Origin of the sequence: Escherichia sp. E10V5, assembly GCF_004212315.1 — a bacterium.
GTDB lineage: Bacteria > Pseudomonadota > Gammaproteobacteria > Enterobacterales > Enterobacteriaceae > Escherichia.
Window position 1 is genome coordinate 57,672 of record NZ_RHJM01000023.1, and the last position, 82,997, is coordinate 140,668.

Annotated in this window: 85 protein-coding genes, 7 tRNA genes and 1 pseudogene (1 of these 93 only partly in view); 46 read left to right on the plus strand and 47 right to left on the minus strand. The window is 51.5% G+C overall.

Annotated features, from left to right (window positions below; genetic code table 11):
- The 4 genes from D9738_RS16690 to D9738_RS16705 all read left to right on the plus strand — a co-directional run.
- Positions 1–518: the 3' portion of a nucleoside 2-deoxyribosyltransferase gene (locus D9738_RS16690; protein ID WP_130260677.1), read on the plus strand. 412 nt of this gene lie to the left of the window's left edge; the window shows 518 of its 930 coding nt (coding positions 413–930); its start codon lies beyond the left edge, outside the window; its stop codon occupies positions 516–518.
- Positions 519–749: 231 nt separating this feature from the next.
- Positions 750–1,583, plus strand: a complete 834-nt coding sequence (gene xapA / locus D9738_RS16695) for a xanthosine phosphorylase (protein ID WP_130260678.1) — start codon at positions 750–752, stop codon at positions 1,581–1,583.
- Between the two features lie 58 nt (positions 1,584–1,641).
- Complete coding sequence (locus tag D9738_RS16700; protein ID WP_130260679.1) at positions 1,642–2,883, plus strand: nucleoside permease; 1,242 nt, start codon at positions 1,642–1,644, stop codon at positions 2,881–2,883.
- An 88-nt stretch (positions 2,884–2,971) separates the two neighbouring features.
- Entirely contained in the window at positions 2,972–3,856 is an 885-nt protein-coding gene (locus tag D9738_RS16705) for a LysR family transcriptional regulator (protein WP_130260680.1), read from the plus strand.
- 49 nt (positions 3,857–3,905) lie between these two features.
- On the opposite strand, the gene D9738_RS16710 is transcribed toward D9738_RS16705, so the two are convergent.
- The 4 genes from D9738_RS16710 to D9738_RS16725 all read right to left on the minus strand — a co-directional run bounded on the left by D9738_RS16710 (position 3,906) and on the right by D9738_RS16725 (position 4,303).
- Positions 3,906–3,981: transfer RNA gene (locus D9738_RS16710), tRNA-Lys, on the minus strand.
- A gap of 4 nt (positions 3,982–3,985) precedes the next feature.
- Positions 3,986–4,061: transfer RNA gene (locus D9738_RS16715), tRNA-Val, on the minus strand.
- 46 nt (positions 4,062–4,107) lie between these two features.
- Positions 4,108–4,183: transfer RNA gene (locus D9738_RS16720), tRNA-Val, on the minus strand.
- Positions 4,184–4,227: 44 nt separating this feature from the next.
- Positions 4,228–4,303 (minus strand) — tRNA-Val (locus D9738_RS16725).
- A gap of 258 nt (positions 4,304–4,561) precedes the next feature.
- On the opposite strand from D9738_RS16725, the gene gltX reads away from it, so the two are divergent.
- A complete protein-coding gene (gene gltX, locus D9738_RS16730; protein ID WP_130260681.1) occupies positions 4,562–5,977 on the plus strand; it encodes a glutamate--tRNA ligase in 1,416 nt (471 codons plus the stop codon).
- A 52-nt stretch (positions 5,978–6,029) separates the two neighbouring features.
- Here the strand turns inward: gltX and D9738_RS16735 are convergent, their stop codons facing one another.
- Together D9738_RS16735 and D9738_RS16740 are read right to left on the minus strand one after the other, a co-directional pair.
- A complete protein-coding gene (locus D9738_RS16735) occupies positions 6,030–6,422 on the minus strand; it encodes a YfeC-like transcriptional regulator (protein WP_130216872.1) in 393 nt (130 codons plus the stop codon).
- Between the two features lies 1 nt (position 6,423).
- On the minus strand, positions 6,424–6,783 hold the full coding sequence (locus D9738_RS16740) for a YfeC-like transcriptional regulator (RefSeq protein ID WP_130207360.1): 360 nt from the start codon (positions 6,781–6,783) through the stop codon (positions 6,424–6,426).
- A 220-nt stretch (positions 6,784–7,003) separates the two neighbouring features.
- Here D9738_RS16740 and D9738_RS16745 point away from each other — a divergent pair.
- The 3 genes from D9738_RS16745 to D9738_RS16760 all read left to right on the plus strand — a co-directional run bounded on the left by D9738_RS16745 (position 7,004) and on the right by D9738_RS16760 (position 9,592).
- Positions 7,004–7,079 (plus strand) — tRNA-Ala (locus D9738_RS16745).
- Between the two features lie 39 nt (positions 7,080–7,118).
- A tRNA-Ala gene (locus D9738_RS16750) sits at positions 7,119–7,194 on the plus strand.
- A 208-nt stretch (positions 7,195–7,402) separates the two neighbouring features.
- The gene (locus D9738_RS16760) at positions 7,403–9,592 is read left to right on the plus strand and encodes a sensor domain-containing phosphodiesterase (protein WP_130260682.1); all 2,190 of its coding nucleotides are present in this window, start codon (positions 7,403–7,405) and stop codon (positions 9,590–9,592) included.
- Between the two features lie 50 nt (positions 9,593–9,642).
- Here D9738_RS16760 and nupC read toward each other — a convergent pair whose 3' ends face one another.
- Positions 9,643–10,845 (minus strand): nucleoside permease NupC, encoded by a 1,203-nt coding sequence (nupC, locus tag D9738_RS16765; protein ID WP_064526382.1) that lies wholly within the window; start codon positions 10,843–10,845, stop codon positions 9,643–9,645.
- A gap of 335 nt (positions 10,846–11,180) precedes the next feature.
- On the opposite strand from nupC, the gene D9738_RS16770 reads away from it, so the two are divergent.
- Entirely contained in the window at positions 11,181–12,419 is a 1,239-nt protein-coding gene (locus D9738_RS16770; RefSeq protein WP_130216878.1) for an Nramp family divalent metal transporter, read from the plus strand.
- 142 nt (positions 12,420–12,561) lie between these two features.
- Here the strand turns inward: D9738_RS16770 and ypeC are convergent, their stop codons facing one another.
- Entirely contained in the window at positions 12,562–12,888 is a 327-nt protein-coding gene (gene ypeC / locus D9738_RS16775) for a DUF2502 domain-containing protein YpeC (RefSeq protein WP_130207352.1), read from the minus strand.
- Between the two features lie 114 nt (positions 12,889–13,002).
- Positions 13,003–14,259, minus strand: coding sequence for an ion channel protein (locus D9738_RS16780; protein WP_130260683.1), 1,257 nt, complete (start codon positions 14,257–14,259; stop codon positions 13,003–13,005).
- A gap of 204 nt (positions 14,260–14,463) precedes the next feature.
- On the opposite strand from D9738_RS16780, the gene glk reads away from it, so the two are divergent.
- The 6 genes from glk (at position 14,464) to ptsP (ending at position 21,901) form a co-directional block, all read left to right on the plus strand.
- Positions 14,464–15,429: a glucokinase gene (gene glk, locus D9738_RS16785; RefSeq protein WP_130207348.1), complete on the plus strand. Its 966-nt coding sequence runs from the start codon at positions 14,464–14,466 to the stop codon at positions 15,427–15,429.
- 218 nt (positions 15,430–15,647) lie between these two features.
- Complete coding sequence (locus D9738_RS16790) at positions 15,648–15,974, plus strand: PTS fructose transporter subunit IIB (protein WP_130260684.1); 327 nt, start codon at positions 15,648–15,650, stop codon at positions 15,972–15,974.
- Between the two features lie 21 nt (positions 15,975–15,995).
- Entirely contained in the window at positions 15,996–17,243 is a 1,248-nt protein-coding gene (locus tag D9738_RS16795; protein ID WP_130207346.1) for a PTS fructose transporter subunit IIC, read from the plus strand.
- A 15-nt stretch (positions 17,244–17,258) separates the two neighbouring features.
- Positions 17,259–18,344 (plus strand): aminopeptidase, encoded by a 1,086-nt coding sequence (ypdF, locus tag D9738_RS16800; RefSeq protein ID WP_130207344.1) that lies wholly within the window; start codon positions 17,259–17,261, stop codon positions 18,342–18,344.
- The gene (ypdE, locus tag D9738_RS16805; RefSeq protein WP_130260685.1) at positions 18,344–19,381 is read left to right on the plus strand and encodes an aminopeptidase; all 1,038 of its coding nucleotides are present in this window, start codon (positions 18,344–18,346) and stop codon (positions 19,379–19,381) included. Before ypdF ends, ypdE begins: the two co-directional genes overlap by 1 nt.
- 24 nt (positions 19,382–19,405) lie before the next feature.
- Complete coding sequence (gene ptsP / locus D9738_RS16810; RefSeq protein ID WP_130260686.1) at positions 19,406–21,901, plus strand: phosphoenolpyruvate--protein phosphotransferase; 2,496 nt, start codon at positions 19,406–19,408, stop codon at positions 21,899–21,901.
- 2 nt (positions 21,902–21,903) lie between these two features.
- On the opposite strand, the gene D9738_RS16815 is transcribed toward ptsP, so the two are convergent.
- From D9738_RS16815 to ypdA, 3 genes are read right to left on the minus strand one after another with little or no spacing between them, the layout of a single operon-like run.
- Positions 21,904–22,761, minus strand: a complete 858-nt coding sequence (locus D9738_RS16815) for an AraC family transcriptional regulator (protein ID WP_032224589.1) — start codon at positions 22,759–22,761, stop codon at positions 21,904–21,906.
- Between the two features lie 12 nt (positions 22,762–22,773).
- A complete protein-coding gene (gene ypdB / locus D9738_RS16820) occupies positions 22,774–23,508 on the minus strand; it encodes a two-component system response regulator YpdB (protein ID WP_089630570.1) in 735 nt (244 codons plus the stop codon).
- A 14-nt stretch (positions 23,509–23,522) separates the two neighbouring features.
- The gene (gene ypdA / locus D9738_RS16825) at positions 23,523–25,220 is read right to left on the minus strand and encodes a two-component system sensor histidine kinase YpdA (RefSeq protein WP_000544359.1); all 1,698 of its coding nucleotides are present in this window, start codon (positions 25,218–25,220) and stop codon (positions 23,523–23,525) included.
- Between the two features lie 376 nt (positions 25,221–25,596).
- On the opposite strand from ypdA, the gene alaC reads away from it, so the two are divergent.
- A complete protein-coding gene (gene alaC, locus D9738_RS16830) occupies positions 25,597–26,835 on the plus strand; it encodes an alanine transaminase (protein ID WP_001600256.1) in 1,239 nt (412 codons plus the stop codon).
- A 64-nt stretch (positions 26,836–26,899) separates the two neighbouring features.
- Here alaC and ypdK read toward each other — a convergent pair whose 3' ends face one another.
- Positions 26,900–26,971, minus strand: a complete 72-nt coding sequence (ypdK, locus tag D9738_RS16835) for a membrane protein YpdK (protein ID WP_010723117.1) — start codon at positions 26,969–26,971, stop codon at positions 26,900–26,902.
- Positions 26,972–27,293: 322 nt separating this feature from the next.
- A complete protein-coding gene (gene lpxP / locus D9738_RS16840; RefSeq protein WP_130260687.1) occupies positions 27,294–28,214 on the minus strand; it encodes a kdo(2)-lipid IV(A) palmitoleoyltransferase in 921 nt (306 codons plus the stop codon).
- Positions 28,215–28,565: 351 nt separating this feature from the next.
- On the opposite strand from lpxP, the gene D9738_RS16845 reads away from it, so the two are divergent.
- Positions 28,566–28,808: a YfdY family protein gene (locus D9738_RS16845; protein WP_130260688.1), complete on the plus strand. Its 243-nt coding sequence runs from the start codon at positions 28,566–28,568 to the stop codon at positions 28,806–28,808.
- Positions 28,809–28,822: 14 nt separating this feature from the next.
- Here the strand turns inward: D9738_RS16845 and D9738_RS16850 are convergent.
- Both D9738_RS16850 and D9738_RS16855 read right to left on the minus strand, forming a co-directional pair.
- Positions 28,823–28,897: transfer RNA gene (locus D9738_RS16850), tRNA-Arg, on the minus strand.
- A gap of 75 nt (positions 28,898–28,972) precedes the next feature.
- Entirely contained in the window at positions 28,973–29,905 is a 933-nt protein-coding gene (locus D9738_RS16855; RefSeq protein ID WP_130207308.1) for a formate/nitrite transporter family protein, read from the minus strand.
- A gap of 78 nt (positions 29,906–29,983) precedes the next feature.
- Between D9738_RS16855 and D9738_RS16860 the strand changes: the two genes are divergently transcribed.
- A complete protein-coding gene (locus D9738_RS16860) occupies positions 29,984–30,172 on the plus strand; it encodes a hypothetical protein (RefSeq protein WP_130207306.1) in 189 nt (62 codons plus the stop codon).
- Positions 30,173–30,198: 26 nt separating this feature from the next.
- On the plus strand, positions 30,199–30,954 hold the full coding sequence (gene mlaA, locus D9738_RS16865; RefSeq protein WP_130207304.1) for a phospholipid-binding lipoprotein MlaA: 756 nt from the start codon (positions 30,199–30,201) through the stop codon (positions 30,952–30,954).
- A gap of 61 nt (positions 30,955–31,015) precedes the next feature.
- Here the strand turns inward: mlaA and fadL are convergent, their stop codons facing one another.
- Entirely contained in the window at positions 31,016–32,356 is a 1,341-nt protein-coding gene (fadL, locus tag D9738_RS16870; RefSeq protein WP_130207302.1) for a long-chain fatty acid transporter FadL, read from the minus strand.
- Positions 32,357–32,727: 371 nt separating this feature from the next.
- Between fadL and D9738_RS16875 the strand changes: the two genes are divergently transcribed.
- From D9738_RS16875 to D9738_RS16925, 11 genes and pseudogenes are all read left to right on the plus strand, one after another.
- On the plus strand, positions 32,728–33,012 hold the full coding sequence (locus D9738_RS16875; protein WP_130207300.1) for a YfcZ/YiiS family protein: 285 nt from the start codon (positions 32,728–32,730) through the stop codon (positions 33,010–33,012).
- Positions 33,013–33,192: 180 nt separating this feature from the next.
- On the plus strand, positions 33,193–34,503 hold the full coding sequence (gene fadI, locus D9738_RS16880) for an acetyl-CoA C-acyltransferase FadI (RefSeq protein ID WP_130260689.1): 1,311 nt from the start codon (positions 33,193–33,195) through the stop codon (positions 34,501–34,503).
- Complete coding sequence (fadJ, locus tag D9738_RS16885; RefSeq protein ID WP_130260690.1) at positions 34,503–36,647, plus strand: fatty acid oxidation complex subunit alpha FadJ; 2,145 nt, start codon at positions 34,503–34,505, stop codon at positions 36,645–36,647. Before fadI ends, fadJ begins: the two co-directional genes overlap by 1 nt.
- Before the next feature lie 201 nt (positions 36,648–36,848).
- The gene (gene sixA / locus D9738_RS16890) at positions 36,849–37,334 is read left to right on the plus strand and encodes a phosphohistidine phosphatase SixA (protein ID WP_130207294.1); all 486 of its coding nucleotides are present in this window, start codon (positions 36,849–36,851) and stop codon (positions 37,332–37,334) included.
- A gap of 632 nt (positions 37,335–37,966) precedes the next feature.
- Positions 37,967–38,533: a fimbrial protein gene (locus D9738_RS16895; RefSeq protein ID WP_130207292.1), complete on the plus strand. Its 567-nt coding sequence runs from the start codon at positions 37,967–37,969 to the stop codon at positions 38,531–38,533.
- A gap of 82 nt (positions 38,534–38,615) precedes the next feature.
- A pseudogene (locus D9738_RS16900) lies at positions 38,616–41,252 on the plus strand (fimbrial biogenesis outer membrane usher protein).
- A 70-nt stretch (positions 41,253–41,322) separates the two neighbouring features.
- A complete protein-coding gene (locus tag D9738_RS16905; RefSeq protein WP_135387025.1) occupies positions 41,323–42,024 on the plus strand; it encodes a fimbria/pilus periplasmic chaperone in 702 nt (233 codons plus the stop codon).
- Positions 42,025–42,039: 15 nt separating this feature from the next.
- Entirely contained in the window at positions 42,040–42,537 is a 498-nt protein-coding gene (locus tag D9738_RS16910) for a fimbrial protein (RefSeq protein ID WP_130260693.1), read from the plus strand.
- Positions 42,534–43,013, plus strand: a complete 480-nt coding sequence (locus D9738_RS16915; RefSeq protein ID WP_130260694.1) for a fimbrial protein — start codon at positions 42,534–42,536, stop codon at positions 43,011–43,013. The genes D9738_RS16910 and D9738_RS16915 overlap by 4 nt, the downstream gene beginning before the upstream one ends.
- Positions 43,014–43,054: 41 nt before the next feature.
- On the plus strand, positions 43,055–43,540 hold the full coding sequence (locus D9738_RS16920) for a fimbrial protein (protein WP_130260717.1): 486 nt from the start codon (positions 43,055–43,057) through the stop codon (positions 43,538–43,540).
- Position 43,541: 1 nt separating this feature from the next.
- Positions 43,542–44,369 carry a StfH/YfcO family fimbrial adhesin gene (locus tag D9738_RS16925; protein WP_130260695.1) on the plus strand — a complete coding sequence of 276 codons (828 nt, stop codon included), beginning with the start codon at positions 43,542–43,544 and terminating at the stop codon, positions 44,367–44,369.
- A 44-nt stretch (positions 44,370–44,413) separates the two neighbouring features.
- Here the strand turns inward: D9738_RS16925 and smrB are convergent, their stop codons facing one another.
- Positions 44,414–44,965 carry an endonuclease SmrB gene (gene smrB, locus D9738_RS16930; protein WP_000730806.1) on the minus strand — a complete coding sequence of 184 codons (552 nt, stop codon included), beginning with the start codon at positions 44,963–44,965 and terminating at the stop codon, positions 44,414–44,416.
- 165 nt (positions 44,966–45,130) lie between these two features.
- On the opposite strand from smrB, the gene prmB reads away from it, so the two are divergent.
- The 6 genes from prmB to D9738_RS16960 are packed head-to-tail and all read left to right on the plus strand — an operon-like array spanning position 45,131 to position 49,680.
- Positions 45,131–46,063, plus strand: coding sequence for a 50S ribosomal protein L3 N(5)-glutamine methyltransferase (gene prmB / locus D9738_RS16935; RefSeq protein WP_130207278.1), 933 nt, complete (start codon positions 45,131–45,133; stop codon positions 46,061–46,063).
- A 34-nt stretch (positions 46,064–46,097) separates the two neighbouring features.
- Complete coding sequence (aroC, locus tag D9738_RS16940) at positions 46,098–47,183, plus strand: chorismate synthase (protein ID WP_130260696.1); 1,086 nt, start codon at positions 46,098–46,100, stop codon at positions 47,181–47,183.
- A 3-nt stretch (positions 47,184–47,186) separates the two neighbouring features.
- The gene (mepA, locus tag D9738_RS16945; protein ID WP_130207274.1) at positions 47,187–48,011 is read left to right on the plus strand and encodes a penicillin-insensitive murein endopeptidase; all 825 of its coding nucleotides are present in this window, start codon (positions 47,187–47,189) and stop codon (positions 48,009–48,011) included.
- Positions 48,011–48,820 carry a sulfite exporter TauE/SafE family protein gene (locus D9738_RS16950; protein ID WP_064526496.1) on the plus strand — a complete coding sequence of 270 codons (810 nt, stop codon included), beginning with the start codon at positions 48,011–48,013 and terminating at the stop codon, positions 48,818–48,820. Before mepA ends, D9738_RS16950 begins: the two co-directional genes overlap by 1 nt.
- Entirely contained in the window at positions 48,820–49,368 is a 549-nt protein-coding gene (gene epmC, locus D9738_RS16955) for an elongation factor P hydroxylase (RefSeq protein ID WP_130257453.1), read from the plus strand. Before D9738_RS16950 ends, epmC begins: the two co-directional genes overlap by 1 nt.
- 33 nt (positions 49,369–49,401) lie before the next feature.
- Positions 49,402–49,680: a YfcL family protein gene (locus D9738_RS16960; RefSeq protein ID WP_000559761.1), complete on the plus strand. Its 279-nt coding sequence runs from the start codon at positions 49,402–49,404 to the stop codon at positions 49,678–49,680.
- Between the two features lie 214 nt (positions 49,681–49,894).
- Here the strand turns inward: D9738_RS16960 and mnmC are convergent, their stop codons facing one another.
- Complete coding sequence (gene mnmC / locus D9738_RS16965; protein WP_130260697.1) at positions 49,895–51,901, minus strand: bifunctional tRNA (5-methylaminomethyl-2-thiouridine)(34)-methyltransferase MnmD/FAD-dependent 5-carboxymethylaminomethyl-2-thiouridine(34) oxidoreductase MnmC; 2,007 nt, start codon at positions 51,899–51,901, stop codon at positions 49,895–49,897.
- A 158-nt stretch (positions 51,902–52,059) separates the two neighbouring features.
- Between mnmC and fabB the strand changes: the two genes are divergently transcribed.
- Both fabB and D9738_RS16975 read left to right on the plus strand, forming a co-directional pair.
- The gene (gene fabB, locus D9738_RS16970; RefSeq protein WP_000817178.1) at positions 52,060–53,280 is read left to right on the plus strand and encodes a beta-ketoacyl-ACP synthase I; all 1,221 of its coding nucleotides are present in this window, start codon (positions 52,060–52,062) and stop codon (positions 53,278–53,280) included.
- A gap of 265 nt (positions 53,281–53,545) precedes the next feature.
- Complete coding sequence (locus D9738_RS16975) at positions 53,546–54,724, plus strand: MFS transporter (RefSeq protein ID WP_130207268.1); 1,179 nt, start codon at positions 53,546–53,548, stop codon at positions 54,722–54,724.
- On the opposite strand, the gene flk is transcribed toward D9738_RS16975, so the two are convergent.
- The 6 genes from flk to D9738_RS17010 form a co-directional block, all read right to left on the minus strand.
- Positions 54,721–55,713 carry a flagella biosynthesis regulator Flk gene (flk, locus tag D9738_RS16980; protein WP_130260698.1) on the minus strand — a complete coding sequence of 331 codons (993 nt, stop codon included), beginning with the start codon at positions 55,711–55,713 and terminating at the stop codon, positions 54,721–54,723. The two genes, D9738_RS16975 and flk, sit on opposite strands and share 4 nt — an antisense overlap.
- 230 nt (positions 55,714–55,943) lie before the next feature.
- Complete coding sequence (locus D9738_RS16990; RefSeq protein WP_130260699.1) at positions 55,944–56,735, minus strand: site-specific DNA-methyltransferase; 792 nt, start codon at positions 56,733–56,735, stop codon at positions 55,944–55,946.
- Positions 56,680–56,877, minus strand: coding sequence for a Com family DNA-binding transcriptional regulator (locus tag D9738_RS16995; RefSeq protein ID WP_032165980.1), 198 nt, complete (start codon positions 56,875–56,877; stop codon positions 56,680–56,682). The genes D9738_RS16990 and D9738_RS16995 overlap by 56 nt, the downstream gene beginning before the upstream one ends.
- Before the next feature lie 219 nt (positions 56,878–57,096).
- On the minus strand, positions 57,097–57,237 hold the full coding sequence (locus tag D9738_RS17000; RefSeq protein WP_098401119.1) for a Hok/Gef family protein: 141 nt from the start codon (positions 57,235–57,237) through the stop codon (positions 57,097–57,099).
- Between the two features lie 192 nt (positions 57,238–57,429).
- On the minus strand, positions 57,430–57,690 hold the full coding sequence (locus D9738_RS17005; protein ID WP_130260700.1) for an ogr/Delta-like zinc finger family protein: 261 nt from the start codon (positions 57,688–57,690) through the stop codon (positions 57,430–57,432).
- Between the two features lie 42 nt (positions 57,691–57,732).
- Positions 57,733–58,833: a phage late control D family protein gene (locus D9738_RS17010; RefSeq protein ID WP_130260701.1), complete on the minus strand. Its 1,101-nt coding sequence runs from the start codon at positions 58,831–58,833 to the stop codon at positions 57,733–57,735.
- Between the two features lie 157 nt (positions 58,834–58,990).
- On the opposite strand from D9738_RS17010, the gene D9738_RS17015 reads away from it, so the two are divergent.
- From D9738_RS17015 to D9738_RS17045, 6 genes are read left to right on the plus strand one after another with little or no spacing between them, the layout of a single operon-like run.
- Positions 58,991–60,175 carry a phage tail sheath family protein gene (locus tag D9738_RS17015; protein ID WP_059273741.1) on the plus strand — a complete coding sequence of 395 codons (1,185 nt, stop codon included), beginning with the start codon at positions 58,991–58,993 and terminating at the stop codon, positions 60,173–60,175.
- Complete coding sequence (locus D9738_RS17020; protein WP_059249405.1) at positions 60,175–60,687, plus strand: phage major tail tube protein; 513 nt, start codon at positions 60,175–60,177, stop codon at positions 60,685–60,687. The genes D9738_RS17015 and D9738_RS17020 overlap by 1 nt, the downstream gene beginning before the upstream one ends.
- A 54-nt stretch (positions 60,688–60,741) precedes the next feature.
- Complete coding sequence (locus tag D9738_RS17025) at positions 60,742–61,110, plus strand: hypothetical protein (protein ID WP_059273740.1); 369 nt, start codon at positions 60,742–60,744, stop codon at positions 61,108–61,110.
- Between the two features lie 8 nt (positions 61,111–61,118).
- A complete protein-coding gene (locus D9738_RS17035; protein ID WP_122989310.1) occupies positions 61,119–61,274 on the plus strand; it encodes a GpE family phage tail protein in 156 nt (51 codons plus the stop codon).
- Positions 61,261–64,062, plus strand: a complete 2,802-nt coding sequence (locus tag D9738_RS17040; protein WP_130260702.1) for a phage tail tape measure protein — start codon at positions 61,261–61,263, stop codon at positions 64,060–64,062. Before D9738_RS17035 ends, D9738_RS17040 begins: the two co-directional genes overlap by 14 nt.
- Before the next feature lie 11 nt (positions 64,063–64,073).
- Positions 64,074–64,562, plus strand: a complete 489-nt coding sequence (locus tag D9738_RS17045; protein WP_044708906.1) for a phage tail protein — start codon at positions 64,074–64,076, stop codon at positions 64,560–64,562.
- A 70-nt stretch (positions 64,563–64,632) separates the two neighbouring features.
- Here D9738_RS17045 and D9738_RS17050 read toward each other — a convergent pair whose 3' ends face one another.
- From D9738_RS17050 to D9738_RS17135, 17 genes are all read right to left on the minus strand, one after another.
- A complete protein-coding gene (locus D9738_RS17050; RefSeq protein WP_059270204.1) occupies positions 64,633–65,208 on the minus strand; it encodes a tail fiber assembly protein in 576 nt (191 codons plus the stop codon).
- A gap of 24 nt (positions 65,209–65,232) precedes the next feature.
- On the minus strand, positions 65,233–66,102 hold the full coding sequence (locus D9738_RS17055; protein WP_130260703.1) for a macro domain-containing protein: 870 nt from the start codon (positions 66,100–66,102) through the stop codon (positions 65,233–65,235).
- Positions 66,099–68,552 (minus strand): phage tail protein, encoded by a 2,454-nt coding sequence (locus D9738_RS17060; protein ID WP_130260704.1) that lies wholly within the window; start codon positions 68,550–68,552, stop codon positions 66,099–66,101. Before D9738_RS17060 ends, D9738_RS17055 begins: the two co-directional genes overlap by 4 nt.
- A 2-nt stretch (positions 68,553–68,554) precedes the next feature.
- Positions 68,555–69,085 carry a phage tail protein I gene (locus D9738_RS17065; RefSeq protein ID WP_130260705.1) on the minus strand — a complete coding sequence of 177 codons (531 nt, stop codon included), beginning with the start codon at positions 69,083–69,085 and terminating at the stop codon, positions 68,555–68,557.
- On the minus strand, positions 69,078–69,974 hold the full coding sequence (locus D9738_RS17070) for a baseplate J/gp47 family protein (protein ID WP_130260706.1): 897 nt from the start codon (positions 69,972–69,974) through the stop codon (positions 69,078–69,080). Before D9738_RS17070 ends, D9738_RS17065 begins: the two co-directional genes overlap by 8 nt.
- 3 nt (positions 69,975–69,977) lie before the next feature.
- On the minus strand, positions 69,978–70,328 hold the full coding sequence (locus tag D9738_RS17075; RefSeq protein ID WP_000213448.1) for a GPW/gp25 family protein: 351 nt from the start codon (positions 70,326–70,328) through the stop codon (positions 69,978–69,980).
- A complete protein-coding gene (locus tag D9738_RS17080; RefSeq protein WP_171021413.1) occupies positions 70,325–70,891 on the minus strand; it encodes a phage baseplate assembly protein V in 567 nt (188 codons plus the stop codon). Before D9738_RS17080 ends, D9738_RS17075 begins: the two co-directional genes overlap by 4 nt.
- A gap of 11 nt (positions 70,892–70,902) precedes the next feature.
- Positions 70,903–71,538 carry a phage virion morphogenesis protein gene (locus tag D9738_RS17085; protein ID WP_130260708.1) on the minus strand — a complete coding sequence of 212 codons (636 nt, stop codon included), beginning with the start codon at positions 71,536–71,538 and terminating at the stop codon, positions 70,903–70,905.
- The gene (locus D9738_RS17090) at positions 71,531–71,998 is read right to left on the minus strand and encodes a phage tail protein (RefSeq protein ID WP_130260709.1); all 468 of its coding nucleotides are present in this window, start codon (positions 71,996–71,998) and stop codon (positions 71,531–71,533) included. The genes D9738_RS17085 and D9738_RS17090 overlap by 8 nt, the downstream gene beginning before the upstream one ends.
- A gap of 137 nt (positions 71,999–72,135) precedes the next feature.
- Entirely contained in the window at positions 72,136–72,543 is a 408-nt protein-coding gene (locus D9738_RS17100) for a DUF2570 domain-containing protein (RefSeq protein ID WP_130260710.1), read from the minus strand.
- On the minus strand, positions 72,540–72,932 hold the full coding sequence (locus tag D9738_RS17105) for a M15 family metallopeptidase (RefSeq protein ID WP_000072327.1): 393 nt from the start codon (positions 72,930–72,932) through the stop codon (positions 72,540–72,542). Before D9738_RS17105 ends, D9738_RS17100 begins: the two co-directional genes overlap by 4 nt.
- Positions 72,929–73,252 carry a phage holin family protein gene (locus tag D9738_RS17110; protein WP_000104350.1) on the minus strand — a complete coding sequence of 108 codons (324 nt, stop codon included), beginning with the start codon at positions 73,250–73,252 and terminating at the stop codon, positions 72,929–72,931. The genes D9738_RS17105 and D9738_RS17110 overlap by 4 nt, the downstream gene beginning before the upstream one ends.
- A gap of 2 nt (positions 73,253–73,254) precedes the next feature.
- Positions 73,255–73,455 carry a tail protein X gene (locus D9738_RS17115; protein WP_086259087.1) on the minus strand — a complete coding sequence of 67 codons (201 nt, stop codon included), beginning with the start codon at positions 73,453–73,455 and terminating at the stop codon, positions 73,255–73,257.
- Positions 73,455–73,949 (minus strand): head completion/stabilization protein, encoded by a 495-nt coding sequence (locus D9738_RS17120; protein ID WP_032165835.1) that lies wholly within the window; start codon positions 73,947–73,949, stop codon positions 73,455–73,457. The genes D9738_RS17115 and D9738_RS17120 overlap by 1 nt, the downstream gene beginning before the upstream one ends.
- Positions 73,950–74,050: 101 nt before the next feature.
- Complete coding sequence (gene gpM / locus D9738_RS17125; protein WP_130260711.1) at positions 74,051–74,848, minus strand: phage terminase small subunit; 798 nt, start codon at positions 74,846–74,848, stop codon at positions 74,051–74,053.
- 45 nt (positions 74,849–74,893) lie between these two features.
- Positions 74,894–75,946 carry a phage major capsid protein, P2 family gene (locus D9738_RS17130; protein WP_130260712.1) on the minus strand — a complete coding sequence of 351 codons (1,053 nt, stop codon included), beginning with the start codon at positions 75,944–75,946 and terminating at the stop codon, positions 74,894–74,896.
- 23 nt (positions 75,947–75,969) lie between these two features.
- The gene (locus D9738_RS17135; RefSeq protein ID WP_130260713.1) at positions 75,970–76,806 is read right to left on the minus strand and encodes a GPO family capsid scaffolding protein; all 837 of its coding nucleotides are present in this window, start codon (positions 76,804–76,806) and stop codon (positions 75,970–75,972) included.
- A 154-nt stretch (positions 76,807–76,960) separates the two neighbouring features.
- Between D9738_RS17135 and D9738_RS17140 the strand changes: the two genes are divergently transcribed.
- Positions 76,961–78,712, plus strand: coding sequence for a terminase family protein (locus D9738_RS17140; protein WP_000613755.1), 1,752 nt, complete (start codon positions 76,961–76,963; stop codon positions 78,710–78,712).
- On the plus strand, positions 78,712–79,758 hold the full coding sequence (locus D9738_RS17145) for a phage portal protein (RefSeq protein ID WP_130260714.1): 1,047 nt from the start codon (positions 78,712–78,714) through the stop codon (positions 79,756–79,758). Before D9738_RS17140 ends, D9738_RS17145 begins: the two co-directional genes overlap by 1 nt.
- Positions 79,759–79,824: 66 nt before the next feature.
- On the opposite strand, the gene D9738_RS17150 is transcribed toward D9738_RS17145, so the two are convergent.
- From D9738_RS17150 to parM, 5 genes are all read right to left on the minus strand, one after another.
- Positions 79,825–80,418 carry a hypothetical protein gene (locus tag D9738_RS17150; protein WP_130260719.1) on the minus strand — a complete coding sequence of 198 codons (594 nt, stop codon included), beginning with the start codon at positions 80,416–80,418 and terminating at the stop codon, positions 79,825–79,827.
- Positions 80,419–80,823: 405 nt separating this feature from the next.
- Positions 80,824–81,363: an ead/Ea22-like family protein gene (locus tag D9738_RS17160; protein ID WP_059270189.1), complete on the minus strand. Its 540-nt coding sequence runs from the start codon at positions 81,361–81,363 to the stop codon at positions 80,824–80,826.
- The gene (locus tag D9738_RS17165; RefSeq protein WP_059270188.1) at positions 81,360–81,884 is read right to left on the minus strand and encodes a hypothetical protein; all 525 of its coding nucleotides are present in this window, start codon (positions 81,882–81,884) and stop codon (positions 81,360–81,362) included. Before D9738_RS17165 ends, D9738_RS17160 begins: the two co-directional genes overlap by 4 nt.
- 60 nt (positions 81,885–81,944) lie before the next feature.
- Entirely contained in the window at positions 81,945–82,256 is a 312-nt protein-coding gene (locus D9738_RS17170; protein ID WP_130260715.1) for a plasmid partitioning/stability family protein, read from the minus strand.
- Between the two features lie 6 nt (positions 82,257–82,262).
- Positions 82,263–82,997 (minus strand): plasmid segregation protein ParM domain-containing protein (gene parM, locus D9738_RS17175; RefSeq protein ID WP_130260716.1); only part of this gene is annotated, 735 nt, incomplete at its 5' end.

Sequence of the window (82,997 nt, forward strand, 5' to 3'; positions counted from 1 at the left end):
CCAGTATCAGCAACTATCGTGAACAAACAACAGACATCATCAATCGTGCATTGCAAATATTTCAGCAAAATTTAATTGCCGACTTCGGCACGACGATTACTCCAGCCGTACCGGTTACGCCATTGCCCGTTGAGTATGACTATTATCTTGATCCTAACTTTATGTATACAGAACCATCTCGGGGCTTACTGGAGAATATCAAAGACGCGATCGTTAGTGTGGGTAAAACATTTATCGTTGGTGACAACATGAATGATATTGCGACTGATATTGACAATTTAAGAAAATCCAGACAAGCCATTTTTTATTCTGATACCTTTGAGCCGAATGTTGACACCGGTATTATGAATGGCATTGCCTATGCATTAGGGCAGCAATCGATTATTTATTGTAGTAAGCAACAAAAATATCAGTCTGCACTGACGACCGATTATCTAAATTTAATGATAACCTGGTCATCAACGGTGGCGCATTCATTTGCAGAGCTTGAAGCATTGATTGACAACAAAGAAATGTAATAGTTTATTCTTCTTGATTATCAGGTGAGTGATTGCCTGATAATCAACTTTTTAAATTAACTACCAAAATAAATTATACCGTCGTTATATCTCTCTGCCGGGGGACGGTATGATCGATTTAAAAAATATATTGAATATCTCTGACAAATGTATTGGTCACTCACGACTTTTTCTCGCTATAAAAAGAAGTGACTCATATTTAACGAATAATGTTTATTACAAGGACTTTCCATGACCCAATCTCATTTTTCACAAAACCCGTGGTATTGCGCAGATATCATTCGTCGCCACAAACCAAACTTTACCCCACGCGTTGCGTTTATTCTTGGTTCGGGGCTGGGTGCGTTGGCTGAACAGATTGAAGGCGCGGTCGCTATTTCTTATAGCGATTTGCCGGGATTTCCGGTGAGCACCGTACATGGTCACGCAGGAGAGTTGGTCCTCGGCATGCTCTCTGGTGTGCCTGTAGCTTGCATGAAAGGTCGTGGCCATTTTTATGAGGGCCGCGGAATGACAGTCATGACTGATGCGATTCGCACGTTCAAGTTGCTGGGCTGTGAGTTGTTGTTCTGCACTAATGCTGCAGGCTCGCTTCGCCCGGAAGTGGGGGCGGGTAGTCTGGTTGCGCTGAAAGATCACATTAATACGATGCCAGGCACACCGATGACAGGCCTTAATGATGAACGTTTTGGTGAACGCTTTTTTTCATTAGCGAATGCTTACGATGCTGATCACCGCGCCGTTTTACAAACCGTTGCGCAGGAAGAAGGTTTTCCGCTCACAGAGGGCGTTTTTGTTTCTTATCCAGGGCCTAACTTCGAAACGGCGGCAGAAATTCGCATGATGCAGATGATTGGCGGTGACGTCGTGGGTATGTCTGTAGTACCTGAAGTGATTACCGCACGTCATAGCGAAATGAAAGTCGTTGCTGTGTCTGCAATAACTAATATGGCGGAAGGTTTAAGCGATGTGAAATTGTCACATGCCCAAACGCTGGCTGCAGCGGAATTATCCCGGCAAAACTTTATCAATCTGATTTGCGGATTCTTACGCAAAATCGCCTGAAAGCAATAAAAAATGGCCTCGCGGATGGGGCCATCTCACTGCGATAAGGAAACCAAAAATGAATATCGCAACGCGTTTAAAGATTATGTCTTTTCTGCAATATTTTATCTGGGGGAGTTGGTTAGTTACCCTCGGCTCTTACATGATAAACACCTTACATTTTACCGGGGCTGATGTTGGTATGGCATACAGCTCTAAAGGCATTGCGGCTATTATTATGCCAGCCATTATGGGCACTATTGCAGATAAATGGTTACGAGCTGAACGTACCTATATGCTGTGCCACTTTATTTGCGCCGGGGTACTTTTTTATGCTGCCACCGTGACTGAACCGAATATGATGTTCTGGATAATGTTGCTTAACGCAATGGCGTTCATGCCCACTATTGCATTATCCAATAGTGTTTCTTATTCGTGTCTGGCCCAGGCCGGATTAGATCCGGTAACCTGTTTTCCTCCAATCCGTGTTTATGGCACTGTGGGATTTATTGTCGCCATGTGGCTGGTGAGTTTATTGCATCTGGAGTTAAGTAGTGTGCAACTATATATTGCTTCTGGCGCTTCTTTAGTGTTAGCGATCTATGCATTAACGCTACCGAAAATCCCAGTGGTGGAGCATAAAACTAGTACTACGCTTTCCAGTAAATTAGGCCTGGATGCGTTTGTGTTATTTAAAAATCCACGTATGGCGATTTTCTTTTTATTTGCCATGTTATTAGGTGCAGTACTACAAATTACTAACGTTTTTGGTAATCCATTCCTGCATGATTTTGCCCGTAACCCTGAATTTGCGGATAGCTTCGTGGTGAAATATCCTTCCATCCTGCTCTCGGTTTCGCAAATGGCGGAAGTCGGCTTCATTCTTACTATTCCCTTCTTCCTTAAGCGTTTTGGCATAAAAACCGTCATGTTGATGAGTATGGTCGCGTGGACATTACGCTTTGGCTTCTTTGCCTTTGGCGACCCATCGCCAGGTGGCTTTGTATTATTGTTGTTATCGATGATTGTGTATGGCTGTGCGTTCGACTTTTTTAATATCTCAGGTTCAGTGTTTGTCGAACAGGAAGTGGATTCCAGTATTCGCGCCAGCGCTCAGGGCTTATTTATGACGATGGTCAACGGCGTTGGGGCGTGGATCGGCTCTCTTCTGAGTGGTATGGCGGTTGACTATTTCACGGTTGATGGTGTGAAAGATTGGCAAACTATCTGGTTGGTATTTGCTGCGTATGCGCTGGCCCTGGCAGTGATCTTTGCCCTGTTTTTCCGTTATAAGCATGAACCTGAAAAAATGGCACAATAATCATTAGCTCACTGATGTAAACGGGGTTGACCTTTATTGCAATGTGCTAGATTTGGAGCCTTACCAAACCTTATGGAGCGCAATAATTATGGAAAGTACGCATCGTATTGATCTCAAGTTATTGCGCTATTTTCTTGCGGTCGCAGAAGAACTTCACTTTGGGCGGGCGGCTGCGCGGCTCAATATGTCGCAGCCGCCATTAAGTATTCATATTAAAGATCTGGAACAACAACTGGGCACGTTGCTGTTCGTTCGTCATTCGCGCAGTGTGGCGCTCACTCATGCGGGAAAAATTTTACTGGAAGAATCACGACGGTTACTGGCGAATGCCAGTCAGGCGATGGCACGGGTTGAGCAGATTGGTCGCGGTGAGGCAGGGCGGATTGAGCTGGGCGTGGTGGGAACAGCAATGTGGGGGCGAATGCGTCCGGCGATGCGGTGCTTTCTGAAAGAATGCCCCAATGTTCATGTCTCATTTCGTGAAAAATCACCAGGCATGCAAATGGCGTTGCTGGAGCGGCGTGAACTGGATGCGGGTATCTGGCGGATGGCGATTGAACCAACCACGGGGTTTACCAGCTTACGCTTACATGAATCCTCTTTTCTGGTTGCTATTCCGCAAGACCATCATCTGGCATCGCGAGATGCTATCCCGCTAACCGCATTACGCAATGAATACTTTGTAACGCTGCCTTCCGTCCATTCTGACTGGGCGTTTTTACAGCGCGTTTGTCAGCAGGCAGGTTTTTCACCGATGATCGTCCGGGAGGCCGTAGAGCCGCAAACTGTGCTGGCGATGATCAGTATGGGATTAGGCGTGACATTAATGGCAGATAGTTATGCTCAGATGAGTTGGCCCGGTGTGGTATTTCGTCCACTGGAAGAACGTATTCCGGCAGATCTGTATATTGTCTATGAACAGCAACATGCGGCGCCTGCGCTGGAGAGGTTGGTTAATGCCTTGATCGCGTGAAGGAATATCGTAGATAGCAAAAAGGCGCCTTTAGGGCGCCTTTTTACATTGGTGGGTCGTGCAGGATTCGAACCTGCGACCAATTGATTAAAAGTCAACTGCTCTACCAACTGAGCTAACGACCCGAAGTGGTGGGTGATGACGGGATCGAACCGCCGACCCCCTCCTTGTAAGGGAGGTGCTCTCCCAGCTGAGCTAATCACCCACTTCGGTACTTCACATTTTTACAAGAAATTTAGCTGGCGAGAAAGTGGTGGGTGATGACGGGATCGAACCGCCGACCCCCTCCTTGTAAGGGAGGTGCTCTCCCAGCTGAGCTAATCACCCACTTCTCAATTTCTTGCTACACGGCGGAGACTACATAAAGTAGTTGGTGGGTGATGACGGGATCGAACCGCCGACCCCCTCCTTGTAAGGGAGGTGCTCTCCCAGCTGAGCTAATCACCCCCGCTGTGTGGAGTCGCATTATAGGGAGAGTTGGAAATGAGTCAACGCATTTTCTAAAGAAATTGTTCGTTCGTCGTAAATTTAAGCAGGATGATCGCAAAACAGACCGTGTTGCGCAATTTGTCAACGAAAACAATAATGCGTAAGGTAGCAACCCGAACTACATTGAGGAATCAGGCGGGAGTGATAGAATATCGCCCACTCAATTTTTCCAGGATTTGCCGGTTGTCGGCATCTTTCTAAACGTAAGGCCATTTCATGAAAATCAAAACTCGCTTCGCGCCAAGCCCAACAGGCTATCTGCACGTTGGCGGCGCGCGTACTGCTCTTTACTCCTGGCTTTTTGCACGTAACCACGGCGGTGAGTTCGTGCTGCGTATTGAAGACACCGATCTTGAGCGTTCCACGCCGGAAGCTATCGAAGCCATTATGGATGGCATGAACTGGCTGAGTCTGGAGTGGGATGAAGGCCCGTACTTCCAGACCAAACGTTTCGATCGCTATAACGCGGTGATCGATCAGATGCTGGAAGAGGGTACTGCCTATAAATGCTACTGCTCTAAAGAGCGCCTCGAAGCGCTGCGTGAAGAGCAGATGGCAAAAGGCGAGAAGCCGCGTTATGACGGCCGTTGCCGCCACAGCCATGAACATCACGCTGATGATGAACCGTGCGTTGTACGTTTTGCTAACCCGCAGGAAGGTTCCGTTGTTTTTGACGATCAGATCCGTGGTCCGATCGAGTTCAGCAACCAGGAGCTGGATGATCTGATTATCCGCCGTACCGATGGTTCTCCGACCTATAACTTCTGTGTGGTGGTTGACGACTGGGATATGGAAATCACTCACGTCATCCGTGGTGAAGACCATATCAACAACACGCCGCGCCAGATCAACATCCTGAAAGCACTGAAAGCGCCCGTACCGGTTTACGCGCACGTTTCTATGATCAACGGTGATGACGGTAAAAAATTGTCCAAACGTCACGGTGCAGTCAGCGTAATGCAGTACCGCGACGACGGCTATCTGCCAGAAGCACTGTTGAACTATCTGGTGCGTCTGGGCTGGTCCCACGGCGATCAGGAAATCTTCACCCGTGAAGAGATGATCAAGTACTTCACCCTGAATGCCGTCAGCAAATCTGCCAGTGCGTTCAACACTGACAAACTGCTGTGGTTGAACCATCACTATATTAACGCGCTGCCGCCGGAGTATGTGGCTACTCACTTACAGTGGCACATCGAGCAGGAAAATATTGATACCCGTAACGGTCCGCAGCTTGCTGAGCTGGTGAAACTGCTGGGCGAACGCTGCAAAACGCTCAAAGAGATGGCGCAAAGCTGCCGCTATTTCTACGAAGATTTTGCTGAGTTTGATGCCGATGCTGCGAAAAAACATCTGCGTCCGGTAGCGCGTCAGCCGCTGGAAGTAGTGCGCGATAAACTGTCTGCTATCACTGACTGGACGGCGGAAAATGTTCACCACGCAATTCAGGCAACGGCGGATGAGCTGGAAGTGGGCATGGGTAAAGTTGGGATGCCGCTGCGAGCAGCCGTAACCGGTGCAGGGCAGTCCCCGGCACTGGACGTTACCGTTCACGCGATCGGTAAGACACGTAGCATTGAGCGTATCAACAAAGCGCTGGCCTTTATTGCTGAACGCGAAAATCAGCAGTAATTAGCGTATAAAAAGATAAACGGCAGGAGATAATATCCTGCCGTTTTTTTATTTATGCTGATTCGTCAATATCGAGACGGGCGAGGAAATTGCGAATTCCTTCACGTGACAAAAATTGCGCGACTTTTTCCTGCTCAATGTCAGTCATATTATCTATCGCGTTGATAATTTGTCGATACGCCGGGGCGCGTGCTCCAGGAGCGTATTCGGCAATTCTCTCTTCAGCTTCCATCAACATTGGTGTGTTATGGAACGCAGGCGTGTTCTGAATAAACTCGCAAACCTGCGAATCGACCAGAATAAGTCTGGCACGACCTCCTTTCACGCCGGGAAATTTTTCCGTTCTCCAGCCTTTTTCTCTGATCCAACGGTTAACAGTTTGTTTAGCCACACCCAGGCATTCCGCCAGCTCTTCGGTGGTCATTTTATTACGTAATCTTTTCATATTATTTGCTGTCGCGAATCCCTAAGCGTTGTAATAATCCGATAATCCCTTCCCGCAGAAGCAAGGATGTAAACTGTTTTTGTTCAAGAGGCGTCATCTCTTTCGCCAGCGTCACCAGCAGCACTTCAAGAGGCGTATCGGCAGACAGTTCAGGTGCCTCTCTTTGATCGTCCGGACGTTCTGCATTACGAATATATTCACGAACTTGTTTATTGACGTGAATCAGCCGGGCCTTGCCACCCTGGACACCTGGTTTTGGTGATGTCGTCCAGCCTTGCTTGCGTACCCATTTATTAATGGTCTGGCGGCTATAACCGGTCAGCCTGGCAAGTTCATCTGGCGTCATCCTCTCCTTGAACATAACAATTCCCTGAATGATTGCGGGTCTATTAGTGGTTCATTTTATAACACCACTTTACAAGAAACCGTGACAGGAATAACTACTGAATGCGAGCGACTATCCAAAATAGTTCATTTGCCTGATTTTTCAGCGATTGAAACTACGCCTTGCAATTTGCCGTTGACACATTCGGGCGGAATTCATATGATGCCGCCCGTCAACTCGACAAGCTTTACGTGATGGGGCTATAGCTCAGCTGGGAGAGCGCCTGCTTTGCACGCAGGAGGTCTGCGGTTCGATCCCGCATAGCTCCACCAAATTTTGCACCCAGCAAATTTGGTACGTAAACGACTCGTGGGGCTATAGCTCAGCTGGGAGAGCGCTTGCATGGCATGCAAGAGGTCAGCGGTTCGATCCCGCTTAGCTCCACCAAATTTCAAACCCTCGCTGCGAAGCGGGGGTTTTTTGTCTCTGCTTTTTGCCGCTTTTGTAATACAGTCTACCTTCCAGGTTAGTGTTGCCTGTTGGAAACATCATTGGATGAAATATCGGCAACAGGTCGGTCCCTGTTTGCTTCGCGATGCGAATAAACATATTATTTGTGTGCCTTAAAACCCCGATCAGTGAGAGTAGTGTACTCATGTTTGTGGAGCATAACCTGATAAAAAATATCAAGATATTTGCACTAGCGTTTACGCTCACCGTGGTACTTATTCAGCTATCCCGTTTTATCTCGCCACTTGCTGTTATCCATTCCAGCTATATTTTCCTGGCGTGGATGCCACTGTGCGTAATGCTGTCAATCTTGTTTATCTTTGGCTGGCGCGGTGTCGTTCCTGTTTTATGCGGGATGTTTTGCACCAATCTGTGGAACTTTCATCTCTCTTTTTTACAGACCGCGGTCATGCTCGGCAGCCAGACGTTTGTCGTGTTGTGTGCCTGCGCAATATTACGCTGGCAGCTGGGGACGCGTTGGCGTTATGGATTGACCAGCCGATATGTCTGGCAACGTCTGTTCTGGCTTGGTTTGGTGACACCGATCGGCATCAAATGCAGCATGTATCTTGTGGGGAGCTTCTTTGATTTCCCGCTAAAGATATCGACCTTTTTCGGCGATGCGGATGCCATTTTCACGGTCGTTGATTTGCTAAGCCTTTTCACCGCAGTGCTGATTTACAACATGTTTTTTTACTATCTCACCCGCATGATTGTAAGTCCCCACTTTGCACAGATATTGTGGCGTAGGGATATCGCTCCGTCGTTGAGCAAAGAGAAACGCGCATTTACCTTAAGCTGGCTGGCAGCTCTTAGCGTGCTGCTACTTCTGATGTGCACACCGTATGAAAATGACTTTATTGCCGGTTATCTGGTACCTGTTTTCTTTATCATCTTTACCCTCGGTGTCGGTAAGCTTCGCTATCCGTTTTTAAATCTCACTTGGGCTGTTTCAACGCTTTGCCTTCTGAATTACAACCAGAACTTTTTGCAAGGGGTACTAACCGAATATTCGCTGGCATTTATTCTCGCAGTGCTGATTTCCTTTAGCGTTTGCCTGCTCTATATGGTACGCATTTATTATCGTAGCGAATGGCTTAACCGTCGCTGGCATTTGCAGGCACTGACCGATCCGTTAACGCTATTACCCAACTTTCGCGCACTGGAGCAATCGCAGGAGCAAGAGGCTGGTAAGAGTTTTTGCTGTCTGCGCATTGATAATCTTGAGTTTATGAGTCGCCATTACGGGTTAATGATGCGCGTTCATTGTATTCGCTCAATTTACCGTACATTGCTGCCGTTGATGCAGGAAAACGAAAAGTTGTATCAATTGCCGGGGAGCGAATTGCTGTTGGTACTGACCGGGCCGGAAACGGAAGGGCGGTTACAGCATATGGTTAACATTCTCAACAGTCGGCAAATCCACTGGAACAATACCGGGCTGGATATGGGCTATGGTGCTGCCTGGGGACGTTTTGACGGTAATCAGGATACTCTGCAGCCAATGCTGGGGCAGTTAAGCTGGCTGGCGGAGCAATCCTGCGCACATCATCATGTGCTGGCGCTGGACAGCAGAGAGGAGATGGTTTCCGGGCAGACCACTAAACAGGTGCTATTGCTGAATACCATTCGCACGGCGTTAGATCAGGGTGATTTGCTTCTCTACGCCCAGCCAATTCGCAACAAAGAGGGTGAAGGTTATGATGAGATCCTCGCGCGACTGAAGTATGACGGCGGCATTATGACCCCGGATAAGTTTCTGCCCCTTATTGCTCAGTTTAACCTTAGCGCGCGATTCGATTTACAGGTGCTGGAATCCCTGCTGAAGTGGCTGGCAACCCACCCTTGTGACAAGAAAGGCCCGCGCTTTTCAGTCAATTTAATGCCGCTCACTCTGCTGCAAAAGAATATCGCCGGGCGAATTATTCGTCTGTTTAAACGTTACCGTGTCTCCCCGGAGGCTGTGATTATTGAGATCACCGAGGAGCAGGCGTTTTCTAACGCAGAAAGCAGTATGTACAATATCGAACAACTGCATAAGTTTGGCTTCCGTATTGCGATTGATGACTTTGGCACAGGCTATGCCAACTACGAACGGTTAAAACGTTTGCAGGCTGATATCATCAAGATTGATGGCGTCTTCGTTAAGGATATCGTCACTAATACACTGGATGCGATGATAGTGAGATCAATTACCGATCTGGCGAAAGCGAAGTCATTGAGTGTGGTCGCGGAGTTTGTCGAGACGCAACAGCAGCAGGCGCTATTGCATAAGCTCGGGGTGCAATATCTGCAAGGGTATTTAATTGGTCGCCCGCAACCATTAGTTGATTAACAGGCGTAAAAAAGCCGGGGAATTATCCCCGGTTTTTTTAATGGATTCGCTTACAGTACCAGTGCTGCGATTGACGCAGACAGCACACTCACCAGCGTAGAGCCGTAAACCAGTTTCAGACCGAAGCGAGAAACCACGTTACCTTGCTCTTCGTTCAGGCCTTTAACGGCACCTGCGATAATCCCGATAGAAGAGAAGTTAGCGAAGGATACCAGGAACACAGAGAGGATACCTTCAGCACGCGGAGAGAGCGTGGACGCAATTTTCTGCAGATCCATCATCGCAACGAACTCGTTGGAAACCAGTTTGGTCGCCATGATGCTGCCTACTTGCAGTGCTTCACTGGAAGGGACACCCATCACCCATGCAATCGGATAGAAGATGTAGCCCAGAATGCCCTGGAAGGAGATGCTGTAGCCAAACCAGCCAGTCACGGTAGCAAACAGAGCGTTCAGTGCAGCGATCAGGGCGATAAAGCCGATCAGCATTGCGGCAACGATAATGGCCACTTTGAAGCCTGCCAGAATGTATTCGCCCAGCATTTCGAAGAAGCTCTGGCCTTCGTGCAGGTCGGACATCTGAATGTTTTCTTCGCTGGCATCAACACGGTAAGGGTTGATCAGCGACAGCACGATAAAGGTGCTGAACATGTTCAGTACCAGCGCAGCAACTACGTATTTCGGTTCCAGCATCGTCATGTATGCACCAACGATGGACATAGAAACGGTGGACATCGCCGTGGCTGCCATGGTGTACATACGATTACGGGAGATTTTGCCGAGGATATCTTTATAGGCGATAAAGTTCTCGGACTGACCCAGAATCAGGGAGCTGACGGCGTTAAAGGATTCCAGTTTGCCCATGCCGTTGACTTTGGAGAGCAGGAAACCAATTGCACGGATAATCACCGGCAATACGCGAATGTGCTGGAGAATACCGATCAGCGCAGAGATAAAGACGATTGGGCATAGCACTTTCAGGAAGAAGAATGCCAGGCCTTGATCATTCATGCTACCAAAGACGAAGTTAGTCCCTTCGTTGGCAAATCCGAGCAGTTTTTCGAACATTTCGGAGAAGCCTTTCACGAAGCCCAGACCAACGTCGGAGTTCAGGAAGAACCACGCCAGTAACACTTCGATAACAAGCAGTTGAATAACATAACGGATACGAATTTTTTTGCGGTCGCTGCTTACCAGCAGTGCGAGAATCGCAACAACGGCAAGTGCCAGTACAAAATGAAGGACGCGGTCCATATTTGCTCCAAATATGAGGCAGGTTAAATTTCCGTGCACATTCTATGTAACATGGGTAAGGAAAACGAGATCTGACACACACTATAATGACGTCCTGTGACAAGCTTCAAAAATAGTGACCTGTCATACATATTTGCTATGTTGTGTATGGAAGCTGAAAGTTATGTAAATGTGCTAACATTAAACATAATTATAACATTCAAATCATCAATCTTTTCGTAGTCATAATCCTGGTCTATCAGAGAAATCACCACAATCCATTTAAATGAATTTGATAATCATTCTCGTTTAGTATAGCATGAAACATAGCAAAGGCTATGTTTTAGAGGCACAAGATGACGAACTATCGCGTTGAGAGTAGCAGCGGTCGGGCAGCGCGCAAGATGAGGCTCGCATTAATGGGACCTGCGTTCATTGCGGCAATTGGTTATATCGATCCCGGTAACTTTGCGACCAATATTCAGGCGGGCGCCAGCTTCGGCTATCAACTGCTGTGGGTGGTCGTCTGGGCCAACCTGATGGCAATGCTGATTCAGATCCTCTCGGCCAAACTCGGGATTGCCACTGGTAAAAATTTGGCGGAGCAAATTCGCGATCACTATCCACGTCCGGTAGTCTGGTTCTATTGGGTCCAGGCGGAAATTATTGCGATGGCGACCGATCTGGCGGAATTTATTGGTGCGGCGATCGGTTTCAAACTCATTCTTGGTGTTTCTTTATTGCAGGGGGCGGTGCTGACAGGTATCGCCACTTTCCTGATTTTAATGCTGCAACGTCGCGGGCAAAAACCGCTGGAGAAAGTGATTGGTGGGCTTCTGTTGTTTGTCGCGGCGGCCTACATTGTTGAGCTGATTTTTTCCCAACCGAATCTGGTGCAGTTGAGCAAAGGTATGGCGATACCGAGTTTACCGACCTCGGAAGCGGTCTTCCTGGCGGCTGGCGTGTTAGGGGCGACGATTATGCCGCATGTGATTTATCTTCACTCTTCGCTTACCCAGCATCTACACGGTGGTTCACGCCAACAACGTTACTCTGCGACTAAATGGGATGTGGCGATTGCCATGACCATCGCTGGCTTTGTCAATCTGGCAATGATGGCAACGGCTGCCGCAGCGTTTCATTTTTCTGGTCATACTGGTGTTGCCGATCTTGATGAGGCTTACCTTACGCTGCAACCGCTGTTAAGCAATGCTGCGGCAACGGTTTTTGGTTTAAGTCTGGTGGCGGCGGGGCTTTCGTCAACGGTAGTGGGTACGTTGGCAGGGCAGGTGGTGATGCAGGGGTTCATTCGCTTTCATATTCCGCTGTGGGTACGCCGTACGGTAACCATGCTGCCGTCATTTATTGTCATCCTGATGGGATTGGATCCGACACGGATTTTGGTTATGAGTCAGGTGCTGCTCAGTTTTGGTATTGCTCTGGCGCTGGTGCCGCTGCTGATTTTCACCAGTGACAGCAAGTTGATGGGCGATCTGGTGAATAGCAAATGGGTTAAACAAATCGGCTGGATGATTGTGGTGCTGGTGGTAACGCTGAATATCTGGTTGTTGGTGGGAACGGCATTGGGGCTGTAGTTGAATGAGCGTCGCATCAGGCACCACTGGCGGATGCGGCGTAAACGCCTTATCCGCCCTACGCGTTAAATGAAGTGGGTTTGTAGGCCTGATAAGACGCGCAAGCGCCGCATCAGGCATTGTGCTCCATTAGCGAATGTGTTTAATGACGATGCCCATGTCCACGGCCTTTTCCGCGATGATCATCACGGTCGCTCCAGCCTTCGCGATAGCCACGCTCATACGCTTTACGCTTATCCCAACCACGGTGATAGCCATTATCATGACGCCACCAGCGGTTTTTACGCCATTCATAATTACGGTGCCAGTAGTCACGATCGCGCCAGTGGCCACCGTCCCAGTAGTTACCATAATTATCGCGATCGCCAATTTGTAATTTAATTGATGGCAGCAAGGTAATTTCACCTGCGTTTGCTGCAAGCGGGATAAATGCCATCAGGGCGGCCGCCAGAAACAGTGACCTGAACATTGTTATTCTCCTTCACGATCGAAGCCGTCAGCGGCCTGTTAACTCAATATTACGGGGAGGTAAAGCCCCGTTTCATCGCCATAACTCTTAAATCATAAGGGAGAGCATTTTTTGCTAAAGGTTATCGTGGGGTGGCTGTTGTTTTGGACGATTCACCATCATCATCGGTTTACCTGCCAGTAATAACCATGCCGGAAGCATGACGATACACAGTAGTGGTAACAATGTGGAATCAGGTACAACGACCGCCGCCATAAACAAACTTAGCCAGCCATCGCGCGTTACCACCAGTACGAGGCCGAGAATCGCGCAGGAGACGGTAATGGCCGCTGGAACGGCGGGAACGTGCGCATGCAGCATCAACCCTAACGCTACGCCGACAAATACCGCCGGGAAGATTCGCCCGCCGCGAAACCCGCTGGCGGTGGCAATGACCAGGGCGGCAAGTTTGATTACCGCCAGCAATAAGTAATCGCTGGTGCTGAAAGCCTGATTTGTCACCATCTGCTGCATCTCGTCCAGTCCTTTAAATAGCGAAACAGGCCCACCAATAACACCCAGAATACCGAGAATAAAGCCGCCAACCCCCAGCATGAGGACCGGATTTTTAATCTGATGCATCATCGCGTGCACCCGTGGGAAACACCACACTGCAACCATACCTGCCGCAATGGCGATCGCCGTCACAATTGCACCGCTGATGATGTCTGCTAACTGCATCTGTCCGTAATGAGCAATGGGCAGCGAAAAATGAGGATGGATAAACAATCCGGTGGTTAGTGCGCCAGCCGCCGCTGCCATTAACGGCGCAAAGAGACGATCCCAAAGTGGAACGTCGTGGCTGCCATTTAAGGTTTGCGAAAATATCAACGCCGCTGCAACAGGTGTGCCAAACAGTGCGCCGATGGTGCCCGCAGAGGCTAAAATAGTCCACTCCATCCGGTTCACTCGTGGTAACAGACGCGCGCCAATCGCTACCGCGAGGGCGATATTGACGGTCATAATGGGATGTTCCGGCCCAAGACTGACGCCGCCAGCAAGACCGAGAACTAATGCTACGATCAGTCCTGGTAGCGCAGAGGGAGGGCCTGGCGCGCCAATCAGCGCTTCACAGGCAGGATCCGGCCCGGCATGACCCCGGCTGAAACGGATGACTAGCCCAACAGCAGCCCCTGTCAGCGTTAAAATTCCGATGATCCAGAGCGGTGAATCCTGGGCTATCCCCAGACTTCCCGGCAGTCGTTGCCAGAGCAGATTCTGTAATACCGAGGCGATTTTCATTACCACCATCAGAATAAGACTGGACGCAATCCCAATTGCCAGAGCGGGGAGCGATAATAACAACATGGTTCTGGCTCGCGGATGGAGCATGTTCTATTCCTTTATGCGGGTTCAGATATTTAGTTTGCCCAGCTTGCACAAAGACATCGCTGCAATTGATGCTGAAACGATAAAGTAAATGTGTGACCCAGATCGATATTTACAGGGAGCCTGCCTTTTCGGCGTTGTTGTTATGCCCCCACGTATTTACAGTGTGAGAAAGAAGTATTTTGACTTTAGCGGAGCAGTTGAAGAATGACAAAGTATGCATTAGTCGGTGATGTGGGCGGTACTAACGCACGTCTTGCTCTGTGTGATATTGCCAGTGGTGAAATCTCGCAGGCTAAAACCTATTCAGGGCTTGATTATCCCAGCCTGGAAGCGGTCATTCGCGTTTATCTTGAAGAGAATAAAGTCGAGGTGAAAGATGGCTGCATCGCCATTGCTTGCCCAATTACTGGTGACTGGGTGGCAATGACCAACCACACCTGGGCGTTTTCGATTGCCGAAATGAAAAAGAATCTCGGTTTTAGCCACCTGGAGATTATTAACGATTTTACGGCGGTTTCGATGGCGATCCCGATGCTGAAAAAAGAGCATCTGATCCAGTTTGGCGGCGCAGAACCGGTTGAAGGTAAACCTGTCGCGGTGTACGGTGCCGGGACAGGGCTTGGGGTCGCACATCTGGTCCATGTCGATAAACGCTGGGTAAGCCTGCCTGGTGAAGGCGGTCACGTTGATTTTGCGCCAAACAGTGAAGAAGAAGCCATTATCCTTGAAATACTGCGCGCGGAAATTGGCCATGTCTCGGCTGAACGCGTGCTCTCTGGCCCTGGTCTGGTAAATCTTTATCGCGCGATTGTGAAAGCGGACAACCGCCTGCCGGAAAATCTCAAGCCAAAAGATATTACCGAACGCGCGCTGGCCGACAGTTGCACCGATTGCCGTCGTGCGTTGTCACTGTTTTGCGTCATTATGGGGCGTTTTGGCGGTAATCTGGCGCTCAATCTCGGAACATTTGGCGGCGTCTATATTGCGGGCGGTATCGTTCCGCGTTTCCTTGAGTTCTTCAAAGCCTCCGGTTTCCGTGCCGCTTTTGAAGACAAAGGGCGCTTTAAAGATTATGTTCATGATATTCCGGTCTATTTAATTGTGCACGATAACCCTGGGCTTCTCGGTTCCGGTGCACATTTACGCCAGACCTTAGGCCACATTCTGTAAATCCTTCCTGTCATATCGGGAGGTGACTCTCCCGATAATCTTTTAAATCAATCAGTTAATTCAATTTTTCTTTGTGTCTCTTCACAAGGCCGACCTGCGTCACACTTCCGCACTACGGGATTAATTCTCCAGTAAATGCATTATTTGTCTGGTAACGGCTATTTGTTTTGCACGTTCATAATTTCATTCGTCAACTATAAACGAACGAGGAAATAACGATGAGTAAGAAACTGATTGCCTTATGTGCCTGCCCAATGGGGCTGGCTCACACCTTTATGGCCGCCCAGGCTCTGGAAGAAGCGGCGGTGGAAGCCGGCTATGAAGTGAAAATTGAAACTCAGGGCGCGGATGGCATCCAGAACCGCCTGACGGCGCAGGATATCGCCGAAGCGACCATCATCATTCATTCCGTGGCAGTAACACCAGAAGATAACGAACGTTTCGAATCACGCGACGTTTATGAAATCACTTTGCAGGACGCAATTAAAAACGCTGCGGACATCATCAAAGAAATCGAAGAGATGATTGCCGCTGAACAACAGTAATATTCGACAGGGATAATTGTTATGGCCATTAAAAAACGCAGTGCAACCGTTGTGCCTGGCGCATCCGGTGCGGCAGCGGCAGTTAAGAATCCGCAGGCCTCTAAAACCAGCTTCTGGGGTGAACTCCCGCAGCATGTGATGTCAGGGATTTCACGCATGGTGCCGACCTTAATTATGGGCGGTGTGATCCTCGCTTTCAGCCAGCTGATTGCCTATAGCTGGCTTAAAATTCCCGCAGACATCGGCATTATGGATGCTCTTAATAGTGGGAAATTTTCCGGTTTCGACCTCTCCTTACTGAAATTTGCCTGGCTGTCGCAGTCCTTTGGCGGCGTGCTGTTTGGCTTTGCCATTCCGATGTTTGCCGCTTTTGTGGCGAATTCTATTGGCGGCAAACTGGCGTTCCCGGCTGGGTTTATCGGCGGGTTGATGTCTACCCAGCCCACGCAACTGCTGAACTTCGATCCCAGCACTATGCAGTGGACGACCTCTTCACCAGTCCCGTCTACCTTCATTGGTGCGCTGATTATTTCTATCGTCGCGGGTTACCTCGTGAAATGGATGAACCAGAAAATCCAGTTACCGGATTTCCTGTTAGCGTTCAAAACCACATTTTTGCTACCGATTCTTTCCGCCATTTTTGTCATGCTGGCGATGTACTACGTGATCACGCCGTTTGGTGGCTGGATCAACGGCGGTATCCGTACCGTGCTGACCGCTGCTGGTGAGAAGGGCGCGCTGATGTACGCAATGGGCATTGCTGCGGCGACCGCAATCGACTTGGGTGGTCCAATCAACAAAGCAGCTGGTTTCGTCGCCTTCAGCTTTACCACTGACCATGTATTACCAGTCACCGCACGTTCTATCGCTATTGTTATTCCGCCGATTGGTCTGGGTCTGGCGACCATTATCGATCGTCGCTTAACTGGCAAACGCCTGTTTAACGCCCAGCTTTATCCGCAGGGTAAAACCGCGATGTTCCTGGCGTTTATGGGGATCAGTGAAGGTGCGATTCCGTTTGCGCTGGAAAGCCCCATTACTGCCATTCCGTCCTATATGGTTGGCGCGATTGTCGGTTCCACTGCTGCTGTCTGGCTGGGCGCAGTGCAATGGTTCCCGGAATCCGCTATCTGGGCGTGGCCGCTGGTCACTAATCTGGGCGTCTATATGGCGGGGATCGCGCTGGGAGCAATCATTACTGCGCTGATGGTGGTGTTCCTGCGTCTGATGATGTTCCGCAAAGGCAAATTGTTAATCGATAGCCTGTAAGAAGGAAAAATCCAGATGACATTACTCGCTTCGCTGCGCGACTGGCTTAAGGCGCAACAACTGGATGCGGTGCTCCTTTCCTCACGGCAGAACAAACAGCCGCATCTGGGGATCTCCACCGGATCAGGTTATGTGGTGATTAGCCGTGAAAGTGCGCACATTCTGGTGGACTCGCGCTATTACGCGGATGTAGAAGCCCGCACGCAAGGTTACCAGCTGCATTTGCTCGACGCGATGCACACGCTTGCCACCATCGTCAGGCAAATCATTGCCGATGAGCAGTTGCAAACGCTCGGTTTTGAAGGCCAGCAGGTGAGTTGGGAAACCGCGCACCGCTGGCAGTCTGAACTCAATGCGAAACTGGTAAGCGCCACGCCGGATGTGCTGCGGCAAATCAAAACGCCAGAGGAGGTGGAGAAAATCCGCCTCGCCTGTGGGATTGCCGATCGTGGCGCAGAGCATATTCGCCGCTTTATTCAGGCGGGGATGAGCGAATGCGAGATAGCCGCTGAACTGGAGTGGTTTATGCGCCAGCAGGGCGCAGAAAAAGCCTCTTTTGACACCATTGTCGCCAGCGGCTGGCGTGGGGCGCTGCCGCACGGTAAAGCCAGCGACAAGATTGTTGCAGCAGGCGAGTTTGTCACTCTCGATTTCGGTGCGCTGTATCAGGGGTACTGCTCTGATATGACGCGCACCTTGCTGGTGAATGGCGAAGGGGTGAGCGCCGAATCTCACCCGCTGTTTAACGTCTACCAGATTGTCCTGCAGGCACAGCTAGCGGCAATCTCCGCGATTCGCCCCGGCGTGCGCTGCCAACAGGTTGACGATGCCGCGCGCCGGGTGATTACAGAAGCCGGTTATGGCGACTATTTCGGTCATAACACCGGTCATGCTATCGGCATTGAAGTGCACGAAGATCCGCGTTTTTCACCGCGGGACACCACGACGCTACAACCAGGCATGTTACTGACCGTGGAGCCGGGGATTTATTTGCCAGGGCAAGGGGGCGTGCGCATCGAAGATGTTGTGCTGGTCACCCCGCAAGGCGCAGAAGTGCTCTACGCCATGCCGAAAACAGTGTTGCTCACGGGAGAGGCATAATGGATTTATCGCTATTAAAAGCATTGAGCGAGGCAGATGCGATCGCCTCCTCGGAACAGGAAGTGCGGCAGATCCTGCTGGATGAAGCGGATCGCCTGCAAAAAGAAGTGCGATTTGACGGCCTGGGCTCGGTGCTGATCCGCCTCAATGAATCGACAGGTCCGAAGGTGATGATCTGTGCGCATATGGACGAAGTGGGATTTATGGTGCGCAGCATCTCCCGCGAAGGGGCGATTGATGTGCTGCCAGTTGGCAATGTGCGCATGGCTGCCCGCCAGTTGCAGGCGGTGCGCATCACCACCCGTGAAGAGTGCAAAATTCCCGGCCTGCTTGATGGCGAGCGGCAGGGGAATGACGTTAGCGCCATGCGCGTGGATATTGGCGCGCGCTCGTATGACGAAGTGATGCAGGCGGGAATTCGTCCAGGCGATCGCGTCACGTTTGATACTACTTTTCAGGTTCTCCCTCACCAGCGGGTGATGGGGAAAGCCTTTGATGATCGCCTCGGTTGCTACCTGCTGGTGACTTTGCTGCGCGAGCTGCACGACGCTGAACTGCCTGCGGAAGTGTGGCTGGTGGCAAGTTCCAGCGAAGAAGTGGGCTTACGCGGCGGGCAAACCGCCACGCGTGCGGTGTCGCCGGATGTCGCCATTGTGCTTGATACCGCCTGCTGGGCGAAAAACTTTGATTATGGCGCAGCTAACCATCGCCAGATTGGTCACGGACCGATGCTGGTGTTAAGCGATAAGTCACTGATTGCGCCGCCAAAACTTACCGCCTGGATCGAAACTGTGGCGGCAGAAATTGGCGTGCCGTTACAGGCGGATATGTTCAGTAACGGCGGCACGGACGGTGGAGCGGTGCACTTAACCGGTACTGGCATACCAACAGTGGTGATGGGGCCAGCAACCCGCCATGGACATTGCGCCGCATCGATTGTCGACTGCCGCGACATTTTGCAGATGCAGCAGCTTTTATCTGCCCTTATTCAACGTCTTACCCGTGAGACGGTTGTTCAACTGACGGATTTCAGATGATCTCCTGATTAACCCGGAGCGGTTATGCTAACGATTCAATTTCTCTGTCCTTTGCCTAACGGTCTTCATGCCCGTCCGGCGTGGGAACTTAAAGAACAGTGCAGCCAGTGGCAAAGTGAAGTGACTTTCATTAACCATCGCCAAAACGCGAAGGCGGATGCCAAAAGTTCGCTGGCGCTGATTGGCACCGGCACATTATTTAATGACAGTTGCAGCCTGAACATTAGCGGCAGCGATGAAGAGCAGGCGCGGCGCGTGCTGGAAGAGTACATCCAGGTGCGCTTTATCGACAGCGACAGCGTCCAGCCGACGCAGGCAGAACTGACGGCGCACCCGCTGCCGCGTTCATTAAGCCGCCTGAACCCTGATTTACTGTACGGCAATGTGCTGGCAAGCGGCGTCGGCGTGGGTACGCTGACCCTGTTACAGAGCAACAGCCTCGACAGTTATCGGGCAATCCCGGCCAGTGCGCAAGACTCCACCTGGCTGGAACACAGCCTGGCAACGCTTGCCGAGCAACTGAACCAGCAGTTGCGCGAGCGTGACGGCGAAAGCAAAACCATCCTCAGCGCCCATTTGTCGCTGATTCAGGATGATGAATTTGCAGGGAATATCCGTCGCCTGATGGCAGAACAGCATCAGGGGCTGGGAGCGGCGATCATCAGCAATATGGAGCAGGTTTGCGCCAAACTTTCTGCCTCTGCCAGCGATTATCTGCGCGAGCGGGTCAGCGACATTCGTGATATCAGCGAACAGTTGCTGCATATTACCTGGCCGGAACTGAAGCCGCGTAATAATCTGGTGCTCGAAAAACCGACCATTCTGGTGGCCGAGGATTTAACCCCTAGCCAGTTTTTGAGCCTCGATTTAAAAAATCTTGCAGGCATGATTCTGGAGAAAACTGGGCGCACCTCGCATACCCTGATTCTGGCCCGCGCCTCGGCGATCCCGGTACTGAGCGGCCTGCCGCTGGATGCGATTGCCCGTTATGCCGGGCAACCTGCAGTGCTTGACGCCCAGTGCGGCGTGCTGGCGATTAACCCGAATGACGCGGTGAGCGGTTATTATCAGGTCGCGCAGACGCTGGCGGATAAACGCCAAAAACAACAGGCGCAGGCTGCCGCGCAGCGGGCTTATTCCCGTGATAACAAGCGTATTGATATCGCGGCGAATATTGGCACCGCTCTGGAAGCGCCTGGCGCGTTTGCCAACGGCGCGGAAGGCGTCGGGCTGTTTCGTACCGAAATGCTCTATATGGATCGCGACAGCGCGCCGGACGAGCAGGAGCAATTTGAAGCCTACCAGCAGGTGCTACTGGCAGCGGGCGACAAGCCGATTATCTTCCGCACAATGGACATCGGCGGCGATAAAAGCATTCCTTATCTGAATATTCCCCAGGAAGAGAACCCGTTCCTCGGCTATCGCGCGGTACGTATTTACCCGGAATTTGCTGGCCTGTTCCGCACTCAACTGCGGGCCATTTTGCGCGCCGCCAGTTTCGGCAACGCCCAGTTGATGATCCCGATGGTCCACAGCCTCGATCAGATCTTATGGGTGAAGGGCGAGATCCAAAAAGCGATCGTTGAGCTTAAGCGCGATGGCCTGCGTCATGCAGAGACGATTACGCTGGGTATCATGGTGGAAGTGCCGTCGGTGTGCTACATCATCGATCACTTCTGCGATGAGGTCGATTTCTTCAGTATCGGCTCCAACGATATGACCCAGTATCTGTATGCGGTCGATCGTAATAACCCGCGCGTATCGCCGCTGTATAACCCGATTACGCCATCGTTCCTGCGCATGTTGCAGCAGATTGTTACCACTGCGCATCAGCGGGGCAAATGGGTAGGCATTTGCGGTGAACTGGGCGGTGAAAGCCGTTATCTGCCGCTACTGCTTGGGCTGGGCCTGGATGAGCTGAGTATGAGTAGCCCGCGCATTCCGGCGGTGAAAAGCCAGCTTCGTCAACTGGATAGCGAGGCGTGTCGGGAACTGGCACGTCAGGCGTGTGAATGTCGCAGCGCGCAGGAAATTGAAGCGTTACTCACCGCCTTTACGCCGGAAGAAGACGTTCGCCCATTGTTGGCGCTGGAGAATATCTTCGTTGATCAGGCCTTTAGCAATAAAGAGCAGGCGATCCAGTTCCTGTGCGGTAACCTCGGCGTTAACGGGCGCACTGAACATCCGTTCGAGCTGGAAGAGGATGTCTGGCAGCGGGAAGAGATTGTCACCACCGGCGTTGGTTTTGGCGTGGCGATCCCGCACACCAAATCTCAGTGGATCCGTCATTCCAGTATCAGCATTGCCCGGCTGGTGAAGCCGGTTGACTGGCAGTCAGAGATGGGCGAAGTCGAACTGGTAATCATGCTGACGCTGGGCGCTAACGAAGGGATGAATCATGTGAAAGTCTTCTCGCAGCTGGCGCGTAAACTGGTGAATAAAAACTTCCGCCAGTCGTTGTTTGCCGCGCAAGATGCACAAAGTATCCTGACGCTGCTGGAAACAGAATTAACCTTCTGACGTTAGCCCTGAAAACGGGCGCTGTACTCTCCCGGCGTCAGGCCAAACTGACGCCGGAAGACGCGACAAAAATAGTCGCTGTCCGGAAAGCCGCAACGCTGCGCCACTTCATGAATCGACAGATGATATTTCTGCAAAATCATCCTCGCCTTCGCCATTCGCACCCAACGCACATACTCGATAAAACGCATCGTTCCATGCTGAGCAAACAGTTTTGACAGATGATTGGGCGTGATATTAAAAAACTGCGCCACGCTCTCGCGGGTGAGCGGCTGGGCATAATTATCCTGAACCCAGTTACAAATACTGTGATAGAGAAAATCGCCGCGCGGCTGCGAATTGCCCGGCGGCATATTCACCACGTTACGGCAAAGATGCAGCAAACTTAACACCAGTGGCTGAATGATATTTTGCTCCAGCGGCGAACGGCTAAGATGGGTGAGGGCGGTAAGCATCGCTTCACCTTCACCGCGTTGCAGGCTGGGAAGCTGGATCTGGCGAGCAGGATGCAACAACGACGTGGTGCGGCTATCGTAAAATGATAACCCAAGCCAGGTCGGTGAGAACACCAGGCTTAACAGCATCACCGGTTTGTTGTTGACCGGTAAATTAGCCGCGCGCGCCGGAATAAACAGCATTTCTCCTTCCACCAAACGTTGCTGCTTTGCTTCCAGCAGATTGCCGTATTCGCCGCGCAGCACGATATCCAGACGGGGAAAATCAATACATAAACTGCCCACCGGCAACGAGGCAGGCTGGCTGGCAAACCAGACGCGCCCCAGTAGTTGCGGGTTAAGCACCAGGCCGCTGAACAGATCGGCGAAAAATTGTTGATCGGCGGGCAAGCCTGGTGCTTTCATGAAAGTTCCCGATTAAAGATGCATTAACTGGCGAAATTCTTTTACTTTGCTGCGGCTGACTGGCACTTCAAAATCCAGATCTTTCAGCCGCAGAATATAGGTGTTATTAAACCACGGTTCGATTTCGCGGATTTTGTTCAGATTGACACAAAATGAGCGATGGCAGCGGAAAAAATGCGACGGCGGCAGCTTGCTGCAAAACTCGGTAATGTTCATTGGCATTACGTAGGATTCACGCCGCGTATAAACAAAGGTCATTTTCTCGTGCGCTTCGGCGTAATAGATATCGTTAATGGGGGTGACGATTATTCGCTCATCTTTCACCAGATTAATGGTGTCATTCTCACGCGTTACCGTCGCGGCAGGCGTACTGCTGGTCTGCTGTTGCTGCCAGGCCGCTTCCAGTTTTTGCAGCATCCCGGTAATGCGTGACTCCTGATACGGTTTGAGAATGTAGTCAAACGCCTCAAGTTCAAACGCTTCTACCGCATGTTCTTTCCACGCGGTGATGAACACAATAAACGGTTTATGGGCGAACTGGCTGATGTTTTGCGCCAGCAACACACCATCCAGCGACGGAATATTGATATCCAGAAAAATGGTGTCGACGCGGTTATGCTGCAAAAACTTCAACACGTCCAGACCGTCGTCAAAGGTGCCGACAATCTCCATCTGGCTGTGCTCTTTAATTAGCCAGCTCAGTTCCTGTTGTGCCAGGAATTCGTCTTCAACAATGATGACTTTCACAATATCACTCCGGCTCAAAGCAATAACGTAGCCTGTGAGGCGACTGGGGTGCGTTGGTTAGGAATGTAAAACGCAATTTCCGTTCCTGGTTCCAGGCGGCGGATATGCAGCCCCTCGCCATACAATAACTTCACGCGATGATGGACATTCAGCAGGCCAATTTTATTGCCCGGCATTTCATTCGCTTCGACCCGCTCAATCACCTTTGGATCGATGCCGTGCCCGGTATCCCGCACCGCAATGCGTACCCGATTGCCGCACTCTGCAACGCTGATGGTGACAACGCCTTTACCTTTGCAAGGCTGGATACCGTGGACAATGGCATTCTCCACCAACGGCTGGATCAGCAGGCTGGGAATGCAGCAATTCACCTCTTCATCAATATCATAGATAACCGTCAGCTTGTCGCCAAAGCGGGCCTGCTCAATGGCAATATAGTCTTTAATTTGATACAGCTCTTTTTTGATATCGATTTGCTCATCGTCTTTTAATTCAATGTTATAGCGCAGATAACGCGACAGATTAAAGATCAGCTGGCGAGCGGTATCCGGATTCAGACGGATTGACGATGAAATAGCGTTCAAAGCGTTAAACAGGAAATGGGGATTAATTTTGCTTTGCAGGGCGCGAAGCTCTGCCTTATTTGCCATTTCACGTAGCTGCTCGGCGCGTGAAACCTCCAGTTGCGTGGAGATGATTTGCGACAGACCAACCGCCATTTCCTGTAATGACGAGGTTATCTGATGCGCGTGGCAGTAGTAAATTTTCAGCGTTCCGGTCACAACGCCTTTCTCCCACAATGGGATCACCAGCATGGAATGAATCTCTGGTGTGCGGTGGGCTTCATCATTGTTTTTAATGATGATTTTTCCGTAATTCATCGCCTGACGGGTAGTCGGGCTAATGAAGTCATCGCCATTCTGATAGTTATGTTCACCCACGCCAACATAGGCCAGCACATGATCGGTATTGGTAATTGCCACCGCATCGGCGTGAATGTCATCGCGGATAATTTCGCAGACCTTGCGTAATGACTCGCTATTGACATGGCGAAACAGAGGTAGCGTTTTGTTGGCGATATCCAGCGCCAACTTGGCCTGCCGCGCGGCGCTGGCCTCTTTTTCGCCCTCAACGCTTTGCACCAGAAGCACAATAAAGCCGATACAGACGCTGCCGAGGATCATTGGAATCCCGATTTTAGAGACGATATCGATCCCCAACGCGGTAGTTGGTGCCCAGACAATCACCAGAATCATGGTCAACGTTTCACACAACATGCCGCCGAGAATACCGACGCGCCAGCGCTGTGCTTTGGGGATTTTCAGGTTGATCCAGCCCGATATACAACCAGCCAGAATGCTGGTGATAAAGCAGGGGATCGCCGTCACGCCGCCGATATCAATTAAATAACGATGAATACCCGCAATCACGCCGGTAATGATGCCCACCCACGGGCCAAACAGAATCCCGCCGGACATCACCGCGATAATACGTACGTTCACCAGCGAGCCTTCTACGGGAACGCCGGACCAGGTGCTGAACAGGGCGAACAGCGAGAAAATGGCGGTAACGGCGAGCAACTCTTTCGGTGAGTGTGCCGACTTGTGCAACAGTTCGCGAAACAGGCGGATACGGATGAGAAAGAACAGGCAGATAAGCATTAACGCTGCCCGATCGAAGACCGCCAGCAGCATGTTGAATATTTCGTGCACGGGTGACTCTGAATAAGGATTAAACCTCTATGATAGGTAACCTGAAGGCTGATGACCAGCAGGCCGTTTTTGAGGAAAAACCACAATTTTAAAAGGGGATTGATAGATAAATGGTGTATTAGCAATGCATCTCTTGATAATGCACTTCTGGTTAGTAAATTTATTGAAATTATTATGTTAATAAAATGAGTGGTAATTTTCTTGTTAGCGCAGATAAATTTCCTGTTTTTAAAGCAGAGTTCCTCATTTAACGTCATTAATAAAAATGTTCTAAAACGCTGGACAGACAGAAATTAATCAGGCTATTTTCAAAACAGCCACCATCGTGGCAGCGTCGCTCGGACGGTCCGGGCGCTAACGTTAATCTGAGGAAATTATGGCTGACACTCGCCCTGAACGTCGCTTTACGCGCATTGATCGTCTCCCGCCCTATGTTTTTAACATTACCGCTGAACTGAAAATGGCTGCGCGTCGGCGCGGCGAAGATATTATCGATTTCAGTATGGGTAACCCGGACGGTGCGACTCCGCCGCATATCGTCGAAAAATTATGTACTGTGGCCCAGCGCCCGGACACGCATGGTTACTCCACTTCACGCGGTATTCCGCGGCTACGTCGCGCCATTTCCCGCTGGTATCAGGATCGCTACGACGTTGAAATCGACCCGGAATCAGAAGCCATCGTCACTATTGGTTCGAAAGAGGGCCTGGCGCATCTGATGCTGGCGACACTGGATCACGGTGACACAGTGCTGGTGCCGAATCCAAGTTACCCCATTCATATTTACGGCGCGGTGATTGCCGGGGCTCAGGTACGCTCAGTGCCGCTGGTGGAAGGTGTCGATTTCTTCAACGAACTGGAGCGCGCCATTCGTGAAAGTTATCCGAAACCGAAGATGATGATCCTCGGCTTCCCGTCGAACCCAACCGCGCAATGTGTGGAACTGGAGTTTTTCGAAAAAGTAGTGGCGCTGGCGAAACGCTACGATGTGTTGGTGGTCCATGACCTGGCCTATGCGGATATCGTCTACGATGGCTGGAAAGCGCCGTCAATCATGCAGGTGCCGGGCGCACGTGACGTAGCGGTCGAGTTCTTTACGCTGTCGAAAAGCTACAATATGGCGGGCTGGCGTATTGGCTTTATGGTCGGCAATAAAACACTGGTCAGCGCGTTGGCACGTATTAAAAGCTATCACGATTACGGTACCTTTACGCCATTACAGGTTGCCGCCATCGCGGCGCTGGAAGGCGATCAGCAGTGTGTGCGTGATATTGCCGAACAGTATAAGCGTCGCCGCGATGTGCTGGTAAAAGGGCTGCATGAAGCGGGCTGGATGGTTGAAATGCCGAAAGCCTCGATGTATGTCTGGGCGAAAATCCCGGAACCGTATGCGGCAATGGGCTCGCTGGAATTTGCCAAGAAGCTGCTTAACGAAGCGAAGGTTTGTGTCTCACCCGGCATCGGCTTTGGCGACTACGGCGACACGCATGTACGCTTTGCGCTGATTGAAAACCGCGACCGTATTCGTCAGGCGATTCGTGGAATTAAAGCGATGTTCCGCGCTGACGGCTTACTGCCCGTCAGCAGCAAACATATTCACGAAAACGCGGAATAAACACCATCGCCAGAAATGCAAACAGGAGCCTGATGGCTCCTGTTTTTCGTTTCGCAGTTTACTTTTAGATCATCAGGGCAAAAGTACCGGCCCAAACGATGACCATAAAAGAAATGCCCATAAAGAAATATTTCACTTTACATCTCTCCGCGTAATTACTGTTACGCCTGAATGACTTCATTACACCTGTTACAGTGAGCTGACACCCGCGGGCATCACCTCAGAATTCTGAGCATATTGGCTCGAGACGGCGCTAATGTACGCCTAAAACTAAATCGAAACAAGTGGCATTTTCTTATTTACTTTTAGTAACTTACGAGTGTCGCATATCGGCGACAGATTGATTTCTGGAAGTAATAATTCACGATTCAGCGAAGGGAAAAATCTTAAGAAAAAAGCCATAAAAACCATGATGTTATTATGGCTTATCTGAGGAGGGAAAAAGCCTGGGTTATTTGTTAAACGTATAACGAGGCTTCACCCACCGGACGCGTTTTGAAGCGGCGATGGATCCAGAGATACTGCTCTGGTGCGCGCATAATCTCTTTCTCAATAATTTTATTCATATAGGCGGCGGCCTGAATTTCATCAGCCGGATAGCCTTCCATTTCTGGCGTAATAAACAGACGGTAACCGCTATAATCGGTTTTTCGTACCATCGTCACAGTTAGCATAGCTGCGCCAGAGAGGCGAGAGAGAACGTAGGTGCCATTGGTTGTAGCAACATTTTCTACCGCAAAGAACGGCGCGAAGGAGCTACCTTTACGACCATAATCCTGGTCAGGTGCAAACCATACGGCTTCACCTTTTTTCAGCGCACTGACAATGCCGCGCAGATTATTTCTACCGATCATCGCTTTATTGGAACGCATGCGACCACGGGTCTGTACCCATTCCATCAGTTGATTATTATGCGGACGGTAAGTTGCCATCATCGGTTGGCAAAGCCCCATTACGCGGCCACCCAACTCCAGCGACATAAAGTGCACACCGACAACCATCACGCCGCGATTTTGCATTTGTGCGCGTTGCAGGTTATCCAGCCCTTCAACATCAAACCATTTACGCACGCGACGATCTGGCCAGAACCACGCCATTCCAGTTTCTACCAACGCCATTCCGAGCGAGCGAAAGTTGTCAGTAATCATCTTCTCGCGCTCTTCGGAGGAAAGCAGCGGGAAGCAAAGCTCAAGGTTTTTGCAGGCGATGGATTCGCGACGTTTCAAGAACGGTCTGGCCATTGTGCCGATACGCGTGCCAAGGAAGCACAGAACAGGGTAAGGAAGTTGTACCCAAAGCCAGAGTACGCCAAGACCAAACCACGTCAGCCAGTAGCGAGGATGCAGGAACTCGCGGGAAAATTTGCATTGTGGAAACATAGTTACCTTCTGTAGATACGAATTGTTGTATCGCAGAAGATTCCATGTCTACAGCGGTACACTCAATTGATTGGGCCATCATGTACGACAATGGTTCCTGTAAAGAGTGTAAAGACTAGTCAGGACATAACCACGAGGAGCATGAATACGGTATTTCTATTTTATCACCAGCTGATTATTTTCAGCTACTGATTATTTATCACTCAAGTGAATATTTTTCAGTGATTTATAGTTATGTTGATAATATATTGTTTTTATTGATATTTTGCTGAAATTGCCAGTGGTTAAGAATTGTCTTACTATTGGAGTAATTGAAGTAACACGTTTTTTAGCACGGCAGGAGGTTGAGCTATGATTTATTTATGGATGTTTCTCGCCCTGTGTATCGTCTGCGTTAGCGGATATATCGGTCAGGTATTAAATGTAGTTTCTGCTGTCTCTTCATTTTTCGGTATGGTCATCCTCGCCGCACTCATTTATTTCTCCACGATGTGGTTAACCAGTGGCAATGAGTTGGTCACGGGAATATTTATGTTTCTTGCACCAGCCTGCGGATTGATGATTCGCTTTATGGTGGGGTATGGAAGGCGGTAATTAAGACGTTAACGTGGTGTCCCCTGCAGGAATCGAACCTGCAATTAGCCCTTAGGAGGGGCTCGTTATATCCATTTAACTAAGAGGACAGCGCGGCATGAGTATACCCGCTAATGGACTGCGGGGTAAGTACACTGCCGCTCGATTGCTTAAACGCTCGCCACTCATGCCGGATTTTTATCATTTTTCTTAATGTTTTCCGCACGTTCTGCTTTCTGACGTGCTTCTTCTTTTCGCTTATTGCTCATGTCGTTGCGAATTTGCGCATGACTCATCAACGCGAAGATAAAGGTGCCGCCACAGATGTTTCCCGCCAGAGTGGGAAGCGCAAATGGCCAGACAAAATCGCTCCAGTGTAGTGTGCCGTTAAATACCAGATAGAGGATCTCTACGGAACCGACAACGATATGAGTGGTGTCTCCCAGGGCGATAAGCCATGTCATCAAAATAATCACTACTATTTTTGCCGCACCCGCCGCCGGAAACATCCATACCATAGTAGCTATTAGCCAGCCGGAAATGATCGCATTGGCAAACATCTCGCTGGGCGAGTTCTTCATCACATCCATGCCGATTTTGACAAACGCATCGCGGGTTTCTTCATCAAAAATAGGCATATACTCAAAAGCCCACGCCGCAATACCCGTTCCCAGAATATTACCTAACAGAACAACGCCCCAAAGTCGTAGCAATAAACCAACATTGCCCATTGTCGGTTTTTGCATTACGGGTAGTACCGCTGTCACGGTGTTCTCAGTAAATAATTGCTGGCGCGCCATAATAACGATAATAAAACCAAAGGTATAACCGAGATTCTCCAGCAAGAAACTCCCTGGCACGCCTTCCAGTTCGACATGAAATATCCCTTTTGCCAGTAGCGATGCACCCATCGACAGACCTGCTGCAATAGCTGACCACAGTAGCGCCATTGCGTCGCGTTCCAGCTCTTTTTCGCCGTCCTGACGAATATGTTCGTGGATAGCCATTGCCCGGGAAGGGAGCCGATCTTCATCTATTTCAATTTTTTTTCCGCGCTCTTTTTCTTCACTCTCGACTTCAATTTCGTCGCTGTGTTTATCAATTTTATCGTTATCCATGGTGAGTTCTCTTGATTAGCACGTATGGCTAAAGCGTAGCGGCTTTTTTGCTCGCAACTGGCGGGAGTTACTCTGAAAATGAATAAAAGGCAACGTTTGCCTTTTTCTGTTTCTATAGAATCAAGTAGCCTACAGGGCGGTGATTACCAGGCTATGATCAAATCAGCAAAACAGGGCGTATGGACATCATTTGACGTGCTGTTACAATCGCCCACACCTAAACAGGCGGATACGGTATCGTTCCGTCATGGATGGCAAACTGCATAAGCCATAAAAAAAACAGGGAGACATTTATGAAGCTTCGCCTGTCGGCGCTTGCTCTGGGAACTACGCTTCTGGTGGGGTGTGCGAGTTCCGGAACAGATCAGCAAGGGCGTTCTGACCCGTTAGAAGGGTTCAACCGCACCATGTACAATTTTAACTTCAATGTGTTAGACCCGTATGTGGTTCGACCGGTGGCTGTCGTGTGGCGTGATTATGTTCCGCAACCGGCACGTAATGGGTTAAGCAACTTTACTGGCAACCTTGAAGAACCTGCAGTGATGGTTAACTACTTCCTGCAGGGCGACCCTTATCAGGGGATGGTCCACTTTACCCGCTTTTTCCTGAACACTATTTTGGGGATGGGGGGTTTTATTGATGTTGCTGGGATGGCGAATCCGAAACTGCAACGAACGGAACCTCACCGTTTTGGTAGCACGCTCGGTCACTATGGCGTGGGGTATGGGCCTTATGTTCAGTTACCGTTCTACGGTAGCTTCACGCTGCGAGATGACGGCGGTGATATGGCTGATGGCCTCTATCCAGTGCTTTCGTGGTTGACCTGGCCGATGTCGGTAGGTAAATGGACGCTTGAAGGTATCGAAACGCGTGCGCAACTGCTGGATTCTGATGGCCTGCTTCGTCAGTCGTCCGATCCTTACGTCATGGTGCGCGAGGCGTACTTCCAGCGTCATGATTTCATCGCCAATGGCGGAGAACTCAAGCCGCAGGAAAACCCGAACGCGCAAGCGATTCAGGATGATTTAAAAGATATTGATTCTGAATAAGAAGCCAATAAAAAAGGTGAGTTGAAAAACTCACCTTTTTTCTTATTAAGCTAGCGTGTTATTAGAACGCGTAGTTAAAGTTAGTACCGAACAGCCAGGCTTTACCTTCAGACTCGAACTGATACGGGCCTTCGTTGATCTTCACGCTCTGACCGTGCATATAAGAGACACCAACATCGACAGATGCATCTTTATTAAATGCATATGTCGTACCTGCGCTCAGCCAGAAACGGTCCTGATCCGGAATGGAAATCGAACGGTTCTGTGCCGGAACGGGGCTGTCATCGAAGGCGATACCGGTACGGAAGGTCCAGTTATCATCGTAGTAATAAGTGGTACCCAGTGCGATGCGGTAAGCATCTTTAAAGCCTTCATGCTTCTGGAACAGCGTATCACCACTGGTGGACGTAGCTTTCAACTCCTGGAATTGACTCCAGCTGGTGTAAGCCAGACTATAGTGAATCGCCCACTGCGGCGCGACACGGTTATAACCAGACACTTCCCACATTTCAGGCAGATTTAGCGTCAGATAACCTGACTGCGTAGCTCCGCCCGTAGCCGTTGGCAGACCGAAATTGTAGTTGTTAATAGCAATTGGCAGATCGCTACTGTAGTTACCTTTGAAGTCAATTTTAACTTCAGAACGGTAGGTCAACGCGTAGCGATTATTTTTATCCAGTTCATACAGGATGCCGGCATTCCAGCCAAAGCCCCATTTGTTACCATTCAGATGGGCAATTTTCTCATCGCTTGGGATACTATTAGCCATGCCCGCCAGTTGCTGTCCTTGTAGAGTCGCCCCGGCGGGAGATTGCATAATCTGACCTGCAACCAGCTGCCCCAGATCGCCTGCGAAGCGTTCAATTTTCGCACGGGCATAGACGGCATTCAGACCGAGACCAAAACTCCATGCGTTATTTAAGCGATAGGCGCCGCTTAAGTTCATGTTGATGGTCTCGAGGTCGGTTGTACCACCGACAGAACCGCCTGCATAAGTATCGTTAAACTCTGTCGCCAGGCCATAGTTAGAGGTAATGGAAGCTCCCCAACCAAATTGATCGTTAATTGGCGCAACAAAGTGAGCGTTCGGAACCCATGCCGTAGGCGCGATATTATCCGCGTCCAGGCTACGACCAGACGGAGACGTTCCGCTGATATTTACATCCGGATCAATATAAACCGCGCCCGCTGAAAAAGTTGGGCGGTCAAACATGGTAATCAACGCGGGGTTACGGCTGACGTTACCGGCATCATCGGCAATTGCGCCTTCCCCTGAATAAGCCCGGCCCAGGCCTGAGGAAGAAAATTCGTTTAACTGAAAGCCTGCCGACCAGGCCTGGGTGGAGATAAGTGCCACTGCGACTGCGATAGCAGACTTTGTAAACAGGGTTTTCTGGCTCATGACCATAACCTCAATAATTTATTTTTATACAAACTATGTTACGTGCTGTAACAGGAGCGCGAAGTGTAGGGTCTGATGTACATCTTAGAAATCAGACCAGTGGCGAGAGTATAGGTCGGACCAGATGGAATGTTGCAAGTGTGTTTCTATGTTTTTTCAAATATGATCTAAGAAACGCGATCCAGCTGGCAAAATTTGGAGGTAGTGCACTCATAGATTTGGGTGAATTTTGTTTTAGATCATTTTTAAGTGTGATTTCGGTCACTTATCCGATTTTGCAGAATTAACAACTGGAGTGGCACTTTTCAGAAGCGTAAAATATCCGCAACGTTTATCTGGCACCTTAGGTGCACATACAGAGGAAATCAACGATGAGTAAATGTAGTGCTGATGAAACCCCGGTTTGCTGCTGTATGGATGTTGGCACCATTATGGACAACTCCGACTGCACCGCGTCTTACAGCCGTGTGTTTGCAAACCGCGCAGAAGCAGAACAAACGCTGGCGGCGCTGACTGAAAAAGCCCGTAGCGTGGAATCCGAACCATGCAAAATCACCCCGACTTTCACTGAAGAGTCTGACGGTGTGCGCCTGGATATCGATTTCACTTTTGCCTGCGAAGCTGAAACACTGATCTTCCAGCTGGGTCTGCGTTAATTCCTCTCGGGTACGTACGCCCCTGCCAGCAACAGGCAGGGGCGTTTTCTTTTCTTTCTCCTGTCTTCACTGTGTCATAGCTCCCACTTTCCCTTTTCTCCGCTTGGCTAAATGTAAAAAAATGGTTAAGACTATGATCAGGTCAGACCACTTTATATCTTATTTTTACAGGGGAGTGTTATGGGTCAGGTTTTACCGCTGATTACCCGTCAGGGCGATCGTATCGCCATCGTTAGCGGGTTACGTACGCCTTTTGCCCGCCAGGCGACGGCTTTTCATGGCATTCCTGCTGTTGATTTGGGGAAGATGGTCGTAGGCGAATTGCTGGCACGCAGCGAAATTCCCGCAGAAGTGATTGAGCAACTGGTCTTCGGTCAGGTTGTGCAAATGCCGGAAGCGCCCAACATTGCGCGTGAAATTGTTCTCGGCACTGGAATGAATGTGCATACCGATGCTTACAGCGTCAGCCGCGCTTGCGCTACCAGTTTCCAGGCGGTTGCAAACGTCGCAGAAAGCCTGATGGCGGGAACTATTCGAGCGGGGATTGCCGGTGGGGCAGATTCCTCTTCTGTATTGCCAATTGGCGTCAGTAAAAAACTGGCGCGCGTGCTGGTTGATGTCAACAAAGCACGAACCATGAGCCAGCGCCTGAAACTTTTTTCTCGCTTACGTTTGCGTGACTTAATGCCGGTGCCTCCGGCAGTGGCGGAATACTCCACTGGATTACGGATGGGCGACACCGCCGAACAAATGGCAAAAACGTACGGCATCACCCGTGAACAGCAAGATGCGTTGGCCCACCGTTCGCATCAACGTGCCGCCCAGGCGTGGTCAGAAGGTAAATTAAAAGAAGAAGTCATGACCGCTTATATCCCGCCTTATAAACAGCCTCTCGCGGAAGATAATAATATTCGCGGCAATTCCACGCTTGCCGACTACGCAAAGCTGCGCCCGGCGTTTGATCGCAAACACGGGACGGTAACGGCGGCAAACAGTACGCCGCTGACCGATGGCGCGGCCGCGGTGATCCTGATGACTGAATCCCGGGCGAAAGAATTAGGGCTGGTGCCGCTGGGATATCTGCGCAGCTACGCATTTACCGCTATAGATGTCTGGCAGGACATGCTGCTCGGTCCGGCCTGGTCAACACCGCTGGCGCTGGAACGTGCTGGTTTGACAATGGCCGATCTGACGTTGATTGATATGCACGAAGCGTTTGCCGCCCAGACGCTGGCCAATATTCAGTTGCTTGGCAGCGAACGTTTTGCTCGCGACGTACTGGGGCGTGCACATGCCACTGGCGAAGTGGACGATAGCAAATTTAACGTGCTTGGCGGCTCGATTGCTTATGGTCATCCCTTTGCGGCTACCGGCGCACGGATGATTACCCAGACCTTACATGAGCTGCGGCGTCGCGGCGGTGGGTTTGGTTTGGTGACTGCCTGTGCCGCAGGTGGGCTTGGCGCGGCAATGGTTGTGGAGGCGGAATAATGGAAATGGCATCAGCGTTTACCCTCAATGTCCGTCTGGACAACATTGCCGTTATCACCATTGATGTTCCCGGCGAGAAAATGAATACCCTGAAGGCGGAATTTGCTTCGCAGGTGCGCGCCATTATTAAGCAACTCCGTGAAAACAAAGAGTTGCGCGGCGTGGTGTTTGTCTCCGCTAAACCAGATAACTTCATTGCTGGCGCAGACATCAACATGATCGGTAACTGCAAAACGGCGGAAGAAGCGGAAGCACTGGCGCGGCAGGGCCAACAGTTGATGGCGGAGATTCATGCTCTGCCTGTTCCGGTTATTGCCGCTATTCACGGCGCTTGCCTGGGGGGCGGGCTGGAGCTGGCGCTGGCATGTCATGGCCGTGTCTGTACTGACGATCCTAAAACTGTGCTCGGCTTGCCGGAAGTTCAGCTTGGATTATTGCCCGGTTCAGGCGGAACTCAGCGTTTGCCACGCCTGACAGGTGTCAGCACAGCATTAGAGATGATCCTCACCGGAAAACAACTTCGGGCGAAACAGGCATTAAAGTTGGGGCTGGTGGATGACGTCGTTCCGCACTCCATTTTGCTGGAAGCCGCTGTTGAGCTGGCAAAGCAGGATCGTCCATCTTCCCGCCCTCTACCTGTACGCGAGCGTATTCTGGCGGGGCCGTTAGGTCGTGCATTGTTGTTCAAAATGGTAGGCAAGAAAACAGAGCAAAAAACTCAGGGTAACTATCCAGCGACAAAACGCATTCTTGACGTTATTGAAACCGGTTTAGCGCAGGGGACCAGCAGTGGCTATGACGCCGAAGCTCGGGCGTTTGGTGAACTGGCGATGACGCCGCAATCGCAGGCGCTGCGCAATATCTTTTTTGCCAGTACTGAAGTGAAGAAAGATCCCGGCAGTGATGTTCCTCCTGCGCCATTAAACAGCGTGGGGATTTTAGGCGGCGGGTTGATGGGCGGTGGAATTGACTACGTTACTGCCTGTAAAGCGGGTCTGCCGGTAAGAATTAAAGATATCAATGCCCAGGGCATAAATCATGCGCTGAAATACAGTTGGGAGCAGCTGGAGGGTAAAGTGCGCCGTCGTCATCTCAAAGCCAGCGAACGCGACAAGCAACTGGCTTTAATTTCGGGGACGACGGATTACCGTGGCTTTGCCCATCGAGATCTGATTATTGAAGCGGTGTTTGAAAATCTCGAATTAAAACAGCAGATGGTGGCAGAAGTTGAGCAAAACTGCGCTTCTCATACCATTTTTGCATCGAACACGTCCTCTTTACCGATTAGCGATATCGCCGCGCACGCCACGCGACCAGAGCAAGTTATCGGCCTGCATTTCTTCAGCCCGGTGGAAAAAATGCCGCTGGTGGAAATCATTCCTCATGCGGGGACATCGGCGAAAACCATCACCACCACGGTAAAACTGGCGAAAAAACAGGGCAAAACGCCGATTGTGGTAAAGGATAAAGCTGGGTTTTATGTCAATCGCATCCTGGCGCCGTATATTAATGAAGCTATCCGCATGTTGACCGAAGGCGAACGTGTTGAGCATATTGATGCCGCGCTGGTGAAATTTGGTTTTCCGGTGGGGCCAATCCAACTTTTGGATGAGGTAGGAATTGATACCGGGACTAAAATTATTCCTGTACTGGAAGCAACTTATGGAGAACGTTTTAGCGCGCCTGCAAATGTTGTTTCTTCAATTTTGAATGATGATCGCAAAGGCAGAAAAAATGGCCGAGGTTTCTATCTTTATGGCCAAAAAGGGCGTAAAAGCAAAAAACAGGTCGATCCCGCCATTTACCCGCTAATTGGTGTACAAGGGCAGGGGCGACTCTCCGCACCGCAGGTTGCTGAACGGTGTGTGATGTTGATGCTGAATGAAGCAGTACGTTGTCTGGACGAGCAGGTTATCCGAAGTGTGCGTGACGGGGATATTGGCGCGGTATTTGGAATAGGCTTCCCACCGTTTCTTGGTGGCCCGTTCCGATATATCGATGCTCTCGGCGCGGGGGAAGTCGTTGCAACAATGCAACGACTGGCCACGCAGTATGGTTCTCGTTTTACCCCTTGCGAGCGTCTATTAGAGATGAGCGAGCGCGGGGAAAGTTTTTGGAAAACAAGTGCAACTGACCCTCAATAAAAAGGTCAAAGCTATATGAATCCGCGCTGAATGGCGGAGTGTTGGTCAAAATGTAAACACATATTGACTATACTTGCGCCATTGAGGTAAAAAACAGCGTTTCATTCGGTGAATGGATAAGGCACAATGCCGGCCACCGCCTTGTTTCTCTGGTTTCAGATGAACGGGGCGGGTGAATCTGGTTAACAAAAGCGGTGCAATATGCAAGTTTTTATCATGCGTCACGGCGACGCAGCCCTCGATGCCGCCAGTGATTCGGTTCGTCCTCTGACCACTAACGGTTGTGACGAATCTCGCCTGATGGCGAACTGGTTGAAAGGTCAAAAAGTGGAAGTCGAACGTGTTCTGGTGAGCCCGTTCCTGCGAGCCGAGCAAACACTGGAGGAAGTAGGGGATTGTATGAACCTGCCTTCCAACGTGGAAGTTCTGCCGGAGTTGACGCCCTGCGGCGATGTAGGGCTGGTCAGTGCATATTTACAGGCGCTGACCAACGAAGGTGTCGCTTCGGTACTGGTTATCTCCCACTTACCGTTAGTCGGGTATCTGGTTGCCGAGTTATGTCCGGGCGAAACGCCGCCTATGTTTACCACTTCGGCCATTGCCAGCGTAACGCTTGATGAAAGCGGAAACGGCACATTCAACTGGCAGATGAGTCCGTGTAATTTGAAAATGGCAAAAGCAATCTGATGTGATCGTAAAGTGCCCGATGGCGCAAGCTATCGGGCCTGAATTTTTCATACCTTATTGAAATTCTCCCAATAACGATGCAGATGGCGTCTTTTTAGCGTTTAATCGCCGATTTGTATAAAGTTACATCTAGAAACATTTATTAACTTTTCTGGTATTTTATTTCCAGAGTTAACCACTGTGAACGCAGAATAAGAGAGTAGAAAAGAGATATTTTTTGGTCTTGATTTTATATTAATTATAGTGTTTTAATATTGTATCGGCAAAAAATAAAAATACAATCGTGTTATTTGTTGTTGGTCGTTTTTTGCTCTTTAATCATTCACTCCATGATGTGTTTATACCATATTTTAGCCATTTGCCACGTAATTCCAGGAAAGTTCTCAAAATATTATTTGTTTTGTTAATTATTTAAATATTTCTAAATATTGTTGTTAGTAAATTTAAATTGTGCCACGCGCTCTATAATATCAACATGCTCGCCACGCCAAAGAATATCATCTCACGAGACCTCAGAAATCCTATTCAATGGTGGGTTATAAGCCACTGCAAATTACACTGAAAGTTATTATATTCAGTATTAATATGTCAGTTGGCTGACATTTTAATCATTTATGATTTAAGGACAAATAATGAGTAAGTTTGTAAAAGCAGCCGTCGCCACAGCAATGCTTATGGGGGCGCTGACTTCAGCATCGGTCGTAGCCGCAGGGAACAACGGTACAGTGAGATTTTTCGGTATAATTGAAGACTCTCCGTGCTCAATTGTTCCTGATGACCATAAGCTGGAAGTGGATATGGGGAGCATCGGTACCGGTTCTTTAACGGGTGGCAAAACTACCACACCAAAGGATTTCCAGATTCGTTTACAGGATTGCAATTTCAATACTGAAACAACGATGACCACGACATTTACCGGTAATCCATATTCCGGTAATCCAAATAATTACTCCCTGTCTAACCTGGATAATGGCACCGAAGTTCCAAACGTAAGTCTGGTGATTGGCGACCAGCGTGGTAAAGGCTATGACCTGGGCAAAGGTATCGATCAGGCCATCGCAATGGACAGTTCAACGGGTAAAGGCAAACAGAAACAAACGCTGAAATTTAAAGCCTGGTTAGTAGGTGAAACTGCTGCGGTAACACCAACTCCGGCTCCGTTTGAAACGCTAACAACATTCCAGATTACGTATCTTTAATGTGACTCCCCCATAACTGCAAAGTTATGGGGTTTTTAAATGAAAGATAATTAAATTATAATAATTACGGATGGATACGTAAATGCCCGAACATTCTTTTCTCCGTTTACGGGGGCTTTCGTGGTGGATTGCTCTGGCAATTTCCTGAAGTCCATTTTATGCCCTGGCAGATGATACCATTCAGTTTGATGCCCGATTTCTCGAGTTAAAAGGGAATACCAAAATTGATTTGGGTCGTTTTTCCCAAAAAGGTTATGTTGAGCCGGGTAAATATAATTTACAGGTTCATGTAAATAACCAATCCTTACCTGATGAATACGATATCTACTGGTACGCAGTCGAAAACAATCCTGATAAATCGTATGCCTGCTTACCGCCTGAACTGGTTGCTCAGTTAGGCTTTAAAGAAGATATCACGAAAAATTTGCAATGGATTCGTGATGGTCAGTGTTTGAATACTGAACCGTTAAATGGCATGGAAATGACTGGCGATTTAAGCCAGTCAGTTCTCGTGATTTCTTTGCCACAGGCTTATCTTGAATATACCGACAGTGAATGGGATCCACCTTCACGTTGGGATGAAGGTATTCCCGGTCTTATTGCCGATTACAGTATCAACGCCCAGACCCGGCATGAAGAGGGTGGGGATGATACTAACGATATTAGTGGTAATGGTACGGTTGGCGTTAACGTTGGCCCGTGGCGCCTGCGTGCCGACTGGCAGAGCGACTATCAGCATACCCGCAGTAACGATGATGGTGATGCTAACGATAGCGGCACGCAAAAAAACTGGGAGTGGAGCCGTTATTACGCCTGGCGCGCCTTGCCGTCATTAAAAGCCAAACTTTCGCTGGGTGAAGATTACCTCAACTCCGATATTTTTGATGGCTTTAGCTACATTGGCGGTAGCATCAGCACCGACGATCAAATGTTGCCGCCAAACCTTCGCGGCTACGCCCCGGATATTTCCGGTGTAGCACATACCACCGCGAAAGTTACGATAACGCAAATGGGGCGCGTCCTTTATGAAACCCAGGTCCCCGCAGGCCCGTTCCGTATTCAGGATATTGGTGATTCGGTATCTGGTACTCTGCATGTCCGTATTGAAGAACAAAATGGTCAGGTGCAGGAATATGACGTCAGCACGGCTTCCATGCCGTTTCTGACCCGACCAGGCCAGGTGCGATATAAAGTGGCGATGGGCCGTCCGCAAAACTGGGATCATCATGTCGAAGGGAGTTTCTTCTCGGGAGGCGAGGCATCATGGGGGATTGCCAATGGCTGGTCGCTCTATGGCGGTGCGTTAGCGGATGAAAACTACCAGTCAGCGGCAATTGGACTTGGGCGCGATTTGGCACTGTTCGGCGCGTTAGCGTTTGACGTTACCCACTCCCGTACTCGTTTTGACGACAACAGCGTATACGGTAACAAAACGCTGGATGGTAACTCTTATCGCGTCAGTTATGCCAAAGATTTTGATGAACTCAACAGCCGTGTGACCTTTGCCGGATATCGCTTCTCTGAAAAAAACTACATGACCATGAGCGAATACTTGGATGCCAACAACGCCGATCGGGCGCGCACGGGTAACGACAAAGAGATGTATACGGTCACTTACAACCAGAACTTCAGGGATGCGCGTGTTTCGGTCTATCTCAACTATTCCCACCACACTTACTGGGACCGCGAAGATCAAACCAACTACAACATGATGCTTTCTCATTATTTCAATATGGGAAGTATCAGAAACATGAGCGTTTCTCTGACCGGTTATCGCTATGAATACGATAACAATGCCGATAAAGGTATTTATCTTTCCTTAAGCCTGCCGTGGGGTGACAGCAGCACCATTAGTTACAACGGCAACTATGGCAGTGGTGCCGACAGCAGCCAGGCGAGCTTGTACCATCGAATAGATGACGCCAGCCACTATACGGTGAGCACAGGGACCAGTGAAAACCACGCCAGTGTAGATGGTTATTACAGCCACGATGGCACTATGGCAAAAGTTGATCTGAGCGCCAACTATCATGAAGGGCAATACACTTCCGCGGGTATCTCTTTACAGGGCGGTGCAGCGCTGACTGCCCACGGCGGCGCGCTGCATCGCACGCAGAACATGGGCGGTACGCGTTTGCTGATTGATGCCGATGGTGTTGCCAATGTGCCAGTAGAAGGCAACGGTGCTGCTGTTTATACCAACATGTTTGGTAAAGCCGTGGTGGCCGATGTTAACGACTACTACCGTAATCAGGCTTATATCGATTTGAATAACCTGCCAGAAAATGCTGAGGCCACCCAGTCGGTGGTCCAGGCAACGCTAACGGAAGGTGCCATTGGTTATCGTAAATTTGCGGTGATCAGTGGGCAGAAAGCAATGGCGGTATTGCGATTGCAGGATGGTAGTCATCCGCCATTTGGTGCGGAAGTGAAAAATGTTAATAAACAGCAAGTTGGTCTGGTTGATGATGAAGGGAATGTCTATCTGGCGGGCGTTAAACCGGGTGAACGCATGACGGTATCCTGGGAGGGAGAATCCCACTGCGATATCAGTCTGCCGGACCCGCTACCGGATGATCTCTTCAATGGCTTGCTGTTGCCATGCCAGCAAATTGGGGGAAGTGCTCCCGCAATATCACATGATATTCAACCCGTCATTCAGGAGCAGACACAACAGGTGACACCAATGGAACCACCAATGTCTGTTTCATCGAATTAATAACGTGATTAAGGAATGATCCATGTCTAAACATATCTCTTCAAAAAAGATCGTCACTACATTGACGTTGATGGCGGCGGCTGCAAGTTTTTACGCACAGGCTTCAGTGACGCCCGATCGTACCCGTTTGATTTTTAACGAAAGTGACAAATCTATTAGTGTTACCCTACGTAATAACGATCCTAAACTTCCTTACCTGGCGCAAAGCTGGATTGAAGATGAAAAGGGTAACAAGGTGAGTTCACCATTAGCTGTTTTACCTCCTGTACAGCGTATTGATGCGATGATGAACGGTCAGGTGAAAATTCAGGGATTGCCAGATATCCACAAATTGCCTGCCGATCGCGAAACGATGTTCTACTTTAACGTTCGCGAGATCCCGCCTAAATCGAATAAAGCTAACACGCTGCAAATTGCTCTGCAGACACGTATCAAACTTTTCTGGCGTCCTAAGGCACTGGAAAAAAGCAGCACACAAACTCCCTGGCAGCATAAAGTGACCCTAACCCGCAGCGGCCAGGAATTTACCGTCAATAACCCAACGGCGTATTACGTCATCATCAGCAACGCCAGTACGCAGAAAAATGGCAATCCAGCGGCGGGTTTCTCGCCGTTAGTCATGCCGCCCAAAACCAACGCCCCGTTAAACGTGAAAATGGATAGCACACCAGTGCTGACCTATGTCAACGACTATGGTGCGCGTATGCCGCTCTTTTTCCGCTGTAGCGGTAGTGCCTGTCTGGTGGATGAAGAACTAAGCAGCAAAGGCTGATTCCAGGAGAATCCGATGAGAAAGATGTTTCTGGTTAAATTACTGCTGGTTTTTGGTGTGGTGAGCCATCCTGCGGCAGGCGGAGAATCGAAATCCGTTGATCTGATATTGCGGGTGCTGGTCGATGCTCCGCCACCTTGTTCAGTAACGGGTAGTGCTGTGGAGTTTGGTGATGTGATCATCAAAAAGATCAATGGCACCAACTATCGCATGAATGCTGAGTACAAATTGGACTGTAAGGGAAGTCTAAGTGACGACCTGCAAATGCAGTTTAAGGGAACGACTACCACGATTAATGGCGAAACAGTGTTGAGTACAGGAATTTCTGGATTTGGGATTCGAATTGAAAGTGCGGCTGATAATTCGCTGTTTCCGATTGGCGAAAACAACTGGACGCCTTTCAACATCAACAGCCAACCGAAACTGAAAGCGGTGCCAGTAAAAGAGAGCGGTGTATCACTCGCGGCATCGGAATTTAACGCCAGTATGACGATGGTGGTGGATTACCAATGAAACGACTCGGTTTTTTTGTGATTTGTGGTTGCTGTTGCGTGGTACAGGCGGCGACACCAGACATTACTTTTCACGGAACTTTGGTATCACCGCCAGTTTGTACCATTAGCGGCGGGAAAACCATTGAAGTGGATTTTGGCGACATCCTTATTAATGACATTGACGGTGTTAACTTTCGTCAGACTGTACCCTATGAGATCACCTGTGATTCTGGAGTTCGTGATGCGGTTTGGGAGATGGCTCTGACCTGGAAGGGGACTCCCACCAATTACAATACGTCGGCAGTCCAGACCAGCGTTACCGACCTGGGCATTGAAATGCAACAAAATGGCAGTCCGTTTGAGCTGGATAAACCTCTGAGTATTGATCCTGCCAGCCCCCCAATGCTCAAGGCGGTACCGGTGAAAGCCAGCGGCGCGGTGTTGGGAGACGGAGCATTTTCCGCGTATGCCACGCTACAGGTGGATTACCAATGAAAACACAAGAATATGTTCTCGCAACGCTGCTGGGGAGCTTAATGCTGATCTGTGTAGCGCCGGTGCAGGCGGCTGACAACCTGCATTTTTACGGTAATTTATTGAATAAAACCTGTACACCGGTAGAGACACAAGGATTGCTGGCGGAAGTACAGTTTCCTACGGTGAGTGCACAAGATTTAGTGGTCGCCGGGCAGTCGGCCCGTGTGCCGGTGGTTTTTCAACTGAAAGACTGTAAGGGACCAACGTCATACAACGTAAAGGTAACCTTGACCGGCACGGAAGATAGCGAACAGCCGGGTATTCTGGCGCTGGATGCGTCATCGGGTGCGCAGGGAGTTGGTATAGGTATGGAAAAAAACGACGGCACACCTGTTGCTATCAATAGTACTACTGGAGCGACCTTTGTACTTAATAACGGCAGCAATAGTCTTAATTTCCGGGCCTGGTTACAGGCAAAAAGCGGTCGTGATGTGACTCCTGGCAATTTTACCGCCCAGCTAACCGCAACGTTTGAGTACCTTTAAAATGAAAAAATTACGCCATGTTTTTTGCTTACTAGTGTTGATACTAATGGTACCCACCGCGATGGCATCAACAATATTTCGTGATATGCACACGTTGATGGGGTATGCCGGTAACGGTAATACCGCAATCTGGTATGAACTTAATGTCCAAACTTTATCTGGCGTCTATCAGGGAACATATCACCGGGATGGTTATACTCTTTATACCGGAGATATTCCCAATATATCCTGGAATGGGCCAGGGACAGCACCAGAAATTAATGTGAAAAGTGGGGATTATATTGACTCATCGAATTGCCCAGGGTTGCCGACATCGGGAGGTTTTAGTTGTAGTAAGGTTATCATGGATATTATCGTTGAAGGCGATCCCGGTAGCTGTCCCTGGATAGTGACCAGTAATATCAAAACACAAGCAAGAGCGACTGGTACTGTTTACCTGGGGCCTTCAGCGTTTAACTCCACCTGTCCGCCAGTTCCTTTAGACCCTTATGATGTTTCATGGAGTCCAAATTCGGTAGTGCATAGCAAGCTGTTATCATTGAAATCCACGGGAGGGATAATCGAAAATACACTCCCTACCTTTTTGATGAAGGATGGCAAGTTGTGTGATGGTAGCCAATTTAACGAGCGTGGCGCATATTGTCGTTTTATTTCGCAAATGATCACTTTTACGTCATATGGTTGTACAGATAGCAAAGTGACAACCATACCAAACCGACATGCGATAACCGACAAACAACTACATGATATTGTGGTGCGTGTCGATACTACTACACCGCAGCCAATAGATTCCACTTGCCGATTCCAGTATGTGCTGAATATGTTGTAGCGACCAAACCGGATACGGCGTTTATGCCGTATCCGGTTTTGCGTTCAGGGCAACTCAGGCGGCAGCCACTCTTCCACCTCAATCAACACCAATAACGCCGCATCACCACCGTACTCTTTGGGGGCCTGGTGAAACGCCATCACATGCGGATGTTGCGCCAGCCACAGTGGTGTTTGTTGCTTCAAAATATGCTTACCATGCCCATGCATCACACAGGCGCAAAACACATGTTCACGGCGGCAGGCGGCAATCAACGCGCCCAGCTCCTGTTTGGCTTGTAGCTGCGTCAGACCGTGCAAATCAAGAAACAACTCCGGTGAATAATCACCGCGCCGCAGTTTCTTCGCCTCAAAATGGCTTACATCCGGGCGGACATATTTCACCGGGCCTTCGGTATTCAATAACGGCTGAAACTCATCTGAGAAATAATGGCTGGCATCGGCCTGTTCCTGAATCAACCGCTTAACCGGCACTTCGCTGATTTTTTTACGCTGCGGTCGGTGGACAATCGTATCTTGCTTTATCTTGCGAGTCCCCGCCATCAACTGGCGAAACAGAGCCTGGTCCTCCTCGCTAAGTGTTGTTTTCTTTTTCATTGATGTGTCTCTATTTCTAATTTCCCTACAGTTTACCCGACTCGTCGCGCAATCGATCGTTTTAAACGTATTTTTCCTCACTCACCGCGCGTGAATGCTGATTTATCGTCATCTTCATGGCAAACTAGCCGCCGAAATTATTGCGATCATGCCCTGGAGGAATACGTGGATAAAATTTTCGTTGATGAAGCAGTAAATGAGCTGCAAACCATTCAGGACATGTTGCGCTGGTCGGTTAGCCGCTTCAGTGCGGCAAATATCTGGTACGGTCACGGCACCGATAACCCATGGGATGAAGCCGTACAGCTGGTGTTGCCTTCGCTCTACCTGCCGCTGGATATTCCGGAAGATATGCGCAATGCGCGTCTGACCTCCAGCGAAAAACACCGCATTGTTGAGCGCGTGATCCGCCGCGTCAACGAACGCATTCCGGTGGCTTATCTGACCAACAAAGCGTGGTTCTGCGGCCATGAATTTTACGTCGATGAACGCGTGCTGGTGCCGCGCTCGCCGATTGGTGAACTGATCAACAATAAATTTGCCGGACTCATCAGTAAACAACCGCAGCATATTTTAGATATGTGTACCGGGAGCGGCTGTATTGCCATTGCCTGTGCTTATGCCTTCCCGGAAGCTGAAGTCGACGCGGTGGACATCTCTCCAGACGCGCTGGCGGTTGCCGAACAGAACATCGAAGAACACGGTCTGATCCACAACGTCATCCCGATTCGTTCCGATCTGTTCCGTGATTTACCGAAAGTGCAGTACGACCTGATCGTCACCAACCCGCCGTATGTCGATGCGGAAGATATGTCCGACCTGCCAAATGAATACCGTCACGAGCCGGAACTGGGCCTGGCGTCTGGTACCGACGGCCTGAAACTGACCCGCCGCATTCTCGGTAACGCGGCAGATTATCTTGCTGATGATGGTGTGCTGATTTGTGAAGTCGGCAACAGCATGGTACATCTTATGGAACAATATCCGGATGTTCCGTTCACCTGGCTGGAGTTTGATAACGGCGGCGACGGTGTGTTTATGCTCACCAAAGCGCAGCTTATTGCCGCACGTGAACATTTCGCGATTTATAAAGATTAAATAAACACGCAAACACAACAATAACGGAGCCGTGATGGCTGGAAACACAATTGGACAACTCTTTCGCGTAACCACCTTCGGCGAATCGCACGGGCTGGCGCTCGGTTGCATCGTCGATGGTGTTCCGCCAGGCATTCCGCTGACGGAAGCGGATCTGCAACACGATCTTGACCGCCGCCGCCCTGGGACATCGCGCTATACCACCCAGCGCCGCGAGCCGGATCAGGTCAAAATTCTCTCCGGTGTTTTTGAAGGTGTGACCACCGGCACCAGCATTGGCCTACTCATAGAAAACACCGACCAGCGTTCTCAGGATTACAGCGCAATTAAGGACGTTTTCCGTCCAGGCCATGCCGATTACACCTACGAACAAAAATACGGTTTGCGCGACTATCGCGGCGGTGGACGCTCTTCCGCCCGTGAAACCGCCATGCGCGTTGCGGCAGGGGCGATTGCCAAAAAATATCTTGCTGAGAAATTCGGTGTCGAAATTCGCGGCTGCCTGACCCAAATGGGCGACATTCCGCTGGAAATCAAAGACTGGTCGCAGGTCGAGCAAAATCCGTTCTTCTGCCCGGACCCGGACAAAATCGAAGCCTTAGATGAACTGATGCGCGCGCTGAAAAAAGAGGGCGACTCCATTGGCGCGAAAGTCACCGTTGTTGCCAGTGGCGTCCCCGCCGGACTTGGCGAGCCGGTCTTTGACCGCCTGGATGCCGACATCGCCCATGCGCTGATGAGCATCAACGCGGTGAAAGGCGTGGAAATCGGTGATGGTTTTGACGTGGTGGCGCTGCGCGGCAGCCAGAACCGTGACGAAATCACTAAAGACGGTTTCCAGAGCAACCATGCGGGCGGCATTCTTGGCGGTATCAGCAGCGGGCAGCAAATCATTGCCCATATGGCGCTGAAACCGACCTCCAGCATTACCGTGCCGGGGCGCACCATTAACCGCTTTGGCGAAGAAGTTGAGATGATCACCAAAGGTCGTCACGATCCTTGTGTCGGGATCCGCGCGGTGCCGATCGCTGAAGCGATGCTGGCGATCGTTTTAATGGATCACCTGTTACGGCAGCGGGCGCAAAATGCCGATGTGAAGACTGATATTCCACGCTGGTAAAAAATGAACAAAACTGCGATTGCGCTGCTGGCCCTGCTTGCTAGTAGCGTCAGCCAGGCAGCGACGCCGTGGCAAAAAATAACCCAACCTGTGCCGGGTAGCGCACAATCGATAGGTAGTTTCTCCAATGGTTGTATCGTCGGCGCTGACACGCTGCCGATACAGTCCGAACATTATCAGGTCATGCGTACCGATCAGCGTCGCTACTTCGGTCACCCGGACCTGGTGATGTTTATCCAACGTCTGAGTAGTCAGGTGAGCAATCTGGGCATGGGGACGGTGTTGATTGGCGATATGGGGATGCCTGCTGGTGGGCGTTTCAACGGCGGTCACGCCAGCCACCAGACCGGACTGGATGTCGATATCTTCCTGCAACTGCCGAAAACACGCTGGACCTCCGCGCAACTCTTGCGCCCGCAAGCGTTAGATTTGGTTTCCCGCGACGGTAAACACGTTGTCCCGACGCTGTGGAAGCCGGAAATTTTCAGCTTGATCAAACTCGCCGCCCAGGACAAAGACGTCACGCGCATTTTTGTTAATCCAGCGATTAAACAACAACTTTGCCTTGATGCCGGCACCGATCGCGACTGGTTGCGCAAAGTGCGACCCTGGTTCCAGCATCGCGCGCATATGCATGTACGATTACGTTGTCCTGCCGATAGTCTGGAGTGTGAAGATCAACCTTTACCGCCACCAGGCGATGGTTGCGGGGCAGAACTGCAAAGCTGGTTTGAACCTCCAAAACCGGGAACAACAAAGCCTGAGAAGAAGACACCGCCTCCGTTGCCGCCTTCCTGCCAGGCGCTACTGGATGAGCACGTGATCTAATGGAAACGTTTAATAGCCTGTTTATGGTTTCCCCGCTGTTGCTAGGTGTTCTCTTTTTTGTCGCCATGCTGGCGGGATTTATCGACTCGATTGCCGGTGGCGGTGGGTTACTCACCATTCCGGCATTGATGGCGGCGGGGATGTCTCCCGCTAATGCGCTGGCAACCAATAAACTGCAAGCCTGCGGCGGCTCTATTTCCGCCACTATCTACTTTATTCGCCGCAAAGTGGTTAGTTTAAGCGATCAAAAACTCAATATCGCCATGACCTTTGTCGGCTCAATGAGTGGCGCACTGCTGGTGCAATATGTTCAGGCCGATATATTACGGCAGATATTGCCCATCCTCGTGATTTGCATCGGCCTCTATTTCTTGCTGATGCCAAAGCTGGGTGAAGAAGATCGCCAGCGCCGGATGTACGGTTTGCCCTTCGCGTTAATTGCCGGTGGTTGCGTCGGTTTTTATGACGGATTCTTTGGTCCGGCAGCCGGATCGTTTTACGCGCTGGCCTTCGTTACCCTGTGCGGATTCAACCTCGCCAAAGCCACGGCTCACGCAAAATTACTCAACGCAACGTCAAATATCGGCGGTTTACTGCTGTTTATTCTCGGCGGCAAAGTGATTTGGGCGACGGGCTTTGTGATGCTGGTGGGGCAGTTCCTCGGCGCGCGCATGGGTTCACGACTGGTGTTGAGCAAAGGACAAAAGCTGATCCGCCCGATGATCGTTATCGTCTCGGCGGTGATGAGTGCCAAATTACTTTATGATAGCCACGGACAGGAGATCCTCCACTGGTTGGGGATGAACTAATGAACAGTACACACCACTATGAGCAGTTAATTGAAATTTTTAATAGCTGCTTTGCCGATGAATTTAATACCCGTCTGATTAAAGGCGACGACGAACCGATCTATCTTCCTGCTGATGCGGAAGTACCGTATAACCGAATCGTCTTCGCTCATGGCTTTTACGCCAGCGCCATCCACGAGATTTCGCACTGGTGTATTGCCGGGAAAGCGCGCCGTGAGCTGGTTGATTTCGGTTACTGGTATTGCCCGGACGGTCGCGATGCCCAAACGCAAAGCCAGTTTGAAGATGTTGAAGTGAAGCCGCAGGCGCTCGACTGGTTGTTCTGCGTGGCGGCTGGATATCCGTTTAACGTCAGTTGCGACAATCTGGAAGGGGATTTCGAACCGGATCGTGTGGTGTTTCAACGGCGAGTACATGCGCAGGTGATGGATTATCTGGCTAACGGTATTCCAGAACGTCCGGCACGCTTAATTAAAGCATTACAAAATTATTATCACACGCCGGAACTTACGGCGGAACAATTCCCGTGGCCGGAAGCGCTCAACTGAAGCCGGCGCCACGTTTTACAATGAGGAAAGAAGATGATCGCGGAGTTTGAATCACGCATTCTGGCATTAATCGACGGTATGGTTGACCATGCCAGTGATGATGAGTTGTTTGCCAGTGGGTATTTGCGTGGCCACCTGACATTAGCCATCGCAGAACTGGAAAGTGGTGATGACCACTCCGCTCAGGCGGTGCATACGACCGTTAGCCAGAGTCTGGAAAAAGCTATTGGTGCCGGTGAGTTGTCGCCGCGGGACCAGGCGCTGGTAACCGATATGTGGGAACACCTGTTTCAGCAGGCGTCACAGCAGTAAGTTGTTGGCGTCTGGAGCACCATGCCTGATGCGACGCTTACCGCGTCTTATCAGGACTACATGTCACACGTAGGTCGGATAAGGCGTTCACGCCGCATCCGACATTGGGAGCACCATGCCTGATGCGACGCTTATTGCGTCTTATCAGGCCTACAGGTCACACGAGGTCGGATAAGGTGTTCACGCCGCATCCGACAAACAATGCCAAAGCAGATTACCCCGCCTTAACCGCTTTACCTTTCAACAACTTCCGCACCCATAACCTATTCGGATTTAACGCCGCCAGCGTACTGGCATCCATCGGAATCGGTTCTTCACTCATCTGTGCCGCCAGAATTTCGGCGCACAGTGGGGCAGAACACAAACCACGCGAACCCAAAGCAGCAAGCATAAAGAGATCGTCATAAATCGGCGCGCTTACCGCCTCATCTTTTTGCTCCGTCAGCGACGCATATTCCACGAGTGTAGCGTCATAATCAGGCACGTTGCCTACCATTGGCAGATGATCGCGGGTGGCACAACGCACACCGCAGCGCGCCTCTTTATCACTGACATCAACCGCTTTCGCCCATTGTGCCTGCGGGAAACAATCAATCAACCGCTGGCGATTCTGCTGCTGATCGTCCTCACTGTACGCCGTCTCTTCGCTGCCGCGATGATAACTGGCACCAATACAATGGTGTTGATTCGCCGGATTTTGTGGCGTGAGATAACCGTCATAGCACAGCACCTGCTTCAGTTTTGCCAGTTCCGGCGTTGTCGGAATATGGCTGACCTGCCCGGCAACCGAATATACTGGCAGAGATGATGTTTGGCTGAAACCGCTGATTTGATGCCCGTTCGCCAGTACCACCACGTTATGCGTCGCGTGCTGATCACCTGCAAAATTCAACAACCAACCGTCATCCTTACGGGATAAATCCTGTAACTGATGTTGATAACGAATCTGCAAACCTTGCTGTTCCGCCAGTACCAGCACATTACGGGTCAATTCCGCCGGACACAGCCAGCCACCTTGCGGATAAGTAATACCGCTGCAATTTGTCGCAACGCCCGTAATTTGTTCAACCGCATTTGTCTCAACGGCTACGGCCAACTCTGCGGGTAAATCCATCGACAGCATCTGTGCGATTTTATGCTGGCTTTTCTCATCCCAGCCTAACTGCGTTACGCCGCACCAGTCATGATCAAATTTAACGGGTAATTGGTCGTAAAGCCGACGAGCAAAAGTAAATGCATTAGAGAAAAAGCGGTTTAGCGCCTCATCGTGTTTACTTAAAAGCGGATACAGCGCCCCCTGGCGATTGCCGGAAGCACCCAGCGCGGGGGCCTCATCCGCGCAATAAAGCGTTACCTGCCAGCCGCGACGTAATAGTGCCAGCGACAACAACGCGCTGGCAATGCCGCCGCCGATAATTGCCGCTTCCCGTTTGCGGCTGCCCGTACGATTAAACCACGGTGTGGAGCAGGGGAGTGGTAATGTCTGTTCCATCACTCCGCAAAGCATTTCCCGTTTGCGCCCAAAGCCCTTACGCTTTTGCATGGTGAATCCGGCTTCCTGCAAACCGCGGCGGACAAAACCGGCAGAAGTAAATGTCGCCAGCGTGCCGCCCGGACGCGCCAGTCGTGCCATGGCGTTAAACAGATTTTGCGTCCACATATCCGGGTTTTTCGCTGGCGCAAAGCCGTCCAGAAACCAGGCATCTACTTTTTGATTTAGCGAATCGTCCAGTTGGCTGGTCAGTTCGTTTATATCGCCAAACCATAAATCCAGCGTTACGCGGCCTTCATCGAGCAATAAACGATGGCAACCGGGCAGGGGCAAAGGCCACTGCGCCTGAAGCTGTTCCGCCCACGGCGCAAGTTCCGGCCAGTGTTGGTGCGCTAGCGCTAAATCCGCACGGGTGAGGGGAAATTTCTCAAAACTTATAAAGTGGAGGCGCTTTAACTGCGCCTGTGGACGCGCTTCGCGAAACTGATCAAATGCCTGCCAAAGCGTCAGGAAGTTTAATCCGGTGCCGAAGCCGCTTTCTGCTACCACAAACAGAGGATGCGGATGCTCAGGAAAGCGTGCCTCTAATTGGTTACCCCCAAGAAAAACATAACGCGTCTCTTCCAGTCCGTTATCGTTGGAAAAATAGACATCGTCAAAATCTCGGGAAACAGGTGTACCCTCAGCATTAAATTCAAGGTTGGCAGGTTGTATGGAGTAGTGTTTCACGTAAGTTACTCGTCTTACAGGCGGTGGCTCGATCTTAGCGATGTGTGCCAGGCTGCGCAAATTTCTCTATTAATTGGCTGATCGGACTTGTTCGGCGTACAAGTGTACGCTATTGTGCATTCGAAACTTACTCTATGTGCGACTTACAGAGGTATTGAATGAAACGTGCAGTGATTACTGGCCTGGGCATTGTTTCCAGCATCGGTAATAACCAGCAGGAAGTCCTGGCATCTCTGCGTGAAGGACGCTCAGGGATCACTTTCTCTCAGGAGCTGAAGGATTCCGGCATGCGTAGCCACGTTTGGGGCAACGTAAAACTGGATACCACTGGCCTCATTGACCGCAAAGTTGTGCGCTTTATGAGCGACGCATCCATTTATGCATTCCTTTCTATGGAGCAGGCAATTGCAGATGCTGGCCTCTCCCCGGAAGCTTACCAGAATAACCCGCGCGTTGGCCTGATTGCAGGTTCCGGCGGCGGCTCTCCGCGTTTCCAGGTGTTCGGCGCTGACGCAATGCGCGGCCCGCGTGGCCTGAAAGCGGTTGGCCCGTATGTGGTCACTAAAGCGATGGCATCTGGCGTTTCTGCCTGCCTCGCCACGCCGTTCAAAATCCACGGCGTTAACTACTCCATCAGCTCCGCGTGTGCGACTTCCGCACACTGTATCGGTAACGCAGTAGAGCAGATCCAACTGGGCAAACAAGACATCGTGTTTGCCGGCGGCGGCGAAGAGCTGTGCTGGGAAATGGCCTGCGAATTCGACGCAATGGGCGCGCTGTCTACCAAATACAACGACACCCCGGAAAAAGCCTCCCGTACTTATGACGCTCACCGTGACGGTTTCGTTATCGCTGGCGGCGGCGGTATGGTGGTGGTCGAAGAACTGGAACACGCGTTGGCTCGTGGTGCTCATATCTACGCTGAAATCGTTGGCTACGGCGCAACGTCTGATGGCGCAGACATGGTTGCTCCGTCTGGCGAAGGCGCAGTGCGCTGCATGAAGATGGCGATGCACGGTGTTGATACCCCAATCGACTACCTGAACTCCCACGGTACTTCGACTCCGGTTGGCGACGTGAAAGAGCTGGCGGCTATCCGTGAAGTGTTCGGCGATAAGAGCCCGGCGATTTCTGCAACCAAAGCAATGACCGGTCACTCTCTGGGCGCTGCTGGCGTACAGGAAGCTATCTACTCTCTGCTGATGCTGGAACACGGCTTTATCGCCCCGAGCATCAACATTGAAGAGCTGGACGAGCAGGCTGCGGGTCTGAACATCGTGACCGAAACGACCGATCGCGAACTGACCACCGTGATGTCTAACAGCTTCGGCTTCGGCGGCACCAACGCCACACTGGTAATGCGTAAGCTGAAAGATTAATTCGGAGTAGGTCGGATAAGACGCGCCAGCGTCGCATCCGACGATACGCGGCAATGTCGCATCCGGCACTAACGCAAAAGGGAACCCGATGGTTCCCTTTTTCACATCATTGACAATCGCCGCCTGTTCCAGGCAAACTTCCCATTTTGTCGATTTCCTTCTGAAAAGACGTACGCGTTAAATCCTGCCAACGCACCGTAACCCTGAAAACCAGAGAGATGAGACGGGGAGACTCCTCGCCTTGCGCTGCATTCTGGAGTAATGCATGACTGCTGTAAGCCAAACAGAAACACGATCTTCTGCCAATTTTTCGCTCTTCCGCATCGCTTTTGCGGTTTTTCTAACCTATATGACCGTAGGACTGCCGTTGCCGGTTATCCCGCTGTTTGTTCATCATGAACTGGGCTATGGCAACACCATGGTCGGGATTGCCGTCGGCATTCAGTTTCTGGCTACGGTGCTGACGCGTGGCTACGCCGGACGACTGGCCGATCAATATGGTGCAAAACGTTCGGCGCTTCAGGGCATGTTCGCCTGTGGTCTGGCTGGCGGCGCGCTGCTGCTGGCGGCGCTTTTGCCTGTCTCCGCACCAATTAAATTTGCCCTGCTGGTCGTCGGGCGTTTGATTCTTGGTTTTGGCGAAAGCCAGTTACTGACGGGCGCTTTGACCTGGGGATTGGGCATTGTCGGGCCAAAACACTCAGGCAAAGTGATGTCGTGGAACGGAATGGCGATTTATGGCGCACTGGCGGTGGGCGCACCGCTTGGCTTGTTGATTCATAGCCATTACGGTTTTGCCGCACTGGCGCTTACGACAATGGCATTGCCCCTGCTGGCGTGGGCTTGTAACGGCACAGTACGCAAAGTACCGGCAATGGCGGGAGAACGTCCATCACTGTGGAGCGTTGTCGGACTTATCTGGAAACCGGGTCTTGGTCTGGCGCTTCAGGGCGTTGGCTTTGCGGTTATCGGAACCTTTGTATCGCTCTACTTTGCCAGCAAAGGATGGGCGATGGCAGGCTTTACGCTCACCGCATTTGGCGGCGCATTTGTCGTGATGCGCGTCATGTTCGGCTGGATGCCAGACCGTTTTGGCGGCGTGAAAGTGGCGATTGTCTCTTTGCTTGTCGAAACGGTAGGTTTGTTGCTGCTCTGGCAAGCGCCTGGCGCGTGGGTGGCGTTAGCCGGTGCGGCGTTAACCGGGGCAGGGTGTTCACTTATCTTCCCGGCGCTTGGTGTGGAAGTGGTTAAGCGCGTTCCGTCTCAGGTTCGCGGTACTGCGCTCGGCGGTTATGCGGCGTTTCAGGATATCGCCCTCGGTGTTTCCGGGCCACTGGCAGGTGTCCTGGCGACCACATTTGGCTACTCGTCGGTATTCCTTGCTGGGGCGATATCGGCGGTGCTGGGGATTATCGTGACGATACTGTCATTTCGTCGTGGTTAACTCAATAACCAGACCAATATCACGATGATGGCGGTCAGCAATATCCACAGGCTGGGGCGCATGGCCATTTCTTGCATCGTGTTAATGAATGGCGTAAAGGGATTGAGCAACGGTTGAATATCTCGCGGTTCAATCCCATTCACCCGCCGTTGATAAAGCTGGTTGAGGATATCCTCGGCCTGTGCGGAAGTCAGGGCTGAATGCTGAGAAAGGCCATATTTTTTCTCAACATAGCTCGATAATACTGTCAACTCGCTGGCATCCAGTGGCTGTTTTAGCGCCATCTGAAGCGACTCCAGTGTCGGTGTATTTTGCTGACTTAACACCTGGCGTGCCTGCAACCAGGTAACCAGGTGGGTAAACATTTTGGCCGGGATCAACTCTCCATTTTTTACCCCAGAAAGTTCCAGCATAGATTGCCAAATCTGTTTGCTGGGTTCTCCTGTTGCCGCCGCGAGTTTAGTCACCAGTTGCTTAAGCGTATTGTGTTCTGCCGGTAGCAAAGGGCGATCGGTCGCCTGGCGCTGTTGCGGCTGCGGAATAACCATCTTCCCTTCCTGTAACAGCGTCAGGACGGTTTTTAATTGCTCCGGTGAGAGTTGATTCAGCGGCGTCTGACCAAAGTTATGACGAATGTAATCTGTGACCGCCTGACGATTATTCCCCAGTCGTAAGTACTCGCTCAATTGCGCCAAAAGCTGGCGGACAGAATGGCTTTCTTGCGCGGCCAGTAAACGTTGTGCAAGGTTTTGTTCTGCGGCGGGGAAATTGCGTGAAAGTAACGGTGAATCGCCCGGCAGACCGATGTCGTGCTTTATACCAGCCCACAATTCCGCGCTCTGCTGTTGCGTCAGCGAAGTCACTTTGGTTATCAAACTTTCCAGCACTGTACGTTGCAAGCTGGATAAAGGCTGATTGCCTGCGCCAGACGACAGTTTATCCCCCTGACCCGGTGGTTGCCCAGGAGGGGCGGAAATTGGTTGTATCATTACGTATCCTTATACCTGAAATCATCGCAAGTATGCCTGGCCGCGAGATTATGGCACACTTGTCCGGTTAACTCTCGTTCTCATACAGGTACCACAAACGTGAAAATCCTTGTTGATGAAAAAAATAATGATTTAATTTATTGATATAAAAGGATTTGTATCATCGCGTGTCCACGCAGTGACCACATTTTCGAGAGGTAGAGTAAGCCCGCAACATTGCGGGCTTTGTCTTATGGTTCGATCGCCGTTTTGAGCCGTTGTGTTGCTACATCAAAATAATGATCACTGGTTTCTATACCAATAAATTTGCGTCCTGCTTTCAGTGCTGCAATACCCGTTGTTCCTGACCCCATAAAAGGATCAAGGACTGTTCCGCCACTATTCGCAGTCCTGACCAGTTCTGCCATAAGTTCTTCTGGTTTTCCGGTCGGATGCAGTTTCTTTGACGGGGTAACCGGGAACGTCATGCAGCCGTCGAACGGTCCCGAAGGCGATTTACCTAAATGGCCTTTGCTACCCCAGACGATGTATTCGCACTGATGCCGGAAATACCCGGTATGGGGTGTTCGTGACCCCCTCCCTTTGTTCCACGCAACGATTCCACGCCATGTAAAGCCGCTGGCCTGAAACGCATCGGTTAAAGCTGGCAGTTGCCGCCAGTCAGTAAACACCAGGGCATAACCGCCCGGCCTGACTGCGCGGTATGCCTGTGCCATCCATAATTGTGTCCAGTAAGCCCACGAACGGGCATCCATGTTTTCACCCGCAAATCCATCAAAGCGGTGAAGGTTCTTGTCGTTCAGATATTTTGCATGGCTGCCCTGGTTGGTGCGTCCCGCCTTGTGTGTTGCCCCTGAACTGTAAGGCGGATCAGTGATTAAGGCATCAATGCTTTCTGGCTCAATCAGCGGCAATATTTCCAGTGCATTCCCACAGCAGAGCGTGGCATTGTCAGTCTGGTAAATCTTAGTGTATTCCGGGGTATGGGCTGTTTTGTGCTGGATTGCGATCCCCACGGTCATTGCTCCTCATGTGTGTGGGGTGCTCGATGGCTCTCGTTATCTGGTTAAGGGTTTTGCAACGCGGACATTTTATTTCAATGTGGTGAAATGAGGCGCGGGCAAGTAATTTATAGCAATTTTTGCATCGTATATTTTGCATCATCTGCGGCACCTCTTGTGTGGTTACTGCTGCCGATATGATAACAAATTGATTTGTTATGCCTATTGCTTACGGGTGGTGCCCTCATTTGTGAGGGTGCCAAAAAGAAAACCCGCAGTATTTACGCTGCGGGTTTTCTTGTTTGTGTCCATGGGATAGGGTGCCACTTCGGCCAGCCTTAGCAACCGATTGACGGGGGATTGCTCCCCCGTCGCGGTTTCCTTACTGCTTACACTGTAAGAACGCCGCAAACTCCGCTCCCCAGAAGCTCATCCGTATTTCACACAGCGAACCGTGCAGCATCCAGATGATAAGGGTTGCCGTCACGCAGAACGTGATGGCCATCAGCGATTTTTGCGACATAGCACTTGCTCCTTTGTTGGAGAGGCGCTAACCTGTCACTTGCGAAGGTTATGTGGTTAGTGCCCCGAGTTGAACATAAAAGTTTAACCGGGGCCTTTCCACATCTGGCCTTCGGGTATTCCCTCCAGCCATCAGCCGAAAGGCACCCGCGCGTAATCTATCGCTTTTTTGTTACTCCGGCAATTCAGCCTGTTAATTCTGAGGTAAGGGCAAACTCATCTGGTTGTTTCCCCTGTGTGAAGCTGGTAGCTCATTCCACGGGATGCCCTCTGAAGAGTGAACGCAGGGGGCGTGTTTCGATGTGAATTTATGGAAAGCCTCCAGTGTTGAGAAGCATACGCCGCATTCCAGGTTGTTACACTGGTAATATTTTTTCCGTACGGTATCTGAATCATTTTCCGAACGACTGGTGCGGATACGGGCAGATGCGCCACAAAGCGGACAACGGAACATAGCGACCTCCCTTAACGTGGTGCTGCCGCTATTCTAAGTTGCTCACTCTGTTTCTGCTATCCATTCCGGGATTTTTGCTTCAAGCTCAAGCTGAGTGGTAAAGCCGCTGTTGTCAATGGTGTGCTCGGCTTTTGCAATAATCCAGTCCTGATTATCAATCTCGCTTTTAAAGCCTGTTACCGTGCCATGCATTTCGGGATAGAGTTCTGCTCGTCCACGTGCCAGCGTGATGGAAAATGATGCGGCTCCACGTTGTAGCTGCTGCCACTTTGCCGCCGCTGCGCGTCTTGCTGCCTGCTCGTTCTGATAAGTCTTGCGTAACACAAACACGTTGCCTTCCGCGCCTTCCATATAGTCGCCTTCCCGGCTGCTGCTTTTCTCCTTTTTCGGTTTGCGGCGTTTCACGCTGACTTTTTTCTTTTTCCCGTAATTAAGATCAAGCCAGTAGGCGCGTACACCCGTATACGCCTCGCGGTCAGCAATGCGAAACTGATGGCGATCGCCGCTGCTGCGTGTGATGGCAAACGATGGCAATGGTTTTCCCTGCGCGTTCACGCCACCACCTGGCATGATGAATAACAGATTACCGCTTTTTACCGTGGTGATTGCGCCCAGCATTTCCGCCATGCGTGTAAGGAAGGACATGTCGCTTTCTTCGGTCTGGTCTGCGTGGTCGATTTCGATATCCATCAGCATTTCGCTGATTTGCGGTTTCAGGCCGTATCGGTGAGCAATTGCAGACACCACGCGTTCAACGGTCACATCATGCCAGGATACTTCGCGCTTGACGTTAAATTCATCCCGAAAATCTGCGCTTCTGGCTGAAATGGTCAGTCTGTCTGGCGGTCCTTCATGAGCAATTTCATCAACAATGTAAGTGCCTTTTTCAGTCAGCGGTTCCCCTTTCCAGCCAATGAGAACCGTCAGGCGAGCGCCCCGTGGCGGCAACTGCAACTGACCATCAGCATCATCCAGCGTGATGGTGAGCTGGTCTGCCTCAAATCCCCGGTTGTCGGTCAGTGACAGGCTCATCAGGCGTTCTGCCACACCGGACAGCGTTTTCCCCTCCGCGAGAATATCAAAATCAGGCATCTTCACGGGGTCAGTACTCTGGTTGAACAGTTGCATGGTGGTGTTAATCATCGGCTTCCTCCCTGTGCAGCATGGTCGCATGTGTGTGCGGGCGGGGTTACTGCTTTTTGTTGTCGCCGGGCGGCAAGAACGGCGCAGGGATGAGATTACGCGCGTGGTGGGTGATGATTGTTGCCGAATCATTTAACGGATACAAGGGGCTGGAACTATGAGTGAAACTCGCTTTCATGGCGCCCGCGTTACGGAAAGTACCGACCTGGTAACAGCAATTAACGACGTTGATTCCAGCGTTATCGGTATCGTGGCAACGGCGGACGATGCGGACGCGAAGCTGTTCCCGCTGAACAAGCCCGCATTAGTGACCCGCGTCAATGACGTGCTGGGAAAATGCGGGACAACGGGGACGCTTTACCGTGCGCTAAAACCCATTGCAGACCAGGTGAGCACAAAAGTGATTGTGGTTCGCGTGGCTGAACACAAAGAAGAAGACGGAAAAACACAGGATCAACTGGTTATCGGTGGTTCTGAATCCGACGGCAGCTATACGGGGATGTATGCGCTGCTTGTTGCAGAGCAGGATGAAAGCATTGGGTACCGTCCGCGTATTCTGGCCGCGCCGGGCCTGGATACGGAGGCGGTGACCAAATCCCTGTGCGTGATTGCAGGTAAACTGCGCGCGTTTGTATATGCCTCATGTCACGGCTGCAACACGATGGCTGAAGCCATTGCGTACCGTGAAAAATTCAACGAACGCGAGCTGATGCTCCTGTGGCCGGACTTCATCGCTTACAACCCGAAAAGTGGCGAGAATGAGGTTTTCCCCGCGCCTGCCTACGCGTGCGGCCTTCGTGCGTACATTGACCATGAGCAGGGCTGGCACAAATCGCTGTCCAACGTTCCGGTCAAAAATGTGCTGGGGATGTCCAGGCATGTGTTCTGGTCGTTGCAGGCCGAAGACAGCGATGCCAACAGCCTCAACAACAAAGAAATCACAACCATCATTCGCCGCAACGGGTTCCGCTTCTGGGGTAACCGTACGCCGGAAACGAACGCCTACATTTTTGAGGTGTATACCCGAACCGCACAGGTGCTGGCTGACACGGTTGCGGAAGCGCAGTTTGAAACCATCGACAGTCCACTGACGCCTGCGAACGTGAAGGATGTTATCAGCGCTATGAGGGCAAAACTTGATTCGCTGGTTACTGCCGGGAAACTGATTGGCGCATCGTGCTGGTATGACATCGTGGATAACAGCACCACAGAATTGCGACAGGGGCGCGTGCGTATTCGCTATAAATATACGCCCGTTCCTCCGCTGGAAGATATGGAGCTTTACCAGGCGTTCACTGATGAGTTCTTTGGTCCTGCATTTGCAGTGCTTGGAGGTGCTTAATGGCCGTACCAAAACATCTTCGTTTTTTTACGCTGTTTGTGGATGGTGAAAATGAAGTGGGTAAGGTGACGTCTGTCACCCCGCCTAAACTGACGCGTAAAACCGACAGCTATCGTGGTGGTGGCATGATGGGGGCGGTGAGTATCGACCTCGGTCTGGACGATTCCGCGCTTGATGCGAGTTTTGTCATGGGTGGCGCCGTTCGTGCGCTGTTCCTTAAATATGGCGGAACAATGGACGGCACGCTGCTGCGTTTTGCGGGTGAATACTACACCGATGCAGAAAGCGACCTGTATGAAATCGAGATGCGCGGGCGTGTGACGGAAATTGATATGGGGGAGGCCAAACAGGGCGAAGCCACGTCACACACTTACGCTGTCAAAAACACCTACTACAAGCTGAGTATTAACGATCGTCCGGTGTGGGAAATTGACCTGGTGAACCACATCTACCGGAAGGATGGCAAGGACATTGTACCCGACCGCATCCGCTCCGCGCTCGGGCTCGGCTGATAAGTAATATGCAGGCGGCGCAGTGCGTCGCCTCTGACTGAAAGGAGTTTTCTGATGAAAGAGACGAAAAATACCAATACTGAAAACGCTGTGGTGGTTGCTGATACTGCGAAAGAAACCAGCGAGCGCGGCGTAAAACTTACCCAGCCAATTGAGCGAGGCGACGAAAAAATCACGTATGTGGAGATCACCGGGGCTATTGAGCAGGCTGGATCCCTGCGTGGTCTGTCGCTGTCTGATGTGCTGAATCTGAAAGCGGAATCCATGTTTACGCTGTTGTCACGCGTGACATCACCGCGACTGGATGAAGTGACGATCAAAAAAATGGCATCCTGTGACTTTATTCAGTTATGTGTGGTTGCCGTAAATTTTTTGAGCGGTGCGGACTCTGGCGGGAAGAACGAACAGGCGACGGAAGCCTGATCACGGTTGTGTGCTTTGAGCACATAGAAGACTTTGTGGCAGATATTGCCGTTATTTTTAACTGGTCGCCCGCCGAAATCTTCATGATGACGCCCGGCGAAGTGGTTAGCTGGCGTGAGCGGGCGGCACTTCGCAGTGGGAATGCAGACGATGAAGACTCTTGACATTCGGGTCGCCTTCAGTGCTGTTGACAGGCTGACCCGGCCAGCCGAAAACGCCCGCCGCCTGATGGGACAGTTTGGTGACTCCATCCAGCGAACGCAGGGGGCGATCAAAAATCTCGAGCGTCAGGCGCGTTCATTTGAGCGCGCCCGCGATGCTGTCAGTAAAGCGGATGCTGGCATCGTGAAAGCACGACGCCAGCTTAACGCCCTTCATCAGTTACAACGCACGGGTACTGTGCTCAGCGAAAAACAACAAAGGCTGATGCAGCAGTTAAGCACCCGGCTTGAACGCCTGAATGAATCGCGCACGCGGGAAATTCAGAAAATGCGGGAGCTTGGCGGAGAGCTTAAACGCCACGGTATTTCCCTGACAGGCAGCGATAACACCATCCAGCAGGCCATCAGACGCACCGAACAGTACAACAACCAGCTTGAACGCGAACGACAGGCGCTTGCGCGTGTAACGCGGGCGCGTGAGCGGTATTCACGCGCGCAGGAAACTGCGGGAAAACTGAAAACAGGTGGTGCGCTGGCAACTGGTGCGGCAGCGGCTGGCGGCTATGCTGCCGGGCGTTTTTTGCAGCCCGCTATCGGATTCGGGAAAGAGATGTCCCGTGTGCAGGCGCTGACGCGAATTGACCAGAACAGCCCGCAGTTTAAGGCGCTGCGTGAGCAGGCGCTAAAGCTCGGCTCTGAAACGCAGTTTACTGCGAGTGATGCCGCCAGTGGGCAGGCATTTCTTGCTATGGCTGGCTTCACACCAGAAGCCATTCAGGCTGCGCTTCCCGGCGTGCTGAGCATGGCAACGGCTGGCGGTATGGACCTTGGCGAGACGGCGGATATTGGCTCAAATATCCTGACGCAGTTCGGCCTCTCTGCTGACCAGATGGACCGGGTCGGCGACACACTTACTGCGGCGTTTACCCGTACTAACACCGACCTTCGCGCGCTGGGCGAAACCATGAAATATGCAGGTCCGGTGGCGGGTAAGCTGGGAATATCGCTGGAGCAGGCCGCAGCGATGGCGGGCGTGCTGGCGAATATGGGTATCAGAGGGAGTGATGCCGGGACGGCAATGCGTGCCAGCCTTGCTCGTCTGGCATCACCGCCAAAGGCGGCAGCAGAGGCGCTGAAAGAGCTTGGTGTGGCTGTCTCTGATGCGAACGGCAAAATGCGCCCGATGGAGGATGTGCTGGCCGACCTTTATAAAGCCACCCGCAAATACGGGGAAGTTGACCGGGTATCGTTCTTTAAGGACATAGCCGGAGAAGAGGCCTTCACGTCATTTATGGCCCTCGTTGATGCGGCAGGTGACGGTTCTCTGCCCAAACTGAGAAAAGAACTTGAAGGCGCACGCGGTGAGGCTGAACGCACGGCAAAGGTTATGGCCAATAACCTTGATGGCGACCTGAAATCACTCGGCAGTGCATGGGAGGGGCTGCGTATCCGCATTGCGGATCTGATTGACGGTCCGCTGCGCTCTGTCACGCAGTGGCTCACTCGGGTGGTCTCAAAGGTGACGGAGCTGGCGCAGGCCCATCCGGCACTGACGCGCCAGCTACTGATTGCAGGCGGTGCGCTGCTGGCAATGACTGCAACGGTTGGCTCGTTGTCACTGGCTCTTGGGGTGCTTGCTGGCCCGCTGGCAAAACTGCGTCTTGGTTTTTCCCTCCTGACCGGATCAATGAATGCTGTCAGGGTCCTGCCAGCGCTGTGGGGAATGGTGGCGGGTTCCGTCTCTTTACTGGGAGGCGCTATCGGGGCGTTGTTCAGCCCGGTCGGTCTTATCGTAGCTGCGCTTGCCGGAGCTGCCGTTCTCATCTGGAAATACTGGGACCCAATCAGGGCATTTTTTGCCGGGGTGTTCAGCGGGATTATGGAGCGGCTGGCCCCGTTACGCGAAACCTTTGAACGGTTTGGCCCTGTTTTCGAACTGGTTCGTGATGGCGTGATTCAGGTCTTTAACTGGTTTACATCGCTGCTGTCACCGATGGAATCCAGCAAGGAAACGCTGGATAAATGCACCAGTGCTGGCGAGGTGTTCGGCAACGTTCTTGGCGGTGCGTTACAGCTTGTCCTGACGCCTGCAAAAATGCTGCTGGATACGCTGGCATGGATACTGGAAAAACTTGGCGTCCTTCCAGATGAAGCGGAAAGGGCGAGAAAGAAAATCGAAGACGCGCAGCGTGCGGCCATTCTTCAGGACAAGGTTGCTTTGCTTCAGGGGGACCTGGCAAAAATCAATCCACCGAAGTCTGCGGAAACAGGGACCGGAGGCGATAAGCCTAAAGACAACAAGCCGCTCACGGACAACAACACTGGCACGCTGCGCAGGCTCAGCAAAATTGCAGATAACACAGGCAGGCTGGTTGATGAGACGAAAAAGCGTATCGGCCCCGGTGATATTGTCTTTAAGAACCTGCCCCGTGCGCTTGCTGTTCGTGGGGAGTGGCAGGAGCGGAAGATTGCGCAGGTCAGTAGGCCTGCTTCCGCAATCAACATCACACCCGTGGTCCCGGCTCCGTTATCTCCGGTGTTGCCCCCTGTTGTTGCAGCAAGCTCCCGTCCGGTCGTGGAGGCCGCACGTGCGCCAGTTGCGCCCGTTTCCGCATCTTCCCGCAGCCGGGAGGCTGCGACCCCCGGATTTGGTGGTGAAATTCATGTCCATCTGCATAACGTTGTTACGCAGAATCCCCGCGAACTGGCGAAACTGGTCGGCGAAATGGTCAGGGCAGAACTGGAGCGGCGTACCCGTGCCGGGCGTGGCAGCTTTTATGATAAAGAGTAAGGAGTCGTGCCATGATGATGATCTACGGCATGTTTGTTTTTGAATTGCGCACATTGCCGCATCAGCAGTTACAGCAAAACAAAAGCTGGCGACATGTGAAAAACGAGCGCGTTAACCGTTCAGCAAGCTGGCAGTATATCGGTGCAGGTGATGATCGCATCGTTCTTTCTGGCGTGCTTTATCCTGAGATTACAGGCGGCGAAGTGTCGCTGTCGCTGCTGACCACGCAGGCGTATGCGGGACGCCCGTGGCCTCTGATTGATGGCGTCGGGCAGATTTACGGCATGTATGTTCTGACCGAAACGAGCACGACCCGCTCTGAACTGGATCGCTACGGGAAAGCGAAAAAGATAGAGTTTTCCCTGACCCTTGAACGCTGTGATGAGGATTTGCGGGAACGCCTGCAATCCTCATCGTTCAGCGATATGCTGTCAGGCTTCAAAGATAAGGTGACATCATCCCTTAACAGCGCGACCAGTTCGATTAAAGGGCTGTTCTGAGCTGCTCTGATTTAACGAAAAAACCGCTAATAAATATATTGGCGGTTTTGCTCCTTAAATCACCTTACTTTTACACTAATTCTGGCCACTCTATATCAGGGGCATTTTCTGGCTGAACGCGGTTAAGTAATACCCGATATTTTTTCCATTTTGTCAGACTTAATTTCTCTTCTTCTGTAGCCATATCCAAATCGACAGCATCCTGCAGAGTGGCAATAATTTCACCTGCATATGCAATCTGCTCTTTCTTCCGGGACTCTGCTGCCCTGACAAGCGCATCACGTTCTGCGCTCTCATCGTCCACCCACGCATTCCCGTTCCATTTCTGATAGTTGCCGGTCGGGGAAATTGTTGTTACATCAGATGGTAATGCGCCAAGTTCAGAAATATAAATGGCTGCTCCTGTTTTTGTTTCATAGACAGTCTTTCCGCGATGGTCTTCCATCAGTTCCCATTTCATTTCATCTGCATTGAAAACGGCGGCAAAACCCGCTGGAATATCAGGAGGCGCAATATCTGTGCTGTTTGCAGGCAGACCTGTATGCGGTGGAATATATGCGTCACCTTCTCCAATAAATTCATTTGTACCATCGAGATAATTAAATACGCGAATGGTTTGTGCTTCAGCACTCATTCTGAAAGTCATTTTCACCTCTAATCAGAGAAAGAATTATTGTTTATGTGGGGTATGGGAATGAGCACCAATGGTGATATTCCTTCCGTGGCTGTGTGCGCCAATGGCAATATTACCTACGGATTTTACCGGATTAATCTGATGCATATGTGCCCCCGGGCGAGAACGATTATTAGTCAGCACGTCATCAACCTGATGTTCAGGATTAATGCATACCTGCCCTGACCGTAAGCAATACGTCCGATAATCTCCGAGTCCAATATATTTAATATCCGCATAACGACAGGCAGGAGTACCCGGGCAGTATGCGCATGTATTAAATACTTCTAACTGGCGGGAGTGTGCGTATTCCCAGTTAATTGCTTCTGTTTTTTTACTAAAGTTATCCCATGCCTGCTTCATCTGCCGGGCAACACTTTCAAACGGCACCTGACCACATCCGGCCCCCATTGCAGGGAATACCACCGTCTTTATTTTCCTGTCTGTCGTTGCATTTTTATTGTGCTGAAAGATGGCAAGTAAAGCAGCCCACGTGGCGTTATATACAGCGTCTGTTCCGTCAATGGTCAGCGGAACGCGCATTGTTGGCGCATGTACCAGCCAGGGATGGTTGTTATCCCCCGTTTCAATAACAAATGCAGTGCCTACAGGCTGCTCACCAAGATATTCACGAAGAATATGATTCTGAACACGTGTCTGTAACTGAGTACCAAAGAATGCAGTAATGGCAGCGTCAACGCCGCCATCCATTAGCCCGAAACTGTTTGCCGCACTGACCATGCAGTCAAATTCCGGGATTGCTTCAAATGGTTTTTCTACAACATCCACATTATCTGCATTTGCGAATACCCGCTTAAATGCTTCAGCCATTTCAGGTACTGGTGCTGAAAGAATTAAATTAATCATGCAAGCCTCACAATATAGTTATATGCAATGTTTTTTACGGTGTTTTCCGCATTACCAGTAGCGTTAACCGTGATGGTATGTCCGTGCGCACCCAATGCCACAGTGTGTGCATGGGCACCAATGCCAACCGTGTGATTATGCTGACCAATATCAACAGTATGGGCGTGCGCTCCGGCAGAGCTTGACACCTGGTTGGTTCCTGATACCTGTACGCGTTGTTTACCACCAACAGAGTCACCACCATAGCGACCACCGACAGTGTGCGTATGTGCTCCCGTATTGTTTGTCGTTTTTGTACCGTGGTTAAACGTGCTTACCGTTTTTGTCCCGTAATCAAATGAGCTGGTCGTTTTAGTACCGAGGTCAGTATTTGATGCGCTGGCACTGTGGGTGTGCGACTTGATGCCATCCTGTTCCTGAGACAATACGGCGCGACCACTGGCAGGTTTACCCTTAATTGTCCAGCCACGCATATCAGGAATAACCCCGGACGGATAGGCAACCGCAAGTTTAGGGTAAGAGCCTTTATCAAAACTTTGCCCCTGCATAATGGCATAGCCTGTAGGTACTGAATCAGAAGGCCACGGAATTGGAGACCCCACAGGGTAAAGCTCTGTCGGAGGATGTGCCGATGTGTAAAGCTGATCCCAATCCTCTTCAAAACCATAGCCGTCTCTTGATGAACGGTAGAACAGGCCTCCATTTCTGTAATGCGCCTTCATCTGCAAGGTGCGGCAACTTCCGACTCCGGTATAGAAGTTAACCAGAATATAGCTGTCGCCAGAGCGGGTGACATTGTAAGCGCCTGATTCAGCATTCCAGGGAACGCCCCCATCAGCATCGGCATACGTACCCGTTGCTCTTCTGGCAAAAGCAGCAACATGCGCAGCGGTTAAAGTAATATCTTTGGAACCATCAAACTCAACCCCAGAAACCCGTCTGGGCGTTTGCAGCTTTGTAGCTGTCGATGCGTTACCGTTCAGACTTGCGGACAGTTTGGTTCCAACAGTCAGTTCACCAGTTGCGTTATCAACAGCAAACGCTCTCAATGCATTATGTTCGCCATAAACATCACCTTTGTTGGTAAGCAGCAGGTAAGTTTTAGCGCCGTCATTTCTCCATAACGCACCGTATTCCCCGCCTATCATTCGAATCTGATTGCCGCCGCGCGCTACAATTTCGTCTGTTGCGAACAGTTTTTTACACGACAAATTGTCGTTAACGATTAACGAATGGGACTCATAAAAACCGCGCCCACTTTTAAAATCAAGGATAACGTCAGCCGCGACACATTCTGTCGCCGGATTTATTGCTCCAAACTTATAGGTCGTATCATTGACAACGAGATCTGCGGCCGGAACGGATATTGACAGACCATCTTCGATAAACGCAAAAACAGGGAAAGCAGCGCCATCAACATAGAACACAGAGCGCAAATCATCGCCCTTATTACTCATCATTATTGAGTGAATGGCTCGTTCATTGTTTTGATATTGCCAGAACATTCCATAGGCATAACGCCCCCTGTCAGTCCAGCCGCCAGGCATAACGAATCCATTAAACTCACAGTTATTTAGTGGATCGTTCGCAGTTCGTGTTGCGGTAGTAATAATTACTCTTGATGCCAGCTCGCTTACTGAGCCAGCAGAGCGCATAACAACAACAGGGTAATATTTCCCCGGTGTTGCACCTGCCGGAGCATTAACGCGCACATAACGCATGCCATGCTTAGCAGCAAAGTCGGTTTTGCTGACCGCATTAATGTTGTTCAGGAAAGCGCCCTTATCTGGAATATCGTTACCGTTCTGGTCTTTCTGCAGACGTTTCTCAGCATTGTCATAGGCTGATTTTACTGCCTTTGGCGTTGCTGCCAGTGACTCGGAGGTGCTGTTGGTCGCACTGCTTAACTGAGTAAAGCCTTTTGCGGTCAGCGAGGCATCCGGGTGACGTCGTGACTGTTCATGCTCTTTTAGTTTGTTATCCACGTAATCCACCGTGGCCATCACCATGGTGTTATCCACGGTAAGCGCCACGGTGGCAGTGCTGGATACAGTCAGGATGGTGCGAAATGTTTGCGCACGCCCTGACCCTTCGGCAACGGCTGGCTTGTAACTTTCGGCAGTATTGCCCACCGCGATTAAATCACCGTGCTCATCAAACACACCAATTTCCCGGATCCAGAATCCGCCCGTTTCTGGAGGAATAACCAGCTCCGCAATAATGCGGTTCTGATGTGTTTCGTCCTGGGTGACACGATTAACGGTATGTCGCCACACCTCATGCACGAGACGGGTCTGCTTACTGTCTGGCGTGGGTAAAGTACCACCGCCGTCGCCCACGGCCATATGAGTCAGGCGGACAGGCTTACCATCTGGCGCGGCTGCCTGAGCTAATTTTTTTGCACCCGTATCGGTGATAACGGTTTTAAATTTTCGTGTTGTGGTACTCATGCTTAATCGCCTGGATAAATGGTAATAACTTCACCGTCATAAGTTGCCGCCGCTGCGAAAATATCCCCCGGGATTTCCTGAATGATATTCAGCCCTGTCATGTGGCGGCTGACCGGGCGGGCATCAGCAATCAACCGCTCCATTTCCAGATACATTTCCTCCGTCACACCGCTGTCCAGCGTGCCGACTTCAACGGTAAATGTTCCCGGCTCTCCGCCGAACTCCCACCACTCAGACACGCGAATGAGGTATCCCAGCGGCTCAATGGCCCGGCGCAGTGCGCTGATGGTCCCTTTGTGTCGGTGTATCAGCCATGCATCACGAATAACCTGTCGCTTTGTCCCTTCCGGCCAGTTGCGATCCCAGCGGTCAACGGAAAATGCCCAGGCGAGATAAGGCAGCAGATGCACCGGGCAGGTGTCCGGTGACCACAGCGTGTTGAGGTCTACCGGAATGTCTGTAATGCGCGTTCCGACGGCTTCGGCACAACGCATGAAACTGCTGGCTGATGGCGGTAACAGTGAATTACTCATTGCGCCCACCTTCGCTGATGGTGAATGACTCACAGCGCGCCGCCTGTATGTCGCTGATGGCCAGATTCTGGGTGGGTTCGATTATCTCCACGCGTTGCACGCCGTGCACATGAAGTGCGGCAGCAATGGCGGACAACGCCACGTCCTGACCGATAAGCCCCTGTTCAGCCAGCCACTTCCTGAATGACGATTCCGCCGCGGCCAGAATAGGTTCGGATTCCGGGCCGGGGTAAAAGTACAGTTTTGCATTCAGCCGCCATGTCACGATTCTGGCGCTCTGTACGGTCAGGCGGTCGGCCACCGGGCGGGTGTCCTCCGCGTTCAGAGCAGTGCGAACGGTATTGAGCAATGCCTCCGTTGCTGTGCCGTCGCCTTCAGTGGACAGGATGGAGACCGTCACGTTGGCCGGAGACGGGCTGATAGCCCGCGCATCACGCACCAGACCGCTGGCACTGCGGGCAAAATACTCGTATGCACCTGACGGGCCAGCAACGCTCAGCCCGTCATACGCCCGCTGCGCCCGCAGTCTCAGCGAGGTGTCGCTTTCCATCACTGCGTCGGTGGTATCCGTTGCCGGAGTGATAACCAGGCGCTTTGTGTTCATATTACCCGCGAGGTTGTCCAGGTCTGTCCCGGCGCTGTGGCTTAACATGCAGGCGCGTGCGCCCTCGTTGACCCGCTGGCGTAACAGCATTTCACGAAATGCTGTTGTCTGGGCGATAACGTTCAGGGGTTCCGATTCCAGCTCCAGCGCTGCGGAGACGGCGGCGCGCTGTTCGGCCGGATAAGCCGCAATCATCATGGCCTTTGTGTCAGCCAGAATTGCCTCAAAGTCAGGCTCCGCGATGATGGCGGGTTCCGGTAACTGTGAAAGGTCAACGGCGGGCATGATTTACTCCCTCAGCGTGATGGTTAATTCAACATTCTGCATGGTCTGAATGACAGTACCCGATAGTGTCACCCCGGCGCGCCCCCCCGCCTTCCAGACAACATCAATGGCATTCAGGGCAATGCGTGGCTCCCATCGTGTCAGTGCAATCACAGCAGCGCTCATGCATTGCAGACGCGTGGTGTTATTCATGGGTTCGTCAATCAAATCAGGGACAAGACTGCCATATTCCCGTCGCATAACCCGGCTTGCCAGCGGAGTGGTCAGGATGTCCCTGACTGACTGTTTCAGGTGCTCCATATCGTTCAGGTTTCCCGTCCCGTCCGGGTTCATTCCTGTGTAGCGGGTTGTCACTGCGGGCCTCCTGTCGAATCGCTGCCACCTTTAACGCCACCGTGTTTATGCGTATGCACAGTGATGCCGTTTGAGGTGAAATTGCCGCCGCTGTGCGTGATATTGCCGCTCATCTTTCCCCCTTTTGTGACGTCAATCTCGGCTGTTTTCAGAAGGTTTGTGCACTCCACGACGGGCGTGTCCAGTTTCACGCTGACGGATGCCTGCAGGGTGGCCGTTTTCATGCCGCTGGCGCCCAGTGCGCCTGCGTCCGCGTCGTAGCGGAACAACGCGCCATCCGGCGCGCTGACCACGATTTCTTTCAGGCTTTTTCCGGGGGCCGGAATGTCATCGCTCCACAGGCTGCCAATTATCATGGCTGTTTCCGGGTTGCCGCCGATGCAGGCAATTGCCACCTGTTCGCCCACTGATGGCGGCAGCCACACATTGAAGGCTCCCGCGCGCGTGGTGTTCCAGCGCAACCAGCCTGTTTCCAGTCCGCCGCTGAGGACCCGCACGCACCAGGATTTCTCATCAACTTCAGAGATGATCCCGGTGCGGATGATATTGCTCAGCAGTCTCATAAGTTCTGCGTTCACTGTACTGCCTCCGCAATCCGGCCCAGCACCGTGTTATAAATCAGGCGCTCATCCGCCTGACTGATACCCAGCAGCTCACGTACCGGGTAATCGGTGAAAGTACCCGGCGCAACCTGATCGCGTTCACCGAACTGATGAACGCGTGCAATACGTGCGGCCACGCCGCTGTAACCCACTGTCACACCGGAGGCATCCGCGCGGGCTTTCAGGTAACGGGCGGTGCGCAGCTTTATGAACATGGGGACGTGCTTTGTGCTGTCCTGGTTGATACGCCGGGTGCGTATTTCCAGAAAACGGTCGATGTCATCCCGGTAAAACGTGCGGATATTGTTTTTATCCTCATCCCACCCGGTAATGGTTCGCCCGTATTTCCCTGTGTCGTGATGCCAGTTTTTCAGCGTGCGTGTTTCGTTATTCCAGATAAAGCGAATGCGCTCCTGTATCCGGGTTACGCGGCGTCTGCGTGGTGTCCATGCGGTCCCGTCCGGTGCTTTCTGTGACCGGATGCGCGCCTGCTGGGCGCGGCGTAAATCTTGTGCCAGCCTTCTGGCGATGTTATTGATGGCCTGCTGATTCAGGCTGTCGCGGATAGCCCCGAAGGTTTCATCCGCGCGGGTGAATGCCTTATCCATCGCTTTCGCCCCACGTCACATCCTGGAATACATGTGACCAGTCGCCTTCGGAAGATGGCAGGCGGGGTTTTGGCTCCGGCAGGTGTTCTGCCCGCGGTGTGCCCTGACTGCTGCGCGTGACGCGAACGCGCTCCCGCAGGGGCAGTGTAAACAGGATGTCGGCGCTGTCATCGTCATTAATAACGGCAGAAAATTTGATGTCCTGATTACGCTCAGGGTTGAGCAACAACTGTGGCTGATTCTCCGACAACCACGCCAGCAGCGGCAGCGTCAGGTCGTCAAGCTCCCCGGCGTAATCCATGACAAACATCACCATCTGATAGCGGTAAGCAAACGAGGGAGTTTCTCCGGTCGTTTCAATGTTGCCGCTCTCCACGAAAATGGTGAATTTCTCCGGGTTGGCGTGACACCATCGACATGAACGGGTCATGGCTTCACGCAGGGAATCAGTTTTCAGCATGGCTGTTGTCCTCGTTGTTCAGTCGTTGCAGTCTGCGCTGCTCCAGTAATTCAATGGCCCGTTTATCCGCGTTACAGGTTTCCAGTGCATCCAGAAGGCGGTCTCCCCATATACCGAGGTTTCCCCAGGTGGGAGTATCAGGGAAGGGGGGAGGCGTTACCGGTATGGTCAGCGTCTGCGGTATAAGCCGGGCCGACTGCGCTGGCAGTGGCGTGTTCTGCGTGCCTGCGCAACCTGTCAGTAAAACGAGCGTCAGGCAAAGCGTGGGCGCATGCGTCTTTTGCAATATCGTTGCGTAGTTGTTCACGTCTGGCCTCTCCATCCTGATTGCGTTGCTGATTTTCCGCGCGGAGTTGTGCCAGCACCTGCTGCAGATCCTGTACCCCGGCGCTGATGATATTCAGGGTGTCGACGGTACTTTTCAGGGTGCTGGCCTGCGCTTCGTTTCTGGCGTTCTCCCGGCCCAGCGACCACGACAGACGCATGGATGTTCCCCATGCGGCAATCAGAAGGAAAGCGACACCCAGCGTGGGCCAGAGCTTCATGCCGGATAGGCTCCGTGTGGTAACTGAAAATGCGGTCCGTCTTTCAGGGTCTTCCAGTCGCCGCCCCATTCCACCGGAATATTCAGTTCCCGGCTGGCCTGTCTGAATGCTGCTGCGATTTTTTCGTACAGCGGCCATTCCCATGACACCTGGCTGCCGATATAAGCTACAACATCCACGGCATGCCCCGTAAGGTGGCGGCTGTTCATGGTCTGGCTCTTACCCGTGGCCACAAGTTGCTTCTGGCGGTAACGGCTGCGCAATCCTTCGGTGATACCAAAATCCACTTCCGAGATTTCCAGTGCCCGTCGGGTCACTTTCACCAGATCAGGATTTACACCCTGCAAATTCTTTTCGCTCCGGCTGCTGAATTTAAATGTGTTGCTCATTCGTCCTTCTCCTTCACCCTGCGATTAAAGGCCGCAATAACCTTGTCGCGTGCTTTCTCTGCACCCATAAAACCGATTGATGCGCCGATAAACGTCACGGCATCTTCAGGAAACCCGAAGAAGCGCAACGACCCGGCCACGGCCATGGCAAGAACGCCGCACGCCAGCGATCCCGTTACGGTCTGAACCAGTGTTCGTCCGTCATAAAGACTCATCAGCGCGGAAATGCTGACCGCCGCGCCTACTGCATACACCGTTGGCAGGTGGTCAAAGAGCCACGCAATAACCTGCTCTGTGATCCCTGTTTGAATGGTGCTCACCGCTACTCCCCCCACAACTGAATCATTTCTCGTTTCTTCTTCTCCGGCTCCGGCATCTCCACTTCCTGCCCGGCGTTCAGAAATACCTGCTGACAGAGTCCTGGGTTGGCATCCAGCACCTTTTCGGTGACGCCCTGCGTCGTGCCGTAGTACCGGAAACAGAGCGAATCCACGGTGTCGCCTGCCAGTGCTTTCACTTTCATCAGCACAGCTCCGCAAACATTCGTGGCCTTCCCAGAATGTCAGAGATGGCCCAGCTCACATCGCGCCACAGGTCCGCAGCCTGTGCGTCCAGTGCATCTGCCCGGCGCTCGCCCTTATCCGTTGTGTCCGCATCGCGGTAACGCTCCAGAATCAGGGCACGGGTGGCGGTATAAACCGCATTGCGCCAGTGCCAGAGATTGACGCTTTCTCCGTTAATTAATGGCGCCGGGACATCGGCCAGTGTTTCATGTCCGGCTGCCTGCTGTTCCTGCTGCCACGCTTCCAGCTCACGGGTAACGTGGGCCACCGCCCCGGTGGCGGTATGCAGCAGGCGGGAGGTGGTCACGCGGCCCGGCAGTCGTACCGCCAGACGCAGCTCACGCAGCACAATATCCGGCCAGAATGCCCCCGCAGAAATACGGGTATCGCCATCATCGGTATCAGTGATGTCATCCTCTGCGGGGCGGGTTTCGGTTCTGGCAACCATACTCATGGGGTTCACTCCTGAAAAAATCGGGCGGTGGGTGCGTGGTGTAAACGGCCACGGAGTCAAACCGGAACACCGCGCACGCCGCCCGCTGACGGGGTCAGTCGTTAACCGCGCTTCGCCTTCTGCGTCGCGGTGGTTTTTCGTGTTGCAGGCTTCCGCGTTGTCTTTTTACTTTTGCTGCTTTTGTCCTGCGCCTGCTGTGCGCTGGCAACTGGTGCGGCTGCGGAATCGGCTTTTTTCAGGGCGCGGGAAAGGGTTGCAATCTCGCGTTTCACACCTGCGTTCGGGTTCAGGTGCATCGCTTCGCGCAGCAGCTTCAGTGATAAGGCCATGTTGTCTGCATCGGTCAGACCACGACGGGCAAAGGCGCACGCCTTGCATAATTTGGCGCGCACTTCGTCCGGCATGTCCTGGTCGGTGACAATCTCCCGGAGGGTGTCCAGTGGTTCGATAAAGGCGGACAAATCCGCGTCGGCATCCGTCCCGGCCTGCGTCAGTACCGGATTGCAGATTTCTTCGGTCAGAACCGTGGCAGCAGTACGGCCAAAGTTATCCGGCATGATGAGGTTGTGACGGACCACATACGCACCAATACGCAGCGCCAGCGGAAGATCGCCGCAGTCAATCGCCCACACCATCAGCGTGGCAATCACTTCATCCTGCTGCCCGCCGTCAGCCTCCAGCGTTCCCTCAATCCAGCCGGAAAAATCCGGCAACAACTCTTTTTTGATGGCGGCTTTCGCGCTTCTGGCCTGTACGCCCTTAAGCCGGGCCTGTGCCAGACGCAGACGATACAGCACCTCTTCATGCGCGGTACGCGCAGCGTGGTCCACGCCTTCATTCGCCCGGCCCGCGCGCTGTGCCATCACGTTCTGCCAGTGTTGCTGTGCAGGAGTAATCATTTTTTCTCTCCGTTACAGGCGGGCATGATGCCCGCCGTGAGTTGATTATCTGTCGGCGAACTTCAGGCCAGTGACCATCGCGCACTTGCCATAGTCTTCAACGACATAAGCGTCATTGATGGACTGGTAGGTGGCGATGCGGTTGTATTCCGGTTCGTCTTTCATCAGACGACGCATTGAACCTTTCTGCCAGTAAATCGACAGGTTGTTGAACGAGGTGATCAGCATCGTTGAATCCGGGAAGAACGGCGCAAGGAACACGCCCAGCCCGCCAATGGTGCGCGATGACAGAATGAGCTGCCCGGCGAGTAATTCCGCATTGGGATTCTGGCCGCTGATGCTGTTCAGCACGGGCAGACGCAGCGAGTTAAACAGGTTGCGCCCCATAATCACCACGAGGTCGTCAGCTTCCTTGTGCCATTCATCCAGCAGGGATGAGCGCGCGTCCTGTACCAGTGCATCAGCGTTCGCATACTTACCCGCGTGCGCCACGGTGTTGTCCATGTTACGGGAGGTCAGCGTCACGTCATTCATAACGCGTTCGCTGGCGTCGGTTCTGATGTGCTCCAGCCACCCCACGTTAACGTCCTGAAGCAACTTGTTGGTGCTGAAGTTGGACTCATCCGCGTGAGACGTGCCGTTGAAACCGATCATGATGCGGTCAAGCGCCACCTGTCGGGCAATCTGTGCGCTGATGCGGGACTGAAAATCGCTGTGTGCCGACCAGGCATCAAGCTGCGGATACGAAATAAACGTGTCGTAGTTCACCTGTTCGCACTGGTATTTGCGGTTTTTCAGATCAACCACGTTATTCGGGTTACGGCGTTTTGTTCCGTCATAACTGGTATTCGTGCGCGCAATCGGTCCTGTGGTATCCAGGAGGATTTTTTCGCCCTTCTGGTCGGTCACGCCGATCACGTTAATTCTTTTTGTAAATTCGGTGCTTTCCTTTGAGGCGTTTTCAAAACGCTGCTGTACCGAGGGTTCCACGGTAAATCGCGATACCAGTGCGGAAACCGGGATATTGTTAAGCGACGCCTGCTGCGCCATATAGCAACCCAGCTTGTTGCGGGTAATATCTGACATCACCAGATTCATAAAAAATTTGCTCCTTTGTCTTATCAGAAGTCAGCCAGCTGGTCGGAGGCTGCGCCTGTTGCGGTGAACCGGTTCTGCGGATCGCCGTCCTGCGTGCGCAGTTTTTCCTTCAGTTCTGCCAGCTCTGTGGTCAGTAAAGTGATTTTCTGGCTGTCCTGCTGATGGCGGGTTTCCAGCACATTAAAACGGTCGATAATGTCGGCCTGTGACGTTGCGACACCTTCCACCGCTTCCTGAATACGGGAGAAACTGGCGTCATCCGCTTTGCGGCCACGGCCAATAATCCCCATAACGCGGTTAAACCACTGGGTGCCTTCCTCCTGACGTTGTTCGGTGAGTTCGATAAGTTCTGACTCCATAGCGGCGGTAAACATCGCCACGTCTCCCTGCTGACAGTTGAATGTCATCAGTTGCATACGTTGTTGTGCCGCAAAGGCCAGACGTTCCGTGCCCAGGCTGGCGGGGGTGTCGGTCATTGCCAGCCCGCGCAGGTAAGGGCCTCCCGTGATGGTTGACTGTGGTTCCAGCTCAATACTGGAGTAAATTTTTTTACCATCGTTAAGCAGGGACATCATGCGAGCGGTCGGCTCAATTTCGGCATACAGTGCCGTGCGACCTGCCAGCGGGCCATCGGTTATGTCTTCGGTGCTCAACCCCACAACATCGCCCATAGCGGAAAACTCGCTACCGGGGAGTGGTGACAGGATGTGCTCAATATTCACACGTGCACCATAAACGGACGGGTTATAACTGGTGGCGGCAGCTTTCAGCATGTCGCCGTTGATTTCGCGCCCGTCTGCCGTTACACCGGAGACAGCCACGCGAAACTTTTTGCGGGTTGTTGATTTTTCATTAGCCATAGTTTTTGCCCCTCTGACTGGTCCTTCAGTCATGATGGCAAAGCGTAACAGGCTGATACAAAGGGCTTTTGTTGTAAGAAAACAGTCAGAACAGGGGGTTAAGGAGAACGGTTTCGCGCGCGGGTAATCTTCCTGTAATTACTCAGGGGGAGCAATGATTCAGGACGCTTTTGTGCGCCAGCGTGCGCGACAACTTTACTGGCAGGGTTATCCGCCCGCAGAAATATCACGTCTGATGGGAATAAACCCGAACACGATTTATGCGTGGAAAAAACGCGACCAGTGGGATGAAACGCCACCCGTGCAGCGTGTCACGCAGTCCATCGATGCGCGCCTCATCCAGCTCACTGAAAAACAGAATAAAACAGGTGGTGACTTCAAGGAAATAGACCTGCTGACCCGGCAGCTTAAAAAACTGCATGATGGCCAGCCGGATGCGACGGCCACAGGAAAGAAAGGCCGGGCGAAAAAACTCAAAAATCATTTCACGCCGGAACAGATTGCCGCACTGCGGGAAAAAATCATCAGCAGGCTGGAGTGGCATCAGCGGGGCTGGTTTGACTCCCTGACCCTTTGCAGGGAAGCCGGGATACGTAACAGGATGATCCTGAAATCCCGACAGATTGGGGCGACCTGGTATTTTGCACAGGAAGCTCTGCTGATGGCGCTGCGTGACGATGTGGCGCAACCTTACCAGCGTAACCAGATTTTTTTGTCTGCGTCGCGTCGTCAGGCGTTCCAGTTTAAAAGCATTATTCAGAAGGCCGCGGCTGAAGTTGATGTGGAGCTGAAAGGGGGCGATAAAATCATCCTCTCCAACGGCGCAGAGCTGCATTTTCTCGGCACTTCTGCTGCGTCGGCACAGTCCTATACGGGCAATTTTTATTTTGATGAATTTTTCTGGGTCAGTCGCTTTGCTGAACTGCGCAAGGTAGCTGGCGCTATGGCAACCCTCAGCGGACTGCGGCGCACCTACTTCTCCACGCCATCCACCGAAACGCACGAGGCATACGCCTACTGGAACGGCGACCGCTGGAACGAGAAAAAGGCCTCGCATAAACGCCAGCGTTTTTCTGTGGACTGGAAAACGCTGCATAACGGGCTTATCTGCCCTGACCGGACGTGGCGGCAAATTGTCACGCTGGAAGATGTGGTTAATCACGGCTGGAAACACACCGATATTGACGAAATCCGTGATGAAAACACCGAAGACGAGTTCCTCAATCTCTATATGTGTGAGTTTGTTCGCGAAGGGGAATCGGCATTTAACCTGAATATCCTGATTGGCTGCGGTGTTGACGGATACGACGACTGGAAAGACTGGAAACCTTTTGCTCCCCGCCCGATGGGGAATCGTCCGGTATGGATTGGGTATGACGCAAACGGCAGCAGTGGCAACGGCGACAGCGGCGCTGTGTCCGTGGTGGTTCCTCCGGCTGTTCCTGGTGGCCGTTTTCGAACGGTGGAGACGCGACGCGTTCAGGGGCTGGAGTTTGAAGAACAGGCCAGAGTCATTGAAGAGTTCACGTGTCGCTACAACGTGGAACACATCGGCATTGATGTGACGGGCGGGAACGGGGAGGCTGTTTATCAGATAGTGAAGCGGTTTTTCCCTGCTGCTATTCCGTACACCTTCACGCTGTCATCCAAACGGTCGCTGGTACTGAAAATGCTGCAAATAATGCGTGCCGGACGGTGGGAATATGATCGTGCCGAACGCGAGCTGGTCGCGGCCTTTAACGCCGTGCGTAAGGTGAAAACACCGGGCGGCTTTATCACTTACGAAACGGACCGCGCGAGGGGGATCAGCCACGGCGACCTTGCGTGGGCAACCATGCTTGCTGTCATTAACGAACCGATTGGCGGCGAAGGAGAAAACGAGCGTTTCACGGTTATGGAGTTCTGATGAGCAGAAAAAATAAAAAAGTGCGCATGAGTTCACGCATTGATCTCTCTGATGCGCTCAGGAAAGAATCGTCGCTCAGCGCGTTCACATTTGACGGCCCTTACCGCCTGACCGGGCATGACCTGCTGGATAATATGTACTGTGCTGATAACGGGCGGTGGTATGAAACCCCGGTGGACTGGTACGGTCTGGCAAGAGCTGCCCGGCAAACGTCCTGGCATCAGTCTGCGCTTTACTTTAAGCGCAATGTATTGCTCGGTTGCTATATTCCGCACCCGCTGCTTTCCCGGCAGGATTTCTCGGCGCTGGCGCTGGACTGGTTTGTGTTCGGTAACGCATTCCTTGAGCTTCGAAGCAATATGCTCGGCGAACCGCTTAAATTACGGCACGCCCTGGCGAAATACATGCGACGCGGAAGCGATCTTGAATCATGGTGGTATGTGCAGGATGGTAAGGACGCGTTTCAGTTTCGCCCTGGCAAAGTGTGCCACCTGATGAATCCTGACATTAACCAGGAAATCTACGGCATGCCGGAATATCTCGGCGCATTACTCTCGGCCAGCCTGTCTCATTCGGCGGACATGTTCAGAAAACTGTATTACGACAACGGATCCCACGCCGGGTGCATCATCTACATCGGTGCAGCGCAGGTAAACCGCGAAAGCATGGACTCCCTGAAAGAAACGCTACAGGGTGCACGTGGTGGTGGTGCGTTTAAAAACGTGCTCATTCATGCGCCCAACGGGGGCAAAGAGGGGGTGCAAATTTTGCCGTTCCAGCAGATCACCGCAAAGGATGAGTTCATGAATGTTAAGGCGGCATCCCGTGATGATGTGCTGGCTGCGCACCGCGTTCCGCCGCAATTGATGGGGGCGATGCCGGGTGAAAAAAGTGCGTTTGGTGATGTGGAGAAGGCCGCGCGGGTTTACGCAATTAACGAGCTGATGCCTGTCATGGAGGCCATGAAGCACATCAATGACTGGCTTGGCGAAGAGGTGATCCGCTTTAATCCTTACGCACTGCTGGACACCCAGCCCACATCCTGACGCGCTTCGCTTGTCTGCTGCTTCGCCGGGGCATAAAAAATTTATGCCCCGACTCTTCAGCTCTGCTTAACGAAGTGCTGATGGCGCTCGCTTTTTCAGGTGATTAGCGATGTGCTTTTTCATGTGCATAACAACATCGCCCCAGGCTTCTTCGCTGGGTTTATTGATAAATACGCGAACAGAAATATCGTCTTCCACCCGGACTCTCAGAGACACCCGTTCCGCATCTACTGAATATAATTCAAGTGCAATAACCACGCTTACCGGGTAGCTGCTGTCAGATGACTTAACCCAGGTTCGCACGGCCATGCGGAAAATATTGTCTGGTGCAGATGCGATATTGTGGACTGAAAGAGGCCTAAAATCCGCCGCTGTCTTACATGGCAAGCCTGTCTCCACGTAGCGGTGCAGGTCGCCATCATCGTCTTTCCAGTACATGGATGGAAGCCCCAGCCATTCTTCATAGAAATCAATCAGCCTTGCTGCTTCATCCCGCAAAATTTGAGCTGCCTCAGCGCGTTTTTCTTCAGCTTCACGATTGATCTGGCATAAATCATTAAAGTGGCTCATGACATTATCCTCTTTTGAGTTGATGCCTGCCGCTATTCTGACTTTGCCCGGGTTCTCCTGCAAGCTGGTTATTCCTTCAGATAATTTCACAACATCTCCAACCTTGTAGCCATCATCGCCGGGCGGGTGCTTACGCAACCCCGCAACTCTGACGACATATTCTCGCTGCCTCAGTGCGATTTTGACGGCCTTACCTTTCACCCCATCAAATCAGAATCCCTCACGTATTTTTCACGCTCAGCGTGAGAAATATGGCCATTCTGTTGTGTCGCTGCGACATCGTTCAGGGAATGCTATTTACCCCCTGAAACGCGGGCTGTTCCCCCGTCACCTGCGCGCAGAAAAAACGCGTTTTTTTGTGCACGCACGGATCCTTGACGGATCCAGCTGCCACGCGGGCCGGAAGGGCAAAAAGTCGTTCAAAAAAATTGTGCAAATTTGTGCACTATTGTGCAGCAGGGCGATGCGCGATTATCGCCCTGGTTTGAGAGGAAATTAGGTGTTCTTTTTACCTTCTGTCAGTGGGCATAACCATCCACTATTTACATCACTTAGCTGATGCGTTCTTTCCTCGTGCTTCTCCTGCCACAATGCTTTTCCGCCAGCCTTTATGATGGCTCTTTCAACATCCCGCTCGTATCGCAAGGGCTGAAATACGTTATTAATGAAATATTCGCTTATGTCCGAAAGCAATACTGCAAAATTATTGGTTTGTTGCGCCGTTCGGCTATGCAGCAAAGCGGCATACTTTAATGCGTCCTGTGCTTTCTGGAATTTAAGTGCATGGTCAGTTGCGATTTTTTCCAGTTCAGCGATGCGCTTTTTTGCTGTTTCCAGTTCATCCAGCAGTGCCAGCATGTCTTCCGGTCCAGCCAGAAGTCTGAAGGTGTTGATCGCGTCAATATCCACACCGCAATCTTTAAGTTCCTGTTCGCTTAACAAATCATCATCAACTGGCAATATTAACAGGCGTTCCATTGCCGGAATTGCCCGTTCTGCTGCCATTTGTAGTGCCTGATAGTCAATCTTGCTCACTGGTTGTCTCCTTTGTGTTGCGCCAGCTCTTCCTGCGCCTGCATCATGCGATTGACCTGAACGCGTGTGCGTCGAACGGCAAAATTAAATTGAAACATGAGCCGGAACATTTCTGAGGCTTCCGTGTGAGCATCGCGGAGAGGTGACAGGCGGTACAGTTCTGCCTCCGTAGCTTGTTGAATCAATGACAGATCAAATTGAAGTGCGGGTCTGGTACATTTTGCACGTCTGGCAGCAAGCTCCGGCATCAGTTTCTTAACGAAGGTGTTTTGCACCGCTTTGTTGAGTTGTGTCTGCATCCAAATCGCAAATTTCAGCGAACGCATAAGTTTGATAGCCTCGGGCAGCGGCAGATAGATCATGCTGGTAGATTTGGGTGGTTGGTGAATCATCTTCACGGATACGCGATTTCGCAGCGTTCGGAAAATCGTGTTCCCAACAACAGCTTCTACGGATACAGGACAGGGAGCCAGACCAGCCCGCAGTGCTTCTTTCATTAGCATGTATTCGTATTTTTTCATCGTGTTTTCCTCGTGCGGGGCGACAGTGCACCCCGATAAAATTAAAAGCCGTCAAATTCGTCATTCAGGAAATAATGCCCGGATATTCCCTGCTATCTGACTGGTTATCTGTGCGGTTGATACTGGCTGTGACGCGGGGGATTCTGTCCTGGTTTGTGTCACTGATAACGCTTCATCATCAGCCCATGCAGCCAGTCGGTAAGCCTCTGCCGGATTCATCTTCAGAAGTGCCAGCCCGGCCAGAAAAGCCACGCGCTGGCCGCTTTTGCGGGCTTCTGGTGTAAGGCTGTCCAGCCAGGCGCATGCTTCGCCTTCGTTCTTGACGGCGGCTGGCTTCAGATAGAAACTTATTCTTCTGGTTAATGTCGCCATGGAGGGTTACTCCTTATCCATAGCGTACAGACCGTTAACCAGAGCAAACTGTGGCACCCCGTCTGTGATGAAATTCGCATTGACTCCATAGACTTCACGGACTGCGGGTGCCACAATCTCCGCTCCTCCACCGACAACCAGCACCCGCCCGTAACCCGAAAAGCCCGCGAGTGCGCGGATCACGCGTTGTTTCAGTGTCTCCTCCTTTTCACGAATAACCGCCATCAGGCTGTTGTAATGCGCGTCATTGTGAATGTGCTGGCGTAGCCAGGCTTCATCGTGACGGTGCTCAATAATGGTATTGGCGATGTGGTGACTGGTACGCATACCGTTAGTGGCCATCACCGACAGCACGGCATCAGCCATCAGGGAAACGCCTACGTGTGGATCGCAAAACACCTGGCTGATGCCTGCCAGTTGCCCCTGAACCTTTGCCACATCCAGCGTGGTTCCGCCCAAATCCACAATCAGCAGGGATTCAAACGGACTCATGTCAGCCAGTGCCTTAAAGCCAGCCGGAATGGATTCAGGCATAACCCGCACGTTACGGATAGTGAATGCCTCACCGTTCTGGCACTCCACCGGGCGCATGACGTTCGCTTTTTTGCGGTTGATGTTGGCCATGTCCGGCTGTGCGTTTGTGTCGAAATATTCGCTCAGTGGCAGGGTGACAACCACATCCACTTCCTGTGGTGTGATGCCTGATTTGACCAGTGCGTGGTGAATGGCAATGACATTCAC

Coding starts and splice junctions, on each gene's coding strand:
- xapA (WP_130260678.1), top strand. CDS start 750: ATGACCCAATCTCATTTTTCACAAAACCCGTGGTATTGCGCAGATATC.
- D9738_RS16700 (WP_130260679.1), top strand. CDS start 1,642: ATGAATATCGCAACGCGTTTAAAGATTATGTCTTTTCTGCAATATTTT.
- D9738_RS16705 (WP_130260680.1), top strand. CDS start 2,972: ATGGAAAGTACGCATCGTATTGATCTCAAGTTATTGCGCTATTTTCTT.
- gltX (WP_130260681.1), top strand. CDS start 4,562: ATGAAAATCAAAACTCGCTTCGCGCCAAGCCCAACAGGCTATCTGCAC.
- D9738_RS16735 (WP_130216872.1), bottom strand. CDS start 6,422: ATGAAAAGATTACGTAATAAAATGACCACCGAAGAGCTGGCGGAATGC.
- D9738_RS16740 (WP_130207360.1), bottom strand. CDS start 6,783: ATGTTCAAGGAGAGGATGACGCCAGATGAACTTGCCAGGCTGACCGGT.
- D9738_RS16760 (WP_130260682.1), top strand. CDS start 7,403: ATGTTTGTGGAGCATAACCTGATAAAAAATATCAAGATATTTGCACTA.
- nupC (WP_064526382.1), bottom strand. CDS start 10,845: ATGGACCGCGTCCTTCATTTTGTACTGGCACTTGCCGTTGTTGCGATT.
- D9738_RS16770 (WP_130216878.1), top strand. CDS start 11,181: ATGACGAACTATCGCGTTGAGAGTAGCAGCGGTCGGGCAGCGCGCAAG.
- ypeC (WP_130207352.1), bottom strand. CDS start 12,888: ATGTTCAGGTCACTGTTTCTGGCGGCCGCCCTGATGGCATTTATCCCG.
- D9738_RS16780 (WP_130260683.1), bottom strand. CDS start 14,259: ATGCTCCATCCGCGAGCCAGAACCATGTTGTTATTATCGCTCCCCGCT.
- glk (WP_130207348.1), top strand. CDS start 14,464: ATGACAAAGTATGCATTAGTCGGTGATGTGGGCGGTACTAACGCACGT.
- D9738_RS16790 (WP_130260684.1), top strand. CDS start 15,648: ATGAGTAAGAAACTGATTGCCTTATGTGCCTGCCCAATGGGGCTGGCT.
- D9738_RS16795 (WP_130207346.1), top strand. CDS start 15,996: ATGGCCATTAAAAAACGCAGTGCAACCGTTGTGCCTGGCGCATCCGGT.
- ypdF (WP_130207344.1), top strand. CDS start 17,259: ATGACATTACTCGCTTCGCTGCGCGACTGGCTTAAGGCGCAACAACTG.
- ypdE (WP_130260685.1), top strand. CDS start 18,344: ATGGATTTATCGCTATTAAAAGCATTGAGCGAGGCAGATGCGATCGCC.
- ptsP (WP_130260686.1), top strand. CDS start 19,406: ATGCTAACGATTCAATTTCTCTGTCCTTTGCCTAACGGTCTTCATGCC.
- D9738_RS16815 (WP_032224589.1), bottom strand. CDS start 22,761: ATGAAAGCACCAGGCTTGCCCGCCGATCAACAATTTTTCGCCGATCTG.
- alaC (WP_001600256.1), top strand. CDS start 25,597: ATGGCTGACACTCGCCCTGAACGTCGCTTTACGCGCATTGATCGTCTC.
- lpxP (WP_130260687.1), bottom strand. CDS start 28,214: ATGTTTCCACAATGCAAATTTTCCCGCGAGTTCCTGCATCCTCGCTAC.
- D9738_RS16845 (WP_130260688.1), top strand. CDS start 28,566: ATGATTTATTTATGGATGTTTCTCGCCCTGTGTATCGTCTGCGTTAGC.
- D9738_RS16855 (WP_130207308.1), bottom strand. CDS start 29,905: ATGGATAACGATAAAATTGATAAACACAGCGACGAAATTGAAGTCGAG.
- D9738_RS16860 (WP_130207306.1), top strand. CDS start 29,984: ATGAATAAAAGGCAACGTTTGCCTTTTTCTGTTTCTATAGAATCAAGT.
- mlaA (WP_130207304.1), top strand. CDS start 30,199: ATGAAGCTTCGCCTGTCGGCGCTTGCTCTGGGAACTACGCTTCTGGTG.
- fadL (WP_130207302.1), bottom strand. CDS start 32,356: ATGAGCCAGAAAACCCTGTTTACAAAGTCTGCTATCGCAGTCGCAGTG.
- D9738_RS16875 (WP_130207300.1), top strand. CDS start 32,728: ATGAGTAAATGTAGTGCTGATGAAACCCCGGTTTGCTGCTGTATGGAT.
- fadI (WP_130260689.1), top strand. CDS start 33,193: ATGGGTCAGGTTTTACCGCTGATTACCCGTCAGGGCGATCGTATCGCC.
- fadJ (WP_130260690.1), top strand. CDS start 34,503: ATGGAAATGGCATCAGCGTTTACCCTCAATGTCCGTCTGGACAACATT.
- sixA (WP_130207294.1), top strand. CDS start 36,849: ATGCAAGTTTTTATCATGCGTCACGGCGACGCAGCCCTCGATGCCGCC.
- D9738_RS16895 (WP_130207292.1), top strand. CDS start 37,967: ATGAGTAAGTTTGTAAAAGCAGCCGTCGCCACAGCAATGCTTATGGGG.
- D9738_RS16905 (WP_135387025.1), top strand. CDS start 41,323: ATGGCGGCGGCTGCAAGTTTTTACGCACAGGCTTCAGTGACGCCCGAT.
- D9738_RS16910 (WP_130260693.1), top strand. CDS start 42,040: ATGAGAAAGATGTTTCTGGTTAAATTACTGCTGGTTTTTGGTGTGGTG.
- D9738_RS16915 (WP_130260694.1), top strand. CDS start 42,534: ATGAAACGACTCGGTTTTTTTGTGATTTGTGGTTGCTGTTGCGTGGTA.
- D9738_RS16920 (WP_130260717.1), top strand. CDS start 43,055: ATGCTGATCTGTGTAGCGCCGGTGCAGGCGGCTGACAACCTGCATTTT.
- D9738_RS16925 (WP_130260695.1), top strand. CDS start 43,542: ATGAAAAAATTACGCCATGTTTTTTGCTTACTAGTGTTGATACTAATG.
- smrB (WP_000730806.1), bottom strand. CDS start 44,965: ATGAAAAAGAAAACAACACTTAGCGAGGAGGACCAGGCTCTGTTTCGC.
- aroC (WP_130260696.1), top strand. CDS start 46,098: ATGGCTGGAAACACAATTGGACAACTCTTTCGCGTAACCACCTTCGGC.
- mepA (WP_130207274.1), top strand. CDS start 47,187: ATGAACAAAACTGCGATTGCGCTGCTGGCCCTGCTTGCTAGTAGCGTC.
- D9738_RS16950 (WP_064526496.1), top strand. CDS start 48,011: ATGGAAACGTTTAATAGCCTGTTTATGGTTTCCCCGCTGTTGCTAGGT.
- epmC (WP_130257453.1), top strand. CDS start 48,820: ATGAACAGTACACACCACTATGAGCAGTTAATTGAAATTTTTAATAGC.
- D9738_RS16960 (WP_000559761.1), top strand. CDS start 49,402: ATGATCGCGGAGTTTGAATCACGCATTCTGGCATTAATCGACGGTATG.
- fabB (WP_000817178.1), top strand. CDS start 52,060: ATGAAACGTGCAGTGATTACTGGCCTGGGCATTGTTTCCAGCATCGGT.
- D9738_RS16975 (WP_130207268.1), top strand. CDS start 53,546: ATGACTGCTGTAAGCCAAACAGAAACACGATCTTCTGCCAATTTTTCG.
- flk (WP_130260698.1), bottom strand. CDS start 55,713: ATGATACAACCAATTTCCGCCCCTCCTGGGCAACCACCGGGTCAGGGG.
- D9738_RS16990 (WP_130260699.1), bottom strand. CDS start 56,735: ATGACCGTGGGGATCGCAATCCAGCACAAAACAGCCCATACCCCGGAA.
- D9738_RS16995 (WP_032165980.1), bottom strand. CDS start 56,877: ATGATGCAAAATATACGATGCAAAAATTGCTATAAATTACTTGCCCGC.
- D9738_RS17000 (WP_098401119.1), bottom strand. CDS start 57,237: ATGTCGCAAAAATCGCTGATGGCCATCACGTTCTGCGTGACGGCAACC.
- D9738_RS17005 (WP_130260700.1), bottom strand. CDS start 57,690: ATGTTCCGTTGTCCGCTTTGTGGCGCATCTGCCCGTATCCGCACCAGT.
- D9738_RS17010 (WP_130260701.1), bottom strand. CDS start 58,833: ATGATTAACACCACCATGCAACTGTTCAACCAGAGTACTGACCCCGTG.
- D9738_RS17015 (WP_059273741.1), top strand. CDS start 58,991: ATGAGTGAAACTCGCTTTCATGGCGCCCGCGTTACGGAAAGTACCGAC.
- D9738_RS17020 (WP_059249405.1), top strand. CDS start 60,175: ATGGCCGTACCAAAACATCTTCGTTTTTTTACGCTGTTTGTGGATGGT.
- D9738_RS17025 (WP_059273740.1), top strand. CDS start 60,742: ATGAAAGAGACGAAAAATACCAATACTGAAAACGCTGTGGTGGTTGCT.
- D9738_RS17040 (WP_130260702.1), top strand. CDS start 61,261: ATGAAGACTCTTGACATTCGGGTCGCCTTCAGTGCTGTTGACAGGCTG.
- D9738_RS17045 (WP_044708906.1), top strand. CDS start 64,074: ATGATGATGATCTACGGCATGTTTGTTTTTGAATTGCGCACATTGCCG.
- D9738_RS17050 (WP_059270204.1), bottom strand. CDS start 65,208: ATGACTTTCAGAATGAGTGCTGAAGCACAAACCATTCGCGTATTTAAT.
- D9738_RS17055 (WP_130260703.1), bottom strand. CDS start 66,102: ATGATTAATTTAATTCTTTCAGCACCAGTACCTGAAATGGCTGAAGCA.
- D9738_RS17060 (WP_130260704.1), bottom strand. CDS start 68,552: ATGAGTACCACAACACGAAAATTTAAAACCGTTATCACCGATACGGGT.
- D9738_RS17065 (WP_130260705.1), bottom strand. CDS start 69,085: ATGAGTAATTCACTGTTACCGCCATCAGCCAGCAGTTTCATGCGTTGT.
- D9738_RS17070 (WP_130260706.1), bottom strand. CDS start 69,974: ATGCCCGCCGTTGACCTTTCACAGTTACCGGAACCCGCCATCATCGCG.
- D9738_RS17080 (WP_171021413.1), bottom strand. CDS start 70,891: ATGAGACTGCTGAGCAATATCATCCGCACCGGGATCATCTCTGAAGTT.
- D9738_RS17085 (WP_130260708.1), bottom strand. CDS start 71,538: ATGGATAAGGCATTCACCCGCGCGGATGAAACCTTCGGGGCTATCCGC.
- D9738_RS17090 (WP_130260709.1), bottom strand. CDS start 71,998: ATGCTGAAAACTGATTCCCTGCGTGAAGCCATGACCCGTTCATGTCGA.
- D9738_RS17100 (WP_130260710.1), bottom strand. CDS start 72,543: ATGAAGCTCTGGCCCACGCTGGGTGTCGCTTTCCTTCTGATTGCCGCA.
- D9738_RS17105 (WP_000072327.1), bottom strand. CDS start 72,932: ATGAGCAACACATTTAAATTCAGCAGCCGGAGCGAAAAGAATTTGCAG.
- D9738_RS17115 (WP_086259087.1), bottom strand. CDS start 73,455: ATGAAAGTGAAAGCACTGGCAGGCGACACCGTGGATTCGCTCTGTTTC.
- D9738_RS17120 (WP_032165835.1), bottom strand. CDS start 73,949: ATGAGTATGGTTGCCAGAACCGAAACCCGCCCCGCAGAGGATGACATC.
- gpM (WP_130260711.1), bottom strand. CDS start 74,848: ATGATTACTCCTGCACAGCAACACTGGCAGAACGTGATGGCACAGCGC.
- D9738_RS17130 (WP_130260712.1), bottom strand. CDS start 75,946: ATGAATCTGGTGATGTCAGATATTACCCGCAACAAGCTGGGTTGCTAT.
- D9738_RS17135 (WP_130260713.1), bottom strand. CDS start 76,806: ATGGCTAATGAAAAATCAACAACCCGCAAAAAGTTTCGCGTGGCTGTC.
- D9738_RS17140 (WP_000613755.1), top strand. CDS start 76,961: ATGATTCAGGACGCTTTTGTGCGCCAGCGTGCGCGACAACTTTACTGG.
- D9738_RS17145 (WP_130260714.1), top strand. CDS start 78,712: ATGAGCAGAAAAAATAAAAAAGTGCGCATGAGTTCACGCATTGATCTC.
- D9738_RS17165 (WP_059270188.1), bottom strand. CDS start 81,884: ATGAAAAAATACGAATACATGCTAATGAAAGAAGCACTGCGGGCTGGT.
- D9738_RS17170 (WP_130260715.1), bottom strand. CDS start 82,256: ATGGCGACATTAACCAGAAGAATAAGTTTCTATCTGAAGCCAGCCGCC.